The 115,343-nt window shown below is 70.3% G+C and carries 92 protein-coding genes and 7 pseudogenes (1 of these 99 running past the window's edge); 50 read left to right on the top strand and 49 right to left on the bottom strand.

The window, feature by feature from the left end; all coding sequences use genetic code 11:
* Nucleotides 1-340: the 3' portion of a carboxymuconolactone decarboxylase family protein gene (locus IG78_RS0104870; RefSeq protein ID WP_030559965.1), read on the top strand. It extends 110 nt beyond the left edge of the window; only the last 340 of its 450 coding nucleotides appear in the window; the start codon falls outside the window, past its left edge; the stop codon is at nt 338-340.
* Between the two features lie 103 nt (nt 341-443).
* On the opposite strand, the gene IG78_RS0104865 is transcribed toward IG78_RS0104870, so the two are convergent.
* The gene (locus tag IG78_RS0104865) at nt 444-1,259 is read right to left on the bottom strand and encodes a TioE family transcriptional regulator (RefSeq protein ID WP_063760703.1); all 816 of its coding nucleotides are present in this window, start codon (nt 1,257-1,259) and stop codon (nt 444-446) included.
* 80 nt (nt 1,260-1,339) lie between these two features.
* Between IG78_RS0104865 and IG78_RS0104860 the strand changes: the two genes are divergently transcribed.
* Nucleotides 1,340-3,745 carry an ATP-binding cassette domain-containing protein gene (locus IG78_RS0104860; RefSeq protein ID WP_078964833.1) on the top strand — a complete coding sequence of 802 codons (2,406 nt, stop codon included), beginning with the start codon at nt 1,340-1,342 and terminating at the stop codon, nt 3,743-3,745.
* 134 nt (nt 3,746-3,879) lie between these two features.
* On the opposite strand, the gene IG78_RS0104855 is transcribed toward IG78_RS0104860, so the two are convergent.
* Complete coding sequence (locus IG78_RS0104855; protein ID WP_030559962.1) at nt 3,880-4,401, bottom strand: P-loop nucleotide/nucleoside kinase family protein; 522 nt, start codon at nt 4,399-4,401, stop codon at nt 3,880-3,882.
* 264 nt (nt 4,402-4,665) lie between these two features.
* Here IG78_RS0104855 and IG78_RS0104850 point away from each other — a divergent pair, with 264 nt between their 5' ends.
* Nucleotides 4,666-5,085 carry a CBS domain-containing protein gene (locus IG78_RS0104850; RefSeq protein WP_030559961.1) on the top strand — a complete coding sequence of 140 codons (420 nt, stop codon included), beginning with the start codon at nt 4,666-4,668 and terminating at the stop codon, nt 5,083-5,085.
* 33 nt (nt 5,086-5,118) lie between these two features.
* Here IG78_RS0104850 and IG78_RS0104845 read toward each other — a convergent pair whose 3' ends face one another.
* The 7 genes from IG78_RS0104845 to IG78_RS0104815 form a co-directional block, all read right to left on the bottom strand.
* On the bottom strand, nt 5,119-6,963 hold the full coding sequence (locus tag IG78_RS0104845) for a hypothetical protein (protein WP_030559960.1): 1,845 nt from the start codon (nt 6,961-6,963) through the stop codon (nt 5,119-5,121).
* Nucleotides 6,956-12,217, bottom strand: a complete 5,262-nt coding sequence (locus tag IG78_RS0104840; protein ID WP_030559959.1) for a hypothetical protein — start codon at nt 12,215-12,217, stop codon at nt 6,956-6,958. Before IG78_RS0104840 ends, IG78_RS0104845 begins: the two co-directional genes overlap by 8 nt.
* Nucleotides 12,204-15,578, bottom strand: coding sequence for a hypothetical protein (locus IG78_RS0104835; RefSeq protein ID WP_030560063.1), 3,375 nt, complete (start codon nt 15,576-15,578; stop codon nt 12,204-12,206). The genes IG78_RS0104840 and IG78_RS0104835 overlap by 14 nt, the downstream gene beginning before the upstream one ends.
* Entirely contained in the window at nt 15,575-16,750 is a 1,176-nt protein-coding gene (locus IG78_RS0104830; RefSeq protein WP_030559957.1) for a Kelch repeat-containing protein, read from the bottom strand. Before IG78_RS0104830 ends, IG78_RS0104835 begins: the two co-directional genes overlap by 4 nt.
* 30 nt (nt 16,751-16,780) lie before the next feature.
* Nucleotides 16,781-21,424: a DUF6603 domain-containing protein gene (locus IG78_RS0104825; protein ID WP_030559956.1), complete on the bottom strand. Its 4,644-nt coding sequence runs from the start codon at nt 21,422-21,424 to the stop codon at nt 16,781-16,783.
* 1 nt (nt 21,425) lies between these two features.
* On the bottom strand, nt 21,426-24,350 hold the full coding sequence (locus IG78_RS0104820) for a S8 family serine peptidase (RefSeq protein WP_030559954.1): 2,925 nt from the start codon (nt 24,348-24,350) through the stop codon (nt 21,426-21,428).
* Nucleotides 24,351-24,707: 357 nt separating this feature from the next.
* Nucleotides 24,708-25,874 carry an alkaline phosphatase PhoX gene (locus IG78_RS0104815; RefSeq protein WP_030559953.1) on the bottom strand — a complete coding sequence of 389 codons (1,167 nt, stop codon included), beginning with the start codon at nt 25,872-25,874 and terminating at the stop codon, nt 24,708-24,710.
* Nucleotides 25,875-26,058: 184 nt separating this feature from the next.
* Between IG78_RS0104815 and IG78_RS0104810 the strand changes: the two genes are divergently transcribed.
* The 3 genes from IG78_RS0104810 to IG78_RS43860 all read left to right on the top strand — a co-directional run bounded on the left by IG78_RS0104810 (nt 26,059) and on the right by IG78_RS43860 (nt 30,230).
* Nucleotides 26,059-26,343, top strand: a complete 285-nt coding sequence (locus IG78_RS0104810; protein ID WP_030559952.1) for a hypothetical protein — start codon at nt 26,059-26,061, stop codon at nt 26,341-26,343.
* A 192-nt stretch (nt 26,344-26,535) separates the two neighbouring features.
* A complete protein-coding gene (locus IG78_RS0104805) occupies nt 26,536-27,015 on the top strand; it encodes a hypothetical protein (RefSeq protein WP_063760702.1) in 480 nt (159 codons plus the stop codon).
* Between the two features lie 20 nt (nt 27,016-27,035).
* Nucleotides 27,036-30,230, top strand: coding sequence for an ATP-binding protein (locus tag IG78_RS43860; protein WP_157855760.1), 3,195 nt, complete (start codon nt 27,036-27,038; stop codon nt 30,228-30,230).
* Here IG78_RS43860 and IG78_RS0104790 read toward each other — a convergent pair.
* Nucleotides 30,194-30,730: a nitroreductase family deazaflavin-dependent oxidoreductase gene (locus IG78_RS0104790; protein WP_030559948.1), complete on the bottom strand. Its 537-nt coding sequence runs from the start codon at nt 30,728-30,730 to the stop codon at nt 30,194-30,196. The two genes, IG78_RS43860 and IG78_RS0104790, sit on opposite strands and share 37 nt — an antisense overlap.
* Before the next feature lie 718 nt (nt 30,731-31,448).
* On the opposite strand from IG78_RS0104790, the gene IG78_RS0104780 reads away from it, so the two are divergent.
* From IG78_RS0104780 to IG78_RS0104770, 3 genes are all read left to right on the top strand, one after another.
* Nucleotides 31,449-31,883: an SPW repeat protein gene (locus tag IG78_RS0104780; protein ID WP_030559947.1), complete on the top strand. Its 435-nt coding sequence runs from the start codon at nt 31,449-31,451 to the stop codon at nt 31,881-31,883.
* A 280-nt stretch (nt 31,884-32,163) separates the two neighbouring features.
* Nucleotides 32,164-32,898 carry a S1 family peptidase gene (locus IG78_RS0104775; protein WP_030559946.1) on the top strand — a complete coding sequence of 245 codons (735 nt, stop codon included), beginning with the start codon at nt 32,164-32,166 and terminating at the stop codon, nt 32,896-32,898.
* 206 nt (nt 32,899-33,104) lie between these two features.
* Nucleotides 33,105-33,620, top strand: coding sequence for a lytic polysaccharide monooxygenase auxiliary activity family 9 protein (locus IG78_RS0104770; RefSeq protein WP_030559945.1), 516 nt, complete (start codon nt 33,105-33,107; stop codon nt 33,618-33,620).
* Nucleotides 33,621-33,724: 104 nt separating this feature from the next.
* Here IG78_RS0104770 and IG78_RS0104765 read toward each other — a convergent pair whose 3' ends face one another.
* The gene (locus IG78_RS0104765; protein ID WP_030559944.1) at nt 33,725-34,339 is read right to left on the bottom strand and encodes a DUF6328 family protein; all 615 of its coding nucleotides are present in this window, start codon (nt 34,337-34,339) and stop codon (nt 33,725-33,727) included.
* Between the two features lie 212 nt (nt 34,340-34,551).
* Between IG78_RS0104765 and IG78_RS0104760 the strand changes: the two genes are divergently transcribed.
* A complete protein-coding gene (locus IG78_RS0104760) occupies nt 34,552-35,889 on the top strand; it encodes a polysaccharide deacetylase family protein (RefSeq protein WP_404827670.1) in 1,338 nt (445 codons plus the stop codon).
* A gap of 58 nt (nt 35,890-35,947) precedes the next feature.
* On the opposite strand, the gene IG78_RS0104755 is transcribed toward IG78_RS0104760, so the two are convergent.
* Nucleotides 35,948-37,843, bottom strand: a complete 1,896-nt coding sequence (locus tag IG78_RS0104755; RefSeq protein ID WP_225881983.1) for a transglycosylase domain-containing protein — start codon at nt 37,841-37,843, stop codon at nt 35,948-35,950.
* Nucleotides 37,844-38,266: 423 nt separating this feature from the next.
* Here IG78_RS0104755 and IG78_RS0104750 point away from each other — a divergent pair, with 423 nt between their 5' ends.
* From IG78_RS0104750 to IG78_RS0104710, 9 genes are all read left to right on the top strand, one after another.
* Nucleotides 38,267-39,403 carry an amidase domain-containing protein gene (locus tag IG78_RS0104750; RefSeq protein ID WP_030559941.1) on the top strand — a complete coding sequence of 379 codons (1,137 nt, stop codon included), beginning with the start codon at nt 38,267-38,269 and terminating at the stop codon, nt 39,401-39,403.
* 117 nt (nt 39,404-39,520) lie between these two features.
* Nucleotides 39,521-39,994 (top strand): hypothetical protein, encoded by a 474-nt coding sequence (locus IG78_RS0104745; protein ID WP_030559939.1) that lies wholly within the window; start codon nt 39,521-39,523, stop codon nt 39,992-39,994.
* 92 nt (nt 39,995-40,086) lie between these two features.
* Entirely contained in the window at nt 40,087-41,022 is a 936-nt protein-coding gene (locus IG78_RS0104740) for an alpha/beta fold hydrolase (RefSeq protein WP_051852372.1), read from the top strand.
* A gap of 31 nt (nt 41,023-41,053) precedes the next feature.
* Nucleotides 41,054-41,626: a hypothetical protein gene (locus IG78_RS0104735; RefSeq protein WP_157855759.1), complete on the top strand. Its 573-nt coding sequence runs from the start codon at nt 41,054-41,056 to the stop codon at nt 41,624-41,626.
* 409 nt (nt 41,627-42,035) lie between these two features.
* A complete protein-coding gene (locus tag IG78_RS0104730) occupies nt 42,036-43,052 on the top strand; it encodes a radical SAM protein (protein ID WP_157855758.1) in 1,017 nt (338 codons plus the stop codon).
* Nucleotides 43,053-43,082: 30 nt separating this feature from the next.
* Nucleotides 43,083-43,712: a type 2 periplasmic-binding domain-containing protein gene (locus tag IG78_RS0104725; RefSeq protein WP_078964827.1), complete on the top strand. Its 630-nt coding sequence runs from the start codon at nt 43,083-43,085 to the stop codon at nt 43,710-43,712.
* An 81-nt stretch (nt 43,713-43,793) separates the two neighbouring features.
* On the top strand, nt 43,794-44,477 hold the full coding sequence (locus tag IG78_RS0104720) for a hypothetical protein (protein ID WP_030559933.1): 684 nt from the start codon (nt 43,794-43,796) through the stop codon (nt 44,475-44,477).
* Complete coding sequence (locus IG78_RS0104715) at nt 44,461-45,141, top strand: HD domain-containing protein (protein WP_051852371.1); 681 nt, start codon at nt 44,461-44,463, stop codon at nt 45,139-45,141. Before IG78_RS0104720 ends, IG78_RS0104715 begins: the two co-directional genes overlap by 17 nt.
* A gap of 195 nt (nt 45,142-45,336) precedes the next feature.
* Nucleotides 45,337-46,830 (top strand): B12-binding domain-containing radical SAM protein, encoded by a 1,494-nt coding sequence (locus IG78_RS0104710; protein ID WP_030559930.1) that lies wholly within the window; start codon nt 45,337-45,339, stop codon nt 46,828-46,830.
* A gap of 43 nt (nt 46,831-46,873) precedes the next feature.
* Here the strand turns inward: IG78_RS0104710 and IG78_RS0104705 are convergent, their stop codons facing one another.
* Complete coding sequence (locus IG78_RS0104705) at nt 46,874-47,962, bottom strand: ABC transporter permease (protein ID WP_030559929.1); 1,089 nt, start codon at nt 47,960-47,962, stop codon at nt 46,874-46,876.
* Between the two features lie 134 nt (nt 47,963-48,096).
* On the opposite strand from IG78_RS0104705, the gene IG78_RS0104700 reads away from it, so the two are divergent.
* The 14 genes from IG78_RS0104700 (at nt 48,097) to IG78_RS51050 (ending at nt 65,172) form a co-directional block, all read left to right on the top strand.
* Nucleotides 48,097-49,011, top strand: coding sequence for an ABC transporter ATP-binding protein (locus tag IG78_RS0104700; protein ID WP_199813231.1), 915 nt, complete (start codon nt 48,097-48,099; stop codon nt 49,009-49,011).
* 204 nt (nt 49,012-49,215) lie between these two features.
* The gene (locus IG78_RS0104695; RefSeq protein WP_159398243.1) at nt 49,216-50,664 is read left to right on the top strand and encodes an MFS transporter; all 1,449 of its coding nucleotides are present in this window, start codon (nt 49,216-49,218) and stop codon (nt 50,662-50,664) included.
* Entirely contained in the window at nt 50,648-51,946 is a 1,299-nt protein-coding gene (locus IG78_RS0104690) for a type III PLP-dependent enzyme domain-containing protein (protein ID WP_078964823.1), read from the top strand. Before IG78_RS0104695 ends, IG78_RS0104690 begins: the two co-directional genes overlap by 17 nt.
* 57 nt (nt 51,947-52,003) lie before the next feature.
* The gene (locus tag IG78_RS49045; protein ID WP_030559923.1) at nt 52,004-53,065 is read left to right on the top strand and encodes a hypothetical protein; all 1,062 of its coding nucleotides are present in this window, start codon (nt 52,004-52,006) and stop codon (nt 53,063-53,065) included.
* A complete protein-coding gene (locus IG78_RS0104680; protein ID WP_030559922.1) occupies nt 53,062-53,943 on the top strand; it encodes an HAD family hydrolase in 882 nt (293 codons plus the stop codon). The genes IG78_RS49045 and IG78_RS0104680 overlap by 4 nt, the downstream gene beginning before the upstream one ends.
* A complete protein-coding gene (locus IG78_RS0104675) occupies nt 53,940-55,091 on the top strand; it encodes a Gfo/Idh/MocA family protein (RefSeq protein ID WP_030559920.1) in 1,152 nt (383 codons plus the stop codon). Before IG78_RS0104680 ends, IG78_RS0104675 begins: the two co-directional genes overlap by 4 nt.
* The gene (locus IG78_RS0104670) at nt 55,088-56,509 is read left to right on the top strand and encodes a wax ester/triacylglycerol synthase family O-acyltransferase (RefSeq protein ID WP_030559919.1); all 1,422 of its coding nucleotides are present in this window, start codon (nt 55,088-55,090) and stop codon (nt 56,507-56,509) included. The genes IG78_RS0104675 and IG78_RS0104670 overlap by 4 nt, the downstream gene beginning before the upstream one ends.
* An 89-nt stretch (nt 56,510-56,598) precedes the next feature.
* Nucleotides 56,599-57,633, top strand: coding sequence for a zinc-binding dehydrogenase (locus IG78_RS0104665; RefSeq protein WP_030559918.1), 1,035 nt, complete (start codon nt 56,599-56,601; stop codon nt 57,631-57,633).
* Between the two features lie 945 nt (nt 57,634-58,578).
* Nucleotides 58,579-59,595 carry a hypothetical protein gene (locus tag IG78_RS0104660; protein WP_030559916.1) on the top strand — a complete coding sequence of 339 codons (1,017 nt, stop codon included), beginning with the start codon at nt 58,579-58,581 and terminating at the stop codon, nt 59,593-59,595.
* 103 nt (nt 59,596-59,698) lie between these two features.
* Entirely contained in the window at nt 59,699-61,225 is a 1,527-nt protein-coding gene (locus tag IG78_RS0104655) for an amino acid permease (protein WP_030559915.1), read from the top strand.
* 137 nt (nt 61,226-61,362) lie between these two features.
* Complete coding sequence (locus IG78_RS0104650) at nt 61,363-62,163, top strand: GNAT family N-acetyltransferase (protein WP_030559914.1); 801 nt, start codon at nt 61,363-61,365, stop codon at nt 62,161-62,163.
* 113 nt (nt 62,164-62,276) lie between these two features.
* Nucleotides 62,277-62,909 (top strand): hypothetical protein, encoded by a 633-nt coding sequence (locus IG78_RS0104645; RefSeq protein ID WP_030559912.1) that lies wholly within the window; start codon nt 62,277-62,279, stop codon nt 62,907-62,909.
* 332 nt (nt 62,910-63,241) lie between these two features.
* On the top strand, nt 63,242-63,835 hold the full coding sequence (locus IG78_RS0104640) for a hypothetical protein (protein WP_225881982.1): 594 nt from the start codon (nt 63,242-63,244) through the stop codon (nt 63,833-63,835).
* Nucleotides 63,832-65,172, top strand: coding sequence for a nucleotidyl transferase AbiEii/AbiGii toxin family protein (locus tag IG78_RS51050; RefSeq protein WP_078964822.1), 1,341 nt, complete (start codon nt 63,832-63,834; stop codon nt 65,170-65,172). Before IG78_RS0104640 ends, IG78_RS51050 begins: the two co-directional genes overlap by 4 nt.
* A 118-nt stretch (nt 65,173-65,290) precedes the next feature.
* On the opposite strand, the gene IG78_RS0104630 is transcribed toward IG78_RS51050, so the two are convergent.
* Nucleotides 65,291-66,436, bottom strand: a complete 1,146-nt coding sequence (locus IG78_RS0104630; protein ID WP_030559909.1) for an NAD(P)/FAD-dependent oxidoreductase — start codon at nt 66,434-66,436, stop codon at nt 65,291-65,293.
* Between the two features lie 87 nt (nt 66,437-66,523).
* Between IG78_RS0104630 and IG78_RS44805 the strand changes: the two genes are divergently transcribed.
* On the top strand, nt 66,524-67,339 hold the full coding sequence (locus IG78_RS44805) for a helix-turn-helix domain-containing protein (RefSeq protein ID WP_063760701.1): 816 nt from the start codon (nt 66,524-66,526) through the stop codon (nt 67,337-67,339).
* A gap of 12 nt (nt 67,340-67,351) precedes the next feature.
* Here IG78_RS44805 and IG78_RS0104620 read toward each other — a convergent pair whose 3' ends face one another.
* The 6 genes from IG78_RS0104620 to IG78_RS0104595 form a co-directional block, all read right to left on the bottom strand.
* Complete coding sequence (locus IG78_RS0104620; protein WP_030559906.1) at nt 67,352-69,484, bottom strand: glycosyltransferase; 2,133 nt, start codon at nt 69,482-69,484, stop codon at nt 67,352-67,354.
* A gap of 153 nt (nt 69,485-69,637) precedes the next feature.
* The gene (locus IG78_RS0104615) at nt 69,638-69,820 is read right to left on the bottom strand and encodes a hypothetical protein (protein WP_030559905.1); all 183 of its coding nucleotides are present in this window, start codon (nt 69,818-69,820) and stop codon (nt 69,638-69,640) included.
* Between the two features lie 872 nt (nt 69,821-70,692).
* On the bottom strand, nt 70,693-70,947 hold the full coding sequence (locus IG78_RS43855) for a hypothetical protein (RefSeq protein WP_051852367.1): 255 nt from the start codon (nt 70,945-70,947) through the stop codon (nt 70,693-70,695).
* A 225-nt stretch (nt 70,948-71,172) separates the two neighbouring features.
* The gene (locus IG78_RS0104605; protein ID WP_157855757.1) at nt 71,173-71,349 is read right to left on the bottom strand and encodes a hypothetical protein; all 177 of its coding nucleotides are present in this window, start codon (nt 71,347-71,349) and stop codon (nt 71,173-71,175) included.
* A 139-nt stretch (nt 71,350-71,488) separates the two neighbouring features.
* Entirely contained in the window at nt 71,489-71,788 is a 300-nt protein-coding gene (locus tag IG78_RS49040; protein WP_157855756.1) for a hypothetical protein, read from the bottom strand.
* A gap of 599 nt (nt 71,789-72,387) precedes the next feature.
* On the bottom strand, nt 72,388-72,783 hold the full coding sequence (locus IG78_RS0104595) for a MerR family transcriptional regulator (protein ID WP_037685112.1): 396 nt from the start codon (nt 72,781-72,783) through the stop codon (nt 72,388-72,390).
* 128 nt (nt 72,784-72,911) lie between these two features.
* Between IG78_RS0104595 and IG78_RS0104590 the strand changes: the two genes are divergently transcribed.
* Entirely contained in the window at nt 72,912-73,985 is a 1,074-nt protein-coding gene (locus IG78_RS0104590) for an alkene reductase (RefSeq protein ID WP_030559901.1), read from the top strand.
* Nucleotides 73,986-74,316: 331 nt separating this feature from the next.
* On the opposite strand, the gene IG78_RS0104585 is transcribed toward IG78_RS0104590, so the two are convergent.
* The 4 genes and pseudogenes from IG78_RS0104585 to IG78_RS0104570 form a co-directional block, all read right to left on the bottom strand.
* Nucleotides 74,317-74,937, bottom strand: coding sequence for a dihydrofolate reductase family protein (locus IG78_RS0104585; RefSeq protein ID WP_030559900.1), 621 nt, complete (start codon nt 74,935-74,937; stop codon nt 74,317-74,319).
* Nucleotides 74,937-75,515, bottom strand: coding sequence for an SRPBCC family protein (locus tag IG78_RS0104580; protein WP_078964818.1), 579 nt, complete (start codon nt 75,513-75,515; stop codon nt 74,937-74,939). Before IG78_RS0104580 ends, IG78_RS0104585 begins: the two co-directional genes overlap by 1 nt.
* 3 nt (nt 75,516-75,518) lie before the next feature.
* Nucleotides 75,519-75,860, bottom strand: a complete 342-nt coding sequence (locus IG78_RS0104575) for an ArsR/SmtB family transcription factor (RefSeq protein WP_030559897.1) — start codon at nt 75,858-75,860, stop codon at nt 75,519-75,521.
* 173 nt (nt 75,861-76,033) lie between these two features.
* Nucleotides 76,034-76,294, bottom strand: a pseudogene (locus IG78_RS0104570) (MerR family transcriptional regulator); the annotation flags it as partial.
* 311 nt (nt 76,295-76,605) lie between these two features.
* Here IG78_RS0104570 and IG78_RS0104565 point away from each other — a divergent pair.
* Nucleotides 76,606-77,856: a neprosin family prolyl endopeptidase gene (locus IG78_RS0104565; RefSeq protein ID WP_030559894.1), complete on the top strand. Its 1,251-nt coding sequence runs from the start codon at nt 76,606-76,608 to the stop codon at nt 77,854-77,856.
* On the opposite strand, the gene IG78_RS0104560 is transcribed toward IG78_RS0104565, so the two are convergent.
* The 5 genes from IG78_RS0104560 to IG78_RS0104540 form a co-directional block, all read right to left on the bottom strand.
* A complete protein-coding gene (locus IG78_RS0104560; RefSeq protein ID WP_051852366.1) occupies nt 77,817-78,464 on the bottom strand; it encodes a helix-turn-helix domain-containing protein in 648 nt (215 codons plus the stop codon). The genes IG78_RS0104565 and IG78_RS0104560 overlap by 40 nt on opposite strands.
* 118 nt (nt 78,465-78,582) lie before the next feature.
* On the bottom strand, nt 78,583-78,912 hold the full coding sequence (locus IG78_RS0104555; RefSeq protein WP_157855755.1) for a hypothetical protein: 330 nt from the start codon (nt 78,910-78,912) through the stop codon (nt 78,583-78,585).
* An 83-nt stretch (nt 78,913-78,995) separates the two neighbouring features.
* Nucleotides 78,996-83,015, bottom strand: a complete 4,020-nt coding sequence (locus IG78_RS0104550; RefSeq protein WP_225881981.1) for an SGNH/GDSL hydrolase family protein — start codon at nt 83,013-83,015, stop codon at nt 78,996-78,998.
* A gap of 55 nt (nt 83,016-83,070) precedes the next feature.
* Nucleotides 83,071-83,958: a hypothetical protein gene (locus IG78_RS0104545; RefSeq protein ID WP_051852365.1), complete on the bottom strand. Its 888-nt coding sequence runs from the start codon at nt 83,956-83,958 to the stop codon at nt 83,071-83,073.
* A 26-nt stretch (nt 83,959-83,984) separates the two neighbouring features.
* Nucleotides 83,985-84,431 carry a hypothetical protein gene (locus IG78_RS0104540; RefSeq protein WP_051852364.1) on the bottom strand — a complete coding sequence of 149 codons (447 nt, stop codon included), beginning with the start codon at nt 84,429-84,431 and terminating at the stop codon, nt 83,985-83,987.
* A gap of 428 nt (nt 84,432-84,859) precedes the next feature.
* On the opposite strand from IG78_RS0104540, the gene IG78_RS0104535 reads away from it, so the two are divergent.
* The gene (locus IG78_RS0104535; RefSeq protein ID WP_078964860.1) at nt 84,860-85,450 is read left to right on the top strand and encodes a DinB family protein; all 591 of its coding nucleotides are present in this window, start codon (nt 84,860-84,862) and stop codon (nt 85,448-85,450) included.
* Nucleotides 85,451-85,568: 118 nt separating this feature from the next.
* Here the strand turns inward: IG78_RS0104535 and IG78_RS41710 are convergent, their stop codons facing one another.
* The 4 genes from IG78_RS41710 to IG78_RS0104520 form a co-directional block, all read right to left on the bottom strand.
* The gene (locus IG78_RS41710; RefSeq protein WP_051852362.1) at nt 85,569-85,994 is read right to left on the bottom strand and encodes an alpha/beta hydrolase family protein; all 426 of its coding nucleotides are present in this window, start codon (nt 85,992-85,994) and stop codon (nt 85,569-85,571) included.
* A gap of 77 nt (nt 85,995-86,071) precedes the next feature.
* A complete protein-coding gene (locus tag IG78_RS47640) occupies nt 86,072-86,458 on the bottom strand; it encodes a BPL-N domain-containing protein (RefSeq protein WP_225881997.1) in 387 nt (128 codons plus the stop codon).
* A 141-nt stretch (nt 86,459-86,599) separates the two neighbouring features.
* Nucleotides 86,600-87,034 carry a VOC family protein gene (locus IG78_RS0104525; protein ID WP_030559885.1) on the bottom strand — a complete coding sequence of 145 codons (435 nt, stop codon included), beginning with the start codon at nt 87,032-87,034 and terminating at the stop codon, nt 86,600-86,602.
* Nucleotides 87,031-87,903: a sigma-70 family RNA polymerase sigma factor gene (locus tag IG78_RS0104520; RefSeq protein WP_030559884.1), complete on the bottom strand. Its 873-nt coding sequence runs from the start codon at nt 87,901-87,903 to the stop codon at nt 87,031-87,033. The genes IG78_RS0104525 and IG78_RS0104520 overlap by 4 nt, the downstream gene beginning before the upstream one ends.
* 128 nt (nt 87,904-88,031) lie before the next feature.
* Here IG78_RS0104520 and IG78_RS0104515 point away from each other — a divergent pair, with 128 nt between their 5' ends.
* Complete coding sequence (locus IG78_RS0104515; protein ID WP_030559883.1) at nt 88,032-88,445, top strand: VOC family protein; 414 nt, start codon at nt 88,032-88,034, stop codon at nt 88,443-88,445.
* Nucleotides 88,446-88,604: 159 nt separating this feature from the next.
* Here the strand turns inward: IG78_RS0104515 and IG78_RS0104510 are convergent, their stop codons facing one another.
* Together IG78_RS0104510 and IG78_RS0104505 are read right to left on the bottom strand one after the other, a co-directional pair.
* On the bottom strand, nt 88,605-89,174 hold the full coding sequence (locus IG78_RS0104510; protein ID WP_030559882.1) for a GNAT family N-acetyltransferase: 570 nt from the start codon (nt 89,172-89,174) through the stop codon (nt 88,605-88,607).
* A 114-nt stretch (nt 89,175-89,288) separates the two neighbouring features.
* Nucleotides 89,289-89,714 carry a Rid family hydrolase gene (locus IG78_RS0104505; RefSeq protein ID WP_030559881.1) on the bottom strand — a complete coding sequence of 142 codons (426 nt, stop codon included), beginning with the start codon at nt 89,712-89,714 and terminating at the stop codon, nt 89,289-89,291.
* A 129-nt stretch (nt 89,715-89,843) separates the two neighbouring features.
* Here IG78_RS0104505 and IG78_RS0104500 point away from each other — a divergent pair, with 129 nt between their 5' ends.
* A complete protein-coding gene (locus IG78_RS0104500; protein ID WP_030559880.1) occupies nt 89,844-90,353 on the top strand; it encodes a MarR family winged helix-turn-helix transcriptional regulator in 510 nt (169 codons plus the stop codon).
* Nucleotides 90,354-90,495: 142 nt separating this feature from the next.
* On the opposite strand, the pseudogene IG78_RS51045 reads toward IG78_RS0104500, so the two are convergent.
* The 4 genes and pseudogenes from IG78_RS51045 to IG78_RS0104485 all read right to left on the bottom strand — a co-directional run.
* Nucleotides 90,496-90,895 (bottom strand): annotated as a pseudogene (locus IG78_RS51045) (DDE-type integrase/transposase/recombinase); the annotation flags it as partial.
* Between the two features lie 98 nt (nt 90,896-90,993).
* Complete coding sequence (locus IG78_RS0104495; protein ID WP_030559879.1) at nt 90,994-91,878, bottom strand: class I SAM-dependent methyltransferase; 885 nt, start codon at nt 91,876-91,878, stop codon at nt 90,994-90,996.
* Between the two features lie 118 nt (nt 91,879-91,996).
* Nucleotides 91,997-92,611 carry an XRE family transcriptional regulator gene (locus IG78_RS0104490; protein WP_030559878.1) on the bottom strand — a complete coding sequence of 205 codons (615 nt, stop codon included), beginning with the start codon at nt 92,609-92,611 and terminating at the stop codon, nt 91,997-91,999.
* A gap of 878 nt (nt 92,612-93,489) precedes the next feature.
* Nucleotides 93,490-94,155, bottom strand: a pseudogene (locus IG78_RS0104485) (LuxR C-terminal-related transcriptional regulator); the annotation flags it as partial.
* Nucleotides 94,156-94,183: 28 nt separating this feature from the next.
* Here IG78_RS0104485 and IG78_RS52570 point away from each other — a divergent pair.
* A pseudogene (locus IG78_RS52570) lies at nt 94,184-94,715 on the top strand (helix-turn-helix domain-containing protein).
* On the opposite strand, the gene IG78_RS0104475 reads toward IG78_RS52570, so the two are convergent.
* Together IG78_RS0104475 and IG78_RS0104470 are read right to left on the bottom strand one after the other, a co-directional pair.
* Nucleotides 94,705-95,115 carry a GNAT family N-acetyltransferase gene (locus tag IG78_RS0104475; protein WP_030559874.1) on the bottom strand — a complete coding sequence of 137 codons (411 nt, stop codon included), beginning with the start codon at nt 95,113-95,115 and terminating at the stop codon, nt 94,705-94,707. The pseudogene IG78_RS52570 and the gene IG78_RS0104475 sit on opposite strands and share 11 nt — an antisense overlap.
* Before the next feature lie 188 nt (nt 95,116-95,303).
* Entirely contained in the window at nt 95,304-96,137 is an 834-nt protein-coding gene (locus IG78_RS0104470) for a PIG-L family deacetylase (protein WP_030559873.1), read from the bottom strand.
* Nucleotides 96,138-96,539: 402 nt separating this feature from the next.
* On the opposite strand from IG78_RS0104470, the gene IG78_RS0104465 reads away from it, so the two are divergent.
* The 7 genes from IG78_RS0104465 to IG78_RS0104430 all read left to right on the top strand — a co-directional run bounded on the left by IG78_RS0104465 (nt 96,540) and on the right by IG78_RS0104430 (nt 103,564).
* The gene (locus IG78_RS0104465) at nt 96,540-97,382 is read left to right on the top strand and encodes a MerR family transcriptional regulator (protein WP_030559872.1); all 843 of its coding nucleotides are present in this window, start codon (nt 96,540-96,542) and stop codon (nt 97,380-97,382) included.
* Between the two features lie 414 nt (nt 97,383-97,796).
* Nucleotides 97,797-97,991: a hypothetical protein gene (locus IG78_RS0104460; protein ID WP_030559871.1), complete on the top strand. Its 195-nt coding sequence runs from the start codon at nt 97,797-97,799 to the stop codon at nt 97,989-97,991.
* Between the two features lie 74 nt (nt 97,992-98,065).
* Nucleotides 98,066-98,347, top strand: coding sequence for an acyl carrier protein (locus tag IG78_RS43850; RefSeq protein WP_030559870.1), 282 nt, complete (start codon nt 98,066-98,068; stop codon nt 98,345-98,347).
* The gene (locus IG78_RS0104450) at nt 98,337-99,563 is read left to right on the top strand and encodes a beta-ketoacyl-[acyl-carrier-protein] synthase family protein (protein ID WP_030559868.1); all 1,227 of its coding nucleotides are present in this window, start codon (nt 98,337-98,339) and stop codon (nt 99,561-99,563) included. The genes IG78_RS43850 and IG78_RS0104450 overlap by 11 nt, the downstream gene beginning before the upstream one ends.
* Nucleotides 99,563-101,752, top strand: coding sequence for an MMPL family transporter (locus IG78_RS0104445; protein ID WP_159398242.1), 2,190 nt, complete (start codon nt 99,563-99,565; stop codon nt 101,750-101,752). The genes IG78_RS0104450 and IG78_RS0104445 overlap by 1 nt, the downstream gene beginning before the upstream one ends.
* Nucleotides 101,733-102,845, top strand: coding sequence for a type III polyketide synthase (locus tag IG78_RS0104440; protein ID WP_037685109.1), 1,113 nt, complete (start codon nt 101,733-101,735; stop codon nt 102,843-102,845). The genes IG78_RS0104445 and IG78_RS0104440 overlap by 20 nt, the downstream gene beginning before the upstream one ends.
* Nucleotides 102,846-103,006: 161 nt before the next feature.
* Nucleotides 103,007-103,564: an isoprenylcysteine carboxyl methyltransferase family protein gene (locus IG78_RS0104430; RefSeq protein ID WP_037685107.1), complete on the top strand. Its 558-nt coding sequence runs from the start codon at nt 103,007-103,009 to the stop codon at nt 103,562-103,564.
* Nucleotides 103,565-103,619: 55 nt separating this feature from the next.
* On the opposite strand, the gene IG78_RS0104425 is transcribed toward IG78_RS0104430, so the two are convergent.
* Nucleotides 103,620-106,037, bottom strand: coding sequence for an Orn/Lys/Arg family decarboxylase (locus tag IG78_RS0104425; protein ID WP_030559863.1), 2,418 nt, complete (start codon nt 106,035-106,037; stop codon nt 103,620-103,622).
* A 361-nt stretch (nt 106,038-106,398) separates the two neighbouring features.
* Nucleotides 106,399-106,752: a PRC-barrel domain-containing protein gene (locus IG78_RS0104420; protein WP_030559861.1), complete on the bottom strand. Its 354-nt coding sequence runs from the start codon at nt 106,750-106,752 to the stop codon at nt 106,399-106,401.
* A gap of 402 nt (nt 106,753-107,154) precedes the next feature.
* Here IG78_RS0104420 and IG78_RS51030 point away from each other — a divergent pair, with 402 nt between their 5' ends.
* Entirely contained in the window at nt 107,155-107,274 is a 120-nt protein-coding gene (locus IG78_RS51030; RefSeq protein ID WP_249926082.1) for a DUF6131 family protein, read from the top strand.
* Nucleotides 107,275-107,448: 174 nt separating this feature from the next.
* Here the strand turns inward: IG78_RS51030 and IG78_RS52565 are convergent, their stop codons facing one another.
* From IG78_RS52565 to IG78_RS0104385, 6 genes and pseudogenes are all read right to left on the bottom strand, one after another.
* The gene (locus IG78_RS52565) at nt 107,449-107,700 is read right to left on the bottom strand and encodes a serine hydrolase (protein WP_030559860.1); all 252 of its coding nucleotides are present in this window, start codon (nt 107,698-107,700) and stop codon (nt 107,449-107,451) included.
* Nucleotides 107,701-107,916: 216 nt separating this feature from the next.
* Nucleotides 107,917-109,449: a UDP-N-acetylmuramoyl-L-alanyl-D-glutamate--2,6-diaminopimelate ligase gene (locus tag IG78_RS0104405; protein WP_051852361.1), complete on the bottom strand. Its 1,533-nt coding sequence runs from the start codon at nt 109,447-109,449 to the stop codon at nt 107,917-107,919.
* 1,128 nt (nt 109,450-110,577) lie between these two features.
* Nucleotides 110,578-110,772: pseudogene (locus tag IG78_RS0104400) on the bottom strand (GyrI-like domain-containing protein); the annotation flags it as partial.
* A 125-nt stretch (nt 110,773-110,897) separates the two neighbouring features.
* Nucleotides 110,898-111,226, bottom strand: a pseudogene (locus IG78_RS41700) (phytanoyl-CoA dioxygenase); the annotation flags it as partial.
* A 179-nt stretch (nt 111,227-111,405) separates the two neighbouring features.
* Nucleotides 111,406-112,176 (bottom strand): hypothetical protein, encoded by a 771-nt coding sequence (locus IG78_RS0104390; protein WP_157855753.1) that lies wholly within the window; start codon nt 112,174-112,176, stop codon nt 111,406-111,408.
* Between the two features lie 513 nt (nt 112,177-112,689).
* Nucleotides 112,690-113,463, bottom strand: a complete 774-nt coding sequence (locus tag IG78_RS0104385) for a polysaccharide lyase family 7 protein (RefSeq protein WP_030559854.1) — start codon at nt 113,461-113,463, stop codon at nt 112,690-112,692.
* Nucleotides 113,464-114,010: 547 nt separating this feature from the next.
* Between IG78_RS0104385 and IG78_RS41695 the strand changes: the two are divergent.
* Both IG78_RS41695 and IG78_RS49035 read left to right on the top strand, forming a co-directional pair.
* A pseudogene (locus IG78_RS41695) lies at nt 114,011-114,849 on the top strand (IS5 family transposase).
* 211 nt (nt 114,850-115,060) lie between these two features.
* The gene (locus IG78_RS49035) at nt 115,061-115,213 is read left to right on the top strand and encodes a hypothetical protein (RefSeq protein ID WP_157855752.1); all 153 of its coding nucleotides are present in this window, start codon (nt 115,061-115,063) and stop codon (nt 115,211-115,213) included.
* Nucleotides 115,214-115,343: the final 130 nt, after the last annotated feature.

The following is a 115,343-nucleotide window of genomic DNA, read 5'->3' as shown; positions in this document are numbered from 1 at the left end:
CCATCTGCGTACCAGCCAGATCAACGGGTGCAGCCCCTGCGTCTTCGCCTCGAACGAGGCGGCGAGGAAGGCCGGTGAGACAGCGGAGCGGCTGCACAACGTGGTGGCGTGGCGTGATACGCCCTTCTACACGGATCAGGAACGGGCAGCACTCGCCCTGACCGAGGCCGCCACCCGGATCCAGGACGGCGCCCCGGGTGTGACCGATGACATCTGGGACGCCGCCGCCGACCACTTCACCGAGAAGGAGCTGGGCACGATCATCCTGGAGATCGCGACGACCAACTTCTTCAACCGGATCAATCGCACGCTGCGTGAGCAGGCCGGCAAGACCTGGTGAGCCTGGCGGGCGGCCCCCTTGGACGTCAGGAGGCCGAGCGGACGACCAACGCGTACGTCCGTTCCCCGAGGACGGTGTCCGCCACGCCGATCACGGTCCACGATCACGATGTCGCCGTCCGGGCCACGCCGGACGAGGTCACCGGTGCGGAAGCAGCCGTCGGCCGTGAACGAGCGGGCGTTGTCCTGTCCGCGACGTCCACGAGGGCCAGGTACCCGGAGAGCCTGGCGGCCGCGTCGAGCATCGCGACGCCGCGGGCGGTGAGCCGTCGCCGCCAGTCGTCGAGGGCCGCGGACAGGGCCTGCGTGCCGCCGGCCGTGCGGATCTGCAGGACCACCGTGCGGATGTGCTCCAGCGGGTAGCCGCCGCGCCTGAGCAGATGGGTCAGTTCGGCGTCGCGGACGTCCTGGGCGCCGTACGAGCGGTGTCCGGTGACCGGCTCCCTGGCCGGGGCGAGGATGCCCGCCGCCTCCCAGTTGCGCAGGGTCGCCGCGGTGACGCCGAGGCGCCGGGCGAGTTCGCCGACGCTGAGCGGCGCACCGTCGAGCGCCGCACCGTCGGACGGCTCGTGCTCGGCGGCTCCGGTGCCGGAGGTCAGATCCGCCACGGCCTGCCCCACCGCGTCCAGCGTCCCGCGGTCGCGCAGCAGTTGGGCGTGGCCGCGGTCGACGGCCGTCAGCGCGGCGTCGAGTTCACCGGTGTTGAGCGCCCGCATGATCTGACCCCCGATGGCGTACCCGTGCGCCGCGACGAGGGCCAGATAGGCGCGCAGGGCCGTCGCATGGGTCTCGGTGTAGGTCCGGTAGCCGGAGGGCGTCCGTCCGGCTGCCGGGATGAATCCGTCCCGCTCGTAGTTGCGGACGGCCTGGGTCGAAATGCCGTGCTCGCGGGCCAGATCGAACGGACGCAGGTACTTCATGGTTTGAGACTTTATCCCAGCGATGCTCTGCCCTCGCGTAAAAAGTCTCAACCGTGTTTGCAGGTATACGGTTGAGCGGTATGAACCGGGAAGTTGAAGAACGGGAAGTTGAAGAACGGGAAGTTCAAGACACTCTGACGCCCGCGCCGCGTGCCGTCGCGGGCCATGGCCTGATCCGGGTGCGGGGGGCGCGCGAGAACAATCTCAAGGACGTCAGCGTCGACATCCCGAAGCATCAGCTCACGGTGTTCACCGGAGTTTCGGGCTCGGGCAAGACTTCCCTGGTGTTCGACACGATCGCCGCCGAGTCACAGCGGCTGATCAATGAGACGTACAGCGCCTTCATCCAGGGCTTCATGCCCAGCCTGGCCCGCCCCGAGGTCGAGGTGCTCGAAGGCCTGACCACCGCGATCCTGGTCGACCAGCAGCCGATGGGCGCCCACGCCCGCTCCACCGTCGGCACCGCGACCGACGCCGGGGCGCTCCTCCGCATCCTCTTCAGCAGGCTCGCCAAGCCCTACATCGGCACGCAGAAGGCGTTCGCCTTCAACGTCGCCTCCGCCGACGCTACGGGCGTCCTTGTGGTGAACGGCAAGAGGATCGAGAAGGGGTTCAGCGTCGTCGGCGGCATGTGCCTGCGCTGCGAGGGCATGGGCACCGTCTCCGACATCGACCCCGCCCAGCTCTTCGACGACTCCAAGTCCCTTGCCGGGGGCGCGATCACCGTGCCCGGCTGGAAGGCCGACGGCTGGGTCGTGCGGTCCTTCACCGAGTCGGGCTTCCTCGACCCCGCCAAGCCGATCCGCGACTACAGCGACCGGGAGACGCACGACTTCCTGCACCGGGACCCCGTCAAGGTCAAGGTGAGGGGCATCAACACCACCTACGAGGGCCTGCTCGCACGGGTACGGAGGTCCTTCCTGACCAAGGACAGGGAAACGCTTCAGCCGCACATCCGCGCCTTCGTGGAGCAGGCGGTGACGTTCGCCGCCTGCCCCGAGTGCCACGGCACCCGGCTGAGCGAGACCACCCGGTCCGCGAAGATCGACGGCGTCAGCATCGCCGACGCCTGCGCCATGCAGATCAGCGACCTGGCCACCTGGGTCCGCGGCCTGACCGACCCGTCGGTGCGCTCGCTGGTCTCCGTCCTCCTCGGGACCCTCGACGCCTTCGTCGAGATGGGCCTCGGCTACCTCTCGCTCGACCGGTCGTCGAGCACGCTCTCGGGAGGGGAGGCGCAGCGCACCAAGACGGTCCGCCACCTCGGCTCCGCGCTCACGGACGTCACCTACGTCTTCGACGAGCCCACGGTGGGCCTGCACCCGCACGACATCCGGCGCATGAACGACCTGCTCCTGCGCCTGCGTGACAAGGGCAACACGGTGCTCGTCGTGGAGCACAAGCCGGAGACGATCCTGATCGCCGACCACGTCGTCGACCTCGGACCGGGCGCGGGTACGGAGGGCGGCGAGGTCGTCTTCGAGGGCACCGTCGAAGACCTGCGCGCGTGCGGCACCCTCACCGGGCGGCACCTGGACGACCGGGCCCGCGTGAAGCCGTCGGTGCGGCGGCCCTCCGGTGCCCTTCAGGTGCGCGGCGCGAACGCGCACAACCTGCGCGACATCGACGTCGACATCCCGCTCGGCGTCCTCACCGTCGTCACCGGCGTCGCGGGCTCCGGCAAGAGTTCCCTGATCCAGGGCTCGGTGGCAGGCCGGGACGGCGTGGTCACGGTGGATCAGTCACCCATCAGGGGCTCCCGGCGCAGCAACCCGGCCACCTGCACCGGCATGCTCGACGCCATCCGCAAGACGTTCGCCAAGGCCAACGGCGTCAAGCCGGCCCTCTTCAGCCCCAACTCCGAGGGCGCCTGCCCCGCCTGCAAGGGCGCCGGAGTTCTTTACACCGACCTGGCGATCATGGCCGGGGCTGCCACCACCTGCGAGGACTGCGCGGGGAAACGGTTCCAGGCGGAGGTGCTCGAACACCGGCTCGGCGGCCGGAACATCAGCGAGGTGTTCGCGATGCCCGTCGCCGAGGCCGCCGAGTTCTTCCGCACCGGCCCCGCGCGTACGCCGAGCGCGTGCGCCGTCCTCGACCGCCTCGCCGAAGTCGGCCTCGGCTACCTCAGCCTGGGCCAGCCGCTCACCACCCTCTCGGGCGGCGAGCGGCAACGCCTCAAGCTCGCCGGGCACATGGCGGGCTCGGGCAGCGTCTACATCCTCGACGAGCCGACCAGCGGTCTGCACCTGGCCGATGTCGAGCAACTGCTCGCCCTGCTCGACCGGCTCGTGGACGCCGGCAAGTCGGTCGTCGTCGTGGAGCACCACCAGGCGGTGATGGCCCACGCCGACTGGATCATCGACCTCGGCCCCGGCGCCGGTCACGACGGCGGCAAGGTCGTGTTCGAGGGCACCCCCGCCGACCTCGTCGCCGCTCGCTCCACGCTGACGGGTGAGCATCTCGCCCGGTACGTCGGAGCCTGACGTCGCCCGGCGGCCACACACCTGAACGCGCCCAGCCGCTCTTTGCGGGGCAGGCGGTTTCGATCGAGTGGGCCGGGACGTCGTCGTTCGCCGCGCGGACTCGACGCCGCCTTCGGAGCCAGCCGCGGCTTCCGCTACCTCTTGAGCGCCTCCGCGATCTCCAGGGCGGCCTGCGTGGGCGTGAGGTGCGTGGTGTCGACGACCTCGGCCTCGCTGTGCAGCCAGGTGCGGGCCGCCTCGGCGTAGGGCTCGAGGTACTCGAGCCGGAAGGCGGACGGGCCGAGGACGGTGTCTTTCTCGATACGTCCGCGGAGGGTGTCCTGGTCGGCGTGGAGGACGAAGTGCCGCACCGGGATGCCGTGGTCGGCGAGGCCCGCGCTGATCTCGCGCCAGTACTGCTCGACCAGGACCGTCATGGGCATCACCAGGGTGCCCCCCGTGTAGTCGAGCACGTGGCGTGCTGTCTCGACGACGAGCGGCCGCCACGGCGGCCAGTGCTGGAAGTTGCCCGTCCAGGGCAGCCCCGGGGTGATGTCCATGAGTGTCTCGCCGACCTTCTCGGCGTCGAACACCCGTGAATCCGGGATCAGCCCCTGCACGAGTGCACTGGTCGTCGTCTTGCCCGCGCCGTGGGTACCGTTGAGCCATACGATCATGAGGTCCGACGCTAGTGCGGTGCGGGCCGCAGGACGGTGCCGATCACGTCACGGAACGGGAACGGCGCAGGACCGGCACCGGGTTCTCCGATGGTGGGGGCCTACCGGGTTACTCCGATGGTGGGGGCCTGGCGAACAAATTCCGGATCACCTGGGTGAGCGGCCCGCACCCGTGGTACTCGCACCATGCGGACCACCCGGTCCGCAGGTCCACGCGCGGCACGAGCGGCACGTGGGCCACGTGCGGTACGACAAGGAGGACAGATGGCTCGGCAGGTACGGGACGTCATGACCGGCCACCCCACCGCGGTGGAGCCCGACACCCCGGTGCACCAAGTCGCCACGGCGATGCGCGACGAGGGCATCGGCGCGGTCCTGGTGACCGAGGACGGCAGGCTGCGGGGCCTGGTCACCGACCGGGACCTGACCGTGCGCATCCTCGCCGACGGCGGCGACGTGTCCCGCCGTACGGTGGTGGAGGCCTGTAGTGGTGAACCGGTCACCGTCGCCCCCGACGACCACGTCGACGAGGCGCTGCGCCTCATGCGGGCCAAGGCGCTGCGGCGGCTGCCGGTCGTGGACAACGGGAAACCGGTCGGGATCGTCGCCCTGGGAGATCTGGCGGTCGAACGCGATCCCGAGTCCGCTCTCGGCCGGATCAGCGCCGCCGACCCCAACGACTGAGACATCCGGCGATGTGACGCCGGGTGGGCCCGCTCACGCCCCCGGGCGTTTGCCCGTGTCCTTGAGGAAGTCGAAGGCGAGCCCGCTCGAACCCTCCCCACGGCCCGTGCCGCGCCGGGCGCTGAGCCAGACCGAGACCCGGCCGTCGCGCCAGCGCGTGCGGTTGTAGGCGACGTCGACGCGGGTGCCGGTCAGGGGGACCTCCTCCTCGTGCACGTAATACTGCTGATCGTCGTCCAGGCCCTCGCGGAGCAGCGCGGTGCGCGGCAGGACCGGCTCGCCGTCGATGACGCTCGGCATGGCGGCGCGCTGGAGCCGGACCGCCCGCTGCTTGGGCGGTACGTGCACGGGGATGAACGGGATCCAGTGCTCAGGCACGGAGTTCATGGCCCGGTACGCCACCGCCGCCACGGGATCGGCCGGTGGGGTGGGCGGATGCAGGCGCAGCAGATGGGCGCGCGCCTCGGCGGAGATCTCCCCGCCGCGCCGGGAGTCGCCCGTCGCCGTCCGCACGGTCTCCTCGACGCCCCACACCATGTTGGCGCTCTCGTCGCGCAGGAGGGCGACCTCCTCGAGTACCGGTCCGACCGCGACCTTGGGGACGCTCGGTGGCAGGAGCAGACCGGTGTCCGCGGGGACGTCGTCCTCGCCGATGGTGTCGAGCGTGAACATGGACCAGCGCTGCCAGTCCTGGTCGCTGCCCGTCCCGGCCGGAGCGATCCACTGCTTCTCGCCGAACACATCCGTGATCACCAGGCCGCGGATCGTGGCGAACGTCCCGGCGGGCAGGTCGCACGGCAGTTGGTACCAGTCGTTGCTGTAGACCAGCGCGAACTCCAGGAAGACGAGGCGGGCCAGGTCGGTGCTGTCGGGCGAGACCGCGGCGAAGTTGGTCCGGCCGTCCTCCACCGCCCACCACCGCGCGAGCGGCATCCCCGAGAACCGCACCGGCGCCGGGAAGACCGTCCGGTGGAAGGCGGCCGCCGTGGGTGCGGTGCCGCCGACGACGGTGTCCGGGTCCAGGGAGAACGCGTGCCAGTCCAGGGTGCCCCCGGGGTACTCCTGCGCGGTGAGCACCTTCTCACCCGCCCCCGGCACGGCGGCCGCCACCGAGAAGCGGTGTTCGAGCCGGGCCGGGTCCCAGGCTGAGTTGACCACGTGCTGCTCCTCGCCCTGGGACGGCTGCTCGATGAACTGCCGGTCGAACCAGATGACAAGGCGGGCCGCGAGCGGGACCAAGGCGTCACGCTGCGCTCCCACGAGGTCCGGGATGCCCTCGTGGGCGGGCCTGCCCTCCTTGAGGTGGCGGTAGAACTCGTACCCGTCCATACGGCGGCCCGCCACCGCCTGCATCGCCGCCCACACCTCGGGGTGCGCCACACGCGGGGTGTCGGCGTCCGCCTCGGGGTCGGGCAGCGCGATCGGCCAGCGGTCGACGAATTTCCGCCGCACGAGCACACCGAGCAGATGGTCGGTGTCGAGCAGCTTCAGCCAGCGGCGGCCGATGGCGAGCCGCAGGTCGAAGGAGATCCGGTCGTCGCCCAGCGCGAAGGGCAGGACGCGCCGCTCGGCGACCGCCTCCAGGGGCCGGTCGCCCGGCAGGGGTTCGGCGAAGCCCCCGGCGGGGCGGAACCGGCTCGGGGTGGTGGCGTCGACGGAGTAGGCCGCGGTGACCGGTGAGCCGGCGTCGGTGCCGCGGAACTCGCCGAGCTGCCACTGCCGTGTGAGCATCCACAGCGCGTCGCGCACCTCCACCCGCAGCGCCCGCGCGAAGTCGGTGGTGCGGGGCCGTCCTTCGAGGCGGTTCCACAGACCCACCGTCGGCGCCTCGCGGCCGTCGAGGGCCGCACGGAGGTTCTCGATGCGCGGCTCAGTCATGGGCCTCGGCCTTCCAGCGCAGATTGGACACGGCCAGGTCGGTGGAGAGGGTGATGGGCTGCCGTGTCGCGGAGAGCACCGTCGCCGGGAGGAGGTGCGCGTACGCCGTGTCGTCGAGGTGTCCCGGTTCCACGGCGCGGAGCCTGGCGAGGTCGTACGTCTCGTTGACGGCGGCGAGCAGGTCACCGGTGTCCCAGCCGCCGGGGCGTTTCACGGGCGGTACGACGAGGAGCAGGGCCTGCGGTGCCTCGGCGTCGGGTCCGTCGTAGTGCACGGCGATGCCGGTGGTCTCGCGCTCGGCGGGGATCACCTCGGTCCACTCGTCGAGGAGCAGCCCGCACCGCTGGGCGGACAGGGGCAGCGGCCCGTCGGCGTAGTGCGCGGTGAAGAGCAGCTTGTCCTCGTCGATCTCGGTCCCGCGCCGGAACTCCATGGCCAGCCAGGCGTCGTCCCTGCGGTACGGGAACTGTACGGGGGTGAGCTGGGGCTCCTCCCAGTCGGTGAGTACGCCGAAGGGGCTGCCGGAACTCTGCAGCGCGTCGCCGAGGTGAATCGCCTTCTCCCACAGCCGCGGCTTGTCCCGTACCCGGGCGACGCCGTGCACCCAGTCGTCCACCGGAAAGTCCCGGTCGAAGTCCGCGGTGAGGTGCCGGACCAGGCGGGCACTGTCGTCGCGGGCCTTCTTCCACTCGGCGGCCAGTGCCGTCGACGCCGTGAACTCCGGCACCACGAGCACGTCGTCGCCGAGCATCGCCGTGAGCGCGTCCCGGGCGCACTGCACCCGGTCGGGCCCGGTGACCGCCGAGTCGTACGAAGTCAGCGCGGCATCGGCGTGCTGCACGCGGCAGGCGATGTCGGTGTCCAGTGACGTGGCCCGGGTGAGCAGTTCACGGCCCTGGACGACGACGCGGTCCTCGAACGGGGCCGGGTCGAGACCGAGGGCGTCGAATGCGCTCAGCGGCAGCAGCGCGCGGACCTGGGCGAGCAGCCCGCTGAGCGTGGCACGCCCGGTGTCCGCCACTCCTTCGAGAGAACGCAGCCGGCTGTCGAACGACGAGTGGCGCTGCCCGACGGTGGCACGCAGCAGGGCGGGGTGCTGCGGCCGGGGACTTGTCGGCGCGGTGGTGAGCAGCCGTTCGGCCTGTTCGAGCAGGGTGAAGCGCTCTTCGTCCGGGGCGGAGTGCGGCAGTGCGTCATGGCGGCCGATGAACCCCTCGGCCTCGACGAGTGCGCGCCGCATCCGGGCCGCGGTCTCGGCGACGGCGGCGAGCACATCGGTGAACACCGCGCGCCGCCACTGGGTCAGCTCGCCCCATCCGCTGCGGAGCATGCCGAAGGCGCCCGCCCTGGTGACAAGACCGGCGTACGCGGTGAGGAAGGCGTCGATCCTGTCGAGCACGTCGGCGCGGCGGGGCGGCGCGGGCTCGGGCGGGTAGAGCGGAGCGAGGTCCTCCAGGAAGGCGGCGACATCCTCGCCGAGCTCGCTCAGTGTGTCCCGTACGGCGAGCGGCCGGTCCTTGGCGATCGTCACGGCCTCGTCGGCGCGGCGGTCCACGGCCGTGCCGCCCGCGGCCGGCACGAGGTCGGTGGGACGCAGCGGCCGTGACGTGGTCAGGAGCGTGCGCAGGGCGTCGACCAGCGGCGACAGCTCGAAGAAGGTGACCTTGTCGTCGACGCGTACGGTGTAACGGATGGTCAGCTCGGCGTCCGGGCGCGGCTGGTCCCGGTCCACGACCACGCCCACGATCCGGTCGTCGAGGTCGCTCATCGCGGCCTCACCCGCCGGGCGCAGCGCCCACAGCAGATCGATGGACGAGAGGTCGGCGTCGCGCTGGCTGACGACCCGCTCCCGCGGCCGCTTGCTGACCGGGTCGGTCCAGGTGACGAGGGCGACCACGTCCTGCGCGGCGGGCAGCAGCGCGGGCAGCCAGTCCTCGACGGCGGGCTCGGCCCGGGCGCGGGGGCTGTCGGTGAGCCCGGGGTTCAGGCCGGGGGAGAGGCTCAGGGCGAACCGGTGGGTGAGCGTGGTGCCGCCGCGCGGGGTCTGCACCACCGCGGGGTCGGGCGGGAACCCCTCCTTGGCGTACGCGTCCAGGGTGGCCGAGGCGCGCTCGGGGTTGCCGAGGAGCGCCTGGTGGGTGCCTTCGGCGACGGCCAGGTCACCGAGGGCGTCGTGGAGGGCGAGGAGCTTCCTCAGCTCCTCGTTCATGGCGTTCGCCTCGTCCACGGTCGCGGCGGGCATGTTCCGTGCGCCGAACGGCCAGGTGGCGGCCATGGGCGGGCGGGTGGCGCGGCGCACGAGGGCGAGGCCGTCGACGACGTTGCGGGCCTCCACCACGTCCTCGGTGCCGTCCGGCTCCTCCAGGACGTGCGACAGCTTCCGCGCCCGCAGCGGGAACGCGGCCCGCAGGGCGGGAAGGAACTTGTCCAGCTCGACGTCGGGATACCGGGGGTGCCCCTCGTGCAGCCCCCGCTCGAACCGGTAGCCGAGCAGCGCGCCCAGCGACTGGCCCTGGCGCAGCCCGTCGAGCAGGGACAGCGCCGCCCGCACCCGCTCGGAGCTGAGGTTGACCGCGAAGGCGTCCGGGTCGCGCCGGGACCCGTTGGCGAGGTACCCGGCGCGCAGCACTGCGGCCGTGCGGGCGTGGGCCGGGGACGGCGTGTGGATGTAGCCGCCGTTGCTCGTCTCGTGCGGGACGGTAGGGGTGTCAAGGACCTTCGTCAGCTCGGCGCCGAGGCGGACTTCGGTGGCGGGGCGGCGCCGGGGGCGGACCTGTTCGAGCCAGCCGTACGCCCCGATGTGGACGCCCTGCTTGGGCGGAGCGGTGCCGTCGGCGCCGTAACGGAGTTGGGAGAGCCTTTCGTTGGCGAGCCCGAGGCGCCAGGCGTCGAGGCGGTAGGTCGCGCAGTCCAGGTGCTCGGCGACGAGCCGTTCGAGGCGGGCGGTCGGCAGCTCCGCGAGGTGCGCGACGGCGTCGAGCTGCTCCTTGAGGCGGGCGGTGGCGGGGCTGGAGTCCAGGACGGCCGGGATGTGCTGGTGCAGCAGGAAGGACGGGTCGGGGTTGTGCGTGAGCTCGGGGTCGGGGGCGTACAACTGCCGGTAGCGGCTCTCGCTGGGCGGCGGGTGCGGCTCGCCGGCGCGCTGGGTGCGTACGTGGATGAAGAGCGGGTCGGCGGGTGACGGTACGGGCCTGCCCGCCGCCGCGGCGAGCCGGTGCCCGGCCTCCTCCCAGTTGAGCAGCACCGCGTGCCGCAGCAGCAGATACAGCAGCGCGGCGGGCGCACGGCCCCCGTCGAACCCGTTCTCCAGGCGTACGGTGTCCAGGTTCCGGCGGCCGTGCCGCTCCAGCCAGCGCAGGTAGTTCCACGATTCGGGAGCCGCCGTGTACGCGCGCACGGGCTCGGTCTCCGACAGCGGCCGGTCGTCCACCAGCGGGCCGAGCAGCGGGTGCTGCGCGCCGGTGAACAGGCGCCTGACCAGGTCGGGATCGGGGACCGCGGGCGGGGCGGCCGGGTAGCCGAGGCGGGCGAGGAGCGCGCGGATCGGCTGCGGCATGCGCAACTGCTCCTCAAGGGCGGCGAGGACGGCGGGCCCGGTGGCGCCGAGATTCTCCCGGTTGTAGATGTCCGGCACGCTCCGGGCGTACCGCTGGTGGTACTCGGCGGACGTCGGATGCAGGGCGAGGATGTCCAGGAGCCGCTGGTGGGGGTCGTGTCCCGGGGGAGCTTCAGCGGGCGGCAGCACGTGTGCGACCTTGGCGGCGGCCTCGCGCCAGTCCTCCTGGACGGCGTCGAGCACCTTGGCGAGGGCGCGCCGGTGCGTGGCGTTCTCGGGCCAGGTCAGACGGGAGAAGGCGGTGGTGGGCAGGACACCGTACGGCTGGCGGCCGATCCGCACGGCGGGCACCGGGCCCCGCCCCGACACGTGGCGCAGGAAGAACTCCCGGATCTGCTCGACGGCTTGCGGGGTGAGGACGGGGTGGAGGGTGGTGGCCAGGTAACTGCCCCAGGTGGCGGGCCACAGGGCGGTGTCGGCGGCGCGCGCGTCGCTCTGGTCGGTGCCGTCCGCGTGCGGCATGCCGGTGAGCACGCCCGGGTCGAGGCCGAGGAGTTCGGCGAACCACTGGCCGTCGGACTTGGCCGTCCAGTCCCCGGCCGCGGCCAGGGAGCGGGCCGCCGAGCGGGCGCGCAGCGCGGCGGCGGCCTCTTCGCGGGGGGCGGTGCCCGCGGGGGCCTGCGCGGTGTTGTTGGTGGGGGTGCCCTGCGGCAGCAGGGCGTAGCCGGAAGGACTGTGGAGCTGACGGGTGATCAGCTTGCCGAGTTCGCGGGCGGTGTCCGTGGCCTGCGGGGTGCGTTCGCGCAGGCCGATGACCACGAGCCGGTCGAAGCCGTCGTGGGCGGGCCCGGTGCGCGGGATCCGCAGGCCCATTCCGATCCGGACGGCTTCCCCGAACTCGGTGAGCCACTTCAGGTCGGCGGGGACGGTGAGTTCACCGGTGTCCTCGTCGAGGCGCAGCCTGTCGTTCGAGCTCGGGTCGGGGCTGACGGCGAGGCGCTCGGGGACGGGCTCTCCGGTGACGGTCAGGACCTGCTCGCTGCCGTGGTAGCCGACGACCGTGAACCGGTCGGGCAGCAGGTGCGCGACGGCAGGGGTGGTCCATGAGTCGGGGGTCGTCCGGGCGGGTGCGGGCAGGACGAGCACGGCCACCAGGACAGCGTCCGACTCGCTGTCGGCGGCGTTCTCGACGCCGACCGGCGTGCGGGCGCGGATGGCGCGGGCGCGTGCGGCCCCCACGGCGGCGAGGAGCGCCGCCTCGGCGGCACGCAGCTTCGCCGGGTCGCCGTGGGCGCGCCAGACCGCGCTCCAGTGGACGACGGTGGGCTGGACGTCGGCGGGCGGCAGCGCGGTGGGCGTGACGACGATGAGGACGGTGGTGGTGTCGGGCACACCCGTGGGTCTGTCGGCTTGGTTGGCCGGCCGGTGCTGGTCCGCCAGCCACACCGCGCGGCCCGCGGGGACACGGGCGGTGAACTCCTGCCAGGCCGCCTGCTCGGCAACCGCGCGGCCACCCGCCCGCCACAGCCCCGCCCAGTAGGCGCGCAGGGCGTCGAACTCGGCCTGGCTGGGCAGCGGTTCGAACTTGTCGATGGACCACTCGTCGGGAAAGATCCGCACAAGGAGCTCGGTCTCGGTGAAGCGGGTCTCCACCCTGACCGGCCCGAGGAGCACCGGGTACTCGTCACTCAGGGGCATCGTGCAGCATCTCCTGTGCGTGGGCGGCGATCAGGACCGGGGCCTGGAAGAGCATGTAGGCGACGTCGGCGGAGCTGAGCCTGTGGTCCCACAGGGGCAGGGCGATGTCCTCACGGCGCTGCACCTCCTTCTCCGGGTCGTCCTCCGAGCCGTCGAAGGGCACGAGCGGCACCTGGATCGCCGGATCGAGTTCGAGGAAGCGCCCGCGCGGGGCGATGTCCTTCCACGACAGGTCGTTCCACACCTCGACGGCCGTGCCTTCGCCGTCGTCGGCGCCGAAGCGGGGATCGCCGGGGCGCTCCTTGATGACGAAGAACCAGCCGGGTTCGGTGGGGATGTGGCCCCGCGCCGCCTCCTTGGTCAGGTCGAAGCCGAGCAGGGTGATGTCCGGTTCGACCTTCGCTTCGTACAGGGGCAGCTTGACCAGGTGGGCGGGCGGGTGCTCCTCGTCGGCGACGCGGGCGAGGACCCGCTCGCGCTCGGGGTGCGGGGTGCCGTCGTCGTCGCGGGCCCAGTCGGCCTTGTGGGCGTAGACGACGGCCGTGGGGTACTTCTTCAGGAGCTCGCCGCGGATGACCAGGACGAGTTCCTCCTGCTGTTCGCCGCCCCGGTCGCGGTTGTCGTGCGCGCCCAGGGGCGAGTCGGCGGTCCAGGATGCGATCGGCGCGATGTCGTACAGCCGCTCCTGCCGCTCCGCGGCGCTCTCGCCGGGCAGCGACAGCGCGGGGCGGGGGTCCCAGAACTGCCGGAAGGGCGTGCCGTGCTGGTCGGTCGGGTACTCGCGCCACAGCAGTTCCCGGCCGAGCTCGTGGTTGAGGCCGGTCATGAAGGCCTCGATGAACTCCTGGTCGCTCTCCAGGAGCGTGATGCTGTCGGGCGGCACCAGATGGAGGTTGGGAACGAAGGTGTCCACCGAGATGTCGATCAGGGACTGGAACATCGGCAGGTCGATGACCGGGTGGGCCATCGCCTCCAGGAACGCGTCCGCGAAGTGCGTGAGCCGCTCGGGCAGTCGTACGGAGGTCAGCAGCGAACGCGGCACTGTCGCGTCGGCCACAAGCCCCGCGAGGGCCTCGCCGGTGGCGCGGGGGACGTCCAGGCGCTCACGGGCGGGCGTCCGGCCGCCGACCGCGGCATCGTCGTAGGCCCGGTGGACGTCGCGCAGGGCCTCCTTGAAGCGCAGTGCTTCCTCACTGTCGGCGCCGCCCGTCGGCGGGACGACACCCTCGCCGGGCAGGCTGATGACGAAGGCGCTGCTGGTGGGCAGCCGCGAGACGGGGTCGTCCGGTTCCGTCACGGAGCCGTCCGGTTCCGGCGCCCGGCGCTGGTCCGCCGAAGACACCGGGGTGCCGGGCGCACTTCCGGCCGAGCCGTCCGCCGCACTTCCGGCCGCGGTGCCCGCAGCAGGGGCGCCGGCGCGCGCCCCTGGCCCCGGCGGGCGCAGGACGCCATCGAGTTCCTCCGGTGTGACCACGGCGGCCGGTACGGCCTTGGCCGGGGCGGCGGTGACCGGCCCCGTCGGCAGGTCCATCTTGGTCAGCAGGGCGTCCAGGACGGGCGCGCCGGCGGGCACGGCCTGGGTGAGCCGGGCGCCGGGCCGGGTGATGCGCCGCATCTCGGGCGAGAGCGGCGCCGAGGCCATCGTGCTCCCGGCGACCTGGAACCCGACGGCGTCGCCCGCCCCGTCGAAAGCCCCGCGCAGCGCACCGCCCCGCGCGGTGGCGGTCACCCGGGACAGGGCGGGCGCGGTCAGCCGCAGTGAGCGGGCCGGGCGCGTCCCGTCGTCGGCCAGGACCCCGGGCGCCGACGGCGGATCCAGGTGCTTGTGGTGGAGCACATGCCCGACCTCGCGGGCCAACTGGGCGGCGCGGATGCGGTTGTTGGCGTCGATCACATCGCCGACCTGCTGCCAGGCGGCGGCCATGAACTCCTCCTGGCGCGTCTGGACGACCTGGGTGCCGAAGTTGGCCGCGACCCGGAAGCGGGGGTCGAGATTCAGGCGGTGCACCCAGTTCTGGTTCTCCGGGGCGGGCACCGGCGTCCCGTCGGCCCTGCGCAGGACCCGGGAGGTGCGCGCGTGCCACTTCCCGTACAGGGGTGGGGTGACGACCGGGACGGCGCGGCCCGCGAGGTAGTGCGCCTCGGGCGACCCGGCGAGGGTGGCCAGCTTCCGGTGCGCCTGGGCCGGGGGGGTCTCCAGATAGGCGTCGGCCAGATTGATCAGTGCGGCCAGGGCCTCCTGGAATTCGTGCGGATAGGTGGGCGGCGGATCGCTGGGCGGAGGGGGCGGCGGCGGGAACCGGGCATCCCAGTTGTCCCAGACATCCCTCTTGCGGCCGGGAACCTTCAGGGCTCCGCCGAGCCGCAGCACCCCGCCGAGCTGCGCGGGGGTGGTGATGCCCGGCAGGGCGGGGCCGGGTTCGTTGCGTACGTCGATGTCGCGTCGGCCCACCCTCAGGTCGGGCCTGCGCGGGCGCAGCAGCCGGACCAGGTGCTCGAAGTCGCCCGCGGGGCCGGTGCCGAAGAACCAGCGGTGGTAGTAGGGGAGTTGCCCGGCGGCGGGGCGCCCCGGGTACTCGGGGCCCCAGCTCGAGTGCAGTGCCCCCGCCTCGGGCCGGGCGGCGAGCATCGGGTCGAAGCCGAGACCGGCGAGCCGTCCGGTCTCGAAGGCGGGCACGAGGAACGCGTGGTACGGCTTGTCGGGCAGCAGCTTGCGGGGGCACATCAGGCGTGAGCAGGCGAGGTCGGGGTTGGCGCGCAGGACACCGCGAAGGGCGGCCAGGGCGCCGGGCAGCCGCTCGTTCTCGGACAGGACGGCGTCGTCGAGGGCGCCGTTGACGTGGACGTGGGCCCAGGCGCTCAGGTGCGCGGGGTCCGGCAGCGTCGCGGCCGGGTCGAGGACGGTGATGTAGGGCAGCGGCCGCCCGGGCAGCGTGCCGTCCTCGAACTCCGGTCTGCTGTCCTTGGCGGGCCCAGGGCCCTCCAGGACGATCAGGGCGAGCCAGGGCGGCAGCCGTCCGGTTTCCGGGTCCTGGCCCGCGGGGGAGTACCGCCAGGGCAGATCCTCGTCGTAGAACTCGATGTGGGCCAGGTAGTTGGGTTCGGCGTTGGTGACCCAGGGGCGGGGCTCGGTGCGGGAGACGGCCTTCGCGTCGATGCCGACGATGTCCCCGGGACCGTAGAGCTGGACGGGCCGGTCCACGGTGCGTTCGAGCCGCCGGGTGCCCTCGAGCGGGTCGCCCGCCACCAGCAGCTTGACGGAGATGGACGCGCGGGTCGCGGAGGTCCCCGGCCTACCGGTGATCTTCGTGGAGATGCCGGTGCGCAGCCACGGCAGGAACGAGTACGCGTTCGCGGTCACGAGACACCTTCCGCGGTGAAGATCTCGCTGGTGGCGGTGAGTTCGCTGCCCTGCGGATCGCCACCCGCGACGCCGGAGGCGACCACTCCGCCCGCGACAAGGACCTTGCCGGTCCCGAGCGGAGCTGCCGCGAACGCCCACCGGCCGGTGGCGAGGCCCGCGGCCGTGTCCCACTTCCGCGTCCCGTCGTCGTAGATCACCGCGCTCTGGTAGCCGGCGCCGTTGTCCTGGTCGGCGGTGCCGCCCACGACGAGGAACCGCCCCGAGCCGAGCGGGACCACCCGGTGCAGGCCCCGGCCGCCCGCAGCCGACGGGATCGGCGTCCAGGCTCCGGTCGACAGGTCGAATTTCTCGCCGGTGAGGGCGTGATACGCGTCGAAGGTGCCGTCTCCCGCGACACCGGGCGTCGCGCCGCCGATGACCAGGGCGGTGGTGTCGGAGACCAGGACGGCGCGGTGTCCGCTGCGGGGGCGCGGCAGGCTGCCGGTGGGCGTCCAGCGCTTCTGCTCCGGGCTGTAGAGCTCGCAGAAGGCGAGGGCCGCGGAGCCGTCGTCGGAGACCGGCGCGGACCCGCCTGCGACGAGGACCTGACCGCCCTTGATCCGCAGGGCGCAGTGGCCGGTGCGGGCGTCCGTCATCGGTGGGGCGTCCGACCAGGTCTCGGCCACCGGGTCGTAGATCTCCGCCGAGGCGAGCGCCCGCACCGAGCCGCCGGAGCGTGCGCCCGTGCCGCCCGTCACCAGGACGCGTTTGTCGGCGAGGAGGACCGCGCTGTGGCCGCTGCGCGCCTCACGCAGGTCCCCGACGGTCTTCCAGGCGGGGCCGGACGGGCCCGCGGGGTCGTACAGTTCGGTGGCCGTCAGCGGCGATGACAGCGGGCTCGCGCCGCTCGTGCCGCCGACGACGAGGACCTTGCCGCCGTCCAGCAGGGTCGCGGTGTGCAGCCTGCGCGGGAACGTCAGGGGCGGGCCCGCCGTCCACTTGCGGCCCGTGGGGTCGAAGACCGCGGTCCTGCCGGTCGCGGCCGAGGAGGCGTCCACGCCCGCCGTCAGCAGGACCTGTCCGCTCTTGAGGACGACGGCGCCGTCTTCCTGTCCGTGCCAGGCGGCTGCCGCGGGCAGGTCACCGGCCTTGGTCCACGCTCCGGTGGCCGCCACTGCGGGACTTGTCATCGCGTCGATCCCTTTCTTGGGTGCCCCTGGTCACGGGGTGAAGATCTCGGTGGCGGCGGTGCGGACGTCGGCGCCGTCGGGGGTCGCGGGGCCGGAGCGGACGACGCCGCCGCAGGCGAGGACACGGCCGTCGGCGAGCAGGGCGGCGGCGAAGGAGTGCCGTCCGGTGACGAGCGCGCCCGTGTGGCTCCAGGCGCCGGTGGTGGCGTCCCGTACGAGGGCGCCCCGGTACCCGGTGGTGGGGTGCGGGCTTCCGGCGCCGCCGAGGACCAGGACCCGGTCGTCCCGCAGCAGGACGGCCCGGTGCCCGGTCCTGCCGTCGGGCAGGGGTGCGGCGGGCTCCCAGTTGCTGGCGGGGGTGAAGCGTTCGGTGGCGGTGAGGGCGCCGGCCGAGAAGCGGCCTGCGGCGGGAACGCCGGTCGGCTCGCCGCCGGTGACCAGGACGGAGCCGTCGGCGAGCAGTGTGGCCTCGTGACCGGCACGCGGTGTGGCGAGCGTCGGCGCCGCGCTCCAGAGGTCCCGGCCCGGGTCGTAGAACTCGCAGTACGCCAGCGGGGCGGGCGCGCCCCCCGTGGCCAGGGCCCCGGCGACGATCAGGACACGGCGGTCCCGCAGGACCACGGCCCGGTGGCCGTAGCGGGCGTCGGCCATCGGCGTGCGGGTCGCCGTCCAGGTGCTGTCCGCGGCTCCTGTGGGCACGGCGGCCCGCGGGTCGAGGAGTTCGGCCGACGCGAGCGCGTGCTCGCCATCGCCGCGGGCGCCGAGACCTCCGGTGACGAGCACCGTGCCGGTGGGCAGCAGGGTCGCGGTGTGCGAGTGGCGCGCGGTGACCAGGGACTTGGCGGCGGTCCAGGTGCCGGCGACCGGATCGTGGATCTCGGCGGACGCGAGCGGCCTGCCGTCCGCGCCCCGGCCCCCTGCCACCAGGACCCGGCCGTCGGGAAGGAGGGTGACGGTGTGCAGGGTGCGGGCCGTGGCCAGGTTCCGTACGGGCGTCCACACGGCCCGGACCGGGTCGAACACCTCGGTGGTGGCGAGGGCGGCCCCCGTGCTTCCGCTGCCTCCGGCGACGAGGATGCCGCCGCCCGCAAGGAGCACCGGGTCGATGTCGGCGCGCGGCGCGGACAGGGGCCCGCACGCCGTCCAGCCGCCCGGTGCGGGCAGCGGCCCCGCGGCGTCCGACTCCGGGATGACGTGGAGCCTCCCGGCCAGGCGCGGGTCCGCCTCCACCCAGTAGGCGAGCGCGTCCTCGGCGGTGGCGCGGCTGCGGAAGGTGGTCGTGCCCTGCGTGGTGCCCGCGGTGGGCGCGAACGCCTGCAGGTTGTTGCGCACCTGCGCCACGACGAACCGCTGCCCCGTGATCTGTACGGTGTCCTCGGCCGCGAAGGGCTGCTTGGCGCGCGCCTGTCGCTGCGAGAGCGGGGAGCGGCTGGTGCTGCTGCCATCGAGCAGACGGCGGAAGACTGCGGTGCCGACGTCCTGGAAGCGGCGGGGGCCGCTCGCCGGGGTGGCGGGAGTGGCCGCGAGGGCCGCAGGGGTGCCGTCGTCGGTGGGGCGGTTGTCGATGATGTGCAGCTCGTAGCGGGCGCTGCGGCGCACGGCCCGTACCGAGACGAACGCGCCCTTGTCCGCGGTCAGTTCGAGCCCGGCGTCCTGGTCCTCGTAGGCGGGCTTGGACAGCTTGGCCGCGTCGTCCATGTCCTGGAACTGGGCCATGGCGAACTTCTCGTCGGGCGTGGAGAGCTTGACGAGCCCGCTGTCGCGGTGCGGTTCGACGGTCAGGCGTCTGGTGTCGCTGGGGCGCTGCGCGCCGACGCGGTCGATCCGCACGCCGAGGGGCAGCGAGCGCTGGCGCACGAACAGGGTGCCGAGGGGGTGCAGGACGAGATCGGTGCCGGGAGGCGTGCGCAGGGTCACCAGCGGGTCGGCGCCGCCGGTGGGCAGCCGGGTCTGCCAGCCCTCGGTCTTGCCGAGTTCGCGTTCGAGGATGGGCAGGACCTCGACCGGGGGGAGCGTGGTGTGGTGCTCCTCGCCCCAGGTGATGTCGAAGTCGGCGGAGATCTCGAAGAACAGCAGCGAGATCGAGCCCCGCCCGTGCGCCCGCCAGGGGGAGGGCCCTTCGAGCTGGAAACGCAGGTCGATGCTGAACAGGCCGACGCCGAACGCCTTGAGGCTGACGCCCGCCGAGATGCTGATGACGAACGCGAACGGCGAGAACCGGAACAGGGCGTCGAAGGCGAGGTGCCCCTCGATGCCGAAGCCCGCGAACATCAGCCGCAGTTCCGCGCGGGCACCGAACTGGACGGTGTTGCTGGTGACGGCGAAGTAGCCGGACACGCGGATGAGTCGCCCGGGGCTGTTGAGGATGTCGATCGACAGCCGGTCGGGTACGGGGAAAGGCAGCGGCGGCGGAGTGAAGGCGGGGTGGAAGCCGCCGACCGTGAGCACCAGGTCGGGGTTGTCACCCCAGGCGACAAGGAGCCCCATGCCGCCGTCGAGCGTCATGGTGAGGATGCGGGAGTCGAAGAGCTCCGCGTAGAACCACACGCGTGACTTGTCGAACTCGAACGCGCCGATGAAGTTGACCTGCAGGAGCAGCAGAGGCAGCTCCTTGTTGGGCAGGGCGCAGATCAGCACCCCGAGCACGGCGATGTTGCCGGGGATCTCGATGATGACGCCGAGGGAGACGGTGATGAGCGCGGGCGTGCCCCAGCCGATCTTCGCCATCGGCCCGATGAGGAACGTGCCGTCCTCGGGAGGGAAGAAGGCCCGCAGATCGCTCAGGATGCGGGGAGCGTTCGCGACCACGTCGTCGGGGAACATGACCGACTCCACGCGCCCGGTGCGCACCCCCTCCGCGAGCGCGGTGAGGTTCATGGAGCGGTTGAGGCCGATCAGACCGCCGACGGCAAGGAGCGTGAAGCCGTAGCCGAGCTGGATGCCGGTGCCGAACTCGGTGGTGATGACGATGAGCAGCGAGAAGCCGTCCGGCTTGTCGGGCAGCCGGGTACTGATGAGGCCGATGGCCTTGAGCTCGACGAGACCCGCGAACTCCAGCTCCAGGGCACCGGCGTACTCACCCCGCTCGGGGTCGGCGTACAGATAGCCGCCGCCGGAGATCACACCCGCGTCGACGGAGAGTCCGACCCCGCTCGGCGGCTTGAAGGCGAAGCCGAGGTCGAGGGGGCCGAGGTTGCCGCCGCCGTCGTCGCGGAAGCGGGCGGTGGCGATGACGCCGACCCGGTCGACGGTGGCCTTGACCGGGCCGAGCTCGGTGGTGAAGGCGCCGGAGACCTCCAGGGGCAGCGCGCCGCCCTCGCGCAGGCCGGCGCTGAGGTAGAGCGTGGTGATCTCGACGGGGCCGAGTTCGAGGTGCACGGGCAGCGCCAGGTCGAGGGAACCGCTGCCCTGGAGTTGCAGACCCGTCGAGGGCGCCCACAGGGCGCGCAGCGCGAAAGCCGACTCGATCTTCACGCCGCCGGTGATGGTGGAGATGAATCCGTCGCCCGACGAGAGGTCGATGAGCAGGTGCCCGCCGTCGATCTCGATCCGGGCGGACGGTTCCACGGTGGTGCTGCCGCCGGGGCCCGCCTGCGCGCTCAGGCCGAGCGCGGCGGCGAACCGCCCGATCTCAAGCCGGGAGCCCTTGGTCTGCCCGAGCAGCAGCATCGGCCTGCCGTCCGCCCGCCGGGCCTCAAGACCGGCCGACGCGCTCAGGAACAGGGGCGCGCCGGGCCGCAGTTCGACGGTGAGGGGCGGTACGAGGCGCGCCTCCACGCCGGGGGAGAGCCGGGCCTCGGCGTCGAACGTGAACGTCCACAGCGAGCCGAGCGCCACGGTACGGGTGAGCTTCTCGCCCGCCAGCACGTCGAGCAGGCCGCTGAGCGCGGGTCCCGACGGGCCTTGCAGGACGCTCAGCCGCGCCAGATAGAGATCCAGGGTGGGCGGCGTGCCGGGCGGTGCCTTCGGTGGTCCTGTGTAGTGGAAGGTGCGTCCGTGCTTGATGAGGTGCTCCGCGACGACGCGGAACAGCTTGGTGCCGTCGAAGGCCGGGGAGCCGAAGTCGAAGACCTCGCGCAGCAGTTCACCCGGGTCGGTGAAGACGGTCAGGAGCCGGTCGAAGTGCAGGATCCGCCTGCGTACCGGCAGGACCGTGGGGTCCTGCGGGTCGATCATCGGAGGCAGGTCGTCGATGATGCCGATGAGGGTGAGCGCCTCGACCACGGCACCGCTCCTGCCCTCCAGATAGGTGATGAGGCTGTGGTCGAGCAGGCGTTTGGGCAACTGCTTCACTTCGGTGCGCAGCCGCGCCCGCTGGGCGTCGGTGAGGCCGCCCGAGCCGGTGACCGCCGCGTCGAGTGCGGGCTCCAGGGCGGAGATCGCGGAGAGTACTTCTTGGAGCGCGCCCAGCAGGGCGGTGCCCTCCTGGACGATGAGGACGGGCTTGTCGTTACGGATGGCGTCGCTCAGGCGTACGACGATTGCCGGGAGGCCTCCTGCCTGGAGGGCGAGGCGCCCGGCAGCCTCCGCCGCCGGGCCGAAGCCGCCCGGCAGCCAGAAGCCGAGCTCTTCGAAGAAGTCGTCCCTGCGCGCGGGCTCCAGACGCTGTGCCAGCGGGGTCAGGGCCTGCGCGATCTCCCGGGCGACGAGTTCCACCGTGCCGGCTGCGGCCATGTCAGCTCACCTCGTCCGTCGCGGGGGTGTCGGTCACGGAGGTGTCCGTGGCGGGGCTGCCGGGTACTGGGCTGTCCGTCACGGGGTTGCCCGGCACGGAAGGGGAAGCCTCGCCGCCGCTCTCGTACGACGCCGTGTCGAGCTGGGAGAGCCGGGCCCCGGGAAGGGCGAGGGCGAAGTCCCGGTAGGCGGAGACATCCGCCCTCAGAGCCGGGCTGCCCGCGCTCTCCAACGCGTCGAGGAGCCGGGCGAGCCCGTCCGCAAGCGGTCCGCCGCCGAGACTCCGCGGCAGCGGTACGTCCGGATCGAGGTCGCTCAGGAGCAGTCTGCGCAGGACGAGCGGCCCGTGCGCGCGATGCCAGGCCACCAGGACCCGCCGGTCCTCGGCGGCGAGCCGGCGCACCTCGTCGTGGTGCGCGGCGATCAGCCGGACGGCGAGCCGCCCCGCCGCACTGCGCTCGGCCCGTTCGCGCACCTGCCGCAGCCGCACGGCCGTGGGGAGCCTGGCCGCGGGGTAGGCGGCTGGCGGCAGCACCACCGGCTCGTCGCCGCGCAGCTCGCCCCTGACCACCGGCTCGTCGCCGTGCAGCTCGCCCCTGACCACCGGCTCGTCGCCGTGCAGCTCGCCCCCGACCACCGGCTCGCCGTCGCGCAACCTGCTTTCCAGCGGCGGCTCGTCGTGCAACCCGCTCTCGCCCACCGGTTCGTCCGCACGCAGCCTGCCCCTGATGGCGTTGACAGCCCGCTCGGGATGTACTCGGCCCGCGCCCCAGCCGTCGTCCAGGCTGCGCGGCGGCGGTGGTTTGTCGCAGGTCTCGACGAGTGTGCCGACGATCGTGTCGTGGTCGGTGTTCCCGTTCGCCTGGAACATCAGCGCGACGACCCCGGCGACGTAGGGAGCGGCGATGCTGGTGCCCTGGGTGACCGTGTACGACGCGGGCGCCCGTGCGCCGCTCAGCGCCGCGGTGATCTTCATGCCGGGCGCGCACACCTCGGGCTTGAGCCGGAGGTCGGTGGTGGGGCCGCGGCTGGAGAAGGGCGCGAGCGAGTTGTCGTCGGGGTGGTACGCCCCGACCGTGAGGACGTGCACGCCCGCCGCGGGGGTGCCGATGGTGCGGGTCCGGTCCTGGTCGCCGCGGAGGAAGCGGGCGGGCGGGTCGCCCCCCGAGGTCTTGAGGGACCAGATGTCGAAGGCGGTCTCGAACCCGGCTGTCTCCTGCAGCGTGAGCGTCCAGGTGCCGATGGCGATATGGCCGTGCGGCGGCGGCACGACGGTCAGCGTGAGGTGCCGCTTGTCGTGCGGCTCCGTGGTGAGCCGGTAGTTCCATCGGATCGTGTGCTCGTGGGCGCTGTCCCCGGGAGGCCCGAGGGGCGCCCGGTGGCTCGCCGCGCTGTTGTTCGGGTCCGGGTCGAGCGGGGCGGGCAGGGCTCTCGTCCCGGTGAGGTTCGGCGGCGGCACCAGATTCACCCGCAGTACCCCCGGCCCCGAGTACCACAGGTGCAGATCGTTCTCCTCGAGGTCGGCGAACTCGACGGCGAAGCGCTTCTGCAGTGCCACGGGACCCCGTGCGGGGGCCCGGCCGAGCGTGTGCAGACCGCCGCTCGGCTGCGCCTTGGGGATGACCAGTGGCTCAGCCGGGGTGGCGAAGGTGTGGAAGTCGCCCTCGTTGCCCGCAGCGGCCACGATCGACCGCCGTGTCGAGCCGGCGAGCAGGTCGTCAAGCAGCACCTCGAACGGGTCGGTCCCGTCGTGGGCGGTCTCGGTGCCGGCGAAGCTCATGTTCACCACGGCACACTTCCTCGGCACCCCGGGGGCGAGCCACGGCTGGCCGAAGATGTACTTCACTGCTTGGATGTCCTGCGAGTAGGTCAGGTTCGTGTGGACGACGACCAGGTCGGCCTGGGGTGCGATGCCCAGGGGCCGGTCGGCGACACAGCAGCCTCCGTCGATCGTGCCGGACCCCGCGGCGACGCTGGCGACCTCGGTGCCGTGCTTGCGGGTGTCCCGGGAGGGGAACGGGGGGCGTGTCGCTGCCTGCAGCGCGGTGTTGATCTCGGCCTCGGTGAACACCCGGCCGCGGGTGACCACGACCTTCGGGTCGGTTCCGTCCACCAGCGCGGCGCTGTGCCGGATCTCTTGGATCGTCTCGCTCTCGATGCGCGAGCCGTCGTAGTTGCCGGTGAAATCGATGACCAAGGGCTGGGCGGGCAGGGGGCCGCCCGTCACCTGGACATCACCGGCGTCGATGGCGGCGAAGGCCTCTAGAGCGGTCTGGAGGGTGGGTGCTTGCAGCGGCAGGAGGAGCGGCGCGGTTCTCTCGTCCGGATTTCCGGGTGCCTCCCACATGAAGACGATATCCCCGCCGGTCGGATTCCCCGTCACCGTGATGGTTTGGCGCAAAGTCACGTCGAACAGCGAGACGATGCGGGTCTGCGGGGGGACTCCGCCCGTTCCGGTTCCCGGTTTGAGGAAGGCCGGGTGGAAGATGTCGACGCCGGTGTCGATGATGCCGACGACCACGCCCTGGCCCGTATAACCGGCGGGCAGCGGCGGAAGTGCCGTGGCGGCGTCGAGGCCCGGCACCCCGGGACTCCCGGGCTCCGCCGCGGGGAGCGGAGCGGCCGGAGGCGTCCTCACCCCTGCCAGAGGCCGGGCCGCACGGTCGCTCACGATCGACACGACGCCCGGAACATCGGCGAGGCGCTCCAGGTCACCGACCGCGACGGTGCCCATCGCGCCCCGCGCCGTGTGGATGTGCGGGCAGAAACCGGCCGCTTCGAGGGCCGCGAGACTGCCTTCGTACCGCAGCAGCACCTTGATGTGCTCGCCGCGTCTGATGCGCTCGTCCTCCGTGTCACGGAAGGACGCGCCTTTCAGGGCCTGGGTGCGCGCGGCGAGTTCCACGTCGAGTTTGGCGTGTGCCATCCGGCACTCCCATCCCTGCCTGACGGTTTCTCGGCGGGAGGCGCGCGAAATGCGGCGTTCGGTCGCGTCACGGCATTTCCCGGTGGCCGTTGCTCAGAATGGTGGGCGGCGAAGTCAACTGTCAATGTCCGGCACCCAAGCCATATCTGAACACTTGTCACCCAGGCGTACGGGAACTGGTGTGCCCAGAACTCCCATGCGAATACCGGCGTCATGCACCGAAAAGTTTCAGCCGCTGTGAATTGTTCCACCTTCTTGAGGGATTGATGCCACCTTGCTGTCGCAGGGAGTGATGCCATGCCTCCCCCCTGTCGCGGACGGCCGCGCCGGCGGTGTGACCGTCCGCGCTGAGGGGGCTCAGGCGGAGGTGCGGAAGGGGCCTGTGACCTCGTAGGTGATGCCGCCCGATGAAGAGCCGGACGTGCCGCGCTGGCTGGAGAAGTACAGCCGCTTGCCGTCGGGGGAGAAGGCGGGACCGGTGATCTCGGAGCCGGACTGGCCGGTGACCCGCAGGAAGGGGGCGACGATGTCGGCGGGGGTGAGGATGCAGATTTCCATGTTGCCGCCGTCCTCGGCGACGAAAAGGTCGCCGGAGGAGCTGCCGGTGACGTTGTCGACACCGGTCAGGGGCGCGGTGCCGTTGGTGACCAGGTTGTCGTCGTAGGCGAGTTCGTAGGTGTTGGAGCGCAGGTTGAGCTTCCAGACACGGTTGTCGCCCTTGGTGGTGAACCAGACGGTGTCGGTGGCGTAGTGGCAGCCCTCGCCGCCGTTGAATATCTTGGCGCCGGAGACCTGGTCGCGGGTGTGGGTGGGAGAGCCGTCCGGATCGGGCACGTTGGTCCAGGTGAAGGAGCCGGAGGCGGCGGTGCCCGCGACCAGTACCTGGAGGGTGCCGGAGGAGAGGTCGCCCCAGGTGGTGGGGATGAACCGGTAGAAGCAGCCGTCCGATTCGTCCTCGGTCAAGTAGATCACCTTGCGCACCGGGTCGGCGGCGGCCGCCTCGTGCTTGAACTGGCCCATCGCGTTGCGGCGGACGGCGGCCTTCGCGCCCCACGGGTCGGTCTCGTAGACGTAGCCGCGGCTGACCTCCTCGCAGGAGAGCCAGGTGTTCCAGGGGGTGGCGCCGCCCGCGCAGTTGTTCCGGGTGCTGGACAGGATGCGGTAGGCACCCGTGACGGCACCCGAGGAGTTGAACTTGACGGCGCTCGCACCGCCACCGGTGGCTATCTCGGAGTTGGACACGTATATCCAGCCGGTTCCGTCGGCGAAACAGGCGCCGCCGTCAGGAGCGCCGTGCCAGGTGTACGAGGTGCCGGGAACCCGCTGGCCGGAGCGGGCGATGACGCGGCTGCTGAAGCCGGACGGCAGCATGATCCCGTTGGCGTCCGCGGCCGACAGGCCACCGTAGGGGCTGGCGCCGTTCTGGGCCGGGGCCGCGTAGGCGGCGCCGTGCATGAGCGTGCCACCGAAGACGGCGGCGGAGGCGCCGATCACCGCGCCACGCAGAAGATTGCGACGTTCCACAGGTACTCCTTCACCGATGAGCGAGTGATGACTTGTTGGGCGTCGCCGACTGGTCACAGGGACCGTAGGGGGCCCGGCCGGGAAGGAGCAGGGGCCGGTCGGCCAACTCTGCTCGGCCAATCGGTGCGCCCCTTCGGTGCGGAAGCCTTCGGTCCGGTACCAAGTGAACGGTTCGGGAACCTTGGTGGACGAAGTCCTGGAGATCTCGGACCGGCGGGTGACACAGGAATCGGCCGCGCACACAGGCGTGCACGGCGACGTACACATCCATCTGGCCGCGGAGGCCATGGCACAGTCGGCCGCCGACATCGCCGCCGCACTGGAGGCCGCGCTCGTGCCCTGCACCCGGAAACGCCGGCTGGAGGTGTGCCGCTCCTACGCGGCACTGCAACTGGGCAGGGAGGCGAGCGGAGGCCTCGCCCCGGCCTGCGCCCTCCGGAAGCCGGCACGCCGGACGCTGTGCCGGTGAGCTCGCGCGTCCGCCGGTCGGGGCGGGTGACGATCGGCGGACTTCGGAGGTGACGGGCTCCGGTGAATCCCTGCGGCAGGTGTGACCGAAACACTACCCTCGGAACACGCTCGGTCGCGGGCGACGTGACGTGGCGTCAGCCCGCCTCGCTCCGAGCGGATTTGTAGCGCGCCTTGGGGGGGAGCACGTCGGATGGCCAGTCATGGGGACCCGCAGGACAGGGACGACAGCACGTACCGAGTGACGGTCCGGAACGTCACCGGACACACGACCGTCGGCCGGAACAACCGTGTCGTCGGCGGCATCGGAACCACGGCCGGTCAGGCGAGCGAGGTCACGGAGGCCCAACTGGCGGAGCTGCGCCGCGAGTTCGCGGGCGTACGCCAGTTGATCGAGGACCTCGACGGTGTGAGCGAGCGCGAGAAGGGCGCCGCCGTGGACCGCCTTGAAGAGCTGGAGGCGGCGGCCACGGACGACGAACCCGACGTACGGGCCATGGGGCGGGTGCGGGCCTGGTTCGCCGAGAAGCTGCCCGAGATGCTGGAAACCGTCACCGGACTCCTGCTGCACCCGACGATCGCGCTCCTCGCGCAGGCGGCGGGCGACGAGGCCGCCGCCGGATTCGACGGGCTGATGCAGAGTCTCGGGTCTTCCACCTCCGGCGAGGGCTGATGCCGGGACCGGTGACGTCCGTGGAGATCAGCGACGTCCGGGGCCACGTCACCATCGGCGACAACAACATCGTGGTGTCGGGCGACCGCTCGTACGTCCAGGTGGTCAACGCGGCACAGCGCCCGGTCCCGGCCGTACGCGAGGACGTGACGCTGCTGCCCCGGCGCCCGCGCACCGCCGTGGGGCGGGAGCGCGAACTCGAAGAGATCGTCCGGGGGCTCGCCGACCACGACGCCTGGCAGGTGCACGGCCCGCCCGGCATCGGTAAGAGCACCCTGCTGCGCCTGACCGCCCACCGCCTCGCCGACGAGGACCGCCCGGTGCTGTTCGTGGACGCCGCGGGCCGCGAAACCGGCGACGTCCTCCAGGACGTCTTCGAGGCCTGCTACGACGCCCCCGGCTACCGGCCCGCGCCCACGGAACTGCGCCGCCTCATGGCCCGCGTCACCGTGGATGTCGTCCTGGACGACCTGGAGACCGGGGCAGCCGACCTCGACGGAGTGCTCGACGCGCTGCCGTCCTCCGTGCTGCTGTGCGCGAGCGGGCGGCGCACGCTGCTGGGCAGGGGAAGGGCACTGGCGCTCGGTGGCCTCGGCCACCAGGACGCCCTGGAGCTGATGTCCCGGAGCCTCGGGCGCCCCCTGACGGCCGCCGAGGAACCGGTCGCCGAAGAACTGTGGCGGGCTACGGCGGGCGCACCGCTGCCGCTCCTGCGGGCGGCGTTGCCGGACCGGCTGAGAGCCGCAGCCGAACTCGACGGTTTGCTGCCTCAGCTCCTTGCGACACTGTCGGGTGCCGAGCGCGACGTCGTCGAGATCCTCGCCGTCGCCCGTGACGGCGGAGTGAGCACCCGCCTGCTCACGGTCCTCCTAGGCGGTGTCACCGGACTCCCCGCCGTGTGCGACCGGCTCGCAGCCCGCGGCGTCGTCGTGGCCACCGAGTACGGCCATCGCCTCGCGCCGGAGATCGGAGGCCGGCAGCTCACGGCTCTCAGGGCCGGGCCCCCGGAGCTTGCGGCACTCGCCGTACGACTGACGCAGTGGGTCTCGGCGACGGGCACGGAGCCGTCAGCCGTGGCCCAGGACGCCGCGCTCCTCACGGCGGCGATCGACGCGGCCGCCGCGGCCGGGCGTCCGCAGGAGGCCGCCCGGCTCGCGCGTGCGGCGTCCCCCGTCCTTGCCTGTTCCCTGCGTACCGGAGCCTGGGGGCGGGTCCTGGAACGCGGCATCGAGGCCGCCGAACGCGCGGGTCTGCGGGACATCGCGGCCTACCTGACGCACGAGGACGGCGTACGCAAACTGGTCACCGGCAAGCGACTGCTCGCGGGGGCCGCCTTTGCCGCGGCCGCCGCGTACTGGCGTGAGCTCGGTAGTGGGGAGGACGCGGCCGCAGCGGATGACGCGGCGCGCGCGTGCGGAGGTGAACCTTCCGGAGCGGGAGATCCCGGGGGTGGAGGCGATACCTCCGGTGCAGGTGATACCGCCGGTGCAGGGGAACCGGGCGGTGCGGGGAACCCGGGCGGTCCTTCGGACGACGGTGGCACGCAGCCCGACCCCGCCGACTCCGGGGCGGACTCCGGCGCCGACGCCCTGGCCTCCGGGGGGCAGGGCTCCGCGGACCCGGGGCCCGCGGCGGACCTCGGGCACGAGATGACGTCGCAGCTCGTCTCCTCGGCGCCGCCGTTCGACCCGGGCTCCATGGCGGTGGCCACGAAGGGCGGGGTGGCCGCCAAGACCGGCTTGGCGGCCAAAACCGGAATGACCATGTCCGCCAAGGTGGTCATCGGTGGTGGCCTCGCCGCGTCGGTCACCGCGGGCGGAGTCGTCCTCAGCCAGCAGGCGGACGCGGACACCGTGCCGGTCAGGGTCACCGTGGCGACCCGGGTCCTCGAGGCGACGATGCCCGGCGACCCCGAGGGCCGCTGTGTGGTGAAGGGCGGTGCGACGGACTGCACCCGGGTCGTCACGTCCAAGAAGGGCGAGTCCGGACCGGTCTCCGTCGACCCCGCCCAACCCCTCCCCGAGGGGGTCAGTCTCGTCTACTGGGGCTGCGACGAAGGCCCGCAGGCGGACTCCTGCTCGGTCACCGCCGAGGGCGAGCGGCATGTGTGCGCCACCACGACCAGCCCCGAGGACGAAGGTGCCCGGAGACGGTGCGCCGAACTCACGGACTCTCCCGCTCCGACCGTCGCGTTCCGTCCGCTGGCCTGGACGACGAACACCCACGTCAAGGTCCTCGCCGAGCCGGACGGTCGCCCGCAGGTGCTCGCGTCCCTGAGCGGCGGGCAGCGGCCCGGCCAGGTCGTGTGGTCCGAGAACGCCACCGAGGTGGCGTGGACGGAAGTGCGGACCCCGGGCGCCGAGGACTTCGCGGACGACACGACGATCAAGCTGCGCGACCTCAAGACCGGCAGCGAGCGTTCGTGGACGTGCTACTCGTGCACGATCGCCTTCGTGGACGGGGAACTCGTCTCCGGCAGCATGGACATCCGGCACCATCCCGCCGACGGCGAGGAGCCCAAGAACAGGGACCTGCCCGAGATCCCGGTCGGTCCTGCGCACGACGGACCGCCCAACACCACGCTCCTCACCTCCTGGAACGGCTCCCGCCTGCGCACGTACGCCGTGTCCAGGGTGGGCACGGTGGGGGAGCGGACCCTCCTGTTCGAGCTGGACTCGCCCACCCGGGCCCGGCAGGTCGAGGAGCTCCCGCGGCTCGACCACGCGGGCGGAGTCTGGGCCGTGAGTCCGGACGGTGAGAGGGCCGTCATCGACCCGCCCACCGGGGAGCCCGCGTACAACTCGTGCGGAGAGGCCGGCTACTCCATGGCGGCACTAGACATCGCCTCCGGAGCCACTGATCCGCTGAGAGGCCCCGGCGCCGGGTGGCGTGTCCACGAAACGTGGTTCGACCCCGACGGCACGGCCCATGTGGTCTACCGGGCGGAGAAGAGGGCCACGGGGGCGGCGACGTGCTCCGTCGACACCAGCCGCGCACCGGTCCGCTACACCCTCGCGCCGGGCGCCGAGTCCTGGAAGCGTTCGGTGAACGAACCCTCCCGGATCATGGCCGTCGGCGGCGGAAAGCGGGTCACACGCACGGCCGACGGAGGCGCGTTCAAACTGGTGGTCGGCGCGGGAGGGAAGCAGCGCACGCTCGACACCGGAGTCGAAGGCGTCTACCCGTCCGCGGCCGCCACGGGGCGCTCTTCTTGATCCCCGGGCCTCCGCGTGGCGTCGAGACGTACGAACGGGATGGACCGTGCCGCCTCGCGGAACGATTCCTCGCTGCCGCTGGTGGGGAGCGCGGTGAAGACGCCCAGAACGCGCGCCACCAGGGGGTGCCGGGACTCGTAGCGCGCCATGACGTCGGCCCCCTCGTCGGGGGACAGGAAGCTCGCGGTGACGCGATGGCGGCGCTTGCCGTACTGGATGACCGTGTGCGGTTCCCGACGCAGATTCCGGTACCACTGCGACCCGGGGCCGAAGCCGGACGCGACGGTCCAGGTGCCGCGCCGGGAGTCATGGGCGACCACTTCGAGGACCACCTGGCGGCGCCTGCCACTCACACGCCCGGTGTGGTTCAGCAGGAGCAGCCGCTTCCCGAAGACCGGACCGAGCCCGGCACGGAACATGCGGATCGGCAGCCGCGCCAGGGTACGGCGCCACCCTGTGGGTGGCTGTGAGAACTGCGGTGTGCCTTCCCGGTGTGCCATCGTCGCCTTCCCGAGGACGCGGGGGAGTAGCGGTCCCGATGCTCAACGGTAGGGGTGAGGCTGCGCCCCGACCAGTGGCGGGCGTCATGCGCGGGGCCGGTGGAGACGCCACCGCCGCCGAGGTGTCGCTCCGGCGGCGACACGGGCCCGCAGTGGTGCTCCCGTCCCGAGGCGCCGCCCGGATTCGGCGCGTATTCTGATCGGGTAGGAACATACTGCGCGGCCGACCGCACGCGCCGACAGAGCCCACCGAGCCCCGTCCCGCTTGCGACGAGGCCTGTGGCCTGATCGACACCGTTCGGCCCCCGACGCCGAAGCCCCCCAGCGACGGCGCCCCGTCTCCGTACGTCCGGCGGTCCCGGCGGCACGCTGAGGCTCTCGACAACCGCCACATCCGCCGACGTTGCGACCACTCCGTGCGAGGAGGTGAGCGACGACGACATCCCGGCCGAAGGGCCAGGCGACCTGCTGCGCGGGACGCACGAGAGCAGCCGACGGCTGCGCGGGGGAGACGTACAGCGACGTCACTGAAGCCGTGTGCGCCCCCGCCGCACCGTCGGCCTGAGCCGCGCCCGACCCGGCCCCGCTCACACCCGAAACCGCCTAGTTGGAGGTGGCAGCAGTGACAACGTCCCCGAGGTCCCCGTCCGAATCCGCGTCCTCCATGTCAGGGGCCCACGCCCCGATGTCCGGGGCGCCGTCCGGGGCACCGTCCGCCATGGACACGCACCCCGACATCGTGGACATGCGCGCCCGCCACGAGGCCGCCGAGCGCGCGGCGAGCACTCCCAAGGTGCAGGCCGTCGACGCCCTGGCCTTCCTCACCGGTCTCTACCTCGCCGCATCACCCTGGATCGCGGGCTTCAACGGCCTGACGCGGCTGTCGGTCATCAACCTGATCGTCGGCCTCGCCTACGCCCTCCTGATGAGCGGCGGCTTCGGCCGGGCCTACGACCGCACGCACGGCATGGCGTGGGCCGCGTGTGCGCTCGGCGTCTGGACGATCGTCGCGCCCTGGGTCGTAGCGGGTGACATGAGCACCACGAGGACCGTGGTCAGCAACGTCATCACCGGTGTCGTGGCGACCCTCCTCGCCCTGGCCGCAGGCGCGGCCGCCCGGGCCAAGGACTCGTCCGGCGCATCTCACAGGTAGAACGGCACAGCAAGGAGAACAGAGGCAGGTACCACCCCCCGGGCGGTGAGAAGCCCACCACCCCACACGACCCCGCCCCCGCGGCTTGTGCCCGCGGGGGCGGGGTCGTGTGGGGTGTGCGCGTGCGCCGCCATCCGGTACGGGTTGCCCAACAGCGGGGGCTGCGAGGACGGCAGGGGGTCACGCGTCAACTCGTAAGGCCTTGCGACGGAACCTTTCTGTCCAGCCAGGTATCTCATCACCTGGAAGGTCCGTACCCCGATGAGAGGAATCGTTCCGCATGGTGCGTCGAGTCCAAGTGCTGCTGTTGTCCGCCCTGCTGCTGGTGTCGGGCTCAGTGATGTCGAGTGCCCCGGCCTCGGCCGTCATCGGTGGGTCGAAGAGCACCTACGGTCCGTGGGCGGTGCGCATGCTCGTCGACGGCAAGCCGGCGTGCACCGGAACGGCGATCACGAACCGATGGATCATCACCGCCTCGCACTGCTTCTACGAGCAGGCGCGGCCCGTCGCCGACAAACGGATCTCGTTCCGCGTCGGCAACCTCGACGTACGAAAAGGCACCAAGGTCCGCCCGGTGCCCGGCAAGCGCGTCGGTAGCGCGCACGCCGACATGATGCTCATCAAGGTGTCACGCATGAAGGTCCAGACGGCCCGCCTGGCCACGGCCCCGGTGCGCCTCGGCCAGACCGTGCGGCAGTACGGGTGGGGCGCCACCTGCACCGGGGACGAGAGCGCCTGCCAGTCCCGCGTACTCAAGCAGTCGAAGCTGCGGGTCGTGTCGCCGGACACTCCCGGCTGCAAGGGCTACGTCGTGGAGGGCGGCCCGGACTTCTGCATGAAGAGGGTGTCCGGGATTCCCGCCGGCGGCGACTCCGGAGGCCCGGTGATGAGCATCGGCCCCCGCGGTACCGAGACCCTCCTCGGCGTCTTCAACGGCTCCGACCGGGAGAAGATTGCCCAAGCCGGGAAGATCTCCAAGCAACTCGCCTGGATCCGTTCCGTCACCCGGCGATAGCCCTGGTGCGCGTCCGGGCCGCCGTGGGGTTGGCTCGAAACCGCCCTTGACCGTGGTCTGCCAAAGTCTATGGTCCAGACTAATCGGCCGTCGTGAACATCTGGCCCCTCGGCTCGACCCCACCCCCCACGTCACTCTCCCCCCACCCCCCACTATTCCGAGCACTTCACGTCCCCCCTACGCAACATCGTCGTGAAGGAGTACGCATGGACAAGAAGCGGAAGATGGCCGCCGCGATCGGTGCCGGACTGGCACCGGTCCTCGCCCTCACGCTGCCGACCGGTTCGGCCAGTGCGCACGGGTACGTCAACGCGCCTGCGAGCCGCCAGGCGCAGTGTGCCGCGCGCACGGTGCCGTGCGGCGACATCAAGTACGAACCGCAGAGCGTCGAGGGCCCCAAGGGTCTGCGCAGTTGTAGCGGCGGCAACGGCAGGTTCGCGGAGCTCGACAACGACAGCAAGGGGTGGAAGGTCAGCGACGTCAGCAGGACGCAGACCTTCACCTGGACGTTCACCGCGAGGCACCGCACGCTGAACTACGAGTACTTCGTCGACGGCACCAAGGTCGCCACCGTCGACGGCGGCAACCAGCAGCCGCCGTCGACCGTCTCGCACCAGGTCAACCTCGGCAACTTCACCGGCAGGCACAAGGTTCTCGCGGTGTGGAACATCGGCGACACGGCCAACGCCTTCTACGCGTGCATCGACGTCAATATCCGCTGACGGATCGAGCGAACGGCGCCTGACGGGCAAGGCCCAGGTCAGGCGCCTTTTCGTGAGCCACGAGAAGAAGCCGAGCCGCTGCGGACGCAGTATCTCCAGCGGCGCTACGAACCTTCGGTCCCGGAGCGCTGAGCGGCCCGGCGCCGCAGGTGCAGCGGCAGCGCGTACCAGCAGATGGCGAACCACAGCATCACCCCGCCCGCGAGGGCTTCGGCGAGCGGGCCCGGGATGACGATCCGCAGGATCAGCAGGAGCGTGCAGCCGATGGTCAGCGCGAGGAGGACCATGCCGCACATCATCAAGCGGCCGGCGGTTTCCACCACTTCTTCCTTCATGCGCTGACCGGACAGGAAGCGGTGCAGGGAGACGGGCGCTATCAGTGACCCCGTGGCGGCCGCGCCGAGAACCACGGTGATGACGTAGACAGTGCGATCGAACGTGCCCAGCTCCCGGAACAGGGGAGTGAAGGCCACACTGAGCAGGAACCCGAAGAGGATCTGCACCCCTGTCTGGGCGACCCGCGTCTCCTGCAGGATCTCTTGCCACCGGCGATTGGCCCGCTCACTCGCACTTTCCGGCTCCTCGGCGCCCCCGGCACCCCGGGCGCTCTCACCCTCGGTGCCCTTGGCGCCCTCGGCTTCCGAGCCCTGGGCGTGCTGGCGCAGGCCCCCGGCGGTGTCCTTGTCCGCCGGCTCGACCGTCCGCTCCGTCATGGTCATGGCATCCTCCCCGTCGCAGGAAGACCGGATGCCCCGTACGGGCCTCCCCATGCAGGTCTGAGGCGCGCAAGGGTCGGCTGCGACGCCGGGATGACGGTCGTCGGCAGCGGTTCTGTGCGCAACCCGGAGTCCGGCGGCACTCCGCCTGGTCCTATATTCATACAAACCATCCGTGCGCGGCCCTGCTGCGATGAACACTGGGTAGGACCGCAGTGGTTGACACCGACAGAACCACACAAGGCCCGGCGGAGTCCCGCGCCGCTCGCAAGGCGCGCGAGAAGGCGCAGAAGCGCAAGCGCCTGGGCGTCGGCGCGGCCGTGCTCGTCCTGGGCGGGACCACTACCGCGTACGTGCTCACCCTCGGGGACTCCTCGGAAAGCGGCGGCGACGCCCGGCGCGCGGCACCCACGGCCTTGCACAACGCCGCCGAGGGGGCGGGTGCCGCGAAGCGCGCGAAGGAGGACGAGGAGGAGGACTGGGACGGCAAGGTCCGGGTCCTTGGTGACGGCTCCACCTCGTACACGGGGCCGCAGGCCGGGCAGTTGAAGCCGAGGAAGCTGAAGCCCGGGGAGAAGCCGCCCCAGTTCGTGGTCTTCTCCTGGGACGGCGCGCTGGAGGGCGACGACCGCCGCTTCTCCCACTTCCGCAAGGTGGCCAGGGAGAGCAAGGCCCATATGACCTTCTTCCTCACCGGTATCTATCTGCTGCCGGAGAGCAAGAAGAAGCTCTACCGCCCGCCGCAGCACAACCCGGGGTCAGCCGCGATCTCGTACCCGACCGTCCCGCACGTGCAGACCACGCTCGAGCAACTGCGCGGCGCCTGGAAGGACGGCAACGAGATCGGATCGCACTTCAACGGGCACTTCTGCGGCTCCAAGGGCGGCGGGGACTGGAGCCCCGAGGAGTGGAAGAGCGAGATCAACCAGACGTACGCGTTCATCAAGAACTGGAAGACCAACACCGGTTTCACCCGCGAAGCGCCGCTGCCCTTCGACCCGGACCGGGAGATCGTCGGTGGCCGCGCGCCCTGCCTAGAGGGGCAGAAGAACCTGCTGACCGCGATCAAGCCGTTCGGCTGGCGCTACGACGCGAGCTCGTCGGGGGACTTCCAGATATGGCCGTCCAAGCTGGACGGCATATGGAATTTTCCCCTCCAGCTCCTGCCGTTGCAGGGCAAAGAGGTGCAAGTCCTCTCCATGGACTTCAACTTCCTCTACCACCAGTCCGGCGAGAGCACCCAGGGCGACCCGGCGAAGTTCCCGGCCTGGAAGGAACAGGTCCGGGCCTCGTACCTGAACGGCTTCCATCGCGTCTACAACGGCAGCCGGGCGCCGATGTTCATCGGCAACCACTTCGAGGACTGGAACGGTGGCATCTACATGGACGCCGTGGAGGACGTGATGCGGGACGTGTGCCCGCGCGAGGGCGTCCGCTGTGTGTCCTTCAGGGAGCTGGCGGACTGGCTCGACGTGCAGGACCCGAAGGTCCTGGCCCAACTGCGCCTGCTCGACCCGGCACAGGCGCCGGACTGGAAGTCGCTCGTCAAGTAGCGCACGGCCCGGGTCCGGGCCACCGGGCGGGCGGCGCCGGCGGGCCGCCGGATGCCGCCTACTCCACCGCCTCGACGTAGTCGGCCCACAGGTCGACCGCCCGCTCGCTGCCGGGGGTTTCGGGGGAGTCGCCGCCAAGGCCCCGCAACGGCAGCGGCACCAGGTCGGTCAGCGACATGCGGTACACGACCACGGCCGTGGTCTCGGCCTCGGTGCCTCCCACGAACCAGCCCGCCGTGTTCGCGGTGGTCGTCCCGGTCTTTCCCACGGCGCCGGGGTGCGCCCCGCCGGCCGCTGCGGCCGAGCCCTCGGTCATCGTGGCCCGCAGGGCGTCCGTGACCGCCAGGGCGGTCCGCCGCGACACCGCCCGGGCGGGCTTCGGCTTGTCGAGCGGCACCGCGGCACCGGCGTGGGTGACCGAGCGCACCGAGTACGGCTCGGTGTGCGTGCCTCCGGCGGCGAAGGTCTGGTACGCGCCGGCCATCCGGATGGCGCTGGGTGTCGAGTTCTCCCCGATCGCGAACGACGGGATCCGCTCCCCGAGGCTCGATTCGAGCAGCCCCGCGCGCAGGGCGTACGACTCCACCCGGTCGAGGCCGACGTCTAGGCCGAGTTGGAGCATCGGCGTGTTGACGGAGCTGGCGACCGCCTGCCGCAGGGTCACCTGCCCCCAGTCGCGGCCGCCCTCATTGCGGCCCTTCACCACTTTGCCGCTGCGGTCCCAGTACGGGCCCTCCGGCGTCCGCACCGCGATCCGGTTGTTGCCGTCGTACACACTGGTGGGGGAGACGGGCGTACGGGCCGCTCCGCGGGTGCGCTGCACGCCTTCGTCGAGCGCGGCGGCGTAGACGAACGGGGTGAACGCCGAGCCGACGGGAACGGTCGTCGCGTTCGCCTGATTGAAGCCCTGTTTCAGGTAGTCGGCGCCGCCGTACATGGCGAGCAGGCTGCCGTCCCGGGCGACGGACGCCGCGCCGATCCTGGCGTGCTTGTCGGTGCGGGGCCGCCGCTCGGCGTCGAAGTCCTTCTCCGCCTTGTGGACGGCGGCGGTGAGGGCCTTCGTGCGGGCGCGGTCGAAGGTCGTGCGGATCTGGTAGCCGCCGAGGTCGTAGTCGGCGGCCTCGATGTGCCCGGCCTTGATCGCGTGCCGCTTCGCCAGCTCCACCAGATAGCCGGTCTGCGCGCCCGGAATGCCGCCGGAGCCCGGCCCCGTGGGCTCAGGGAACTTCGTGTACGTGGCGCGTTCGGCGCGCGTGAGGTGACCGGTCTCGACCATGCGGTCCAGGATCCAGCTCCACCGTTCGACGGCCCGCTTGTGGTTCGCCTTGCTGATGGAGGGGTCGTAGAGCCCCGCTCCCTTGAGGAGGGCGGCCAGGAAGGCGCCTTCGCTGGGGTTGAGCCGGGAGACGTCCTTGCCGTAGTACGCGTGCGAGGCGCGCTGGATGCCGTAGGTGCCGCGTCCGAACCAGCTCGTGTTGAGGTAGTTCCGCAGGATCGTCTCCTTGCTCGTCCGGTTGTCCAGCTTCACGGCGAGCAGGAGTTCGGTGAACTTCCGGGAGACGGTGCGGTCCTGGCTCAGATAGACGTTCTTCACGTACTGCTGGGTGATGGTGGACCCGCCCTGGGTCTCCCCGCCGGTCACCGCGGCGCTCACAGCACGCAGGACACCCGTCGGCGAGACTCCGGCATCCGAGTAGAAGCTGGCGTTCTCGGCGGCGAGGACGGCGCCCTGGACCTTGGGCGGCACCTTGTCCAGGGGTATCTCCTGCCGGATGACCCAGCCGGTGCGGGCCATGACGGAGCCGTCGGCCCAGTAATAGACGTTGTCCTGTTGCGTGGCGAACGAGTTGAGGTCATCCGGTATGTCCGTGGTGGCGTAGGCGATCGCGACGAAGCCGGTCAAACCGACGACCACGTACAGGAAGGCGCCAAGCGACTGGCGCCACGAGGGCACCCACCGCCGCCATCCGCTGCGGCCAGGGCGGGGGTACGCGGGACGCAGGCGCCGCAGTTGCCCGCGCACCACGGAGAGCGCGGCAGGTATGCCTCCGGGTGTGCCACCGCCGGACCGGGCCCGGCGCCGCGGTCCGGGCTTCCTGCGCCGCCCCGTCGGTCCACCACGGCCCCCGAACGCCGCCCGCCGACCACTCGGTTGCCCCCCTGTGTCCGTGTTCCTCCCACCCACCCCGCATGCCTCCTCCGCTGCCCTTTGGGGCACACCCTAGAGGTACGTGAAGTGGGACAGGGCGGGGCAGGGTCCCGGTCTCCCGGCGGTCACCGCAAACCGTGCAGGCCGAACGGATCTACAAAAGGGCCGAGTTGTGCGACGATTTCGTCCCCCGGCCTTGGTCGACCGGGCAACAAAAGAGGAAACAGAGTGATATCGAAGAGATGCAGACCCGCCGTCGTCGCCGGTCTGACCGTGGCTGTGATGTCCGGCTCCACGCTCGCGTACTCCGCGCACGCCGACACCGCCCCCACTGAGCCGCGCAAGGCCGACCGCGAGACGGCCGACACCTTCGCCCGTATCGCCGAAGACGTTCTTTCCCGGCGCGCCGAGGCCCTGGTCCAGGGGCACGGCGCCGCGGACGCGGGCGCTTCCACGTCACACATGTCCCACCGGCTCAAGAAGGACGAGGCCGCCGCGCTCCAGTCGCTGCGGGCGCGCAAGTCCAGGTTGGTGCGACTCGGCGAGGCCTACACGGACGCGGACACCCGTGTGGTCGTGGACCGCGCCACCATCGCCGGCAGGACGGCGACCGTCCAGGTCACCGCGTCCTCGACACTCACCTACAAGAAGCTGCGCGGTGACGAACCCAGTACCACCGCCTTCACGACGCGCCAGGAGCTGAAACTCACCGGCACGAAGGGCGGCGACTGGGAGCTCACCTCGATCGCCTCCCGGGACACCGGGCCCGTCGCGGTCGTCGAACCGCTCACGGCCGGGACGAAGACCGTCAAGGACGACGGCAAGCAGTACCCGGACGGCACCCCGGCTTCCACCAAGGTCCCCACAAGCCCGACGCCCAAGAAGACCGGCGGCAGCTACAACTACTCCGCCATGGCGCGGTACGCGGAGAAGTACTGGCGCGACTACAACCCGGCCTACGCGCGGTTCAACGGGGCCGGCGGCGACTGCACCAACTTCCTCAGCCAGGCGCTGAAGGCGGGGGGCTGGAAGCACGTTCCCGGCTCCGCGTCCGACTACCGGAACTGGTGGCACGACGGCACGCGCCAGAGCACGTCCTGGGTCGGTACGAACGAGTGGGCCTGGTTCACCCTTTCCAACCGGCGCGCCCCGAACCTGACGAACGTCTACCAGTTGGGCGTCGGTGACGTCCTGCAGATGGACTTCGACAAGAACGGGTCCAAGGACCACTCCATGCTGGTGACCTACCGCAACAGCCGCGGCATGCCGTACCTCACCTACCACTCCACCGACACCTACCGGCGGTCGCTCGCGAGCATCATCGCGTCCTACCCCAACGCGCGCTACTTCGCCTACCGCACCTGACGGGCCTCAGGCCCTCTCCGCGCACCGGCCACCGACCCGGCCGGGGAGGGCCTCCGGCCTGGCCGGGGAGTGCCTTCGGCTCGGCGGGAGCCGCCGCGGCCAGTAGCCTCGGACACCATGGGCATTGAGATCGATGTAGTGGTGAGTTACCCGATCAACGATGAAGTGGAGAGGGTGCTGGGGTTGGCCGAGGCGGTCGGTGAGCCCGTCACTGTCACGTTCTTGTGGAAAGGGCGCGGGGAGGCGGAGCGTGCGGTGCTGGTGCCCGCGGCCACACTGGCGCTCTGGGAGCACTGGGCCCCCGCCGCCTTCCCGGCGAGTGGCGTCGGGGAGGCCGACCGGGCCGTGGGGGAGGAGCCGGAACTGGCCCATCCAACGGAGTTCGGCGCCTTTACGCTCTTTCGTCGTCGTGTGGGTGGGCGCACGGCGGTTGCTCGTGAAGGTGTGGTGGTCGCAGAGCTTCTGGAGCCCGAAGAGGCGCACTGGCTCCAGGAGAAGGCCCGTAGTGTCCGCCAAGGCTTCATGGATCCGAAGCAGCGGGCGGCGTTCGAGGAGTTCCTCGCCCGGCAGGCATCCCTGGATGACCAGTGACGCGCCGACGGCGCGAAGCCGGAAGGGACGCAGGAAGGGACGCCGGAAGGGACGCCGCCGTGCCGGGTGCGCCGACCCCCGAGGAGATGACTGTGACCGAGCTGCCCCGCGCCCGCGCCCGCACCGAGCTGCTGAGACCGGACGGCGCCCGCCTCACTCTCTACCTGCACGGGACACGTGAACCCGACCTCGTTCTCGTCCTGGCCCACGGCTGGCAAGCCACCGCCGCCATCTGGGACAAGACCGTCGAACAGTTCGCCCGCCCCGGGACCCTTGTCGTCCGCTACGACCAACGCGGACACGGCGGCTCCACCACCGGCACAGCCCGACCGGGAATCCCTCTCCTGGCCGACGACCTCGCGGCCGTCATATCCACCACCGCGCCCGGGGACACCCCCGTCGTCCTCGCGGGACACTCCATGGGCGGCGCGGCCGTCCTCGCCCTTGCCGCAAGCCGGCCCGGCCTCATCGGGGACAAGGTCAAGGCGGCCTTGCTCGTCGCGTCGAGCAGCGGAGGGCTCGACCTCGCCGCCGCCGCACACCCGCCACGAACGCGCCTGGTCGGTCTGATGCGCCACGCCATGGCGAGCCTCTGCATCCGCGCGCCCGGCATGGCGAACCGCCTCCACAACCTCTGGCAGCCGCGGCTCGACACGCAACCACCCATCGATGTCGCCGCTCACTGGTTCAAAGCACTGATGCGGCACGACGTGACGCGACACCTGGGCGTTCTGGAGCGCATCCCGGTGCACATCCTGGTGGGGGAGAACGACCCGACCATTCCGCCGCTCCACTCCCACCGCCTGGCCGCGCACATCCCGAACGCCCGGCTGCGCGTGGTCCCGAGCGGCTGCCACCGCTTGCCCACCCGCCACTCCTCGAAAGTCGTCACCGCGGTCGAGGAAACCTGCGCCGACGCGCTTCGGCACGCCGACAGTCCACCGCGCGCCGACGAGCCCGCCGCCACGGTATCCGCCCAGGCCCAAGTCTCATCGGTCGGCCCCGCGGTGCCCCGGCAGGTTTCATGATGCTCCCTGGATCCCCGCATCCCTCGACCACTTGTCCCAACCGCCCCAGGTGTACGTGGGACGCCCGCTGCGGCTGCCAGCGAACATCGTGCTCCTCGGCCCGGGCGGCGACGTAGAAGACCAGGGGTTCGCTTTCGCTGATGGTGTACGGGAAGTCGCGTTGGTCCACCCTGGGCGTGGCGCGCGGCACGGCGTCGTCGAGGTCGACAGCGAAGGACTTGGTCTCCACCGTCTCGCCGCAGCCCGTCCCCATGCGGGAGTCGTTCCGGGCCAGTGGCGCGCCGGTGTTCCGTACGCGGACGTTCATGCCCTTCAGGACGACAGGATCCTCGCCTCTGCCCTGCAAGGTGACTTCGATGTACTGGTCACGGGCCGAGACGGCACCGAGTTCGCCAACGCCGCCTGGACCTCTCGGCTCGTCGGTCCCGAGAGCCTCGCCCTCCGGTGTGGCGGCGGGCCCGGCGCCGCTCCGCCTGTGCTTGTCACCGTCACCGTCACCGCTTCCGTTCACGGCGAGAGCGGCGGCGCCGAGCCCCACGACCGCGGCGACGGCGACGGCGAGGACGAGGGCCCGTCGTCTGCGCGACGAGGACAGTGCGGGTGAGGCGGCTAGACCCGTCCCCGTTGCAGCACCGGTGCAAGGCGGACGTACTCATGTGAAGCCGCGCAGGTCACGAAAGATCAGCCACGTTCCGGGACCGAGACGCTCAGCGGCTCCAGCGCGGTTCCGGTCGACCGTCGGAACGGAAGGCGGCGAAGCGGGCACGGGACACAGCGCACGGGCGAGAAAACCGGCCATGATTAACGCAGAAACTCTTCAAAAGACGCGAGAGTAACAGGGTTGACGTCTCCCGCGGGGGAGTGGAAGCATCACCCAGTAAACAATTCGATCACGAAGTGAGATCGTAAAGTGAGATCGTAAAGTGAGATCACGAAGCAGGATCGTGGACTTCGCTCACCGACTGAGATCACAAAAACCCTGAGATCACGAAAACCCTTTGCAAGGAGTGCTCGTGACAGCAGTGCCCCCCGCGGTCCAGGAACACGAGTCAACGCCTGCCATGGCGCGGGCGTACCGTATCGTCAATGTCGGTCCGGAGGAATTCGCTTTCACGGACCTCACCAAGACGCGCATCGGTGACGAGCAGAACAGATTCTTCCGGCTCTTCGTCCCGGTGAAGCAGCAGCGCATGCGCCTGCCGACCGCGCTGCCCGAATTCCGTACGCTGCGGCACTTCGCGAACCTCTCGGACAGCCCCGTCACCGCGGCGGCCCGCCTTGGCGGACGCTGGTCCGACTACAACCTCGCCGCCATCACACAAGTGGCTGCCTGCAACTTCCGTTGCACCTACTGCTATGTGGACTTCCGGCACCTGGCGGGGCACGACGCGTTCACCGCGACGCCGGCCGACGTGGTCGACGAATTCCTCGCGCTGCGGGGCCGGTTGCGCGAGGAGGGGCGGACCCTGGCGATCCTCCGGATCAGCGGAGGCGAACCCCTGCTGGCGCCCCGGCTCCTGGTCGGTGTCCACGGTGAACTCGTGCGACGGGAACTCCTGCACACCTCGGTGGTGCTGAAGGCCGAGAGCAACGCCAGCGCGCTGCCGTTCGCCATGAGCCGCATGGAGCACCGGGAACGGCACGCGTTACGCGCCGCGGCACCCGACATCACCCTCCATGTGACCCTGCACTCCCGGCCCGGCGGCCGCGACTGGGACTCCGTCATCCAGGGACTGGCGGCGGCCGTCGAGCTCGGCTTCGACGTGTATCCGGCCATCGGCGGCGCCGACTGGCCCCGCGAGGACATGGTGACGCTCTTCGAGAGCCTGCGGAGCATCGCTCCCGGCCTTCCGCTGCGCCTCGCGGTCCGCCCGTTCATTCTCTCGTACGAGATCCTGCGTGACCGCCGCAGTCTGCCGCAGCTCGACGAGAAGTCGGACGCTCCGTCGCTGCTCTGGGAAGGAATTCTCCAAGAGCGCCTCGGGGTCTCCTATATGGAGCAGCCCCGGCATTCCGTCGCACTGATCTGACAGTGCGGCGGAGGAGAGGAAGGAACCGCCGTGCGCATAGCCATCCCTAGCGTTACCAGCCGCATTCACGAGGGAGTTCTGGGAGTTCTGAAGGACGCCTTCGGTGACGTGGACCTGGAATTCACGCGCCGGACTCTGACCAGGTCCGTCGCCCCGGGTGTCGATCTGGTGCTGTGCCGGGGCACGGATGTGCCACTGCTGGTGTCGCTGGGTATCGCCGACGTGGGTATCACCGGCTATGACATGGCGGTCGAATGGTCGCTGGCGTTGGGCACAGAGCTGGAAATCAGGTCTCTCGCCCCTGCCCGTACCTCCTTTGTCACCTACGCCACTGTGCAGGGGCGCAAGGTGAACCGCATCTATACTGAGTACCCGCATCTCACCAAGGCGTGGGCGGCGGGCAGCGCAGAGCACGCGCACTGCGAGACAGTCGTCCTGCACGGCTCCTCCGAAGGGGTCATCCGGGTCGATGAACAGTCGGCGGGCGTACTCCTTGTCACCTCGGGACGTACCTCGGCCGACAGCGGACTCGACCTGACCATCCCGCTGCTTGAGACCGACGCCGTCGCGGTCCGCAGGCCCGGCCACGCCGCCCCTCTGGGCAAGACGGAACTCGAGACCCGGCCCGCTCTTCCCCTGCCCTCCTTCGTCACCGGCTGAGGCGGGCTCGGCGGCAGGATGCGACACGGGGGAGCACACGGGGGAGGAAGGGACGGCGAGACGTCCGGACGGTGGGTCACGGTGGGCCGTCCGGGACGGCTGGGGCGGCGCCGTGACGAACTGTTCGCGCGCTGGACACAGGAGTACGGGCCCGGCAACTGGCGCCTCGCGTGGCGGACAGGGCCCGTCTGCCATGGTCTCCACGGTGCCCTGGCGCTCTATGAGGACGCGTACTTCACCGCGCTCTCCCAGAACCGGAAGCTGCTCGACACGTTGGTCGGATGCGCGCGCGACGTGTACGACGAGGCGGAGCAGGACACCGCGTCGGGCCTCGACTACGCCGTACAGTCCTCCCCGGCCACGCACCTGCAGGACATCGCCGTGCGCCGGGTTCTGGTGCGGCTGGGCCGCTGGTTCGAAGGGGACGCCCTGCTGCGCGTGCGCGCACCGGGGGAGGGCGAGATGGACGCGCCGCACGGGAGGGCACGAGCTGCCTTGGACTCAGGACGGTTGCCCTTCCACCGGCCCGACCTCATCGTGCGCCCCCTCCTCACCGGCTGGTGGCAACCCCTCAGCGTCGAATGCTTCTACCAGTCCAACAAGCTGCTCCAAAGGCAAGCTGCTCCAAAGACAAGCTGCTCCCCGAGCGCACGGCCTGACGGAACGGACTCAGTGACGTACGACAGGTCAGTGACGTACGACAGGACCGAACGCGGTACGGAAGGACACGACCCGGTGGGAGACCCGTATGACCGACGGCCCTGACTTCTCCACGCTGCGTCTGCCAGGCAGCGGCGACGGCGGGGACCACGAGGGCCGGTCGAGCCCGGAGAGACTGAGGAAAGGTCTCGACTTCCTCGTCGAGGCACACCGGCTCACCGGAATCCACCGGCTCAACCGGCTGCTCGACGGCACCCGCGGCGAGTCGAGCGCGGAGCACAGTTGGCACCTGGCCCTGATGGCGATGGTGCTCGGCGAAGCACTGGCCCCGGACGTGGACCTCGCCCGGGTCGCCGCCATGCTGACGCTGCACGACCTCGTCGAGATCGAAGCCGGGGACGTCCCCATCTACCTGGACGACGAGCGTGCCGCCGCCCGGGAACGCGAGGCCGTGGCCGCCGAGCGTCTCTACGGCAGGCTCCCCGGTGACCAGGGCGGCCAACTGCGCGGACTTTGGCAGGAGTTCGAGGACGCCGCCACTCCGGAGGCACGTTTCGCCCGTGCCGTCGACCGGTTCCAGCCCGTCCTGATGCACTGGGCCGCGGGCGGGCAGGTCTGGCGGGAACGAGGGGTGAGCACCGCGGAGGAGCGCAGGGTCACCGGGAGCATCAGGACGTTCTGGCCCGAGCTGTGGCCCCTGACGGAGGCGCTGATCGAGGACGCACGCCGCAGGGGGATGCTGAGCGACCCGGGGGTGCCGAGTGACTGAGGCCCGCCGCCGCGCGCGGCACCCCACACGCCCCGGTACGCGCATCGGCGCACGGGCGACGGCGCCCAGGCGTGCACGGGCGTCGACGCACAGGCGTGCACGAGCAACGACGCCCAGGCGTGCACGGGCGTCGACGCACAGGCGTGCACGAGCAACGACGCCCAGGCGTGCACGGGTAACGACGCGGGACGTGCCGTGAAGATCACCCTGGTGTTCGTCGCGGAACCCGAGCAGGTCGGGCGCGCCCTGTGGACGGCGCCCCTGACCACCCCCCTGCTCGCCGAACGCCTTGAGACAGCGGGCCACCAGGTGGATCTGCTGGACACGCGCCTCTTGGAGCAGACGGCAGGGACACCGCAGTGGGACAGGGCCCTGGCGGAACGGCTGGCGGCGACGGACGGGGACGTCGTGGGCATCAGCTTCATGTCGCACTCGCGCGATGAAGGACTTCGGGTCGCGGAGATCTGCCGCGCCGCGGGCCGTCTCACTGTCGCGGGCGGACCGCACGCCACGGTGCGGCCCGGTGAGCTCGTGCGTACGGGACTCTTCGACGTGGTGGTGCGCGGCGAGGGAGAACGGGCACTGACCGGCGTACTGAACGATCTGCGGCACGCACGGGGCGAGAGCGGCAGGGTCGTCGAGGGTGAGCCGTTCGTGCTCGATCAGTACCCGCCGCTGCGCGACGTCGCGCTCTACCGGGAGGTCTACCGTCCGCCCGAGGCTTTGACGATGCCCGAGGCGGCCCGTCTCGCAGGGCTGCCGGAGGGTGACCTGCGGCGCCTGCTGAGCGCCGCCGGGGAAGCTCCCGTACCGCCGCGGAAAGCCGTCCCCGTGAGCGAGCTGCACCGCCTCGCACCCGATCTGTTCCCGGTACGGCGGGAGTTCCGCTCGATCTACCTGGAGCTCGGCCGCGGCTGCCCCTTCCGCTGCCGCTTCTGCACCCTGCAGAACGACTGGTTCTCGCCGAAGCGTGTGCGGCACCGCCCCTTCGAGGCCGTGGGTGACGAGATACGCCACTACGTGGAGCGGTTCGGCACCAACTATGTGATCGTGGTCGACTCCATCGCACCGGCCTACACACACTTTCCTCGGTTCGTCGAACTGATGAAGACCGAGTTTCCCGCCGTGGAGTTCAGCTTCAACTCCACAGCCGTCCACTTCACCCGGGAGGTGGCGGACCTGCTGGAGGGCGCCAACTGCCTGGTGTGGTTCGGCCTGGAAACGGCCTCGCCGCGCATGACCCGGCGGCTGCGGAAACCCGGCAGTACCCGCGGCAACCGCCGCACGGCCCGGATGTGCAACGAACGGGGCATCCGCTTCGGCGTGAACCTCCTCCTCGGCGTCCCCGGTGAGACTCCGGAGGACCACGAACTGACGCTGCGCTTCCTGAGCGAAGCACGGCCCTACAGCCCGAACCCCAACATCTTCACTCCACTGCCCGGCACGGCGCTGTACGACGAGTGCGCGGCGGCCGGGTCGCTGCGGGCCCCCGACGACTTCCACAGTTGGACGGCGGCCGAGGTCCGGCGCACCGGGCAGGGCCCCGTGCTCGGCGTCGACTACGCCGCGGTGCTCGACGTCTACGACCGCATGCTCGGCTTCGACCGTACCGGAGAGGTCGTGCACGTCGAACGCAACTGCCACCTGAAGCCGTTCGTCGCCGCCTCGGCCGCGCACGGAGCGCCCTGACGGCGCTGACGGACCTGACAGCCAACCGGGGGAACGACGATTCCTAGTCGGACCAGCGGAACAACCACAGCGCGGCGGCGAAGCTCCCCAGCGCCCACAACGCGAGCACGGCGACGGGAACGGCCACGTCCGCCAGGGTCTGCCCCTCCAGCATCACTCCGCGCAGCGCGTCGTTGAGCGTGGTCAGAGGCAGCGCCTGGACGAGCCCTTGCAGCGCGTCCGGAAAGTGGGAGGCGGGGAAGAACACCCCCGAGCCGATGTACATCGGCATGCTGACGACGCTGAGAATGCCGCTGACCGTCTGGTAGTTGGAGGCCCGGGCGGCCGCCAGCAGACCGATGCCCGCGAAGACGAACGCCCCCAGGGCCGTGAGCAGCAGGAGCAGCGCGAACGACCCGACGACCGGGGTGTCGAAGACGAGCACTCCGCATCCGACCAGGAGCGGCAGTTCGAGGAGCAGGAACGAGGCCCGCACCACGACGAAGCTCAGCAGGAACTGGCTCCGGCGCATGGGAGTCGCCACGAGTCGCTTGAGGACTTTGCGCAGCCGGATCTCGGCGATCGAGAAGCCCACCCCCCACAGGCCGCTCGACATCAGCCCCATCCCGATGAGGCCGGGGATGAGGAAGTCGACGTACCGTGAACCGGGCGCACGCTCCGCCACGTCGACCGCGGTGTTCACCTCTGGGGTCGTGGTGGTGGCCGCGGGTGTCTCTCCCGGCGCCGTGGCGGGGGCCCCGGAGCGGCGGGTGCCCAGCGCCGTGGCGGCGAGCTCCCGCGCGAGGCGGGACTCCGTGCGCCGCGGGTCGTAGTGGAACTCCGGGGGGTCGCCCGGTACGACCACCAGGGCCACCGCGCCGCTGCGCAGGTCGGCGTCGGCCGCCGTGCGGTCGAGCGGCCGCGCCTGCAACTGCGGATCCGTGTTGAGCATGGAGACTGTCCGCCCGGCACCGGGAGCATCCCGTACGGCGACCTCGATCGGCTCGTTGGGCCGGTCCGTGAAGGCCACTCCCAGGACCAGGGCGAGCAGCACGGGGGAGAGGAACGTCCAGAAGACACTGCCGGGCTCGCGATAGTACGTACGCAGCCTGGTCAGCACCAACTGTGCTGCAGGCGACGGGCGTTGACGCATGACCGGGGATCTCCCGCCGCCGTGGGGACAACTCGCCGGTCAGCTTGCAGGCTGTGCAGCCACTGGTCAAGAAGCGTCCACCGCGGCCCTGCGGCGATGTCTGCCCGCTGCTAGTTTCCCTGAGCATGGAAGGCATGGCGGTGGTCTTGCGTGGCCTGGTCAAGGAGTACGGTGCTGTTCGTGCCGTCGCCGGGATCGATCTGACGATCCCCCGGGGTGCGTGTTTCGGCCTGCTCGGCCCCAACGGCGCAGGCAAGACGACCACGATGGAGATCGTCTCCGGCCTCCTCGAACCCACATCGGGACAGGTTCGGGTGCTCGGCAGGAACTGGTCGTCGCAGCGGCGGGAGCTGAGGAAACGCGTCGGTGTCGCATTCCAGCAGACGCATCTGCCGGAGAAGCTGACGGTCGTCGAACTGCTGCGACTGTTCCAGTCCTTCTACCGCGAGGGCCCCGACGTCGACACCGTCCTGGAGGCCGTGGCCCTCACCGAGAGCCGCACCGTGCGCTACGACCGCCTCTCCGGCGGCCAGCAGCAGCGGGTCGCCCTGGGCTGCGCCCTGATGGGGCGGCCGGAGCTCCTGCTGCTCGACGAGCCGACCGCCGGGCTCGACACCCAGGCCCGCCTCCAGTTGTGGGAACTGCTGCGGCGGCTGCGTGCGGAGGAGAACCGCACCATCGTGCTCACCACCCACTACATGGACGAGGCCGAGCGCCTCTGCGACGGCCTCGCGGTCATCGACCACGGCAGGATCGTCGCCCAGGGACGACCCGAGGAGCTGATCTGTGAGGTGGCGAGCGACGGAGTGATCGAGTTCTCGGCCCCCGGGCCAGTGCCGCTTGACCGGTTGGCGGCCCTGCCCGGCATCCGGTCCGCACGCTCCACCCCCCAGGGTTATGCGTTGCGCGCGGCGGACGTACCGTCCACCGTCCAGCGCGTCCTTGCCTGCCTGGAGGACGCCGGAACGCAGCCTTCCACACTGTCGATCCGCCGGAGCACCCTCGAAGACGTCTTCCTCACCCTCACCGGCCGGCATCTGCGCGACTGAGGAGCCGCCACCGCCGAACTACCGCACTCAGCAAGGGACCTGGCCGGAATCCACCGACCGCGGACGCCCGGCGGTGACCCGTCGTTGACCCGCCCGCACGCGTCCCGCAGCATGTCTGGCAGCAGCGGCCCAAAGGCGCGCACGCGTACGTACGGCGCGGCACCCGGGCCGGTCGGCTCGTGCGGCGCGTGCCTGGGAGAGGCATTGAGGTACGGGGCGAAAGCAGGCAGCGGCCGCGGTCACCGGGACGGCGACGTCCGCCCATGGCGCCACGTCCTCGTGATCTGGGCGGCGGGGGTCCTGGCGGCCATGCGGCTTGGCGCGGTCGCGCCCGTCAGCTCCGTTCTCCGGGACGAGACGGGGCTGTCCCTCTCCACCGTCGCCTGGGCGACATCCGGCATGACCGCTGTCAGCGCTGTCCTCGGGGTGCCCGCGGGCTGGTGGACCTTGCGGGTCGGCGCACGCCGGGCCGTGTCCGCGGGCCTCGTCGTCATCGCGTTCGCCGGTTTCGGCGGTGCCCTTCTTGCCGAGGTGTGGCCCGCCCTCCTCACCGCGCGCGTCGCCGAAGGCTTCGGCTATCTGCTCGTCTTCGTCGGGGGCCCCATCGCTCTGACCCGTACGACCAGCGGGCACACCCGGTCCGTGGCGCTGGCCCTGTGGGGCACCTGCATCCCGGTCGGTCTCGCCGTCGCGAGCGGCCTCGGGGGCGCGGTGGCACCGGATCTGGGGGTACGTGGCTGGCTTGCCGTCACGGCGCTGGCCCCGCTGTCGCTCGCCCCGGCCGTGGCTCTCCTGCTGCCCCAGGTGCCACCCGGGGCTCTCCTGCCGCTCCGGGTGACACCCGCGCCACCGGCCAGCAACCGGCGGCCCACGGCGGTCTCCTGGCAGGGGCCGCTGACGCTGGCCGTGGCCTTCGCCTGCGTCAGCCTCATCGCCGTCGCGGTCGTCATACTCCTGCCGACGTACCTGACCGAGAAGCGGCACGTGTCCTCCGCGACCAGCGGTGCCGTCACCGCGGCCGTCTCGTTGAGCAGCGCCGTCGGCAGCCTCCTGGCCGGATGGGCCCTGCGCAGGGGGGCCACGCTCGCCGGGATGGTGCCCCTGGCCGCGGTCATGCCCGTCGCGGTCCTCCTGACCTTCTCGGCCGACGTACCGACAGCGGCAGGCACCGTCCTCGCGTGCTGCGCGCTCGCCGTCAACGGCATCCTGGTCTCGGCGATGTTCGCCGCCGTACCCGGTGTCTGCCGCCGGACCCGTGACGTGGAGGTCGCCAACGGCCTCGTCGCCCAGACGGGCAGCCTCGGCACGTTCCTCGGACCGCCCGCCTTCGGAGCGGCCGTCACCGGCGCAGGCTGGCCCGGCATGGGCCTGGCGACGCTCGCCTTCACCACGGCGGGCGCCACCCTGCTGTGGCGGTCGTCCCGCACCGTCCGGGCCCCCGGCCTTCCCCACCACGACCCGGAGCCTCGTACGAACGGGGAACGACCCGACAACGATGGTGAAGCCCCCCACCCACACCCACACCCACACCCGCACCCCCACCAGCACGAGCACCCGCACCCGCACGAGGACCAGCACGAGTACCGGTACGAGCACGAGCGCCAGGACACACCACGGCCCACCCCGGGAGGCATCCATGAAGATCGGAGATGACAGGGGCCGGGCCCCCGCACCCCACCGGCCCCGCCCGCACCCCCACGCACCGACCGGCCCCCCAGCACACGCCGGTTCCCTCGCCCATCCAGAAGAAACCCCCGCCTACGTCTACGACTTGGCCGAGGTCAGGAAGGCGCACCGACAGCTCGCCGCCGCCCTGCCGCCGCCCAGCGCCCTGTACTACTCCCTCAAGGCCAACCCGCACCCGGCGGTGCTGTGCCAGCTCGCCGCACTGGGCTGCCGCGCCGAGGTGAGCTCACCGGGCGAACTGCGCGCGGCCCTCCGCGCGGGCTTCCGCCCCGACGAGGTCCTCTACACGGGCCCGGGCAAACGCGACGTGGACATCTCGGGAGCGATCCGCTCGGGGGTGGCCGAGTTCTCCGTCGACTCACCCGTGGCCCTGCGCCAGCTCGCCAGGATCGGCCGCCAACACGACGAACGCCCCCGCGCGTTGCTGCGCGTCAACCAGCCGCTGCCGCCCGGCGGAGCGGGACTGGCCATGACCGGCGGCCCCTCCCAGTTCGGCGCCGACCTGTCGTGGGTCTGCGAGCACCCGGAGCAGTTCCAGGGCGAAGCGCACGCCCGGGTGGTGGGCCTCCACCTGTACATGGGCAGCAATCTGACAAGCGAGAGCGCCCTCCTCGCCACCTTCTCGTACGCACTGGACATAGCCCGGCAGGTCGGCGAAGCACTGCGGCGCGACCTCCCGGTCACCGACCTGGGAGGCGGGTTCGGGGCTCCCTACGCACGGCCTGGACCGCTCCGTGACTTCGGCGAACTGCGGGAGCCCCTGAAGCGTCTGCTCGACGGCGAACGGCCCGGCTGGCGCTCTCCGCACCGGCGTGTCGCCTTCGAGTCCGGCCGCTACCTCACTGCCTCCTGCGGGCGCCTTGTGACCCGCGTTCTGGATGTGAAGGTGTCCCACGGCCGCCGCGTAGTGGTGGTGGACTCCGGGGTGCACCACCTGGGCGGCATGTCCGGACTCAGCAGGGAGCACCCGGTCGAGCCGGTGCTGCTCACCACGGGCCCCCGCCCACCGCACCCCGGGCCCACCCTGGTGGCGGGCCGCCTCTGCCATCCGCGGGACCGCTGGGCGATCGGCACCAGCCTGCCCGAGGTCGCGGAGGGAGATCTGTTGGCGGTCGAGAACGTGGGAGCGTACGGACTGCACGCCTCGCTCACGCTGTTCCACGCGCACCCGATGCCCCTGGAGATCGTCGTCGACGGCGGCCGGGAGATCGAGCGCAGCCGCATCGGTGTGCACAGGGAACGGTGCTGACCCATGGCCGCCCCGCGGGTACGTTCTTTCGCCCCCGACCCGGGAGCCCTCCATACGATGGCGCCGCCGGCACCGGCACCGGCGCCGTTCACCGTCGTCATGCGCGACGACACGCAGTACTGCGTCCGCCGGCTCACCGCCTGGATCGCCCGGGACACCGGCTGCTCCGCCGCCACGCTCGCCACCGTCCTGACGACGGGCTACCAGCGCTTTCAGGCGGAGGTACGCGCTGCCCTGCACACGGCCGCCGACCGGCCGGAGCGGGCCGAGTTCCACCTCGTCGACGCGTCCGCGCTCGAACGCGCCGTGCGCCACAGCGCGGGCGGTGGCGACAGAGTGATCAGCCTGGACCCCCTGGTGCGGCGTGCCGTCACCCCGCTGCGGCTCTCCCGCGGCTTCCTGCTCGGCGGGACGCGTTCCGTCGGCCTCGTGACGAGGCCGGGAGCCCGCGCGATCGGCGAACAACTGGGTGCTCTGCGTGCCCGGTGGGGCGGCGGTAGCTGCACGCTCCTCGACGACGACATCTGCACCGCGGAAACGGTCGGTGCGGCGGTGCGGCTGCTGCGTACGGCCGACATCGCGGTGAGCCGGATCGTCTCGGGCATCCAGCTCGGGACCACGGAGCGGCTGCGGCGGGCCGTCACCGGAGTGCCCGTCACGCCCGTCATCGCCTACCGGTACCCCGACGAACGGGAGGGCGCCGCCGGGAGGGTCGGTCTCGCCGATCCGAGGAACTTTCTGCTCGGCGTCTCGGGACTGGCCGTCTTCCTCCCCGACGGCACCTGGGGCCGGGCCCCCTACTGGCTGCCCTTCGTACGCACCACGGCCCGTGTCGGTCTGCGCGACGCCCACCGCGACCGCCCCTTCGCCCTCGCGATGCTCGCGGCCAACGCCCGCTTCTACGCGCGGATCGAACGAGAGCTCCGCGTCCCCGTACGGGTACGCCATCTCCACCCTTCCGTGGGCCGCCTGCTGTGCTCCATGGACATGGCCTCGCCGGACACACCCGTCCGGAGAGCCGTCGACACCCTGCGCGCCGGTCTCGACCGCTACACCGAGACCGCCCGCTCCTGGGAGGCCGTGCACGCGCGTGCCTCCGCGAGGAGGCTCCTACCGTGACGGCCCCGGCGAGCCCACCGGCCGAAGTCGTCGTCCTGCTCGATGTGAACGGCACCCTGGTCCCGCACGACACCCCCGGGCCGCCCCTGCCACGCATTGCCGCCCGCCTCGCCCGCGCCGTCGCGCTGGCACACGAGGCAGGGGTGTCCGTGGGACTGTGCTCGGACTCGCCCCTGGAACAGTTGCGGGCCTTCGGCCACCACATCGGCCTCGGACCGCCCGGACGGTTCCCCGTCGTGGCGGAGAACGGCGCCATCGTGGCCTGGGACGGGCGCCTTCGGCCGAAGCGGCCCTTCCCGCACCGCGCGGCCGTCCGCGCGGTGGTGTCCCGCCGGGCGCTTGCGGCAGGGCTGCGGCAGAGCCAGGACGTCGTCGGGCCCGAATTCGGCGGTGGCCGACCACCGGGGGACGCGTGGGCGTTCGGGGCGAACCGGCGGTCGTCCGTCAGTGTCTTCGCGCCACCGGACCTGGTGACCGTGTGGGCCCGGTATCTGACCTGCTGGGGGCGGCGCGCCGGGGTGCGCCTCGCGGTCGACGCGGCCCCCCGCCACTCGTACCTCGGCATCCACTCCTGCGTGCCGCTGCGCTCCGGCAAGCGCCGCGTGCTGGCCGAACTCGCCCGTGCGGGGCACCGGGTCGTGATGGTCGGGGACTCACCGGCCGACTGGGTGCCGCCCGGCACGGGGGTCCGCTGCGCGTTCGTCGCGGACGCGAACGTGCCCGCCGCCGTACGTGCCGCCTGCTGGCACGCCGCCACCAGGCCGGGGGCGGCAGGAGTCGTCGAGGTGCTGAGACGCGTGGCCGCGGAGCGCCCGCCGGGAAACGGCCACGACAAGGGCAGCGGCCACGACAAGGAATCCGGAACGGAGGGGCGATGAAGCGCAGGGCCCGCGTGGGTGTCGTCGGCTGCGGCATGATCGCGCAGCTCATGCACCTGCCGTATCTGACCGAACTGCGGGACCGCTTCACGACGGTCGCCGTGTGCGACCGGGCGGGCGATCTGGCGCGGCGCGTCGCGGCGCGTTTCGGGGTGCCGCACACCTACGGGTCGTGCGAGCAGATGCTCGACGCCCACCCCGACATCGACGCCGTCCTCGTCCTCAACCGGGACCACTTCGAGGTGGCGTACACGGCGCTGGAGCGCGGCAAGCACACCTTCACGGAGAAGCCGCTCTGTTACACCGAGGCGGAGGCCCGCCGACTGGTGGACCTCTCCCGGCGCACCGGGGCGAAGCTGATGGTCGGGTACATGAAGCGCCACGACAGCGGTGTGCAGCGAGGACTGGAGGAGATCAGGCGGATCGACAAGCCCCTGATGGCGCGGGTGCACTTGGTCGTCGGACCGGATCACGGCAACTGGATCGTCCCGCAGGTCATGTCCCTCGACCGCCCGGCGGGGCCCGTGGACACCTCCGACGCCGACGGGCGGCGACCGAAGGTGCTGCGCGAACTCGGCCCGGTCGGCGACACGCTCTTCACCGCGTACATGAACATGTTCGGAGTGTGGAGCCACGACATCAACATGTACCGGGCGGCGTTCCCCGGCTCTCCCGACTCGATCAAGGCCCATGTCTCACCCGACGGGAGCGTCTTCTGCGCGCTGCTCCAGTACGAGGACGGCTTCCAGACCGTGTTCCAGTGCGGGGCAACAACCGTGCGGCGGTTCGAGGAGGAGCTCACGGTGTGGGGGACCGACCGGGTTGTCGCGTTGGAGATCTCCAACCCCTTTCTCCGCCATACGCCGTCGAGGGTACGTGTCACCCGCGACGACACCGCGGCGGTACGTGTCACACGCGACGACACGGCCGCGGCGGTGCGGGCGCGGAGCGCGGCGGTCGAAACCCTCGGGACCGTCGTCGAGCAGACGGTCACCGGCTCCTACGACGAGCCGTTCCGGGCCCAGCTCCGCCACTTCCACGACTGCGTCACCACGGCCGCCCGACCGGTCACCAGCGGTGCGGACGCGCTGGCGGACATCCAGCTCATGACCGACATGATCAGGGCAGCGACACCGGGAGCGCCATGACCACGATCAGCGGGAGCGCCACGACCATCAGCGGCAGAGACCGGATGTTCCTCGCCTTCGACACGCCCCGCACCCGCCAGCATGTCGCGTTCGTGGCCACGCTCGGGCTGCCGCACGGCGCCGAACCCGGCCACCTGGGACGGACACTGTGGCGAATGCGTGCCGCACAGCCCGTCGCGCCGCCGTTCAACTACCGCCTCCCGCGCCGCCGCGCCCCGTGGCTGGCACGCGCCTGGGAGGTGGTGGCGGACAGCGCGATCGACCTCCGCCATCACGTGCGGTGCCACACGCTGCGCCCGCCGGGCGACATGAACGAACTCGCCCGTGCCGTCTCCCTGCTGCACTCGAGCCCGCTCGATCCGGCCCGCCCGCTGTGGGAAATGCACCTCATCGGCGGGCTGAACGCGGCGGCCGACGAGCACTTCGCCCTGTACTTCAAGTTCCACCACGCGCTCCTGGACGGCGAGGGCTGCTTGCGGCGGCTGCGTCACATGCTCAGCGCCGACCCGGCGGACGATGCGATGCGTCCCCTGTGGGGCGTGGTTCCGGCGCCACCGGCCGGGGCGCAGGACACCGCCTCGCGTCCGGGCGGGGTGGAGGGGGCGCCCGGGTTGGTTACCGGCCCGGGGGCGCCCGGGGTGGTTACCGGCCCGCGCCGGGGCGAGCCGGACGACAGCATTAGCCAGCAGCAGCGGCGGCGACGGCGCATCATGCCGTTCACCGCCACACGGACCGTCCTGAACGGCCGTATCGGCCCCTCCAGGGCCGTGGCGATGAGCAGCTACGACCTCGACCGGCTGCGCAGGGTCGCCGGGGCCAGCGGAGCGACCGTCAACGAAGTCCTGCTCGCGGTGTGCGGCAGCGGCCTGCGTGTGTATCTGAACGACCGCGGCGAACTGCCCCGGCACAGCCTGTCTGCCGGTGTCCCGATGTCGGTCCGCGAGCCGACCGACCTGCGCGCGGCCAACGTCTTCACCCTCATGGTGATCGACCTGGCCACCGATGTGGCCGACCCCGTCGAACGCCTGCGCCGGATAGTCCGGGCGAGCGACAAGGCCAAGTCGGACTTGCGGGCCATGTCGCGGTCCGCGGCCGAGCGTCACGGAGCGCGGATCAGTGTTCCCCTGGTCCTCCAGCACCTCGTCGGTCTGGCGGGGCGGGTACCGCCCCCGTACAACGTGGTGGTGTCCAATGTGCCGGGCCGCGGTCGGCCGTCGTACTTCCTCGGCGCGAAGCTGAAGGCGGTCTACGCCCTGGGGAGCCTCTGCCACGGGACGGCGCTCTTCATGGCCGCGTGCTCCTCCAACGGGCGCCTGCATCTGACGATCACCGCGGACCGGGACACGTTTCCGGACCTGCGCCGGCTCCGCGTCCATACCGACGAAGCGCTGGACGAGCTGACCCGCAGAGCGGGGTGACCGAGGAGAAGGACACTAGAAAGAGGCGAAGAGGCGAAGAGGCACGAGGAAGCGGCACGAGGAATCGGCACAGAGGAGAAGGGGATGCCATGCGAGCAATCGTGATGCACGGTGCCGGCGACGTACGCGTCGAGGAGGTGCCCGACCCGAAGATCCAGCATCCCGGGGACGCGGTGGTGCGGGTGCTGCGCGCGAGTATCTGCGGCAGCGACCTGTGGCCGTACCGCTCCATGCCGGTCTCGGAGGAAGGCACGCGCATAGGTCACGAGTTCCTCGGCCTCGTCGAGGAGACCGGAACCGAGGTCGACGGACTGCGCCGAGGAGACATCGTGGTCGCGCCGTTCGTCTGGTGCGACAACACCTGCGACTTCTGCCAGGAAGGACTGCAGACCTCCTGCCGCCACGGCGGCCTGTGGGCCGCGGACGGCGTCGACGGCGGCCAGGGCGAGGCCGTGCGGGTCCCGCAGGCGCGAGGCACACTCGTCAAGCTGCCGACTGGCGCGGACACCGCGCTGCTGCCCTCCCTGCTGACCCTGAGCGATGTCTTCCCCACCGGCCACTACTGCGCGGTGACCGCGGGCGTGAGCGCCCGCACGACCGTGACCGTCATCGGCGACGGCGCGGTCGGTCTCTGCGCGGTGTTGGCCGCGAGGCGGCTCGGCGCGGAGCGCATCATTCTGATGGGCCGCCACCTCGGCCGCACGGGCCTTGGGCGCACGTTCGGCGCCACCGACGTGGTCGCCGAACGCGGCGCGGAGGGCGTCGAGCGGGTCCACGAGCTGACCGGCGGCGACGGCACTCACACGGTGCTGGAGTGCGTCGGCCTCACCGAGGCCGTCGAGACGGCGTTCGCCGTCGTCAGGGACGGCGGAGTGGTCAGCCGGGTCGGTGTACCGCAGTACGAGCAGGTGGCGTCGGGCACCCGCGACTTCTTCCGGAACATCACCCTCACCGGCGGCGTGGCTCCTGTCCGCGCGCACATCGACGAACTGCTCCCGGATGTGCTGGAGGGCCGCGTCGAACCCGGCAAGGTCTTCGACCACACCACCGGTCTCGACGAGGCCCCCGACGGCTACCGCGCGATGGCTGACCGCGAGGCTCTGAAGGTCCTCATCACTCCATGACCCGACGCCAGCGCCGCTCTGTCGTCCGATGGCGTCGGGCGGCACCGCGAAGGCCCGCGTCACGAAAGCGCTGCCGCGTCGTGGCTCTGGAAACCAGGCTGGGGAGGGCAGTTCCATGGCCGATTGCCCACATGTGCTCACAGTGAGTGACCACCGCACCGAACTGGCCGAATGATCCGCGTCTCGGAGGCCGTCACCGAAGTACCCGTGCCCGCCCGAGCGCGGAGGCTCAACGCGGCCCCTGCACACCATCAGCACGCCGGGACTTGCTCAACTTGCACACCGCACAAGGGGCTTTACGGTGACGTATCGCCGGGAGATGGTGCGGCATCGGCACCCACGAAGAAGACCGTCACAGGGCATCCCGCCAACTTGACGGCGCCGATGGATGGTCTCGCTGTCCGGCCCGCGGCCCCCACCGGTGAGGAGGAAGCGCTGTGCGGCCAGTTCGGGCGGGTTCGGCGACGAGCTTGGCGCGCTCGTGGTGAGCGGTCGTGCACGTGGCTGCGAGCGTCCGAGCCATGGGCGGCGCACCGTCCGGGTGCCGCGGCCGGCGGGTCCGGTCACGCATGGCGACGCTCGCCCGCCCCATGGCCGAAACCTGCACCCGAACAACCGAACAATCTTGGGATTCTCTGGTCATGCGCCTCTCCAGGCACTTAAGTACCTGTCAGGCATTCGCACTAGCCAAGGGCGACGCCCACAGCCGGGCGATGCGCCGGCGGTCGTCTCCGCCCTGCTCGTCAGCCCGCGCCCTGTCCTTGGCACGCCCGTGCCTCCCCGTCCCGACTGCCCGAGGGGTCCTCCACCTATGGCCGCCAGCGCACACCGTACGGTGTCGTGCTCAGTGAAGGCGCCCAGGCCGTCAAGACGCCGCGCGCAGAAGTGCCGGCCGAAGGCGTACGGCGTGCCGCTACAGGCGCCGGCCGGCCGAAGGGGGCACTGATGGCGGGTTCGAGCCCGGCAGGCCGAGACACAGAGCTCTATGCGGCCGTGCAGGACATCCGGGCGGGTTACTGGATGCAGATGCGGCAAGTGCTGGCCCGGACGGGAAGCTGGCCACAGTGGACATCCCGCACGCAGGTGCTGGGGGTCGCCGCGGCCCAGACCAACGTCGTGGAGCTGTGGCTGAAGGAGGAACCGGAGAGCCTCGCGGCCCGGGTGATGTACGCCAGAGTCGCCACCGAACGGGTGCTGCAAGCCCACCGCAGGCACTGGGCGCACGACTCCCGGCAGGCACGGGACCTGGAGAAACTGGCAGACCGGGCCCGGCAGGCGTGCCACAGGGCGGCCGAGGAGAACCCCCACGACTCGGTGCCCTGGATCTGCCGCCTGGCCCTGGCCGAAACGGACACATCGGAACACTACCCGGAGCATCACATGGCTCCGCCACCGCACGAGTATCTGCTGCCTCGCGGCCCATGGGGACTCCTCGGGGAAGTGCACCGACGAGATCCGTTCAACCGCGAGGCGTGGCACCGCATGTCCCAGGCGCTCCAGGCCCGCCCAGGTCCCGCGGGCCGCCAGGCAGTCGCGGTGGATTTCGCCCGCTGGACGGTCTCTTTCGCTCCGTCCGACTCACCACTGCTTCTGCTGCCCCTCTACGCCCGTGTGCAGGAGCACCGGGAGCGACGGGACAGAGGCGCCGAGGTCGCGCTGAACCTGCTGTGGACCAGAGAGGACACCACCCGAGCCATTACGCGAGCGTTCGAGGGCTGGTTCCAGCAGTGCGATCCGGCTGCCAGTTCCCAGCAGGATCTCAACTACCTCGCCTACACCTTGACCAGGGGCGGCTTCCCCCGGTGGGCGACCGAAGTGTTCGACGCCATCGGTGACTTCGCCACGCCCGCCCCGTGGCAGTACGACGCCCGGCACCCCAAGGACCAGTGGCGGAAGGCATTCGAGGAGGACCGCGACGCCTGCCTGAGATCCCACCCGCGGCACACGGGAAAACACCCATGACTGCCGGTTCGGCCCCGCGGGCGGGCGCCGCCAACGACCCGCCGACGGCCCGGCAGCCACCCCGCCTGCACCCCTTCTTCCAGCTTTCCTGTGCGGAGAACCAATGACTTCGGCAAGAACAGAGCACCAGCAACCGAACGCGGCCAACGACGACGGGGAGGACGCGCGCATCCTCCAATCGCTGGGCTACACCCAGCAACTGCACCGCCGGATGGGGGCGTTCGGCAACTTCTCCGCGTCCCTGTCGGTCATCTCGATCATGTCGGGGACCTTGCTGCTGTTCGGCTACGGCCTGAACTCGGGAGGCCCCGCGGTGATCACGTGGGGGTGGCTCGCTGTCGGGCCGCTGGTGCTGTGCCTGGCCGCGTCCCTGGCGGAGATCACCTCCCGCTACCCCACCAGCGGCGGCCTGTACTACATGGCCCGCCAGCTCGGAGGCGAGCGGTGGAGCTGGTACACCGGCTGGCTGAACCTCCTGGGCCTGCTCGGCGGAATCGCCGCCCAGGACTACGGCATCGCGACGTTCACCGCCGCGTGGATGAACCTGCAATTCGGTTACACGCCGACCCCGGGCTCCCTCCTTGCCCTGTACGCGGTCATCCTCGCGCTGCACGCCGTCCTGAACCTCTTCGGCACCCGGCTGATGAACATCCTGACGTCCCTGAGCGCGTGGTGGCACCTGGCAGGAGCCGTCGTCATCATCGGTTCCCTGGCGCTCGCCCCGTCGCACCACCAGTCGGCCGGTTTCGTCTTCTCCGAGTTCACCAACAACACCGGCTGGAGCGCCCCGGTGTACGTGATCCTGCTGGGCATGCTCCTTCCTGTCTTCGCCCTGGCCGGTTACGACACCTCAGCCCACTTGAGCGAGGAGACCAACCACGCCTCCGTCGCCGCGGCCCGCGGGGTCTTCCGCTCGGTGGCGGTGTCCTGGATCGCCGGCGGCATCCTGCTGACCACGTTGCTCTTCGCCATCCAGGACTACACCACGACCCTGGACAGCCCGACCGGCGTACCCGTGGCACAGATCCTCCTGGACGCGCTCGGCATGGCGGCGGCCAAGGCCCTGCTCCTTGTGATCATCGTGGCCCAGTTCCTGTGCGGCTACACCGTGACCGCGAGCGCCAGTCGGATGATCTACGCTTTCGCCCGGGACGGTGCCCTGCCCGGGTCCGCGCTCTGGAAGAAGGTCAGCCGCCGCACCGCCATCCCCGCCAACGCGGTCTGGCTCGCGGTCGCCGTGGCCTTCGTACTTGCGCTGCCGTCCTTGTACTCCACAACGGCGTTCTCGGCGGTGACCGCCATCTCGGTGGTGGGATTCACCTCGGCGTACGCCATCCCGGTGCTGCTGCGCCTGCTCCACCGCGACCGATTCACCCCAGGACCCTGGCACCTGGGCCGCTGGAGCCGGCCGATCGGCTGGGTGGCGGTGGTGTGGGCGGCTGCGGTCACGGTGCTGTTCCTGTTGCCGCAGAGCAGCCCGGTCACCGCCTCCACCTTCAACTACACTCCCGTCGCCGTAGTGGTGGCCTTCCTCATAGCCGCCCTGTGGCGGCGTTTCGGAAGCGGCTCCTACCACGTGCCACGCTCAAACTCCCCCACCGACGACAAGCAGTTCGAAGGCATCATTTGATGACGGTGACACCGCGTGCCGCAAGTGCGGTTCCCAGCGGCCCGAAGGCGCCGGAGCCGCCAGCGCCGCTCGCTCCCGGCCCCGAGGCCCCAACGAGCTCGTCGACCTCTACGACCCCAACAACCCATGGGAGTACGGTGCCTGCAATCACGGAGTCCATCGAATCGGCACAGCAGCTCGCCGTGGCCTGGCGTGCCCTGGTGCTCGACCGCGACGCGGACGCGGATGTGCGCGACCTCCCCGGCATCGCCGTCCGCTGGGCCGACTGCCGGTTCGCGTTCTACAACTGCATCACCCTGACCGACCCGGGAACAGGAGCGGATCTCGTCGCACAGCGCCTGCGCGAGACGGCGGACATCATGCGCGCGAAGAAACACCCGGGCTTCCTGTGGCTCTTCGAGGACCTCCTGGACGACGAGGCGCGCGCCGCGCTGGCCACGGCGGCCGAGCAGGCAGGTCTGCAGTACGCCTTCCCCGGCAGGGGCATGGCCGGAGACCTGCTGCCGATCCCCGAACCGGTCCACCCCGACCTGACGTTCGTGCGCGTACGCACCGACGAGCATCTGCGGGCCTACGCGGACCTCCAATCACGCGCATACGGGCTCTCCTTGGAGGAGAGCCGCGACGGCTTGGTCGGGTCCGCGCACTGGAAGAGTGAGATGTACGCCTACCTGGGTATGCGGGGCGACGTCCCGGTGGCGTGCGCCGCTACGGTCGAAGCGGAAGGGCGTCTCTTCGTCGCCTTCGTCGCCACCGACCCGCAGTGGCAGCGCAGGGGCTACGGCGAGGCGGTGACGCGCAAGGCGCTGTACGAGGGAGCCCGCGCCACCGGGCTGACCCGCGCCACTTTGCACGCGACCGTCGCCGGGGCCCCGGTGTATCCGCGTATCGGTTTCACACCGAACTCACCGATCCACTTCTACTGCCTGAAGGAGTGAGAGCCTGCTCCCACCCGGCGTGCCGCCCTGGTCCCCGTGCGGTGACCGGCGCGCGACTCGTCGTGCGCTGGAACCACCCAGGGGCCCGGTAGCGTTCATGGGGGAAACGGCATGTGAGCGACGCGGCGTTGGAGCTCTTCGGCTGCTCCGGTCAGGCCTCTCACACGATCGAAGGGAACGCAGTGGGTCCCCATGAGAGCAACCTGCAAACCGACGGACAGACCCAAGGATCCGTTTCGGAGTCGACGGCCGGCCTGCCCCACAGCGCGTACATCAAGGCCGTGGTCGAGGCACTCGAAGCCGCCCACCTCCGCGTTCGTGGACGCCCCCGGGCCTGGGGGTGCCCGGACAAGGACTCGCACGGCTATCTCTACGCAGAGATCAGGGTCGATCCACACCCGGAGCATGACCGCGGCGGGCCGTCCGTGCCGCCGGGTGGCGAGTGGCCCAACGGTCTGGACCTGATCTGGAGATGGCTGGCAGACGGCCCGGAGAGCGGGCCGCTCTGGCAGTGCAGTGAGCCCAACGACGACGGCAGCCTGGCGCGTGAGCATGCATTGCCGGTCGGCGGTTGTGCCGCACCGGCCGCCGTCGCTCGCGCCGCGGTCGAGATCGGTCTCAGCAGGCAACCCGAAACGGGTACGGACCGGCGCTCCCTGCCCGACGGCACCGGCGACATCATCGACGGCTCCTGGGACCAGGCCGATGTGCTGATCGCCGCGTGCACGGCATGGTTCACCCGCTGAAAAGGGCCTGGCTCGGGCGTCGGCTGTAGCGGTCGCCGGATCCGAACTCACCCCGCGATGGGGGATCTCAGAGAAGGAGGGACACCGAGGCAGACGGGGCGTGCAAACCGGGATGCCGAGCCGGGTCACGTGCCATCGGGGTGGCCCTGCCGAGATCTGCAGGTGCCCGGCCTGCAAGGCTGCCCGGCATGCACCCTCAGCCAGACCCATGTGATCGGACCCCGCGAGGTGTCCGCGCGCTCCCACGCGGAATCGATGCCCCGGATGGGCTCGATGTCCCGGGCGGACTCGACGTCCCGGACATCCACGGCGCGCTGGAGACCCACATCACCGTGGAGAGCCCCGAAAGCGGCGTCGGCCCACTGGCGCGCTGGGCGCACGCACGGGGCCTGGGGTTCACGCACATCGTCCTCGCCCGCGGAACGACGCGGTCGCAGCCCATGGTGAACCTGCGCGGCACCGGTGGCCTGACCGCCCAGCTCGATGCCTCCGGGCGGGTCGTGGACGACCTCGCGCGGGCGGAGTTCCGCGCGGTACGCGTCAAGGTAGAGGCGGCGCCCTGGGCGGCTGGGGTGCCACGCCACGACGCGGAGGCAGCACGAGCGGGCAGCGGCCCCTACTTCGAACACCACGTGAAACTGCGCCTGCCGGCCGGTCACGACCGCGGCGCGCTGGCGGCCCTTGTCGCCCCGCATCGCGCACACCTGTCGTGGAACGCACGGCGTACGCGAGCCGACGGCAGGGAAGAACGGTTCGTCACGCAGCGGTGCCATGGAGTGGGCCGGGCGACCGCGACGGACCTGCTGGCGGCTCTGCTCGCGGATCTGGCGGATGCCCACATCCTCGAAGTGGAACGCGAATACGTCCTGTACGACACCAACCTCAGCCTCGACGACGGCTGGATGGACCTGGAGACCGCGTCATGACCACTCCGAGCGGATCATCACCACCACCGCCCCCGGACGAAGCCCCCTGGACGCGGCTGTGGGCCGTCCGCCGCGATGTGCCGCACACCGAGCCCGGCGAGGACGTACGGCACCGGCAGAGCCTGCCGCGCACCCTGCTGCCCGCCCCGCACGGCATGGCCCAGCCCCTGGTCTTCGAGCCCGCCCTGAAGCAGTACTCCAACGCCTACCGCGCGGGCGAACCCCGCTTCCCCGACGAGGAGTCCGCGCGTGGCTGGCGCCGCGCCCGCCACAGCGCCCTCGACACCGTGCTCGCCGCGATCGCCGACGGCCCCTGGGGCGACCATCTGGTCCTGCGCGGCAGCGTGCTCCTGGCCCACTGGTGCGGAGACGCGGCCCGCGACCCGGGCGACCTCGACTTCGTCGTCGTACCGAAGGACCTGGCGATGGACGATCCACGTACGGTGACGCTGTTCGACGACATCGCCCGAGACGCCGAGGCCGCATCCGCGGAGGGCCCGGTTCACATCGACGGCACCGGGGCGGTCACGGAGGACATCTGGACCTACGACCGGGTGCCGGGCCGCCGCATGCTGCTGCCTTGGACGGCGGCGGGCACGGCGGGCGGCACGGTCCAACTCGACGTCGTCTTCAACGAGACGCTGCCCACGCCCGGCCGACGCACCGCGCTCGGTCCGCTCGGCGACGGTCCGGGCTGTCGCGTACTCGCGGTGTCCCCGCAACTGTCCCTGGCGTGGAAACTGCTATGGCTGACCACCGACACGCACCCCCAGGGCAAGGACCTCTACGACGCGGTCCTGCTCGCCGAACACACCCCGCCCGACTACGCGACGGTACGGGCCGCCTTCGTACACGGAGGCGAGGACGGGCTGCGGCCTCCGGACTCCGACTGGATGGCCAGGATGTGCGTGGCGGACGAGTGGGAGCACTTCGAGGCGGAGTATCCCTGGGTGACCGGCGGGCCCGCGCCGTACGAGGACCGGCTCGCCCGTGCACTGGCGCCGCTGCTCACAGAGGTGATCAGGCCCGGTGGGAGCGCCTACGCGCGCACGGTGCGCTGGCTTCACCCACTGATCGAGGAGAGCCGCGCGGGCGGGGCTCCGGACCCGGCGCGGGCGCTCGGGTATCTGGCCGGGAGCGGCAGGGACGGCCTGGTGGCCGCCGTCGTGATCCTTCGCGAAACGGTGGGCCGCGAGGTGATCGATGTGGAGGAGGCCCTGGCGGCGGTGCTCACCGGGCACCCCGCGTGGCAGTTCTGGCGGCAGGACCCGCGCCGGGGGAGGGCCGCGCTGGGAGACCTCCTGGACGGCACGGAACCGGCGGACCCCAGCCCCTGAGGCCCCGCCGGGTTTCCGCTCACGGCACAGGGAGCGCGCTCACGACGCGTGGGCGACGGCTCTGTCCTCCGGAGCTGCACGCGAAGCCGGGCCGGAGACGGGGCGTCGGCCGAGGAACCTATGGGGTGTGTACCGCATCGAGCAGCGGCTCGCCGCGCCGCCCGGAACGTACCGTGCTGCGCACGACAATCTCCTTGAAAGCCGCCGCGGCGCGCCCTGTCAGGACGAATCTGCGCGGACGGTCGTCGGCGTGGGTGAACTGGACGACACCGTCACGCCGGCCAAGGCTGATGTTGGTGAAGACGTACCCGATACGAACAGGCCCGGGTTCCCGGCCCGTCAGGCGAGCCGCGACGACATCGGCCACGCCCCGGCCCATGGGCAGGGCCGCCTGGCAGGACATGCGGCTCGGTGTCCCGCTCACCGACATCCCGGCAGCCGCGTCGCCGACGGCGTACACCTCGGGGTGAGAGACCGAGCGCAGGGTGGCGTCGACGAGCATCCGCCCGTTCTCATCCGTGGCGAACCCCGCCGCGCGGGCCGGCTCCGGCGCACGGAACCCGGTGGCCCACACCACGGCGTCAGCGGCGAACGACGCGCCGTCGCGGGTGTCCAAGCCGTCCTTGCGCACCGCCGCGACAACGACCCCCGGGTGAACCGAGACGCCCAGCCGGTCCAGAGCGCGCCGCAGGTGGGTCCGGGCCCGCGGTACGAGCCCGGCACCGACGTCATCGCCACCGGTCAGCAGCCGGACTCGCAGCTCGGGATAGCTCTCGGCCAGTTCGGAGGCGGTCTCCAAGCCGGTAAGACCGCCGCCGACCACCGCGACAGTGCCGCCGGACGCAATCTCGGCGATCCGGTACCGCAGCCGCGTCGCCTGCTCCAGACCGGCGACAGTGTAGGCGTGCTCGGCCACCCCGGGAACATCGTCGAGCCGCGCCTCGCTGCCCACCGCGTACACCAGGGTGTCGTAGCCGATCGCTCCGGGCGCGACGTCCATGCGCACGGTCCGGCCGGCGGTGTCGATCGCGGTCACACGCCCGACGACGAGTTGGACCGGTGTACCGCTGAGCTGTTGCCGCAACGACGGCGCCGCCCATCGCTGCCCGGCGGCCAGTTGATGGAGCCGGACCCGTTCCACGAACTGGTCAGAGGCATTGACCAGGGTGACGGTGACATCGCTGTGGCGCAGCTTGTGAGCGAGGCGCTCGGCCGCCGGCAGACCGGCGTAACCGGCGCCCACGACGACGATGCGATGGCTCATGGCATGACTTCCTCTCTGAACTGCGGTGGCCTGCACCGCCACCTCGGACAACCAGTCTCCGTCAGCAGCGATAGCGTGCGTGGCACGATGATCCATTCACCTCGTGCCTGGGCACTTGAACAAAACGATCGCCGCGTCGTCTTCGCCTCCGGCACCGAGGCGACGATGTTCGCCGAGTCCCGCCCGTTCCGCGTCGCCCAACACCAACTGCCCGCGTGGAAAGCCGTGCTGCCGATCGGCGGCCACGCCCGACTCCTCCAGCCGGGGCGGCCCCTGGTGGCGGCGCCCGGGCTGGTCGTTCCGCCCCAACTGACCCACGCCTGTGCGGCGACCTCGCCGTACATCGCCCTGTTCGTCGACTCCTGGCTGCTGCCCTCCTGCCCGGAGCCGATACGGCTCGATGCCGGCCAGGTCCGCCGCCTGCTCGCCGCGCTCGGCACCACCGATTCCGACGGCCCCGACATCGGTGTGGATCTGGCCGCCGGATACACCGAGTTGCGGGCACTCGCCGGGCACCCGGCCCCACTCGATCCGAGAGTCGCCCACGCCGTCCACCTGTGCACGCTGCACGCTCCGGCCCTGCCCACCGCCTCCCTCGCTGCCACCGCCGCCATCGCCTCCATCGCCAACGAGGTCGGCTTGTCGCCCTCACGGCTGCGCGCCCTGGTCCGGCAGGACGTGGGCATCGCGCTGACCCGCCTGCGCAAATGGGGGCGGCTCCGCACCGCGATCGCCGACCTGCCGGATTCGACCGCTGCCCTGGCCGCAGCCACCGCAGGCTTCGCCGACCAGGCTCACCTCACGCGTACGGCGCGGGACTTCACCGGGCGTACGCCTGCCTCTTTGCGCCGCGTGCAGCAGCCGCAGGCCGCGGGCCTCGAGGGTGTGGGGCTCGGACCGTGAGATCAGGGTTGTTCAGGTTGTCTGCCTCTTGAATGCTGCCTTCAGTGCGAGGTTGTTGTTCACAGTGAGGTAAGGCTGGACCGTCAGGACTCCGCCGGGGACCGCGTGCCGGGCGGTGGGGAAGATGTCGATGCCTGGGTGCGTCGCGCTGTCGCCGGAGAGACGGGCGGGCCGGACGCCGGGGCCCGGCGTGTCGTACGGGGTGAGCTGGATGTCCCATACCGCGTTGCGGCCGCGGTGGTGCTCGGCCAGGAGGTGCAGGGGCAGGTCGGCGCGGAAGGCGTCGGTTTCGTCGGTGTGACAACGGGTGTGGACGCAGAGGTCGTTGCTGCCGCGTAGGCGGGCCGTGAGCTGGTAGTCGTGGGCGCGGACGTGGGTGCCGTGCAGGGTGCCTTCGACTGCGATGCCGTCCGGGGTGGTGGTGACGGTGCGGAGTTCGGCGTGCTGGGGGCGGTGCCAGGCGCGCAGCGCCAGGTAGCCACTCTCGGTGACGTACGGGATGACGCCGGCTGAGCCCGCTCCGGACGGGTGCGGTACGGGGGAGCCGAGGAGGCGGCTGGTTTCCACCAGGCCGGCGTGGACGCGTCGGATGCGGCCGTCGGTGCCTTGCTGGAGGTGGACGTCCCAGCGGCCTTCGGCCAGTGGGCGGCCGCTGCGGTGGAGGCGCGGTGTCGTGGCGGTGTCGGTGTCGGCGGCGCTCTCGGGGGTGGGGCCGTGGCGGAAGGGGAGACGTATCTCCGCGCCGAGCGTCTCGTCGCGAGGTCGCAGTACCAACTGCCAGGGTCCGTGCGGGAGATCGCGGGTCGGGGTGCGGAAGAGCAGCGAGCCGTCCGTGGTGACGCGACAGTCGACCGTGGTGGGGGGCAGGGACTTGCCGAGCAGGGCGGCGACACCGAGCCGCTCGGCGAGGACTCCCGCCCGCCGGCGCAGCGGGAGGGCAGTGTGCTCGGTGCGGGGGCGCGGCGGCGGGGTGGCACTGGTGGTGAGGTGCGGGCGCAGATCGGCGATGAGTGCCTCGTACTGGCGGGCGATGTGGTCGGGGAGGTAGCGGCGGGCGGCGTGGCGGGCTGCCTCGGCCATGCGGAGGCGTTCGGTGTCGTTCTCGATGAGGCGGCACAGGGCGTCGGCCATGTTGTCCTCGACCGACCCCTGGGTGGGGACGAGGAGGCCGTCCACGCCGTGGGTGATGATCTCTCGGGGGCCGTAGTCGCAGTCGGTGGAAACGACCGGGACGCCCAGGAGCATCGCCTCGACGATGGTCATGCCGAACGACTCGGTGGAGCTGGAGACGGCGGCGATGGCGCCCTTGGCCCACTCGGTGTCGATGGGGGTGTGGGGGCCCATGAGCAGCACGCGGCCGTGCAGGCCGAGTTCGTCGATGCGGCGGTGGAGCTTCGCGCGTTCCCGGCCGCGCCCGTAGATGCGCAGGGTCCAGTCGGGGTGCTGGGCGGCGACCTTGGCGAAGGCGGTGACGAGGCGGTCGTAGCGCTTGACGGGGATGAGGCGGCCCGCGGCGACGACGGTGCGGGAGGCGCCGGTGGAGGCCTCGGCTTCGGGCGCAGGGCAGCAGTTGGGGATGTGGGTGAGCCGGGCCGGGGCGTCGGGCAGGGCGTCCCGGTAGGCGCGTGCGTCTCCTTCGGAGACGGTGACGAAGGCGTCGAGCTTGGCGATGGCGGTGTCCTGGTCGCTGCGCAGCTTTTCGCGGTGGAAGGCGTGGGTGAGGTGTTCCTGGCCGATGCGCAGGTAGGAGTCGGGGCGAGCGTGGTCGGCCAGGAAGCAGACCAGGTAGGGGCGGGTGGCGATGACGGCGTCGCTGTCGGTGGAGCGCAGAAAGTCGGCGAGCCGCTGCTCGCCGAGCCGGCTCGGCGGTGTCTTGCTCGTGTACGGGGCGTCGTGCGGGCAGACCGTGCCGAGGAGGTGTTGGTCGTTTTCGTCGCCGGCATAGTGCTGGGCGGTGGGCCGCAGGTCCACGAGGTCGTGCACGCGCACGCGGGGGCCGACGGGAAGGCTCATGCGGTCCGCGGTGCGGTAGTAGGAGACGATCTCCACCTCGTGGCGTTCGGCGAGAGCGGTGGCGAGGTTGGTCGTCGCGCGGATCGTGCCGCCGATCCCGTACGCGTTGTAGAGCAGGAAGGTGATCTTCATCGGGTGCCTCGTGGTCAGCGGTGGTCAGGGGCTCAGAAGTCGTCAATTGTGATGAAGGCGCAGGTCAGCCGGTGTCCAGCAGAAGGCAGGGCGGGCCCCACCTGGTGGCGGTGCCAGCCCCGCCACCCGGCGGGGGTGCGCACGGGACCCACGTCACTTTACACGCTCGGTGACCTCGGCGATCGTGGTCAGGCACCAGCAGCCCCCGGCGGAGGAACCGCGACCAGAGGGTCGCGTGAAGACGGTCATCGCCCCGATGAAGCTGACAAGCACGTTGAGCGGGGAACCCGGCACGAACTCGATGCCGAGGGCGGCGGCACCGGTGACCGTTGCCAAGGGGCGGCTGCCAGGTGCTGCCGTGGTCAGCGACGGGGTCCGATGCCTCGGCCTGAACGGCGAATTCCGTGTGTGCGGGCCAGTCGCCACCCCGGCGGGGGCCATGGCGCACAGGATTGTGGTACGCGAGAACGTCCCTGCGGGACGAATGCGGGAAGCCACGCGCTTTGGCCAGCATGAAATGGTTTTGCTTTCTCTTTACGTACGTGCTTGCCGTACGGGCGAGGGCATTGGATAGAGGCCACTTGTTTGCTGAGTAAGATGGCTCTGCGGCTCTGCGGGTTGTGCCTTAGTGAGAAGCGTCACGGTCCACTTCGCGGCCGCTAGAGAAACGGAATGGGCGCTGCCGGGTCTTGATATCGAGGTCAGCGCCGACCATTCGGGGCTGCGTCGACTCTGGGCCTCGGACAGGTCACACCTCGTACGCGGCACTTGAAAGGCCGACGGTCTCTACGGCTGGCATACTTTGCAGATCAGGACGGCGCGAACAGCGATTTTGGGCCAATGCTGTGAGCTTTACCGCCACGAATGCCGAACGCTATACGGGGCCTCATAGGGATCACGAAGGCCAAGGTCTCGCGTCGGCAGCTCAACCGTTGTGGCCGGCACGCGACAGAGCGACCGGCTGTCCTGCCCGGCCCGCCGCCGATCCGCAGCTCATTACGCAGCGACTCTGCCGAGATCGGCCGCTCCCATATAGCTTCCGATGCCGGCTCGGCAGGTGGTGACGGCGCGCGTGGCAGCGCGCGTCTTAACGAATGTCGGGCGGGAAAGCGTGCAAGGGGCTGATGCCGCGACGCCTCATCGGTAGTTCTGCAACAGGGCGTATCAGGCCATGCACGTCGGCATGCTGGGGTGGATGCGATGGGCCGTCATACCGTGGGCGCGGTAGCCCGGGGGTCTTCCTGCGACGCCTCGGTGGCCGAGGCGAGCCGCTGCTGCATGCGCAGATGACGGAACTCGTAGTGAGCGCCGGACCGCCGTAGCACTCCTCTGCGGTGCGCCTCGTCGAGGAACGTCATGATGCGCCAGGGCAACCGCCTCGTCAGGGCCAGCCAGACACGGGCAACGGCCAGTTGCCCCCAGGCGGTGAGCGCGAGCGCGGCGGTGCCCATCGGCACCCACATCTGCGCCGCGACATGATCCAGCCCGCCCCGCCCCGCGACGCGACGCGAACGCCCAGGCCAGGAGGACACACACCCCGCCCGTCATGACCGCCACGACTCCGGACCGGGACAGCGACGCCATGCGGTCCGTGCGCAGGATGACTTGTGGACTGGCTGCCCGGATGAGATCGGAAGGCGTACTGAGCGCACGATGGAGACCCGAAGCGGGGCCGCCGATCAACGCGATCAGGACTCCGCCCATGGCGCCGGGAGCAGGCACCGGTCGAGCGGGTGCCGCGCAGCGCTCTGAGCGAGCCAGGTCCGGGACTGCTCGGGGAGTTCCGGCAGCATGTCCACCGCATCGGCCGCGCTGTGGCCGTCGACGAGGATGCGCAGGTCGCCCTGGGCAACGCGGAAGGTCACCCGCGTGTCGAACGACTCGCACTGCTGGCCGCAGCTCGGCGGACGGCTCCCGTGCGGATACGCAGTGGGCCGGGCGCCTGCGTGTCGGTACACCAGGATGACGGCGATCTCCGTCGAGGACTCGATGGTGCGGACGCCGTCAGGTGTTTCCTGGTGCGTCCACTTCCCAAGCCCATCCGTCCGTGACCGTGCCGAACCGCAGCCCGAACTGCACGGAGCCTCCGGTGAGACCGTACCCGAGGGTGGCCGCGGCGGCCGTCGCCATGTAGACCGTGAGCTGCCGGGGCAGTGTCGTGCGCCCTTCGCGCCGCCGACACGGGCAGGAGCAGGGCCAGCCCACCGGTGAATCCGACCAGGTTGCCACCAGATTGGCTGCCAGCGACGGCCTGTCGTCGAAGACGAAGGCAGCGCCCGCGGCACGCAGAGATACAGCTCCCACCAGGCGAGCCGTTCGGTCTCTCGCCGCTCCAACTCGCGGGCGAGCCGGGCCGGCCAGCGCCTGGCGTCCGCGGCGCGCCACCGTGAGTCGACACCTTCGTCGCCGAACGCGGCTGGTACGAACGCGTCGAGGAGGTGCTCCTCGATCCCGGCCGTCGTCCTGAAACGAGGATCGTCGAGGAGCTCTTGGGGGTCGCGGGACGCGTCGCGCTCCAGATATGACTTCGGCTCGGCGAACTCCAGCGGCAGCAGCTCACGGACCTCCGCACCGGTGAGCACGTCGCTGCACGTGACCGTGTTGCGCCACCCAGGCCGCCAAGGGGGCAAATCACGGGCACGGCCGTGCCGGGCGTGCGCTTCCTGAGAAGGTCGAGGGTGCAGCAGACGGCGAGCACACTCTTGCCCGAACCAGGGCTTCCGAGCACGACCACGCGTCTGGACGGCACCTCCTCGAAGGCCGTGGCGATCGAAGCCAGACAGTTGTCTCCGGAGCGGGGCGCATAGTGGTGAACAGGGGGCGTGTGCGCTGCGCGCTCCTGCGCCACCCCCTGTCGGCGAGTACCCGGGCGGCGGCGAAAGCGGGCTTTCGTGAGACACGCTTCAGGCGAACGTAGTTGCCGCGGCACCGCAGTTCGCCCGGCCGGTGTCCCGGTAGGCCCGGGCCGCGGTCACGAGTACGTCGAGCGCGTCGCGGGTGCGCTGCAACTCCTCGATGTGGTCGGAGAGCCGGTCCCGCTCCTGGAGCATGCGCTCCATCGCGGCGTCGGAATGGTCGTCGCTGGGGGAGTCGACGCACGGCAGCAGTTCGACGATGGTGCGACTGGACAGTCCGGCCGCGTACAGGCGCTGGACGAAGACGACCCGCTCGATCTCGTCGTCGGTGTAGTGCCGCTGCCCGCCGGCGCTGCGGGTGCTGGTGAGCAGCCCCTGCTCCTCGTAGTAGCGCAGCGAGCGGACGCTGGCTCCGGTCCGCGCCGAGAGTTCGCCGATCCGCATCTCGCACTCCTGCCCGTGACCTCGGTCACATGACTTGCCTCTCACATTGATGTCAGGTTCTAGCGTACCTGTCGGGCCCTTCCCTCAGGGTCCTCCGACCAGTACGGACCAGTGCGAGGAGTACCGGCATGACCACGTTGTTCGACCGCCACCGTCTCGGTGATCTGGAGCTGCCCAACCGCGTTGTGATGGCTCCGATGTCCCGGGTCAGAGCAGCCGGGGAGGGGCTTGCGACCCCGTCCATGGCGGTCTACTACGCCCAGCGGGCAACTGCCGGGCTGATCGTCGGCGAGGGGGTGCAGCCAAGCCTTGTCGGCCAGTCCAACTCGGGGACGCCGGGCCTGTACACCGACGAGCAGGTGGCTTCCTGGCGGCCCGTCACCGACGCCGTGCACGTCAACGGCGGGCGCATTTTCGCCCAGATCATGCACGGCGGCCGGGTCTCGCACCCCGACACCACCGGCCTCCAGCCGGTCGGCCCGTCCGCGGTTGCCGCCACGGGGACGGTGTTCACCCCCAACGGGCCGCAGCCCGCACCGGTACCCCGCGCCCTGGAGACCGCCGAGGTGCCCGAACAGGCGCGTTCCTACGCCGAGGCCGCCCTGCGCGCCGTCGAGGCCGGCTTCGACGGTGTCGAACTGCACGACGCCAACGGTTATCTGATCTCGCAGTTCCTGTCCTCCAACGCGAACCTGCGCATCGACTCCTACGGCGGCTCGGTGACCAACCGCATGCGGTTCGCGGTCGAGGCCGTCGCCGCCACGGTGGACGCCGTGGGCGCGGCCCGCACCGGGATCCGGCTTTCCCCCGGCGGCACGTTCTGGGGCGTGGAGGAGACGGAGGTCCCGGAGCTGTACGCGGCCCTGCTGACAGAGCTCGCCCGTTTCGACCTCGCCTATGTGCACCTGGAGGCGACCGCAGAGGAGGAGGTGCTGGTCGAGCTGCGCCGCGCCTGGCCCGGCACTCTGATCGTCAACCCGGTACTCCCCATGGGCCCCAAGCAGACCGACCGGGCCGCCGCCGACCACTGGCTCGGGCTGGGCGCGGACCTGATCAGCTTCGGCCGCGCCTTCATCGCCAACCCCGACCTGGTCGAACGGCTCCGCACCGGCCTGCCGATCGCACCCGCCGACGAGACCACGTACTACCAAGGCGGAGACATGGGCTACCTCACCTACCCGGCCTACCAGTACACCGCCTGAGGACTCCGCACCTTGCACATGCGGGGCCACTCCGGCCCCGCACCGGGACACCAAGGACAAGAAGGAACCAGAGATCTCCTGGGCGGACTGGGCTGCGGCGCTGGGTTCAGCTTCGTTCTTGGCGCGCAGGCACCGCGTCAAGCACGGTGGCCAGTGCCTGGGGGGCGCGGACGCCGCCGCACCACGCGGCAAGCTTTCCGCCACCGCACTCGCCGACGGCGGATTCACGAGCTGATCCATCGGTGTCGATCACCACCACCAGCGGGACCGCACCAGGTCGGCCGGCTCCCCGGCGGCCGGCCTCGGCGGGGGAGTGCTGAGGCCGGGACAGTTACCGCTCCCGGACGGTGTACGTCAGGTGCGTCACCCTTGGGGAGGGCTCCGTGCGGACCGGCTCCAGGGCCACGCGAGCAGCGTCCACGCCCTCGAACAGGCGGATCCCAGAGCCGAACAGCACGGGTGACAACGCGATCGAGAACTCGTCGACCAGGCCTGCGTTCACGTACTCAAGGATCGTCGCGCCGCCGCCCGCGATGCGGACGTCCCGGTCGCCCGCGGCCTGGCGGGCCAGGTCGAGCGCGGTCTCGATACCGTCGTTGACGAAGTGGAAGATGGTCCCGCCCGGCCGCTCCCAGGGGTCACGCTTCTCGTGCGTCACGACGAAGACCGGGGTGCGGAACGGTGCCTCCTCCGGCCACATCTGCTCGCCGGCGTCGAACATGCGCTTGCCCATCACGCTCGCGCCGGTGCGCTCGAACGTCTCCCGCACGATGTCGTTGTCGCGCCCTTCCTCGCCGCCCTCGCCGAGCCCCAGGTTCTCCCGGAAGAAGCGCTGCGGGAAGATCCACTGCTGCAGTTCCCTCCACTGCTTGCCCATCAAGTCCTCAGGGGACTCGGGTGCGATGAACCCGTCCAGCGACATCGACACGCTGAAGAACACCTTCCCCGCCATCAGCCCTCCGCTCCCTTCCGCACGATCTCGGTGACGTACGCGGCCAGGTTGTTCAGGGTCTGCCGACCGCCCTCGACGGCGTGGTACTTCTCGACCGCCTCGTCGCGCAGTTCCTTGGTGGGGAACACCGTGCGCATCTCGATCCGGGTCGCCGCGCCGTCGGGTGCGAACGTGAGGACCGACTCGAAGGCGTCCGGGTCGTCGCGGGACTCACCGTGGAGCAACGCGATCCGCTCCGGCGGGGCGATCTCGGTCCAGGAGATCCACTCCTGGTAGTCGGTCCCGTCCGGCCCGTGCAGCACGAAGTCCCACACCCCGCCGACGCGGAACTCGAAGGACCGCGTGGTGGTGGTGAACCCCTCCGGTCCCCACCACCGTGACAGGTGCCGCACCTCGGTGAACGCCTGGAACACCAGCTCCCGTTGAGCGTCGATGACCCGGGAGATCACGATCTCGCGGTCGGCCGTCACGGACTGCGTGCCTCGTCCCGTCGCGGACTGCGCGTCTCGTCCGGCCGCGGACTGCGTGCCTCGTCCGGCCGCGGACTGCGCCGGCGCTCCTCGTCCTGTCGCGCTCATCAGCTACTCCTCCTGCTTTGCCTGTTTGAGGTCCTGCACATACGCGTCCAGCCGGTCGAAGCTCTCGTTCCAGAACCGCTCGAACCCGCCGGCCCACTCGTGAACCGGTCGCAGCCCGCGGGCGTCCAGGCCGTACAGGCGCTGCTTGCCCGCCCCGCGAACCCGCACAAGGCCGACCTCCCGGAGCACCCGCAGGTGTTTGGACGCCCCCGGCTGAGTCATCCCCAGCTCCTGGGCCAACTCGGTCACCGGCCGCTCACCCGCCCGCAGCAGCACCAGGATCTCCCGGCGCTGCGGCTCGGCGATCGCGTTGAAGACGTCCGACGTCGTCGCTGCTCGTGCCATGGCAACCATCGTATGCCCATATCGGCATGCGTCAAGCCGAGAGGAATCAACCGGGTCTCATCAGGCAACCGGGTCTCATCAGGCGAGAGTGGCCCGACCCGGCAGAGCCGCCGCCCCCCCCGTGGCGGCGGCCCGGCCCCGGCTCAGCGCAGCCGAGTCGCGGCGTACGCCTCGAGCAGCCGACGGTAATGGCCCCCCAGGGCCTCCAGTTCGTCGACCTGCGCGGCCAGGACCCGCCCGATCTCGGGCAGCCCGAGGCCCAGCGCCCGCAGTACGAGAACCTGCTGCAGTTGCAGCAGTTGTCGCTCCTCGTAGTAGCGGTGGCCGTTTGCCCCGGTCCAGGCCGGCGACAGCAGGTCGATCTCGTCGTAGTGCCGTAGTGTCCGGGCCGTCACCCCCGACATCCGGGCGACCTCCGCGATCGGCCAGGCCATCGCCGCCTCCCTCACCCGTGCTTCACCGGGTCGGAATCTCCGGCCCTGCTCAGGACGGTAGAGGCTTCCGCTGCGGCAGCCTCAAGCCCATCGCTCAGCTTCTTACGCGCCGATCGGCGGCCGCGCGGACGGTGACCACGATCGGCCTCCATCTGCTGGCGCAGTGCCCCCCGGCGCCGTCTCTTCTCCCTCACACGAGTGAAGTAGGCGGATAACCCTACGTTCAGACGGCAGTCAAAGGTGTAATCGAAGTGGCCGCCGACGGCCGCTGACCGTGCGTATGCGGATAGTCGACCAAGGAGCGTCGCCCCATGACCACTGAACTCTCTCCGCAGCCCTTGGACGCATTTCTTGGGTCCGTCGCCTCGACCACGTACGAGGAAGCACGCCGACTGCCCGGTGCGGCCGTCGCGAGCTCACGGGACTTCGACGAGATCCGGGCGTACGTCATGGATATGTACCAGGGCGTCCACGCCGTCGAGAGCTACGTCGAAAACGACGGCCAGGTCGTCGACTGCGTCCCCGAGGAAGCGCATCCTGCGGCACGCCACTGGGGAGGCCTCGCCGTCGCCCCCGACCAGGGCCCGCCTCAACTGCCCGAATCCGAAGCGCCGCTGACTGCGGACCCGAGGTCGCGAGAAGCCGTGAGCCCGCCGCCGCGGCAGGTGTCGGCCGCACGCACCGCCCCCGCGGGTACGACACCGCTGTACCGCACCACGCTCTCGGCGCTGTGCCGGTTCCCGAACCTCGCGGCGTCCTCGGCGAAGCAAAGGCCGCCCGCCCTCGCGGCATCCGCCGGTGCCGAGGCACCGGCGGCCGCGCTCGGCAAGCGATACGCGACCGGTGAGCAGAACATCCCCTGCCTGGGCGGAGCAAGCCGCATCAACGTGTGGAACCCGTTCGCTGCGGCGTCGAACCAGTCGACCTTCAGCCAGCAGTGGTACTACGCGGGCCTGGATGGCTCCGTCCTGCAGACCGTGGAATGCGGCTGGCATGTCGACATCACGCGGTACGGCAACGCCACGCCCCACTTCTTCGTCTTCTCCACCAGGCGGAACTACGAAGCCGGCCACTCCTTCTACAACGAAGCGGGCCAGGCGTTCCAGCCGGTCCCCAACCCCTATGTGCGTCCGGGCGCCCCGTTGGCGGTGTCGCAGAGCGGCGGCACGCAGGTCGAGTACAAGATGGGCTTCTACTTCACCAACAACGCCTGGTGGCTCTACTTCGACGACCATGCGATCGGCTGCTACCCGGCGGCATGGTTCAACAACGGGCCGATGGCCACCAACGCCGCCCGTGCCAAGTTCGGCGGCGAGGTCGGAACCCTGATCACTCAGTGGCCCCCGATGGGCTCCGGACGACACGCGTCGGCGGGCTTCGGACAGGCGGCGTACCAGCGCGTCGCGGCGGTGAACCCCCTGAGCGGCGGTGCGGTGCATGCGACCCTGTCGGACGCGGGTTCGGTGAGCGGCCCCTGTTATTCACTTCAGATCACCAACAACTCGGGGTCCGACTGGGGCAGTTACTTGTTCTTCGGGGGGCCGGGTGGGGACTCCTGCTGAACACCGCCGCTGCGCAAGGGCAGGGGGCCGTCGTAACGGGCTTTGATGTGGACGCGCTCGCCCTGAGGGCCGAGGATGCTGAGGAATTCCACGGAGTGTTCGTCGGAGTTGCCGAACCAGTGCGGAAGGTGGGTGTCGAATTCGGCGACTTCGCCCTCGGTGAGGATGAAGTCCTTGTCACCGAGTACGACGCGCAGGCTGCCGCGCAGGACGTACAGCCAGTGGTAGCCCTCGTGCGAGCGGGGGTCAGGTTCGCGGCCGTCGGTCAGTCCGGCGGGCAGGATGTGCTTGAACGCCTGCAGCCCGCCGGGTTTGCGCGTCAGCGGGATGACGGTCAGGCCGTTGCGGGTGAACGGCTGCGGATACACCCTGGGGTCTAGATCGGCCGGGGCGCCGACAAGTTCGTCGATCGGCATCCGGTAGGCCTTGGCCAGGGGCAGCAGGAGTTCCAGGCCCGGTTTGCGGTGCCCGGACTCCAGCCGGGACAGCGTGCTGATCGGAATGCCGGTGCTCTCCGACAGAGCGGTCAGGGTGGCGCCGCGGCGACGGCGCAATGCACGCAGCCGGGGCCCGACCGCGGCCAGCACCGCATCGAAGTCATCGCTCATATGTTCACCGTGCCTGCGTTTTGCGTTTTATGCAAAGAACTTTGCCCGATTGCTGGTGTGGGCGCACTTGGGCGCCGGAGATGGTCACGACGACCCGAAATACCGCCAGGCAAGTTGCTCAGCCCGCGCCGGTGGCCGAGTGTGAGTTCGCCACCTGGAACCCCAGGCCCACAAGGAGCGGCAGCGCTACGAGGGCCAGGTGCGTCACGGCGGTCTTCCAGCACCGGAACACCGCGGCGAGGCAGAATCCGCCGCCCGCCAGCCATGCCAGGAACCACAGGATGCTCTCGCGTTCGGCCGCTGCGTCCTGGGCTTCCCGTGGGCTCGGCGCCCCGAAGGACAGTCCGGACAGGACGTAGCCGTAGCCCGCGTAGAGCACGATCAAGATGTCGATGACGGCCACGAACACGGCCAGCGTCCCGTCATTGCGGCGTGGGGGGAATGTCATATTCGTGAGTTTCCTCTGTGGGGGAAACCAGGGGGCCTGAGCGGATGTATGTACGTGCTCAGGCCCCCTGGCCGGAAATGCGGTCAGCCCTTGCCCTGGAGCGTGTGCTCCAGGGAGTCCGCGTACAGGCGGGCTCCGGCGGGCTTGGGGTGGAAGGACTGCATAGACGGAGCCGGCGCGTCGTTGTCCGCCTGTGACCGGCCTGTCATGACGATGCCGTGGATGGTTTCCGGGTCACCGCAGATGGCCTTTCCCGCGAACTCGTCACGCGGGTCGGAGAAGGCCGCCCACGACCCCGCGTCGGAGGCGGAGCCCTTCATCTCCTTGGCGAGGGTGTCGGCCACCGTGTTCACGAACTGGCCTTCGGTCTTTTCCATGGCCGGGACGCAGGACCCGTCGTGCTCCAGGAGCCGGGGATAGCCCATGAGGACGACCTTCGCGTTCGGCGCCTCAGAATGGATCTTGTTGAGTACCTTGACGATCTGCGGTCGCACCGCTTCGTGCAGCCACTTCGGGGCCCACTTGTCCAGCCGGTCAGTACTCCCTGGCCGGTCCTCGCCGGTGGCGGGATCGACGTTCCCGATCGTGGCTGCCTGGCAGTTCTTCAGGGACGGTACGGGAAGGTCGATGCACTTCGTGATGACGTCCGTGAAACGGGCGTCATTGCCGCCGATGCTGAGTGTGACCAGGCTGGTGTTCTGGTCCAGGTACCCGGCGTCGACCTGTGGCACCTCGCTGGACTGGCCGTCCTTGAGCATGTCGTAGGTGCGTGCTCCGGAGCAGGCCACGAAGTGGTAGTCCATCTGCGGGTCGAAGCTGTCGGCCAGTTTGCCGATGGACTGCGAGGCTCCGGGCAGAGACGCCTGCCGGGACCAGGCCAGCTTTGAACGGTGACACTTGTCCGTGGTCTTGTCGGTCAGCTTGTTCTTGTAGTCGGTCTCGGAGAAGTAGTTCTTTCCGCCGGGTTCCGTCGCGCCCTCACCCGAGGAGTAGGAGTCACCCATGGCGACGACGGAGTTCTTCGGCTTACCCGGCAGCGGCTGGAAGGCGATCGAGCCCCAGGCGATGTCCTCGTCCGCCATCCCGTCCTTGGTGGTGTTGGACAACTCGACCTCCGGCGTTCCCGTGAAGTGGAACGCCCCGAGGCTCACCCAGCCGCCGGCGCGCTGGAGCACGTGGCGCTTCGGGCTCTTGGAGTCGGAGTTGCGGACGACGTAGGCGGCCTGCCGGGTCTGCGCGCCGGTGTCGGGCAGGTGCACAAGCACGCGCGCCCAGTCGAGCTTGTGACCGAGCGTCCACTTGCCGTCGATCGTCATCCGGTTGCCGGGCCCGCCGAGGTGAGACTCCTCATCGCGGGTGTGGGTGTACCAGAAGTGGCCACCGTGGCCGCCGCCGATCGAATGCAGATCGGCCTTCGCCTCGTAGTGCCCGTCCCCGTCGGGGTAGAAGGTGAACTGGAACTTGCCCTTTGACTTCGCCTTGCCGCACGACGACCAGGTCTCCGTGCCGCTGGGGACGGATGCGACGACCTCGGCGTTCTTCGGTGCGGCGTCGCACACCGGCTCACCGTACTTCAGCCGGTGGCCGCGGCCGGGCTCGGCGATCAGAGTCTTGTACTTGATGTCCTCGTTACCACACGTCTGGGCGCAGTCGGACTTCCACGTCACGTTCTCCTGGTTCCACCAGTACTTCTCGTAGCACTTCGCGTCCGGGCAGTCCGGAGGGCTGGACGTGTCGCAACCGTTCTTCTTGTTGCAGAAGGCATCCAGCGGTGGGCTGACCCGGGAACGGGCAGCAGTGGAGTTCCACCAGGCAGGACGGAAACCGGCCGATGCGAACCCGGACTCGCCCGGCCAGTCCTGACGGCCGTCCGTGCCGTAGGAGAGGCCGGTGTCCATGGACCAGGCGGCCCAGCCGAGGACCTTCTCCTCATACGGCCAGTTCTGCGGGTTCGCCGCGTCCCGGATGTTGTTCGCGTTCAAGCTGACATCCATGAACGGGTGGTCCCAGGCACCCTTCTTGTACATGGGGTTCGCCGGGTTGTTGTACCAGCCGAGGCCCCAGTGCCCGCCGTGCTTCTGGGCCTCCGACGTGGGGTTGAAACCGAGGTTGTAGTTCCAGGCCGCGGTGAACCAGTTCTCCACACGGGACGGGTCGTCATTGTTGACCGTGATCGTCTGTCCCTTGGTGTGGACCTCGTTCCACTTGTCGGCCAGGATCTTCATCGAGGCGGCGACGTTGGAGGCGTAGTCGATCGCGAGGAGCTTCTGCACCTTGGGGTCGGTGCTGCTCGTCTCGTCCTCCTTCTCGTGCCCCGACAGGCGCATGCCGTCGGTGACCTGACCGACGCCGTAACCGCAGTCGGACTTCTTCCAGTTGATGCGCCAGTAGCCGAAGAGGGTGTCCTTGGCGTTGTGACCGTAGTAGCCGTCCACGGCGGCCAGCGGGCTGCCCATCTGCCCGGGGACCGCGCCGTTCTCGGCCTGCCACAGGTTGGACTCCTGCGCCATGATCCCGAGCAGGACGTTGGCGGGGATGTGCCCGCCGCCGTTCAGCGTCGGCCGCGGGAAAAGCCCCTGCGGGTCGATCGTGCCGAGCCCGGCCTGGCTGCGGTAACCGCCCTGGCGCAGCCACTTGCCGCGCAGCTCGCCGCGTACGGCCATGTCCACGGCCCACTCGACCTGGTTCGGCGTCGGCTGGAGTGCCTGCGCGTTCATGTCGTTGCGGGAGACGGAGCACCAGCGGTCGGTGTCGCGGGGGTCGTGGGAGACGGGCGAGGGGGCGGGCGCGGCCGCGCGGGTCAGCGTGCGTGGTGTGGCGCCGCCGGTCAGGGCCGGGGAGAGGCCGCTGCCCGTGCCCGGCTGCGCCGGGGCGACGTGCTGCGCGACCTTCCTGCCGGTCGTGGTGGCGGTCGACGTCACCTTGATCGCGGAGTCGTCGGCCGTCCCGGGGGCCTTGCCAGTACGGGACCGCACTCCGGCCTCGGGCTCCTCGGCCTTGTCGAAGCCCTTCCCCGCAGCCTTGATACGGGTGAGACCGGCGCGGACGCCGGGGGTGAGGACCGGTTCGACGGCCAGGCGGCCGTGAGAGGAGACGCTGGTGTCGGCAGGCGCGTCGATCTTCGTGATGCCGCTCCCCGCCACCTTGACGTCCTTGGCGTCGCCGGTGAGGAAGGCGCGGCCCTGTGCGCCGGGCGCCAGATCGAGGTCGCCGAGGCGTCCGGTGGCGACGGTGCGCGGCCTGGTGTGGCCGTCGTACACCTTCGCCTGCGCCGTCTTGGTGCCCTTGCGGTCCACGAAGCCGATCCGGTCGCCCGTCAGGGGGCGGATGTCGAAGGGGATGCTGTCGCCCTGGGCGAGCTTGCGCACCTTGCCCTTGTCGCTGACGTGCACGAGGTCGCGGCCGAGACCGGCGACGACACCGTCCTTGACCGGGGCCGCCGACGACACCTGCCCGCGCAGCTCACCGGTCTTCGCGACCGTCTTCCCGGCGGTGTCCACCGTGATCACCCGCGTCTTCACCTGCGACGCGTCGTTCATGTCGCGGTACTGGGTGAAGGCGGCGGTGTGCGTGGTGGTGTTGCAGGTGGGGTCGAAGTAGGCGAGCGTGGCGGTGAACGGCAGCTTCGTCACCGCACCCGTCCTGGTGTTCACGATGGCCGTGAACGCGCCGCCCTGCATCAGGCCGGGCTTGTTCGTGAAGGCGCGCGGGGCGTACACGGCGGCGACATGGGAGTCGTCCATGACGCACTGGTTGCCGATCCACGAGTCGGCCGGGATCCCCGGCTCGCTGAGGACTGCGGCCGTCTTCCAGTCGTACGCCTTGCTCGACTCGGCGGTGAGGATACGCAGGCCGTCCGCGTCGGCGGCGGCGGTGACGGCCCGGTCCTGGCTCTTCTTCCAGTCCTTGCCGAGGTTGGCGTCCGGGTTCGTGACACGGTTCGAGCCGGGTCTGCCGGGGGACTGCGGTCCGGTCTCCGCCTCCTTGGCGGAGGCGGGGGTGGGCAGTGGGGATTCTGCGGCGAGTGCCTGCGACACCATGGGCCCGCTCGCGACCAACATGGCCGTGGTGACGAGCAGAGGTGTGCGCAGACGGCTCGACACGCGATGACGGCGTATCAAAACGTTCCTTGCAGTGGTGAAGTGGAGCGGGACCCGGTCAGGCTTCCTTCGCCTTGGCGACCGCTTCCCGGGTCGCCGCGGCCGCCTTGTCGAAGTCCTTCAAGTGCTTGGCTATCTCGTCCCGCTGGATCTTCGACTCGGCGTCGAACCACGTGCGGGCCACGTCGTAGGTGTCGCGGCAGGCGATGTCGTCCTTGGCCGTCGCGATCTCCTGGTCCGTCACCTTGTCGGGGTCAGTGAAGCGGGGGTCGTCGCTGGCGTCGAGCGGCCGCTTGTACCCGCCGTGGCCCTTGTCCTTCATGCAGGACGACCACTTGGCGAAGACATCGACGACCTCGGGCGCCTTCTGGGACTTCAGGAACGACTTGCCGCTGATCTCCTGGACGATGGCCGGCGGTGTCGTGTCGGGGACCTTCCCGTCCACCTTCTCCACACAGCCCCGCAGCGTGGCGTCGTCGGCACCGGACTCATCCACCGCCCCGGCTTCCATCGCCTTGTCGTACGCCTCCTGCTCGCCCTCGGCGGGGTGGTAGCCGCGCTCGGCGGAGAGCCGGGCGTCGTGGACGCCGTAGCGCCAGTCGGTGAGCGTCTTGCCACCGATCTCGGGCAGGTCGGGAGCCGGCTTCCAGGCGTCGTAGCCCGCCGCGCTCATGCACTGGTCGAGCAGCCGGTCCCGGGACTGGGTCACCACGCGCGCCTGGGTCGCGGTGGGCATGTACGCCTCGGTGGGCAGGCGCCAGGTCGCCGGGTCGTCCGGGGAGCCCACATAAGCCTGCGCGACCTTGCCCGGAGCGGCGACCTGGTACGTGCCGGAGTCGGCGCCGCTGCCCTTCTCCGTACCCACGGAGGTGTAGTAGGCGGCGCCCGCCCCGGCCGCGAGCACGAGAGCCGTGACCGGAACCGCTGCCTTGGCCGTCAGCCGCATCCTCGTTGTTCCCTTCTGCTGCCCGGTCACTTGCTGGACCACTTGAACGAGGCGTTGTTGTTGTAGACGTGCCGGAACCGGTCGATGTGCTGGTACGGAGCCATCACGTCCTGCGCGCCCTTGTATCCGCTGTTGACGTACACCCGGGCCTTGTACTTGTGGTGCTCGTTCTCGCCCGCCGCGCCGTTGTTCTTGACCTTCAGTCCGGATCCCGGCCAGGGGGCGCTCGCACCGTTCTTGACACAGAAGGTGAGCGCCGAGTGCGCACCCACCACTCCGTCCGGGGCGTCGTTGAAGTCGTAGATGCTGTAGCCGATGTTGCGGTACGAGCCGTTCTGCCCGGAGTTGTACCAGATGTGGAACTTGAACTTCGAGACGCCCGGGCTCTTGCACGCCTCCGCGCTGTACAGGTTGTCGGTCTCACCGGCTGCCGCCGGAGACGTGATCAGTACGGCCGCCGCAAGCCCGGCCATGGCCGCGATCCCTAGGCGGACTTTACGTGAACCCGTGTCTACGGGCATTGGAATCTCCTTGCTTTCCTCGTCCGTTGGCGCGTCGCGGTGTGGGGCGGGCGCGCCACCGCGCAGCCCCCTACCCGACGCGAACATGAGAGTTCCCTGAGGACGGGAACCAGGAGAGGACTGTATTTAGCCGCCACACGGTCACTGAACGGAGATTCTTCGTCATATGCGACATAACATGACCTTCCGGTTTCATATTTGATCATGTTTTGCACTTCAAGTGATCAAATCGAAAGCAAACAGGGTGTTCAGGTCAGGTCGACGCCTGACGTGGCGTCAGGCGCGTGCCGTCGCCAGGGCGCGTCTCGTCGCCTCGGCGCGCACGGGGGAGGGAGCGGTTGAGCTACCGTGCCGTCAGATACTCGATTCCCAAGGCATCGATGACGTGCGAGGGTCGGCGAGTGACTGCCTCGAGTAACGAATCCGCCCCTCGGTACGCCCTCGACCTGCTGCGCTGGCAATTCGACCTGACCTGGGCGCTGTTCGAGTACCACCTGGAGAGGCTCGAAGCCGACGACTTCCTGTGGGAGCCCGCCGCAAGCTGCTGGACGGTACGCCAGGCCGACGACGGAACGTGGGTGCCGGACTGGGCGGAGAGTGAGCCCGAGCCCGTTCCTGTGCCGACAATCGGCTGGTTGAGCTGGCACATCGGCTGGTGGTGGAGCGTGGCCGTCGACCACGCTCATGGCAGAGCGCCTCGGGAGCGCAGTGACATCACCTGGCCGGGTGCGGGCGAGCCGACTGTCGAGTGGCTGCGAGGACTTCGTACGGAGTGGCTGGAGGCACTGGACCGGTTCACCGGCGCCGACCTGGACTCCACCGCCCCCTTCCCGTGGCAGAACGACCCTCGACACACCGTTGCGCACATGGTCGCCTGGGTGAACGCCGAACTGATGAAGAACGCTGCGGAGATCGGCCAACTCCGTCTCCAGCGGGCTGGCGACCGCCGGTCGACGAATACGCGAAGGTGACGTCGATGCTGTGGTCGAAGCCCGGCACGGTGCTGTTCTCGAACGGCAGGAAGGTGCCGGTGCCCGCGTTTTGCGAAGAGGCCGTCCAAGCGGCCGTACCGGACCTTGGCGGTCTCCCTCAGCGCGTCCACCGCGCTGAGGTCGGTGACATCGGCCGCGATGCCCGAGGCGTTGGGACCGGTCCGCCGGCACGCCCGGCCATGATGTCCCGCACCGGCGGGGGCAGTTCATCCCAGTCGAGTCGGAAGGGACCGCTGGCGGTGGCGACCGCCGCCACGCGCGGTTCGAGCGCTGCGGCCCGGGCGGCGATGGAGCCGCCCAGACTCAGCCCGGCGAGCCCGGCGAGCCCGACCACGGTCCCCGGCGCGTCGGACGGGCCGCGCAGCCAGCCGGTGAACCCCTCGCCGCGCACCGCCGCGCACCGCCGCGCACCGGGCTCCAGCGCGGCGAGGGCCCTGCTCAAGGCCCGGTCCGCCTCGGAGGCAGCGAGTTCCGCTTCCGCGTACGGGGCCAGGGTGGCGAGGTGGAACCACCGGGCCGCCATTGGTCTTGCCTCCGGCGCCGGTGGCGCGTGTCCACTGGGCGGCGGCGAACTCGGTGACGTTCATCGTGCTCCTCCGGTCAGCAGGACGGCCTTGCCGCGTATCCACCGCTCCCTGCGCCTTCTCCCGTACCGCCTCGCACAGGGTTGCCGCGTCGTGCTCGCCGGCGTCTCGGACAGCACCAGGGCGTTTGACCGGACGGGACGGCACCGGCACCGTCATTCATCGTCGCCCGGCGGTGGCATCGAACAACTCGTAGGCCAGGTGGGTTGCGTCCGGCGAGGTAAGCGCCGAAGCACAGGCCCAAGTAGCTGCCTCCGTCGCGGACCCAGTCGCGTACCGCACCGGCGGAGGCGCGCAGGTGCCGCCAGGTTCCTTCGAGGTCGGCGCCGCCGCCGGGTTGGACGTAGAGCTGCGCGTCGGCCAGAGCGGCCGCGGTGAGGGGAGTCCCGGTGCCGGGGCCCACGTACTCGACCCGGAACGGCCGCGGTGCCCGACGCAGCAGGCCGGCCACTGTCGGCGCGCATGCGGAGCAGCCCTGCGGGCCGTTGCACACCAGAGCGAGGGCGGCCGGTCGCTTTTCTCGTCGGGGCACAACTGCCCGCCGTTACTGGGTGATTCGCAGAAAGTTGCCGGAGGGGTCGAGGAAGGCGCAGTCGCGGACGCCGTCGGGCTGGTTGATGGGTTCTTGCATCACTTCGGTACCGGTGGCCTCGATGTGTTCGAAGGCGGCGTCGCAGTTGTCGGTCGTGAAGCCGAGGCGGCCCAGGTGGCCGTTGGCCATCAGGTCCGCTATCGCCTGCCGGTCGGCTTGTGGGAGGCTCAGGTGTGTGCTGGGAACTTCGAGGATGATCTGCACGTCCGGCTGCGTCGGCGGGCGGACGCTCACCCGCTGTGTTCCCGCCGCTTCGAGGCCATCGCGTGCATCGAGGCCGGGTACGTCACGATAGAAGCCGAGCACGTCACGGTAGAAGGCGAGCGCCTCATCGAGGTCGTGGACGGGGAGTGTGCAGGCCGAGAGTCGGAGATCCGTGCCGGTCAACGACGCTCCTTTTCCTTGGCGGGCAGGAAGATGATGTCGAGGTCCTGGAGGCGGTCCGGGTCGGTGTCGATGGCGATGCGGGTGATCTTTCCGTCGTAGGTGGTGAACGTGAAGAGGGCCTTGGGTCGGCCGCGGTGTGACCAGACGGCAGCCGGGACTCCGTCGACCAGGGCGAGTCGGGCGGCCTGAGCGCGTCCGGCGAAGAAGGCCGCCACCTCGTGGGCGCCGCGGATCTCTATGGCCACGGCGTCCGGATCGAGCAGTTCCAGCAGCGCGCTGAAGTCTCCGCCGCGGGCCGCGGCGAGGAAGGCCTCGACGATTTCCCGCTTGGGGGAGCGCGCGGCATCGGACGCGTCGGCCGTTCCCTGCACCTGGCGCCGGGCCCGGCTCGCGAGTTGCCGGGCCGCTGCCGGGGAGCGGTCGATGATGGCGCCGATCTCGGCGAACGACACGGCGAAGACGTCGTGCAGGACGAACGCGAGCCGTTCGGCGGGGGTCAGCGTATCCAGCACGACCATCAGGGCGACACCGACCGAGTCGGCCAGCAGCGTCTCGTCCTCGGGGTCGGCCCGGCCGCTCAGTCGGGTACTCGGGTGCGCTGCGGTCGGCTCGGGTGGCAGCGCCCCGGCAGGCTCCTCGCGCCGGGCCCTGCGTGCTTCGAGGATGTTCAGGCAGACCCGGGCGACGATGGTGGTCAGCCACCCGCCCGCGTTCTGCACTTGGTCGGTGTCGGCGCGGGTGACCCGCAGCCAGGCCTCCTGCACCGCGTCATCGGCGTCGCTGGCAGAGCCGAGCATCCGGTAGGCCACCGCGTGCAGGTGTTTGTGGTGCTCGGTGAATCGCTGGCTCAGCCAGTCCTGCTCGACCATCTGTCACATTCCTTTGTTCGCTCCTGTCATAACGATTGACCGGCGAACCCGCGCCGATGTGACATCCAGACCCTGGCCGGGGTCCGGCGACCGCGGGCGCATCCACCTGAAGTACCTGGAGACAAGGCATGAAAGCGCACGTCAGCTCGATTCTCCTCGCTGTCCGGGACATGGACCGGGCCAAGCAGTTCTACCTGGAAGGGCTCGGCTGGAAGATCAAGAACGATTACGGCATCTCGGTGTTCTTCGAGTCGGACGGCGCCTCGCCCGTCGGCTTCTACGGCCGCGAGGGCCTGGCCGAGCAGGTGGGCACGGAGGCGGACGGCAGCGGCTTCAGCGGGCTGGTCCTGACCTATGTCGTACGCAGTGAGGCACGGGTCGACGAGGTCATGGCAGAGGCCCAGAAGGCGGGCGCCCAGATCCTCAAGCCTGCCGGAGCTTTGCCGTGGGGCGGGTACGGCGGTACCTTCGCCGACCCCGACGGCTACATCTGGAGTCTCGGCTACAGCGCCCAGGGAACGGATCAGCCCTACGCGGAGTAGCCGCGACCTGTTGGCCGGCAGTCGTCCGGGACGGCGGAGCGCGTGCCGCGGCCGTCCCGGGCACGGCGCCGACCCCGAGCGGCAGCCTGGACATCGTCCCCGGCTCCCCTTTCCCGCCGACCGTCGCCACTGGGGGGCGGGAGCGGACGATCGACGCGCTCAAGTACTGGCTCTGGCTTCGGCCTGATGCGGCTCTGCCGGGCGATCGATTCGGTAGAGGTAGTGGGCGCGGTCGTCGACGGGATTGTCCGGCTCCAGGTCGCCCTCGGCGATCCGGCGCAGCCCGGCCTTCTCCAGGGCACGCCAGGACGGCCGGTTGGCCGCCGACACCGGCACCAGGACACATGGGACATCGGGATGGTCGTTCCAGGTCGCCTGGATGACCGAGTGGATCATCTGTGGGCCGAGTCCTCGGCCTGCCTGCTGCGGCTCACCGATCAGGTAGTCGATGGTCATTGCCCCCGAAGGCACCTTTACCAGGGTGGCGAGTTCAGCCAGATACTCCGGATAGTCGGACAGGCGGCAACGCTGGACCAAGCCGACCGGGCTGCCGTCAAGGTGGATGAGAAGGTCCTCCGAAGGTTCCTCACCCCTGACGGCGGGGCCGAAGTCCCGTACCACCGCCTCGATCGAGGTTTCATGGCTCCACCAACGGGCCACGTGCGGCTGTTCCAGCCAGGACCGCAACAAGGGGAAGTCGCGCTCAGTCAGCCGACGCCAGGTAATCATCGAAAGGCCTCCATCGGCACGCGATCGCAAGGGGTTGAAAGCCTCGCGGTCACAAGCCTGGACGGCAAGGTGCCGACTCCGCGGCGCGGTGGACGGAGAGGCCGCGGCAATGGTTCAGTTCCCGGAGTCGACGATGGCGGTGACGCGGATCTCCACGCGCATGGCGGGGAGGCCGAGGACCGTGACGCCGGTCTCGGTCCAGATGGGCGCGCGGCCGGCGAGGCGACGGCGGAACTGCTCGGCCATGACCGTGTTGTGGTCGTCGCCGATGGCGTCGTCTCCCGGTGCGACCTTGTGGTAGGAGTTGACGTGGATGACGTCCTTCCATGTGGCCCCGACCGTGGCGAGCGTGCGTTCCACGTTGTCGAAGGCCTGGATGATCTCGTCTTCCAGTGAGTCGGGGATGTTCAGGTCGTCGTCCACCCCGGCCTGGCCGGAGGTCTCGACCCGGTCGCCGACGCGGACGGCCCCGCTGTAGCCGAGGGCCTCGTGCAGCTTCTCGCCGGAGCCCGGAGTGATGCCGAAGGTGACGGTGCTCATGATGCTCCCTCTTGCTGTTCATAGGGGTGCGTTTCCTCGCACATGACTTCACGCGTAAAGTGAAGCTAGCACGCAATGACTTCAAGCGTAAAGTGATGGCGGGCTTCGCTGGAGAGAGCGGGAAGATCTATGACCAGTACGGGAGGGCCCATGAGCGGCGCGGGCGGACACGAGGACGATGAGGAACTGCTGTGGCTCGACGAGCAGGAGAAAGCGGCGTGGACGGGGATGATCTCCCTTGTCCTGCTGCTGCCCGGCAAACTGGAGTCGCCGCTGCGGCAGGAACACGGCCTTACTTTGTTCGAGTACCTCGTGCTCAGCCACCTCTCCGAGGCCCCGCAGCGCAAGCTGCGGATGGGAGAACTCGCCTTCCTCGCCAGCGGGTCGCTCTCCCGCCTGTCCAACGTCATCAAACGCTGTGAACAGCGCGGCTGGGTCGTACGGACACCTGACCCGGCCGACGGCCGTTACACGCTCGCCGAACTCACCGACGCCGGCTTCGAGATCGTGCGCCAGGCGGCGCCCGCCCATCTGCGCGCCGTACGCCGCATCGTCCTGGACTCGCTCAACGCCACCGACCAGAAGGCCCTCGCCCGCATCGCACAGAAACTCCGCATCGTCCCCGACGACTTCGGCTGACAGCCGTCCCGCGCGACGACCCACTGGGCACCGTCCGGCGACTGTCCGGTGGACCATGTGACCTTCCGGCCCGGCGCTGGCTGCGTGACCCTAGCTGCCTTGACCCGCAGGGTTGTTGACGCGACTGATGGGCGGCTGCCCGTCGCTCCACCTTGCCGTTCGTCTGCGGACGGTATGGCCGGGTGCGTTTGTGGATGATGCCGACCGCACGCAAAGTCCGGCCGAACAGCCCAGACCGACAGCGGGAGCCGTTGTCGGTGAGAACGCGTTCGACGGTGATGCCGTGTGCGGCGAAGAAGGCGTTCGCGCGCCGCCAGAACTCGGAGGCGGTTTCCTAGCGTTCGTCCGTGAGGGCTTCGCTGTAGGCGAGCCGGGAGTGGGTGTCGATGGCGGTGTGGATGAAGCTGTAGGCGTTCGTGGCGGCGGATGACCTGGTCGGTGGGCCGGTCCATCCAGCTCGGTCGATTCAGGCAGTGGCGAGTCCGGACGCGGTGGACCGTAGACGTGGGTACTCCCCGGATCGGACCGATCCTGGCTGGGCCCCGGGGATACCGGGAAGCGTGTGCGGGCCGTGGTTGTTGCGTATGAGACGAGAAATTGGGTGCTGGGGCTGCCTGGCAGGCAATCCGGGCCGTTGGGGTCAGGTGCGGCGGGCGGCCCAGACGGTGCGTTCGGTGCGTACGGAGAGATCCTCGCGGCGCAGAAGGCTGTTCGGGCTGTTGGTGTCCAGGAGCTGGTCGAGTGCGGCGAGGTCCTCGGGGCTGAGGGCAGGGGCGGCTACGCCGCGGATGCGCTGCAGGCTGCCGTAGGCGTAGCGGCCGATCGCTTCGCTGCGCGCACCGTCGATGTTGACGGTGATGGTGCGCTCGTCCTCTACGGTGAAGCCGGCGGCTGTCAGCATCAGGCCCCAGTCGGCGCCGCGGTGCGGAACGTGCTCGGCGTGGAAGCTGTCGGTCGCGGCATGGGCGCGCTCTTCGAGGCCTGGCCGGTTCTGCGGGGCGTCGGCGGGCAGGAAGCGGGGGAAGCCCGCGAGTTCGACGACGGCGAACAGGCCGCCGGGTGCGAGCAGTTCACGGACGCTCGTCAGGGTGCGGTCGGGGTTGGCCATGTGGTGCATCGAGGCGGAGGCCCACACCAGATCCGGCCTGCCGAGGTCGGGCCAGCGGCTGGCGTCGAGGTCGGCCTGCACGGTCCGTACGCGCCCCTCGATACCGCGGGCGCATGCCTTCTCGCCCAGGAGCTGGAGGTGGCCGGCCGAGGTGTCGACGGCGGTGACATGCGCGTCGGGGAAGCGTTCGAGGAGGGCGAAGGTTCCCGCGCCGGTGCCGCAGCCCAGGTCCACGATCTGGTGCGGCTCGCTCTTCAGCGGCAGCCAGGCGGTGATGGACGCTATGTGCTCGGCGAGCACCTCGGCGTCCAGATCGAGGATCTCCGCCTGACCGCCATCACTGCGCTCGTGGCGGCCGACGTGGTCGTAGTGACCGCTCTCGCCGTGGTGGGGTGTGTGCTGATGCGTGTGGGTCATGGCTTCACCGTAAGCCCGCCATGCTCTGGCGGCATGATCACTTGCGGAATGAGCAAGAAGGTGGCTTGGGGTGCTGCCCGCCACGCAAGATCGCCCATCGCGCCGAGGGCTGCCGCCGTTATTCGCAGGGACCCCGGACGCCTGTGCAGTCGGCTTCGGAGCCGTCGGGGCCGGCGTCCTTTTGGTGGCCGCGGCGGGCGTCACGGTCGAAGATGCCCATGATCTCGCATGGTCCGCCCTCGGCTCCGATGGCGTGCGGCATCATGGTGGGGAACTCGGCGGCCTGGTTTGTCTCGATGCGAAAGCGCCGGTGGCCGAGCATGAGGATGGCGGTGCCGGACAACGCCACCAGCCATTCGCGGCCGGGGTGGGCGCGCATGCGGGCCGGGTTGTCGGGCGGTGGGTCGGTCATCCGCTGGCGCATCACGCTCATGCCGGGGTCGCCCTTTATGGGCCAGCGCATCAGGCCGTGTGCGCCGTCGATCATCGGGCTGATGACGACTTCGTCGGCGGCGTTCTCCACGAGCTGGTCCAAGGTGGTGTCCAGGGCGCGTGCGAGGGTGACGAGCTGGTCCAGGGCGAGGCGGCGCTGACCGTTCTCGATGCGGCTCAGTGAGGACTGGCTGAGGTTGGCCCGGGTGGCCAGTTGCTCCAGTGACCAGCCCTGTGCGACGCGCAGGGCACGGATTCGTTTGCGTACGAGGCTGTCCAGTTGCCCATCTTCTTGCGTCATGAGCAACATCGTATGCCCTTGATGCAACCCGGGTTTAACGTCGAATGCAGATGGTCCAGCACGGGGGCCACGTACGACGAAAGGGCGCGACATGCCCGCGCACACTTCCCGCTACAAGAGCGACGCACTGCCCAATCCGCCGTCCCCTCAGCGGACGGGGGATCTGCGGTTCACCGTCACCCTGGCCGACGGTCGCACGCTGACGGCGCGGCGGGTACTGGTGGCGGGTACTGGTGGCCACCGGACTGCGCGACGTGCTGCCCGAGGTGCCCGGCCTGGCCGAGCACTGAGGCCACAGCGCGGTGCACTGCCCCTGCTGCCACGGCTATGAGGTGCGCGCAGGTCTGTCTTGCGAGGAGTCCCCTTCGTCCTGGTCTAGTTGGTGCAGGCTGCTGTTCCACCGTTGGCGTCTTTGGGGCAGGGTCTGTTCCCACCAGGGGGTGCCGCGCTCTCCTAGTCCCGTTTTTGCGAGTTGTACGCGGGTTCGAGCGGCCTTGCGTGCTTCTTCGTCGTCGCCTGCGGCGGCTACCGCCCTGCGGGCTGCCATGAGGTGGTGGGTGAGGCGTTTCTCCACGTCGTCGGGCAGGCGGGGGTCAGTGGCCCGCCATCGTCTGCCCTTGATGATGATGAAGTGACCGTCTTCGGTGAATTGCCTGTCCTTTGCCGCCACGAAGCCATCATGACCTGCTGTGTACGGGCAGTCCTGCAAGTGGTCGGCCCGGAGCGGCGCGGCAAGGGGGGTGACGTCCGCGGGTGTGGGACTGCTTGCTTGTGGGTGGTGTGCTGTCAGCGTGTCCAACGATCCGGAGACGCTGCCCAGACCGGGCGGTGCCTGAGTCGGTGGCGATCGCGCGGCCGTCTCGCGCGTCAGCCGGTGAACCCCGCACCACCAGACCCCATTCGTACGCGATCACCACCGCGTGGGTACGGTTCTGCGCACCGAGCTTGGTCAGCACGTTCCCGACGTGCGTCTTCACCGTCTCCAGGCCCACCATGAGCGACTGCGCGATCTCCGGGTTGGACAGGCCGATGGCCATCAGCCGCAGCACCTCCTCCTCTCGCTCCGTCAGCGCCGCCTTCGGCAATGCCTCGGCGGAGCCGAGCGGGCGGGCGGCGACCATCCGGCGCAGGGCCGCCGGGAAGAGGGTCGCTTCCCCCGCCGCCACCACCCGTACCGCCTCGGTGATCTGCCGGACCGGAAGCCGCTTGAGCACGAACCCGCTGGCCCCCGCGCTGAGCGCCGCAGTGACGTAACCGTCGTTCTCGAAAGTGGTGATCACCACGACATTCGGCGGTCCGACTGACCCGGCCGGTCCGACTGACCCGTCCGGCCCGGCTGACCCGTCCGGCGGGGCTGACGGGGACGACCCGGCTGACCCGGCAAGGAGCCGCTGGGTGGCCTCGATCCCGTTGCACCGCGGCATCCGCACATCCGTCAGGACCACGCCCGGCCGCAGCCGCCGCACCTGCTCGACGGCCTCGACGCCGTCGGCAAAGTCGTCCGCTACTGAGCTTGTAGGCGTGTTGTCGCAGAGGGCTGACAGGTACTGGTCGTCGCGGTAGGCCGAAATGATGAGGTATCCGCAGGGCGGCGGGCTGACCGCAGAACGGCGGGCATTCCGTGCGCGCATCCGAATGCAGGCGACCGGGATGTTCGTAGATGGACAGACCAACCTGGTGATCGCGAAGCAGTTACGGGTCAGTGTTCGGTCGGTGCAGCGATGGCATCGATCGTGGCAGCACGACGGTCAACGCGCCTGGCGTTCGAAAGGACCGGCATCGCGGCCAAAGCTGAGCGAGGAACTGTTCGCGGTGCTGGAGCAGGAACGGGACAAGGGAAGACGCCCGGATACGTGCCTTCGTGGACGCACATGACTGGATCACGGCCTACTATCTGCCCGCCTACGCCCCCGACCTCCACCCCGTCGAGGGCATCTGGTCGCTCCTGTGGCGCAGCAGCCAGTCCAACACTGCCTTCACCGATCCCGATCACCTGATGCGCGTTCTTCGCCGCGGTCTCCGGGAGATCCGATATCGCAGCGACCTCATCGACGGATGCCTCGCAGCCACCCGCTTACGACACCCCACGCACATCACCTCGTAGAGGGCAAGTGGATCAACCCTGCGTCCGTCGCGCGGAAGCCACAGGCGCTGTGATAGAAGCCTCGCAGCCCGGGCTCGAAGTCGACGTGCAACCACTCGCAGCCCGATGCACGCGCATGGGCAACCGCCAGACGGACCACCGCCGTTCCGATACCGCGATGCTGGTGCGAGCCCCGAGTCTTTGTGTCAATCAAGAAGGCGTGGTCTCCACCGTCCCACGCCACGTTCACGAATCCGACAAGGACGCCATCGCCATCACGGGCCCCCACCCAGCCGAGGCTGTGTTCCTTGACCTCGTTCCACCAGCCAGCAACGGCGTTGCCGCCATGCGACCGAACAAGGTCGACCATCTCCTCGTCAGTGATGGGGCCGCGCCATGTGTAAGAGATCGCTCCGCTCATCCTGCCAGCGTCGCGGACCTGCCTCGGACTTCAACCCCTTTTTGATCAGAACGACAACACGCCTACAAGCTCAGTAACCGCAGCCGACCCTGCGACCCGGGCTGTCGCTCACCTTCCGAGCCAGCAGCCCAGGTCTCCCACCTGTGTGGTTGCCAGGTGGTTCGGGGACGAACGCGGTGCCGGGTGGGTCAGCGCAGTCCGGCGAAGAGATCGTTCTCGGGTATGGCCGCGCCGGTGGCGTCCTGGACACGTACGAAGGTCTCCATGCCCATCAACTCGCCGAACCTCTCCTTGCCCATCTTGAGGAAGAAGATGTTCTCGCCCTGACTGGCGTGCGCGGCCAGTGCGTCGAACTTCTGATCGCTGAACGCGGTGGTGTCCACCCACGTGGTGATCTCGTCGTCGGGGAGACCGATCTCGGCTATCGCGGCGGCCTCGGCAGGATCCGGCTCCGGCATGTCCTCACCGAACTCGCGCATGATCTCCCCGAACCGCTGCATCCCCGACCGGGGCATCGTCGTCCAGTACACCTTCGGTGTCAGCGAGGTCATCTCCAGCGCCGCCATCGTGATGCGGTGGGCCTGGATGTGGTCGGGGTGGCCGTAGAAGCCGTTCTCGTCGTAGGTGACGACCACATCGGGCCGGTAGTGCCGCATGAGTTCCGCGAGTCGGGCGGCGCCTTCCTCCACGGGGGTCTGCCAGAAGGATCCGGGGGCGTCGTTGCTCGGCCAGCCCATCATCCCGGAGTCGGCATAGTCCAGCGTCTCCAGATCACTGATCTTCAGGACACCACAGCTCGCCTCGAGTTCCTGCCGGCGCATAGAGGCGACCGTCGCCGGATCGTGCCCGGGATCGCCCGGCTTGACGCCGCCCGGTCCGTCACCGCAGCCGCCGTCGGTACACGTCACAAGAACCGTGCGGATGCCTTCCGCTGCGTACCGCGCGAGGACTCCTCCGGTTCCGGTGGCCTCGTCGTCGGGGTGGGCGTGTACTGCCATGAGCGTCAAGGGCCGGTCAGTCATGAAACAGTCCTCCTGCAGGAATACGTCTTGGTCCAAGTAGCGCGGCGCGCGTACCGCGATCGCGGGGCCCGGATCCTGGTGGGGCGGACGACCTTGTGGTCACCGCGTTCCCCGCCCGTGCGGCGCCGGTCCCTCGGTCGATGCAACCGCGCAGACCGGACCGGTTGTTCCCGGTACGTGCGGCCGCTTGGCCTTCCAGGGCCACCGGTGGCGCCGACCACATCAAGCGGCCCGTCCACCTCTGGCCGCCGGTGGCTGCTCTGCGATGCCGGGTGCTTCGTCGTTCTTGTCCGGTCCCGGGGTCCCGGCAGCGGCCGGCGCAGGCTCTGGTGAATGTTGTTGCACCTGCCGTAGCGGCATGTGGTGAGCTCGGGAGACCCCGTACGAAAGGTTCTGCCTGCGATGTACCCCTTCCTCACGCCTCCTCGCCAGGTCAAGATCGGTGACGCTGCCGCTTTCGCCGGTACCGCCGCACGCGCCATCCGCCACTATCACCAGATCGGTCTGCTGCCGGAGCCGGAGCGAGGCGGGGACGGGCGCCGCCGCTACGGCTACGAAGACATGATCCGCCTGCTGTGGGTCCGCAAGATGGCAGCGGCCGGCATCAGCCTGGATGACATGCGGGCCGCCTTCGACGAAGCCGGGGACATCGAGGAGATCCTGAGCAGGCTGGAGGAGAACCTGGCGGTGCAGGAGGCCGACATCAAACGTCAGCGCGCGGCTGTCCAGCGCCTGCGGGCGGTGGGCAGTCCGCTGGGGCTTCTCTCCGAACTGGTCACGGACCGGCTCAGCCACCTGGACCCGGGCGCACTGCGACCGTCGGACGTGGAAGCCTTGCTGGTCACGGAACGGATCTTCGGGCCGCTGGGCGCCGCCATCCAGGCCAGCGTGTTCATCGCACTGGCCACCCACCCCGGCCTGCGCGCGGAGGAGGACCGTCTCGACGCGGCCGAGGCCGCCCTCGACGACGGCGTCGAGCCCGACGACCCGCGCGTCGAAGAGCTCGCCGTGCGGCGGTGCGCCCAGCAGATGGCCCTGGATCAAGCCATCGAGGCGGCTGGGCTCGACACGGCCGAGGAGAAGCTCTTCGAGATCTACGACGCCGACCTGAAGGGGGAGGAGGACTCGCAGATGAGCGCCTTCGAAGCGGTCTCCAGGATGCCCTACGACTTCTCTCCCGCCCGGATGCGCTGCACGGAGCTCACGGCACAACTTCTCGCCGACGCCCACTCCGAGGACCACTGATCACCCGTGCCCGGCACCGATCCCGTCCGACAGCGAGTCGCGTCGTACGGCGGCCCAGCACACTCGGCGACGCCGTCGCCGCCATCGGACCCGGCGCCTCGGCGGCCACGCTGATCAAAGCCTTCAAGGCGGGGCGCTCATGCAGCTCGGCGGGGCGCTGAGCACGACAGGAGCAGGTGGAGAGGTGCTCAAGGGGCCTGTGGCCTGGGGCACTTGGCGGCCAGGGCCTCGCGTGCGCCGAGTTTCGGGCCGGTCGGCGCCGGCAACGACGACTTGAGGCCGCCGGGCGTCGAGGGGACAGGTGCTTCCCGCACCGAAGGGGGAGCGCTGCCCCGAATGAGTGGAGATCATCCGCGCTGATGGACTGTCAGGCCCAGTAATGAAAAGGTTGCGAAAGGTGACAAAAGAGGGGATATGGACGTGGCCCATGCCGTGGGCGTCGCCGTGTTGCGGCAGTTGGAGCCGTCGGTGGAGCGGCTCCTCGAGCGGCACCTGGCCACTGCTCGTGACTGGCTGCCGCACCAGTTCGTGCCCTGGAGCGCAGCGCGGGACTTTGACGGCCCCGTGGACGGCGCGGCGTGTGGCGACCGGCTGGGCGAACACACCTGATGGCCAGGATCGCGGCCGACGAACGCGCGCGACACCCCCGCCCGTCGCACCCCGAAGAACCAGGAGACGAAGGCATGACACACGTCGACGAGCCGCTTGCGCAGACCCCGCAGCGGCCGGAACTGTCCGAGGAACTGGTGGCCCTGCTGACCGGCCACCTCAACGTGAAGGCCGGACCGGACGAACTGTCCCCGGCGACGACGTTCGAGAGTCTCGGCCTGGACTCGCTGTCACTGATGGAGCTGGTGCTCGCGGCGGAGGAGGAGTTCGGGATCGTCCTGCCCGAAACCGCCCTGGACCTCCGCCTGGCCTCCACCCTGGGCGAGGCGGACGAAGCGTTCGAGCATGTGTCCTGACATCGCGGTCACCGGCCTTGGCCTGGTGACTCCGGCCGGGCACACGGCGGAGGCGAACTGGGCGGCTCTGTGCCGGGGCCGCTCGCTGGCCGCCGCGGACCCCGAACTGGAGGGGCTCCCCGTCGACTTCTCCTGCCGGGTGGCGGACTTCGACGCCGCAACGGAAATCGGCCGCACACCGGCACGGCGTACGGACCGCTTCATCCAGTTCGCCCTCGTCGCCGCCCGGCGGGCCGTCGCCGACGCGGGCCTCGACCGCCGTACGTGGGATGCGGAGCGGGTGGGTGTCGTGCTGGGCGTGGGATCGAACAGTCTGAGCACCTACGTGGGCGAGTTCACTCATCTCGGTGCGGGGCGAGCGGATCGCGTCTCGATGCTCGCGCTTCCGCGCAGCGTTCCGAGCATGGCCGCCGGTGAGGTCGCGATCGATCTGGGCGTGCACGGACCCAACTTCACCACCGCCAGCGCCTGCGCTTCGGGGGCCACCGCGATCGGAGTCGCCCGCGACCTGCTCCGGTCGGGCACGTGCGACATCGTGCTGGCGGGCGGCAGCGAGTCGGCCCGCTCACGCATGACGGCCACCTGCTTCACCCGGATGCGGGCGCTGTCCCGGCGCCGGGAGGAACCGGCCCTGGCCAGCCGGCCGTTCGACGCGCGCCGTGACGGCCTGGTCCTCGGCGAGGGCGCCGCCGTTCTCGTCCTGGAACGCGCCTCCTCGGCCCGGGCCCGCCGGGCACCGGTCCAGGCACTGCTGCGGGGGTACGGCGCCGGAGCCGACGCCCACCACCCCATCGCCCCGCACCCGCGAGGAGACGGCGCGGTCCGCGCCATCCGCGCGGCCCTGGCGGACGCGGGATGCGGACCGGACGACATCGCCCACGCCAACGCGCACGGCACCTCGACCCCGTTGGGCGACGCGGCCGAGGCCGCGGCCTACACCCGGGTCTTCGGCGATGACGGGCCGCCCGTCACCGCGGCCAAAGGCGTGATCGGACACGCGCTTGGGGCGGCCGGAGCCATCGAGGCGGCCTACACGGTCCTCGCCCTGCGGCACGGGCTGATCCCGCCGGTGGCGAACTTCCAGGGCCAGGACGGCGATCACAAGCTGGACATCGTCGCCGGGCGGCCGCGGCCCGCGCGCGGCGGCACGGCCATCAGTTGCTCCTTCGGGTTCGGCGGCCAGAACGCGGTCCTGCTGTTCTCGGCTGTAGCCTAGTGCGATCCGCTCACACGTCCGCAGACGACAGCCCGAGGGAGACGGCACACAAGCGCGGCGTGGTGCGGCGGGCCTGGCTGGTGCTGGTGTGCGCTCTCCTGGCGGCGGTGTGCGCGGGGGCGCTGACCCCGCTCGCCTTCTCGGCGCTGAGCACGGGCGGCGCGGTCGCCACGGGCACCGAGGCCGACCGCGCCGCACAGCGGGCCGAACGGCTCGGTGTGCCCTCGCCCGATCTCATCCTGGCCGTCTCCCAGCACACCGGCCCCGCCCGTAAGGCCGACGTCCAGGACGCCACCACAGCGGTGGTGCGGACACTGGCCGGGCAGGGAGACGTCAAGGCCGCATGGTCCGCGCACACCACGAAGAACACCTGGCTGCGCTCGAAGGACGGGCGGACCCTGCTCGTCCTGGTACGGCTGAAGGGGACGGACAAGGAACGCAAGCAGGCGGCACCCCGCGTGGTGACCGCGGCCCGCACGGCCGCCCCGGCATCAAGCGTGGAGCCCAGTGGCGGGACGTGGGCCAACCGGGAGATCGACGAGAGCGTCGAACGCGACTTGCGGCGGGCCGAACTCCTGGCCGCGCCGGTGCTGTTCGTCGTGCTGGTCCTCGCCTACGGATCCGTGGTGTCCGCGCTCCTGCCCGTGGTCGTTGCCGCCCTCACCATCGGCTGCGCCGTTCCGGTCCTGGGCCTGCTCGCGCAGGTCGTCGACATCTCCCGGGTCGCGGTGAGCGCCGCCTCCGCGATCGGCTTCGGCCTGGCCGTCGACTACAGCCTCTTCCTGCTGGCCCGGGTACGGGAGGAGACCGCGCGGGGCGCGGACCTGCAGACGGCACTGGCGGCCGCCCGGCGCTCCAGCGGCCGTTCGGTGGTGTTCTCGGCTGCCGCCGTCACCGTATGCCTGGCCACCGCCCTGGCCGTGCCGGTGCCGATGCTGCGCGCCCTGGCCCTGGCCGGCATGACCGTCGCCGTGCTCGCGGCCCTGGTCGCCCTGACGGTGCTGCCCGCCTGCCTGTGCTTGCTCGGCCCCCGGGCCCAGGCCTTCGATCCGCTGGCCCGGTGGCGTCGTACCCGTACCGGTGAGGGAAGCCGCTTCTGGCACCGCACCGCCTCCACCGTCACCGCACGGCCCCTGCTGGCGGGAGGCCTTGCGCTATTGCTCCTTGCCCTGCTCGCCGCGCCGTTCACCCACGCCCGCCTCGGCATCGTGGACGAACGCGCTCTGCCCCCATCCGCCCCTGCCGCCGCGGCGGCGCAGCGGGTGCGCGCCGAGTTCACCGCACCACCCGAACGGGTCCTGACCGTGGTGGTGACCGGCCCCAGGGCGGCCGGGGGTGCCCCGGCATACGGCGAGCGGCTCGCCCGCCTCCCCGGCGTCACCGCCGTCCGCGTGGCACCCACTGCGCCCGCAGGCGAGGGGGCGGTCCTCCTGGCGGCCACGTCCGCCGCCCCCGACACCCGCGCGGCGCAGACCGCGGTGCGACAGGTACGGGACACCCCCGCGCCGGGAAGCGTCACGGTGGGCGGACGAGCCGCGGACGTCACCGACACCGCGCACAGTGTCCTCGACGCCCTCCCCACCTGCCTGCTCCTGCTGGGAGCGGGGCTGATGCTCCTGCTGAGCGCCTTCACGCGCACGCTCGTCGCCCCCCTCAAAGCGCTGGCCGTCGCCGCCGTGAGCCTCGGCGCGATCCTGGGGGCGCTGGTCGTCCTCTTCCAGGACGGCCACGGCAGCGCTCTGCTCGGCGGCTTCACCACGACGGGCACGCTGGACGCTTCCATGCTCCTGTTCGTCCTGTTCATCGCCCTGGCTCTGTCGGTCGACTACGAGGTCTTCCTGCTCGGCCGTATCCGGGAGGAGTTCGACCGCTGCGGCGACAACCGCACGTCGATCGTCGAAGGCATCGCGCGTACCGGCCGCCTGATGACGTCCGCCGCGGCTGCCGTGGCGATCTCGACCGCCGCGATGGCCACCTCGCAGGTGGCCCTGCTCAAGTTCATCGGCATCGGCGTCGCACTCGGCGCGCTCGTCGACGCCGTCCTGGTGCGCGGAGTGCTGGTGCCCGCGGTGATGGCGGCCCTGGGCCCCCTCAACTGGTGGGCCCCTACCCGTATCGGGTCCCGGCCCGGGACCGCCGCAGCCGACAAGGAAGGCAGGGCTGAACCAGATGCATCAGCCTCCACATGACCGCACCGGACCGCCACCGGCCACCGCCCCGCGGGTCGCCGCGATCCAGACCGTCTTCCCGCCCCACACCTACCCCCAGCGGGAAATCCTCGCCACCCTGGCCCGCACCACCGCGCTGGAGTCCGAAGCGGGCACCCTCGTCCTCCGCAAGATCGCGAACAGCTCGGGCATCGACTCCCGGTCCCTGGCGCTGCCACTGGAGAAGCTGATCGAACTCGCCCGCCAGGACGACTTCACCGAAAAGAACCGTATCTGGCTCGACGTGGCCCTGGACCTGGGGGAGCAGGCGATCACCGGTGCCCTGCGTGCCGCCGGCATCCACCCGCAGGACGTCGACGCCGTGATCAGCACCACCGTCACCGGCCTTGCCGTGCCCTCACTGGAGGCCCGCCTCGCCCACCGGGTGGGGCTGCGGCCTGACATCAAGCGCGTCCCGCTGTTCGGCAGCGGCTGCGCGGGCGGCGCCGTGGGCCTGGCCCGGCTCCACGACTACCTCCTGGCCCACCCCGACCAGGTCGCCGTCCTGCTCGCCGTGGAACTGAGTAGCCTGGCCTGCCAGTTCAAGGACCCCACCGTCGCCAACATCGTCGCCGGCAGCCTCTTCGGCGACGGCGCCGCGGCCGTCGTGGCCACCGGAGCCCGCCGGGACCCCGGACCCGCCGGACCCGCACTGGTGGACACCTACAGCCTGCTGCTCCCCGACACCGAGGACGTACTCGGCTGGGACATCGGCTCCCACGGCCTGCGTGTCCTGCTGGCACCGGAGATCCCCGCACTGACGGGGGAGCACCTGCCCACAGCCATCCACAGCCTCCTGGAACGGCATGCGCTGACACCGGACCAGATCGTGAGCTGGATCATCCACGGCGGCGGCCCGAAAGTCTTCACCGCCGTGGAGCAGGCCCTCCACCTGCCGCCACGCGCCCTGGAACGCACCCGGCGGTCCGTGGCCGAGCACGGCAACCTCTCGTCCGTCTCCGTACTGGACATCCTGCACGCGGCCATGAAAACGCCCCCACCGCCGAACGCTCCCGGTCTGGTCGCCGCCATGGGCCCGGGCTTCGCCATCGAACTGGTTCTCCTGAGCTGGTAGGGGACGGCCCCACTCCTCCCGGCTGCACAACAAGAAGAACGGTGACACACGACCATGCCCACCCACCCCGAAGACGCCACCGCCGCCTCTACGGAGGAACCGACCGATCACGCCGCCAGGCACCGCGCACACGCCGAACGCCCCGACCGACTCGCGCACACGTGACACTCCCCGCGAGCCTGATCCTCCTCATCGCCGCGGTCACCGCCGTGCGCTTGGTCGAACTGGCGGTCGCCCGACGGAACGCACGGTGGGCGTTCGACCGAGGCGGCGTCGAGTACGGGCAGCGCCACTACCCCGCGATGGTCGTCCTCCATGTCTTCTTGCTCGTCGGCATCCTCGCGGAGGTCGCCCTCGCCGACCGCACCTTCACCCCACTGACCGGCTGGCCCTGCCTGGCCGTCCTCGCCCTCGCACAGGCAGGCCGTGCCTGGTGCATGCGCGCACTGGGGCCCCAGTGGAACACCCGCGTCATCGTCGTGCCCACAGCCCCCTTGGTCACCACCGGGCCCTACCGCTGGATGCGGCATCCCAACTACCTCGTCGTCGCGTGCGAGGGCATCGCCCTGCCCCTCGTCCACACCGCGTGGATCACCGCCTTTCTCTTCACGCTCGCCAACACGGCCTGGCTCGCCGTGCGCATCCGTACGGAGAACACGGTGTTGTGGCCTGCGGCACCAGAACCGGCGGTCTGTCGGAACGAGCTCGGGCTGGGGTGATCGGGCCGTCGCGCAGCGTCAGCGCATAGCTGCTGGTCGCACGCGCCCGTGAGGTTCACGAGGAAGGCTCACGGGTCTCCGGGCCGCGTCGCTGTGCCGGTGTCGAGGTGGTACGAGCGCGGGTGGCACCCGGCGGCCTTGCCGAGGTCCGGGGGAGAAGGCACTCGATCAGGTAGTCGCCGGTGCCGGGGTCGAGCGTCACGCCGTGGGTCTCGCTGCGGAAGCCGGGGAAGCGTCGGTCGAAGGCCTCGAGCGCGGAGAGGTAGCGCAGCAAGGCCCCGTCGTGCGGGCCGACGCTCTCACCCGGCATGAGTACCGGGATTCCGGGCGGAGTGACGGTGACCATGGCGGCCGCGACACGGCCCGCCGCTTCGGCGAGGCGGACTCGTTCGGTGCCGCCGCGAATGAGGCGCTGGTAACACTGTTGCGGTGGGACGACGGGCTCGGGGAGCTGCTGGAAGGCATTGTCCAGGAGGGCGACGAGGCGGGCGGATCGCAGATGGTTGTGCATCTCCTGGCACAGCTCGCGCAGTGTCCGGCCGGCGTAACGGCTGCCGTGCTCGGTGATCAGGGGCGGCAAGACGCGGTCGAGCGGGGCATCCTCGTCGTACAGGGCCTTGAAGTCCATCAACGCGTCGAGCAGCGTGCCCCATTTGCCCTTGGTGATGCCCATGGAGAACAGCACCAGGGTGGTGTAGCTGTCGGTCTTCTCCACGACGATGTTGCGGCGGGCCAGATACGCGGTGAGGACACGGGCGGGGATGCCCCAGTCGCCCATATGGCCGGAGGCGTCGATGCCCGGGCACGTCAGGGTGACCTTGATGGGGTCGAGCATGCAGTAACCGTCGGTCAGGCCGGGGAAACCGTGCCAGTCCGCGCCGGGTTCCAGTTGCCAGCAGGAGGGTTCGGTGCGCAACAGGTCGGCCGGAGCCTCGTCGAAGGGCACTCGGGTACCGCTGGCCGGGTCCGTCACCACTGCGGGCTGCCACACACCGAAGAACCAGGGCGGCCGGTCCCCGGCGTCGTCGATCCGCCGGCCGATGCGCACCATCTCCTGGCGGAAGCGGACTGCCTCGGTCACCGCTTCGTCGATCAGCCAGTGCCCCTGCGCGCCGTCCATCATCGCGGTGGCCACATCCAGGGAAGCGATCATCGGATACAGCGGTGACGTCGTGCCGTGCATCATCAACGCCTCGTTGAAACGGTCGTGTTCCACCGGGGCTCTGGGTGCGGGCCTGACGTGCACCATGGCGCTCTGAGACAGCGCCGCCAGCAGCTTGTGCGTGGACTGGGTGGCGAAGACGGTGGGCCGCTCCGGACCGGGCATCGTGTTGTGGTCCACCGACATGCCGTAGCGTCCGGCATACAGCGGGTGGAAGCGGGCGTAGGCGAACCACGCCTCGTCGAAGTGCAGCCGGGGTGTGCTGGCGGCGAAGGACCTGGCCGCCGCGACGGCGTCGTAACACAGGCCGTCGTAGGTGGAGTTGGTGAACACCGCGTACTGGCAGTCCGCCGCCTTAAGGCCCTTGGTCAGCGGATTCGTGGCAATCCGCGATGCCACGGAGTTCGCTGTGATCTCTGCCGGCGGCAGTGGCCCGGCGAGGCCGAAGCCGTTACGCGTGGGGACAAGGAACACCGGTCGGGCACCGGAGACGACGAGGCCGTGCAGCACGGACTTGTGACAGTTGCGGTCCACCAGTGCCACCTCGTCGCGCGTGACGCTGAAGTGGCCGACCAGGCGATTGCACGTGGAGTCACCATGCAGCACGAAGTAGGTGGAGTCGGATCCGAACACCCGGGCCGCGTTGCGCTCGGCCGCACCGATCGGCCCGGTGTGCTCGAACAAAGATCCGAGTTCCTCGACCGAGATCGACAGGTCGCTGCGCAGGAGGCGTTCGCCGAAGTAGTCGTGGAAGGCCCGCCCCACCGGTGACTTGAGGAAGGCCACGCCACCGGAGTGTGCGGGGGTGTGCCAGGAGTACTCGTGTGCGTCGTCGAAGCGTCGCATCGCCTTGAAGAACGGTGGGAGAAGCGCCTCTTGATACGCGCGCGCGGCGGTGGTGATACGTCCGGCGATGAATCTCGGGGTGTCCTCCAGCGGCCATACGTACCCGACGACGGTCTGCGAGACCCACAGCGGCAGTTCGCGCAGGCCGTCGTCAGCCATCACGAGGAACACCGGCAGGTTCGTGAAACGACGGCCGATGCGACGCAGCACCGCCGCGCCGCCGGGTTCGTCCTCCGCGCCGTGGACGCTCGCACCACGGCCGACCGGAAGATCCCACGCCACGAGGGCGGCGGCGAGTCCCGCCTCGGTGTGCAGCACCGCCTCGGCGTCCCGGGCGGTGACCACCCAGCGGACGCTGTGCCCGTGGGACTCGATCTCGTCACGGATCCTGACGAGCTGGTCCACGCCTGCGCTGCCGTCCCGCGAGTGCTCCGGCACAGCGACAAGGACAATCTTGTCGGGCATATCGCCCCCCATTCCCGGGCGTCCGGTGCCGCCCCACCCAGTGTCGGCGGACCGGGATGAAGCAACTTGACGGATGTGTCGAAACCACCCTGTGGGGGGAACAGTCAGTCCTCTGTTTGATCCGATGCCTCGCGTTCGAGGCGCTGGCACTGAGGGCTCGGATCATGTGCCTGGTGCACCATGTGTGAGTGAGGTGAACAGAGGGGCACGGCGGTTGATGGGCCCTCGCGAGGCAGTGTGCGCAGGGGGAGCGGAAGCCCACGTGGATCGGCCCGTCTCGTCGAGGGCGAGACGGGCCGGCTGCGAATGGATCAGTGGTTGTGGGACGCAGCGAATCCATGGTCGGTCGGGGAGGTCGGCGTCAGACGCGCCCGCCGCCGCCGTAGTAGCCGCCGATCTGGTCGTGGTAGCCGGCGTCTCCGATGTGCTTGTTCTTGTCGAACTCAGGGGCGTCCTTGATCTGGGCCTTCGTGCGGTCGACGTAAATCGTCTCGTTCTCCGCGTCGATCCGGCTCACCGTGCCTGCGGGAAGCAGCACGTGTTTGCCGAAGATCCACACTCCGGTATCGACGACGAGGTAGGCGGAGCCGACCTCGTCGGAGTGCTTGTCGACCTTGCCGATACCACCGTCGGTGGCTTCGACCTTGAACCCGATCAGGTTGACGCCTGTGCTGTAGCCGCTCGACGGCTGGTATCCCCACATGCGCTCGTTCACGTTCGGCTCCTCACGTCGGCGATGTACGGGCAGGAGCACTGTGTTCCGGTGCCGGTGCCGGTGCCGGTTCCGGTGCCCCTTGCGCCTGCGGGTGCCCCCAACCCCGCCGGTAACGCAGAAGACCAAGGAAAGAGTCGTGCAGGTGCCCGGGCTCCGGTCTTCGGTCGCCCGGGCCCCGGTCCGGGATGCATGGGTGACGGATGGCAGGGCACTCGGTGGTGGCACGGCAGGAATCCAGCAGCGACCGATCGCGGTCGGCTGGAATGCCACCCGGTTCGGGGTACGAAGCGGGCGGGGACAGGGTGATGTGGGCCTGGTGAGGTCAGGGCCCGCGAACACCGAAGAGTCGTTAGGGCGGAGCCGAAAATGATTGTGCTTGGCGCGATTTTGCTAATCATCGGCATGCTGGTCGGTATCTCACTGCTCACGATCGTCGGCGGGGTACTCGTCGTCGTCGGCGCAGTCCTGTGGATTCTCGGTGCGACCGGACGCATGGTCGGCGGTCGAAAGCACTACTTCTGACAACTCCTGACAACTGGACTCGGTGCGGCTGCTCAACGACGCACCAACGTCCCTCGCGCGCCCGGGGCCTCGCGGAGAACATTCCGCCGGGCCCTGTGGCGCGCTCTCGCAGTGATGCAAGAACCGTTGTTGTGCTGTCGTATTACTACTACCGGTCTGTCGTATTACTGCCGGTCATTCAGGTGTCGTGAGGTCTGTCTTCTGCATGCCGACCGGCGCCCCCCCCGGATTCGGCATCGTGCCCTGGTGGGACCCGGCAGGGCACGGTAGGCCCCCGGTCCCGTTCACGTAGTAGCCCCGGACCATGTCCGGCAGCCATGCCCCTACGCTGTCGTCCAGGCTCAGTCTCCCCTCCGCCTCCATCTGGAGCAGCACGGTCGCGATGAAGGTCTTGGTGATGCTGCCTGCACGACCGGGTCGCTCCATGCCCCCGATCCGTCCGCTCCGCCGCGTGTGACGTCGACCTCGGGCTGCATGGTTGTTCATCGGAGCAAGGACGGGACCGTGGCCTGACCCGGCCGACACGGTTTCGAAGTCACTTCGTCGAGCGGACACCCGCCATCCGTGGCGGCTGCCGTGCCCTCCACACCCGCGGGTGCGGCAGTGCGGCCCACCCAGGAGGTCGTCGACTGCCAGGCCTACCTACGAACGGACAGCGGCGGCGGGCCGGCCGCCGGGGCACCGGGCGGCGGTTTGTTCCTGGGCGAGTTCGCGCGCGGTCGCCATGTCGCTGAACGGCAGCAGTTCCTCGCGTACGGTCTGGTACGGTTCGCTGCCCTTGCCCGCGATGAGGACCGTGTCCTTGGGGCCCGCCGCGGACAGAGCGAAAGCGATCGCGTCGCGGCGGTCGGCGAACCGTTCGAAGGGTGTTCCTGTCGAGACGAGGCCGGGGGTGATCTGGTCCAGGATCGCCTCCGGATCCTCGTTGCGTGGGTTGTCCGACGTCAGGACGCACAGATCAGAGTGCGTCCCGGCGATCCTGCCCATCGCGACTCGCTTCGTGGTGTCCCGGTCGCCGCCGCAGCCGAAGACAGTGATCACCCGGCCGCGCGTGTAGCTGCGGATGGTGGCCAGAACCTTGTCCAAGGAGTCCGGGGAGTGGGCATAGTCCACGATCACGGAGGTGCCCTCCGGGGTCTCGAAGCGTTCGAACCGGCCGGGGACGGGCGGCAGATGGCTGAGCGCGGCGATGAGGGTATCCAGATCGTGCCCGAGGACGTGGCAGGTGGCCAGGCTGGCGAGGGCATTGGCCACCGAGTACCGGCCCGGGAAAGGTATCGCCGCCGGGTACGCGTGCCCGCCGTGATGCAGGGTGAAATGTGTGCCTGAAGCGCTCACGGCAAGGTCGGTCGCACGATAGTCCGCCGGTACGTCGAGGGCGTACGTGGTCACCGCACCGGGCATCGTCACGCCGATCTCGGCACCCACGGGGTCGTCGGCGTTGACCACCGCTTGCTGGCACAGGCCCCGGAAGAGCCGAAGCTTGGCATTGCGGTAGTTGGCCATCGTACCGTGATCGTCCAGATGGTCCTGGGTCAGATTGGTGAAGACCCCGACGTCGATGAACGTACGGTTCACCCGATGGGTCAACAGCGCCATCGAGGTGGCCTCCAGCACCACGGTGCCGGTCGCGCGGTCACGCATGTGTCCCAGGAGGTACTGCAGGTCGGGCGACTCCGGGGTGCTGAGCACCGAATGCGGCATCGGGATCAGCTCATCGCCGATCCGGCTGCCGGCCGTTCCGATGACCCCGACCCTCGCCCCGGCGGAGATCCTCAGGGCGGATTCGATCATGTACGAGACGGACGTCTTGCCGTTGGTCCCGGTGATCGCCACCATATCCATCAGCCGCCCCGGTTCGCCGAAGTACCGGGAGGCCACGACCGCCGCCGCCTGTCGGGTGTCGGCCACGCGCACGGTGCACTTGTCCGCAGGCCACACCATCGCGCCGAGCCGCGCATCCTCCCCTTCGACAAGTGCGGCGACGGCCCCGCGGGCGAACGCGGCCGTCACAGAGTCGGGTCCGCCCTCCCGGTGTCCGGGCACGGCGATGAACAGGGAGCCAGGCCACACCCGGTCGACGTCGAAGGTCACTCCCGCGGTGATCGGTGCCCTGCTCGGGTCACCCTGGAGTACGTGATGAACCTGGCCGGCCAGCAACTCGCTCAGATGCACAAGGATCCCTTCGAGACGGCTCGACCCGGCCATGCGGTCGAAGCCAGGCGGCAGCGCCGGCGGATGCCGGAGGGCTGCTGTGGTGACATGGAACGGGAACGAAGATCATCCGGCGGGCTGAGCAGGCTGCCCCAGCCGGGGAGAAGGGCACGCACGGTGCGAGGGAACGGCGAGCCCGCGCGCGAGAGTCGCCGCTAGCCGTGCTCGTGCAGCGCGATGCGCCGGGCCCGAGATGCCTCGACGCCAACCGCGAGAACGTGACCGACGGCTCCTGGGCGCAGCCTTGAGGCGGCCTGCTGCATGTGCTGCCTCGGAGAACCCGTACGATCCATAAGCCTGAGTGTACGGCCGCGCCGACAACCGCGGTCCCGCGGGCGCGACGGGGCCGCGATTCCCGTAAGCCTCCGTGGGCGACCGTGCGCCCGGGCGACCGTGCGCCCGGGCAGTGACAATACGGGCTTTTCCACGGGTGTGCGGACGAGTACCTCGCGGCGCCGGTGCCGCCTTCGCGCATGGCTCAGGGCTGGAGACGGCACGCGGGCCGCGGGCCGCGCAGATGCTGGCCGCCGTTACCTCGGTGGCTACGCCGAGCCGCCCATGGGACCAGCTTTTCCGGAGCTGGATGTGGGCGGCGGTGATCCGATACGCGCAGGGTGCGCGGTGGCGGTACGCAGCCCCGCCGCGCTCAGAACGCGCGGCTGGCGTTATTCGCGCACCGCGGCCAGCGGCACGCCCGTCACGGGAAGTTTGGCGGTCACTGACCTTTCCTGCCTGGTGTCGCCCGGTAGTGATGGGTGGTTGATCCCTGCGGTATGACGAGTTCATGCGGTATGCGCAGGGTGGTGGGCTGACTGTTGGGGGATGGGAAGTGCATGAGCGGTTGCGGCTGGAGGCCGACAAGCGATTCGGCTGCGGCGACAAGAGCGCGGCGATCGCTACGGATCTGCGGGCCACCGTGCGGTCCGTGGAGCGGTGGCGACGTTCTGGGAACGAGGGTGGAACGACGTCGCTCCGGCCGAGGGGACCGACCTTCCGTGGCCGGCTAAATCCGGAACAGTTCGCCGTGCTGGAGGCGGCCAAGAAGCCCGAATCGCTCACGCACGCCTGCCCGGGGGCTTGCCGCTGTGTTCAGCAGTGCTCAGGTTCCACGGCTAGCCACAGTTCGGCGTCGGCCTCGGTCTTGTCCGGTGACAGGCGGGTGGGCAGGCTCTCAGGGCCGGTGCGGGTGCGATACGGGTTCGACGGGAACCACTCGATGAACACGTCGCGCCACAGTTCCTGGACGGCCTGCGGCGCGGGACCGGAGGTGGCGAAGACCGCTTCCACGATCACCTTGCCAGCGATGGTCGTGAGCACGTCTACCCGGCGCTGCGCTCGGTGCCGTCTCCGTCCGGACCGGGGGTGTCCTGTTCCAGGCCCCGGCGGATCGCGATCTCCAGGGGTGCGTTGTGCCAGCCCGCGTCGTCCGGCTCGTCCTTGTGCGGTAAGCGCAGCGGGAACGTGCCCAGCGAGTAGCGCGGCTCCCAGCGTCCCGCGCCGACGAGCAGGTCGTACGCGCGCTGCAGCGACGGGGAGTTAGGCGCGGCGGCGGAACGGCCCCTGTGCCATACCGCCCACCCAGTGCACGGGCTGCGTCCACGTCGACGGGACGTCGGGGCACAGCCCGTCTCTCGCCGCGGCAGCCGCGCGCAGTCCGCGGCCACGCGCGGCACGACAGCGCCCTCCAACTTCACGAAGCCGTCGCGGAGAAACGGGATACCAGGGTCGTGTCGTCCATGCCCCCATCGTGCGGCGGCACCGGACCCGTTCACCCGACATTCTCCGCACCGCCTTGTCGGGTATCACCGGAGCGCGGTCAGGCGGCGCACGTCGCCTGGCAAACCGTGATCAATCTCAGCGGCCTCTCCTTGTACCGCGGCTACGCACACCCGGTGAGCCCCGTGGGCTGAGGGAAACTCAAGGGGCTTCGGCGCGAACACGAGGGCATGGTGTGGATTGAGCTGGCGCAACATGGCGTCGAACGGCCGTCTCGTGTCCATCTGTCGGCAGAGTGTCCTGACCTTGCCCATCACAGCCTGCACGGTTTTGCGTTCGGGCGAGCGCCGCTGCGCCCAGCGCCGGCGACGCTCCACGTGAGCGCGCATACCTGGAACCTCCGGAGTAGCCCGCCGCCCGAGGGTAGGCCAGTCGTGCGACGGGAACTCCTGACCTTCCCCCGGGGCGACCCGACTTCTCAGGCAGTGTCGAAGTACACCACTTGGTCCTGTGCCGCCGCAGCTCTTGGTACTTGGCGATGAACAGTTCGAAGTAGTTGCGCAGTGAGGTGCCCGAGACGTCGGAGCGGCCGGGTGCGGGGCGGGTGAATTGGTAGCCGACACCGCCTTCGAAGGGGCGCCAGGCGCGGGTCTCGCGCCGGGTGGCGTCGTCGACGATGCGGAAGGTGTCGGCGCCGCTGAAGGCGAGCCCGTACAGGTTGTCGCCGGTGAAGTGCGGGATGTTGCGCAGTGTGTAGGTGCGTCCGGGGGTGGCGCCGCCGGTCTGTGCGACCACTCCGGGCGGGCCGATGCCCTGGCAAGCCGACTTCTGGTACTGGGTGCTGCTCGCCGCGTTGCCCGGAAAGACTCCTTCGGTCCACTCCTGCTCGCGGTCCTTGTCGCCGCCGAAAAGCTTCTTCAGCAGCCAGGCGAGGAGGAAGACCAGGACCGCGACGGCCGCGCCGATCACCATCCCCGCCGGGCCGCCGGGCGTGCCGATGAGCGCGCCCACCGCGGCCGCGGCCTCCCAGGCCCACCCACCATTGCCAGTCCGCGGAGTCGTAGTCGAGTGCGTCCTTGCCGCCCTCGGCGATCTGCTGCTTGTCGATCTGGATCGTGGAGACTCCCAGGCCCTGGACCGCGAGCTGATTGGCGTAGAGCACCGGATGCAGACCGTCCGGGCTCGGGTGGCCCGCGTCGTCCACGAACCTGAGCTGGGGTGGGACAGCGGCACAGCCTTGTTAGGGCGGGGACAGCGTGGGCGAGTGAAGTTGCGGGAGATCAGAAGTCGGTCCGGAACCGGAACAGCATGGTCAGGGACCCGACGCGGACAGCATCGTGCAGTAGACCCTCGCGGCCTTGGCATGATCAACAGCGTCTTGACAACGCACATGATCACACCAAGGCCGCACCACGGTCGCATCGGTCTCCGAAAGCCCGGCAGGTTCCCAACCGCCCCTCCCGGAGCTGAGGTTGCAGAACAGACTCAGGAATGGACGACCTGCAGCTTGTAGACGCTCACCTGCCCGTAGTTGGAGCTGCCGCACGGGGAGGAGTTGCCGCAGTTGGCCTGGGTGTAGGCACCGGCCTTGAAATAGTTCCCGGACGCCGTGTGCGAGATGGTCGTCTGGAGGACGCCGTTGTAGTAGGCCATGATCTTGCCGCCGCTAACGACGAACTTGCCCTCATAGACAGTGTTCAGCGCGTAGTTACTGGTCACCAGCTTGTGATGGCTGTCGTCGCCCTTGGTGATGTAGAGACTGGTGCCCTCCAGACGGAACGTCGTGACGTCGTCGTTGCCGTCGTGGATCTGAGCGCCGACGACCTGCGGCTTGTCGGCGGGGAGCTTGTTGAAAGCCTCCCGGAAGGTGAGGGTGTGAGTACCGGAGGTGGCGGACCATGCGGCGTTCGAGGTGCCGTTACTGGTCATCTCGCGCAGCTCAGAGCGCGGGTAGCTGGATCCCGGCGTGGTCACCCCGTTTACGGCGGCGCGGAACTGCACGCCGGTACAGGCGGAGTTCACTCTGAACCACGGGTCCGAGGAGAAGGTGGCCAGCGCCGGCTGCTTGATCTCGGTGGGTGACTCCTCGGCCCCCGTGGGCAGGGTTACCTTCCAGTTGGTCAGGTCAAGCTGTTGAGCGGGGTAGTCGCACGGGGCAGCCGCGGTGGCGGTGCCCGCCGTGAGGAGAGGAGCGGTCAAAGCGGCCAGGGCGGAAAGCGTGGCCACGCCCGTCATGGCGATCTTGCGAGTTCGGCTCATGTTTCCTGCTTCCCTACGGTTGCCTGTCGGATGCCTTCTTGAGCAGTCAGCAGGGGCGAGAGGGCTCGTACGCGTCACCGAAGCGCTGTCGCGTACCGCCGGTGGTGCCGACCAGATCGTTCCGTACAGTAACCGGTGCAACTGCCCTGGCGAAAGCGGCAGTTGATGGCCTCCGCTGTGCGTGGATACCGCCCTGGTAGCGAGCGATTGGAGGTCGTTTTTATGCTGTTTTGCTTGCCGCCATGTGCCTCAGAGCTACACAGGTAACGCTCGCTTCTGAACTGGCGCGACATCTCAACCTCGAACCAAACAACCTCGCCGGGACAAAACGCTCTGCAACTGAGTGTTTCGCCCTGTCTCACTGCGAAATGCGGGCATTCATCGACCCCGGGGCCCCGTGACGCGAGTTCCTGAGGAGAAGGTTTTCCTGTGCCGTGGCAGGAGAGGGTTGTTTCGTTCCGGCCCCTCCCGTCTTATCCCAAGCCGACCCAGCTCACGGCCGTTTGCCCGCTGGATCGGGTCGGCCAGCACGGGGTACATCGGAAACATGAGCCCACGCCGCGGCTACCCCAGCGACCTGTCCGACGACCGCTGGGTGCTGATCGAACCAGTCCTCACCGCGTGGCGCGACGAGCGCCGCGACCGCGGCCTGGACATCGGGCGCCCACCCGAACACGACCTGCGCCCGCTCATGAACGCCGTCCTGTACGTGGACCGCACCGGCATCCCGTGGCGCCACCGCCGCACGACTTCCCACCCTGGCCCACGAGCTACCACTACTTCGCCTGCTGGCAGCAGGACGGTATCTTCGACCAGCTCATCGGGCTGTTGCGGGGCCTGGTCCGCGAGCGCGAGGGCCGCGATGCCGAGCCCTCCGCCTGTGTGTTGGACTCCCAGGCCATCAAGACCTCCGCCAACGTCCCCCTCGCCGACCAGGGCACGGACGCCGGCAAACGGATCATCGGCCGCAAGCGGCACCTGGGCTGCGACACGCTCGGCCTGCTGCTGACCGTGCTGGTCACCGCCGCCAGCATCTCCGACACCGCCGCCGGTCGGACACTGCTGTCCCGTATCGCAGCCGCCCACCCGCGCGTCGCCAAGGCCTGGGTGGACGCCGGATACCGCATCATCGCCATCGAGCACGGCGCCCGCCTGCGCATCGACGTCCAGCCCGTCCAACGCCCCCCGGGCACCCGCGGGTTCACGGTCATTCCGCGCCGCTGGACCATCGAACGCAGCATCGGCTGGCTCATTAACCACCGCAGACTCGTCCGTGACTACGAGCGGCACCCGCACCGGTCCGAAGCCGTGATCCATTTCGCCATGATTAACCTCATGTCCCGCCGCCTCACCGGCGAAGCCACCCCAAACTGGCGCGGAACCTGACCCCACGGAACCAAACACAAAACCCAGGGCGAAACACTCAGTAAGGCCTCAGCGGCCGTGTCATGATCGAGGTCTGCCGGACACGGAAGGGCTGCCGGCAAAGGAGTGCGGCCAGTCTGGGATGATTAGCGCGGCCTCTCGGGATCGGCCATAGACATGACGGAACAGCCGTTCCGGTGAGCAGGCCGCGTCCCAGCACGGCCACGGGGAATTGTCCACTGAGAGCAAGCACGACCCTGCCGTCGACCTGATCCAGAACAAGGTGAGCGGTAAGTGTCTCGCGCGGTTGCTGAGCGACGACCTCTACATGGCGACGTGCACCGGTGGCGCTTCCCCGCGCTGGCACGACTACGCCACCTACTGATCTTTTCGTAAGTTCGGTGGGTGTGGTGGGCGGATGGTCAGGCCGGTATGGGCGAGGTATGACCATGGCAGTGGGGGGTTGGTGTTGATGCGGTGGATGCCTTGCTCGGTGGCGTCGGCGACATCGGCGA

Source organism: Streptomyces aureocirculatus (genome assembly GCF_000720475.1).
In the GTDB taxonomy this organism is placed as follows: Bacteria; Actinomycetota; Actinomycetes; order Streptomycetales; family Streptomycetaceae; genus Streptomyces; species Streptomyces aureocirculatus.
This window is presented reverse-complemented; position numbering and strand designations above follow the sequence as displayed.

Excerpts from the sequence above, each read along its gene's own strand:
- IG78_RS0104865 (WP_063760703.1), bottom strand. The coding sequence starts at position 1,259 with ATGAAGTACCTGCGTCCGTTCGATCTGGCCCGCGAGCACGGCATTTCG.
- IG78_RS0104775 (WP_030559946.1), top strand. The coding sequence starts at position 32,164 with ATGGTGCGTCGAGTCCAAGTGCTGCTGTTGTCCGCCCTGCTGCTGGTG.
- IG78_RS0104845 (WP_030559960.1), bottom strand. The coding sequence starts at position 6,963 with ATGACTGAGCCGCGCATCGAGAACCTCCGTGCGGCCCTCGACGGCCGC.
- IG78_RS0104820 (WP_030559954.1), bottom strand. The coding sequence starts at position 24,350 with ATGGCACACGCCAAACTCGACGTGGAACTCGCCGCGCGCACCCAGGCC.
- IG78_RS0104830 (WP_030559957.1), bottom strand. The coding sequence starts at position 16,750 with ATGACAAGTCCCGCAGTGGCGGCCACCGGAGCGTGGACCAAGGCCGGT.
- IG78_RS0104700 (WP_199813231.1), top strand. The coding sequence starts at position 48,097 with ATGGCGGTGGTCTTGCGTGGCCTGGTCAAGGAGTACGGTGCTGTTCGT.
- IG78_RS0104490 (WP_030559878.1), bottom strand. The coding sequence starts at position 92,611 with ATGACGCAAGAAGATGGGCAACTGGACAGCCTCGTACGCAAACGAATC.
- IG78_RS44805 (WP_063760701.1), top strand. The coding sequence starts at position 66,524 with ATGATCCATTCACCTCGTGCCTGGGCACTTGAACAAAACGATCGCCGC.
- IG78_RS0104385 (WP_030559854.1), bottom strand. The coding sequence starts at position 113,463 with ATGAGCCGAACTCGCAAGATCGCCATGACGGGCGTGGCCACGCTTTCC.
- IG78_RS0104715 (WP_051852371.1), top strand. The coding sequence starts at position 44,461 with ATGACCGACGGCCCTGACTTCTCCACGCTGCGTCTGCCAGGCAGCGGC.
- IG78_RS0104665 (WP_030559918.1), top strand. The coding sequence starts at position 56,599 with ATGCGAGCAATCGTGATGCACGGTGCCGGCGACGTACGCGTCGAGGAG.
- IG78_RS0104575 (WP_030559897.1), bottom strand. The coding sequence starts at position 75,860 with ATGGCACGAGCAGCGACGACGTCGGACGTCTTCAACGCGATCGCCGAG.
- IG78_RS0104690 (WP_078964823.1), top strand. The coding sequence starts at position 50,648 with ATGAAGATCGGAGATGACAGGGGCCGGGCCCCCGCACCCCACCGGCCC.
- IG78_RS0104515 (WP_030559883.1), top strand. The coding sequence starts at position 88,032 with ATGAAAGCGCACGTCAGCTCGATTCTCCTCGCTGTCCGGGACATGGAC.
- IG78_RS0104675 (WP_030559920.1), top strand. The coding sequence starts at position 53,940 with ATGAAGCGCAGGGCCCGCGTGGGTGTCGTCGGCTGCGGCATGATCGCG.
- IG78_RS0104545 (WP_051852365.1), bottom strand. The coding sequence starts at position 83,958 with ATGCGGCTGACGGCCAAGGCAGCGGTTCCGGTCACGGCTCTCGTGCTC.
- IG78_RS0104770 (WP_030559945.1), top strand. The coding sequence starts at position 33,105 with ATGGACAAGAAGCGGAAGATGGCCGCCGCGATCGGTGCCGGACTGGCA.
- IG78_RS0104465 (WP_030559872.1), top strand. The coding sequence starts at position 96,540 with ATGTACCCCTTCCTCACGCCTCCTCGCCAGGTCAAGATCGGTGACGCT.
- IG78_RS0104520 (WP_030559884.1), bottom strand. The coding sequence starts at position 87,903 with ATGGTCGAGCAGGACTGGCTGAGCCAGCGATTCACCGAGCACCACAAA.
- IG78_RS0104450 (WP_030559868.1), top strand. The coding sequence starts at position 98,337 with ATGTGTCCTGACATCGCGGTCACCGGCCTTGGCCTGGTGACTCCGGCC.
- IG78_RS0104860 (WP_078964833.1), top strand. The coding sequence starts at position 1,340 with ATGAACCGGGAAGTTGAAGAACGGGAAGTTGAAGAACGGGAAGTTCAA.
- IG78_RS0104660 (WP_030559916.1), top strand. The coding sequence starts at position 58,579 with ATGGCGGGTTCGAGCCCGGCAGGCCGAGACACAGAGCTCTATGCGGCC.
- IG78_RS0104765 (WP_030559944.1), bottom strand. The coding sequence starts at position 34,339 with ATGACCATGACGGAGCGGACGGTCGAGCCGGCGGACAAGGACACCGCC.
- IG78_RS0104500 (WP_030559880.1), top strand. The coding sequence starts at position 89,844 with ATGACCAGTACGGGAGGGCCCATGAGCGGCGCGGGCGGACACGAGGAC.
- IG78_RS51030 (WP_249926082.1), top strand. The coding sequence starts at position 107,155 with ATGCTGGTCGGTATCTCACTGCTCACGATCGTCGGCGGGGTACTCGTC.
- IG78_RS49045 (WP_030559923.1), top strand. The coding sequence starts at position 52,004 with ATGGCGCCGCCGGCACCGGCACCGGCGCCGTTCACCGTCGTCATGCGC.
- IG78_RS52565 (WP_030559860.1), bottom strand. The coding sequence starts at position 107,700 with ATGGAGCGACCCGGTCGTGCAGGCAGCATCACCAAGACCTTCATCGCG.
- IG78_RS0104585 (WP_030559900.1), bottom strand. The coding sequence starts at position 74,937 with ATGGCGGGGAAGGTGTTCTTCAGCGTGTCGATGTCGCTGGACGGGTTC.
- IG78_RS0104855 (WP_030559962.1), bottom strand. The coding sequence starts at position 4,401 with ATGATCGTATGGCTCAACGGTACCCACGGCGCGGGCAAGACGACGACC.
- IG78_RS0104555 (WP_157855755.1), bottom strand. The coding sequence starts at position 78,912 with ATGACATTCCCCCCACGCCGCAATGACGGGACGCTGGCCGTGTTCGTG.
- IG78_RS0104790 (WP_030559948.1), bottom strand. The coding sequence starts at position 30,730 with ATGGCACACCGGGAAGGCACACCGCAGTTCTCACAGCCACCCACAGGG.
- IG78_RS0104670 (WP_030559919.1), top strand. The coding sequence starts at position 55,088 with ATGACCACGATCAGCGGGAGCGCCACGACCATCAGCGGCAGAGACCGG.
- IG78_RS0104425 (WP_030559863.1), bottom strand. The coding sequence starts at position 106,037 with ATGCCCGACAAGATTGTCCTTGTCGCTGTGCCGGAGCACTCGCGGGAC.
- IG78_RS0104475 (WP_030559874.1), bottom strand. The coding sequence starts at position 95,115 with ATGAGCGGAGCGATCTCTTACACATGGCGCGGCCCCATCACTGACGAG.
- IG78_RS0104535 (WP_078964860.1), top strand. The coding sequence starts at position 84,860 with ATGACGTGCGAGGGTCGGCGAGTGACTGCCTCGAGTAACGAATCCGCC.
- IG78_RS0104470 (WP_030559873.1), bottom strand. The coding sequence starts at position 96,137 with ATGACTGACCGGCCCTTGACGCTCATGGCAGTACACGCCCACCCCGAC.
- IG78_RS0104565 (WP_030559894.1), top strand. The coding sequence starts at position 76,606 with ATGACCACTGAACTCTCTCCGCAGCCCTTGGACGCATTTCTTGGGTCC.
- IG78_RS0104505 (WP_030559881.1), bottom strand. The coding sequence starts at position 89,714 with ATGAGCACCGTCACCTTCGGCATCACTCCGGGCTCCGGCGAGAAGCTG.
- IG78_RS0104705 (WP_030559929.1), bottom strand. The coding sequence starts at position 47,962 with ATGCGTCAACGCCCGTCGCCTGCAGCACAGTTGGTGCTGACCAGGCTG.
- IG78_RS0104390 (WP_157855753.1), bottom strand. The coding sequence starts at position 112,176 with ATGGTGATCGGCGCGGCCGTCGCGGTCCTGGTCTTCCTCCTCGCCTGG.
- IG78_RS41710 (WP_051852362.1), bottom strand. The coding sequence starts at position 85,994 with ATGGCGGCCCGGTGGTTCCACCTCGCCACCCTGGCCCCGTACGCGGAA.
- IG78_RS0104655 (WP_030559915.1), top strand. The coding sequence starts at position 59,699 with ATGACTTCGGCAAGAACAGAGCACCAGCAACCGAACGCGGCCAACGAC.
- IG78_RS0104540 (WP_051852364.1), bottom strand. The coding sequence starts at position 84,431 with ATGGCCGGGCTTGCGGCGGCCGTACTGATCACGTCTCCGGCGGCAGCC.
- IG78_RS0104745 (WP_030559939.1), top strand. The coding sequence starts at position 39,521 with ATGGGCATTGAGATCGATGTAGTGGTGAGTTACCCGATCAACGATGAA.
- IG78_RS0104825 (WP_030559956.1), bottom strand. The coding sequence starts at position 21,424 with ATGGCCGCAGCCGGCACGGTGGAACTCGTCGCCCGGGAGATCGCGCAG.
- IG78_RS43850 (WP_030559870.1), top strand. The coding sequence starts at position 98,066 with ATGACACACGTCGACGAGCCGCTTGCGCAGACCCCGCAGCGGCCGGAA.
- IG78_RS0104840 (WP_030559959.1), bottom strand. The coding sequence starts at position 12,217 with ATGCCCCTGAGTGACGAGTACCCGGTGCTCCTCGGGCCGGTCAGGGTG.
- IG78_RS0104495 (WP_030559879.1), bottom strand. The coding sequence starts at position 91,878 with ATGACCCACACGCATCAGCACACACCCCACCACGGCGAGAGCGGTCAC.
- IG78_RS0104510 (WP_030559882.1), bottom strand. The coding sequence starts at position 89,174 with ATGATTACCTGGCGTCGGCTGACTGAGCGCGACTTCCCCTTGTTGCGG.
- IG78_RS0104630 (WP_030559909.1), bottom strand. The coding sequence starts at position 66,436 with ATGAGCCATCGCATCGTCGTCGTGGGCGCCGGTTACGCCGGTCTGCCG.
- IG78_RS0104850 (WP_030559961.1), top strand. The coding sequence starts at position 4,666 with ATGGCTCGGCAGGTACGGGACGTCATGACCGGCCACCCCACCGCGGTG.
- IG78_RS0104440 (WP_037685109.1), top strand. The coding sequence starts at position 101,733 with ATGCATCAGCCTCCACATGACCGCACCGGACCGCCACCGGCCACCGCC.
- IG78_RS43855 (WP_051852367.1), bottom strand. The coding sequence starts at position 70,947 with ATGTGGGTGCCGATGGGCACCGCCGCGCTCGCGCTCACCGCCTGGGGG.
- IG78_RS0104560 (WP_051852366.1), bottom strand. The coding sequence starts at position 78,464 with ATGAGCGATGACTTCGATGCGGTGCTGGCCGCGGTCGGGCCCCGGCTG.
- IG78_RS0104590 (WP_030559901.1), top strand. The coding sequence starts at position 72,912 with ATGACCACGTTGTTCGACCGCCACCGTCTCGGTGATCTGGAGCTGCCC.
- IG78_RS0104780 (WP_030559947.1), top strand. The coding sequence starts at position 31,449 with ATGGACACGCACCCCGACATCGTGGACATGCGCGCCCGCCACGAGGCC.
- IG78_RS0104595 (WP_037685112.1), bottom strand. The coding sequence starts at position 72,783 with ATGCGGATCGGCGAACTCTCGGCGCGGACCGGAGCCAGCGTCCGCTCG.
- IG78_RS51050 (WP_078964822.1), top strand. The coding sequence starts at position 63,832 with ATGACCACTCCGAGCGGATCATCACCACCACCGCCCCCGGACGAAGCC.
- IG78_RS0104620 (WP_030559906.1), bottom strand. The coding sequence starts at position 69,484 with ATGAAGATCACCTTCCTGCTCTACAACGCGTACGGGATCGGCGGCACG.
- IG78_RS0104580 (WP_078964818.1), bottom strand. The coding sequence starts at position 75,515 with ATGAGCGCGACAGGACGAGGAGCGCCGGCGCAGTCCGCGGCCGGACGA.
- IG78_RS0104460 (WP_030559871.1), top strand. The coding sequence starts at position 97,797 with ATGGACGTGGCCCATGCCGTGGGCGTCGCCGTGTTGCGGCAGTTGGAG.
- IG78_RS0104805 (WP_063760702.1), top strand. The coding sequence starts at position 26,536 with ATGGCCAGTCATGGGGACCCGCAGGACAGGGACGACAGCACGTACCGA.